At 57.3% G+C, this 106220-nt stretch carries 108 protein-coding genes and 1 tRNA gene; 90 read left to right on the top strand and 19 right to left on the bottom strand.

Annotated features, from left to right (window positions below):
- From HII33_RS10550 to HII33_RS10420, 26 genes are all read left to right on the top strand, one after another.
- Positions 1 to 241 (top strand): hypothetical protein (locus HII33_RS10550; RefSeq protein ID WP_179395746.1); only part of this gene is annotated, 241 nt, incomplete at its 5' end.
- Positions 241 to 582 carry a hypothetical protein gene (locus HII33_RS10545; protein ID WP_179395745.1) on the top strand — a complete coding sequence of 114 codons (342 nt, stop codon included), beginning with the start codon at positions 241 to 243 and terminating at the stop codon, positions 580 to 582. The genes HII33_RS10550 and HII33_RS10545, both read left to right, overlap by 1 nt.
- Before the next feature lie 213 nt (positions 583 to 795).
- Complete coding sequence (locus tag HII33_RS10540; RefSeq protein WP_179395744.1) at positions 796 to 1242, top strand: sigma-70 family RNA polymerase sigma factor; 447 nt, start codon at positions 796 to 798, stop codon at positions 1240 to 1242.
- A gap of 535 nt (positions 1243 to 1777) precedes the next feature.
- Complete coding sequence (locus tag HII33_RS10535) at positions 1778 to 2011, top strand: hypothetical protein (protein ID WP_179395743.1); 234 nt, start codon at positions 1778 to 1780, stop codon at positions 2009 to 2011.
- Positions 1992 to 2327, top strand: coding sequence for an HNH endonuclease (locus HII33_RS10530; RefSeq protein WP_179395742.1), 336 nt, complete (start codon positions 1992 to 1994; stop codon positions 2325 to 2327). Before HII33_RS10535 ends, HII33_RS10530 begins: the two co-directional genes overlap by 20 nt.
- Before the next feature lie 137 nt (positions 2328 to 2464).
- Entirely contained in the window at positions 2465 to 3745 is a 1281-nt protein-coding gene (locus HII33_RS10525) for a phage portal protein (RefSeq protein ID WP_179395741.1), read from the top strand.
- Positions 3745 to 4758: a hypothetical protein gene (locus tag HII33_RS10520; RefSeq protein ID WP_246287371.1), complete on the top strand. Its 1014-nt coding sequence runs from the start codon at positions 3745 to 3747 to the stop codon at positions 4756 to 4758. The genes HII33_RS10525 and HII33_RS10520 overlap by 1 nt, the downstream gene beginning before the upstream one ends.
- Complete coding sequence (locus tag HII33_RS10510) at positions 4758 to 4961, top strand: hypothetical protein (protein WP_179395740.1); 204 nt, start codon at positions 4758 to 4760, stop codon at positions 4959 to 4961. The genes HII33_RS10520 and HII33_RS10510 overlap by 1 nt, the downstream gene beginning before the upstream one ends.
- Positions 4962 to 5048: 87 nt before the next feature.
- Positions 5049 to 6446 carry a terminase gene (locus HII33_RS10505; protein ID WP_179395739.1) on the top strand — a complete coding sequence of 466 codons (1398 nt, stop codon included), beginning with the start codon at positions 5049 to 5051 and terminating at the stop codon, positions 6444 to 6446.
- Positions 6447 to 6511: 65 nt separating this feature from the next.
- On the top strand, positions 6512 to 6988 hold the full coding sequence (locus HII33_RS10500; protein ID WP_179395738.1) for a capsid assembly scaffolding protein Gp46 family protein: 477 nt from the start codon (positions 6512 to 6514) through the stop codon (positions 6986 to 6988).
- Between the two features lie 3 nt (positions 6989 to 6991).
- On the top strand, positions 6992 to 7891 hold the full coding sequence (locus HII33_RS10495; RefSeq protein WP_179395737.1) for a phage major capsid protein: 900 nt from the start codon (positions 6992 to 6994) through the stop codon (positions 7889 to 7891).
- Position 7892: 1 nt separating this feature from the next.
- Positions 7893 to 8192, top strand: coding sequence for a hypothetical protein (locus HII33_RS10490; RefSeq protein WP_179395736.1), 300 nt, complete (start codon positions 7893 to 7895; stop codon positions 8190 to 8192).
- A gap of 4 nt (positions 8193 to 8196) precedes the next feature.
- On the top strand, positions 8197 to 8592 hold the full coding sequence (locus tag HII33_RS10485) for a phage Gp19/Gp15/Gp42 family protein (protein ID WP_179395735.1): 396 nt from the start codon (positions 8197 to 8199) through the stop codon (positions 8590 to 8592).
- Positions 8579 to 8917 carry a hypothetical protein gene (locus tag HII33_RS10480; RefSeq protein WP_179395734.1) on the top strand — a complete coding sequence of 113 codons (339 nt, stop codon included), beginning with the start codon at positions 8579 to 8581 and terminating at the stop codon, positions 8915 to 8917. Before HII33_RS10485 ends, HII33_RS10480 begins: the two co-directional genes overlap by 14 nt.
- Positions 8910 to 9146 carry a hypothetical protein gene (locus HII33_RS10475; protein WP_179395733.1) on the top strand — a complete coding sequence of 79 codons (237 nt, stop codon included), beginning with the start codon at positions 8910 to 8912 and terminating at the stop codon, positions 9144 to 9146. Before HII33_RS10480 ends, HII33_RS10475 begins: the two co-directional genes overlap by 8 nt.
- The gene (locus tag HII33_RS10470) at positions 9147 to 9482 is read left to right on the top strand and encodes a hypothetical protein (RefSeq protein ID WP_179395732.1); all 336 of its coding nucleotides are present in this window, start codon (positions 9147 to 9149) and stop codon (positions 9480 to 9482) included.
- A gap of 12 nt (positions 9483 to 9494) precedes the next feature.
- Positions 9495 to 10070, top strand: a complete 576-nt coding sequence (locus HII33_RS10465) for a phage tail tube protein (RefSeq protein WP_179395731.1) — start codon at positions 9495 to 9497, stop codon at positions 10068 to 10070.
- 2 nt (positions 10071 to 10072) lie between these two features.
- The gene (locus HII33_RS10460; protein ID WP_179395730.1) at positions 10073 to 10336 is read left to right on the top strand and encodes a hypothetical protein; all 264 of its coding nucleotides are present in this window, start codon (positions 10073 to 10075) and stop codon (positions 10334 to 10336) included.
- A gap of 11 nt (positions 10337 to 10347) precedes the next feature.
- A complete protein-coding gene (locus HII33_RS10455) occupies positions 10348 to 10722 on the top strand; it encodes a DUF5361 domain-containing protein (RefSeq protein WP_179395729.1) in 375 nt (124 codons plus the stop codon).
- Positions 10722 to 12812, top strand: coding sequence for a phage tail protein (locus HII33_RS10450; protein WP_179395728.1), 2091 nt, complete (start codon positions 10722 to 10724; stop codon positions 12810 to 12812). Before HII33_RS10455 ends, HII33_RS10450 begins: the two co-directional genes overlap by 1 nt.
- Complete coding sequence (locus tag HII33_RS10445; RefSeq protein ID WP_179395727.1) at positions 12809 to 14311, top strand: distal tail protein Dit; 1503 nt, start codon at positions 12809 to 12811, stop codon at positions 14309 to 14311. The genes HII33_RS10450 and HII33_RS10445 overlap by 4 nt, the downstream gene beginning before the upstream one ends.
- Positions 14311 to 16794: a phage tail spike protein gene (locus tag HII33_RS10440; protein ID WP_179395726.1), complete on the top strand. Its 2484-nt coding sequence runs from the start codon at positions 14311 to 14313 to the stop codon at positions 16792 to 16794. Before HII33_RS10445 ends, HII33_RS10440 begins: the two co-directional genes overlap by 1 nt.
- Before the next feature lie 5 nt (positions 16795 to 16799).
- Entirely contained in the window at positions 16800 to 17087 is a 288-nt protein-coding gene (locus HII33_RS10435; protein WP_179395789.1) for a phage infection protein, read from the top strand.
- Positions 17084 to 17227: a hypothetical protein gene (locus tag HII33_RS10430; protein ID WP_179395725.1), complete on the top strand. Its 144-nt coding sequence runs from the start codon at positions 17084 to 17086 to the stop codon at positions 17225 to 17227. Before HII33_RS10435 ends, HII33_RS10430 begins: the two co-directional genes overlap by 4 nt.
- A gap of 41 nt (positions 17228 to 17268) precedes the next feature.
- Positions 17269 to 17658, top strand: a complete 390-nt coding sequence (locus tag HII33_RS10425; protein ID WP_179395724.1) for a phage holin family protein — start codon at positions 17269 to 17271, stop codon at positions 17656 to 17658.
- Positions 17655 to 18731 (top strand): GH25 family lysozyme, encoded by a 1077-nt coding sequence (locus HII33_RS10420; RefSeq protein ID WP_179395723.1) that lies wholly within the window; start codon positions 17655 to 17657, stop codon positions 18729 to 18731. Before HII33_RS10425 ends, HII33_RS10420 begins: the two co-directional genes overlap by 4 nt.
- 256 nt (positions 18732 to 18987) lie before the next feature.
- Here HII33_RS10420 and HII33_RS10415 read toward each other — a convergent pair.
- Positions 18988 to 19061: transfer RNA gene (locus HII33_RS10415), tRNA-Arg, on the bottom strand.
- Between the two features lie 70 nt (positions 19062 to 19131).
- Between HII33_RS10415 and HII33_RS10410 the strand changes: the two genes are divergently transcribed.
- The 4 genes from HII33_RS10410 to HII33_RS10395 all read left to right on the top strand — a co-directional run bounded on the left by HII33_RS10410 (position 19132) and on the right by HII33_RS10395 (position 23887).
- The gene (locus tag HII33_RS10410) at positions 19132 to 19809 is read left to right on the top strand and encodes a hypothetical protein (RefSeq protein ID WP_179395722.1); all 678 of its coding nucleotides are present in this window, start codon (positions 19132 to 19134) and stop codon (positions 19807 to 19809) included.
- A gap of 124 nt (positions 19810 to 19933) precedes the next feature.
- Entirely contained in the window at positions 19934 to 20194 is a 261-nt protein-coding gene (locus tag HII33_RS10405; protein WP_179395721.1) for a GlsB/YeaQ/YmgE family stress response membrane protein, read from the top strand.
- Positions 20195 to 20404: 210 nt separating this feature from the next.
- The gene (locus HII33_RS10400) at positions 20405 to 21322 is read left to right on the top strand and encodes a phosphate/phosphite/phosphonate ABC transporter substrate-binding protein (RefSeq protein ID WP_179395720.1); all 918 of its coding nucleotides are present in this window, start codon (positions 20405 to 20407) and stop codon (positions 21320 to 21322) included.
- 234 nt (positions 21323 to 21556) lie between these two features.
- Positions 21557 to 23887, top strand: coding sequence for an ATP-binding cassette domain-containing protein (locus HII33_RS10395; protein ID WP_179395719.1), 2331 nt, complete (start codon positions 21557 to 21559; stop codon positions 23885 to 23887).
- Positions 23888 to 24104: 217 nt separating this feature from the next.
- Here the strand turns inward: HII33_RS10395 and HII33_RS10390 are convergent, their stop codons facing one another.
- The 3 genes from HII33_RS10390 to HII33_RS10380 are packed head-to-tail and all read right to left on the bottom strand — an operon-like array spanning position 24105 to position 26211.
- Positions 24105 to 25232 carry an anhydro-N-acetylmuramic acid kinase gene (locus HII33_RS10390; RefSeq protein ID WP_179395718.1) on the bottom strand — a complete coding sequence of 376 codons (1128 nt, stop codon included), beginning with the start codon at positions 25230 to 25232 and terminating at the stop codon, positions 24105 to 24107.
- A gap of 12 nt (positions 25233 to 25244) precedes the next feature.
- Positions 25245 to 25874 carry a GyrI-like domain-containing protein gene (locus tag HII33_RS10385; RefSeq protein WP_179395717.1) on the bottom strand — a complete coding sequence of 210 codons (630 nt, stop codon included), beginning with the start codon at positions 25872 to 25874 and terminating at the stop codon, positions 25245 to 25247.
- On the bottom strand, positions 25855 to 26211 hold the full coding sequence (locus tag HII33_RS10380) for an ASCH domain-containing protein (protein WP_179395716.1): 357 nt from the start codon (positions 26209 to 26211) through the stop codon (positions 25855 to 25857). Before HII33_RS10380 ends, HII33_RS10385 begins: the two co-directional genes overlap by 20 nt.
- A 122-nt stretch (positions 26212 to 26333) precedes the next feature.
- On the opposite strand from HII33_RS10380, the gene HII33_RS10375 reads away from it, so the two are divergent.
- On the top strand, positions 26334 to 26543 hold the full coding sequence (locus HII33_RS10375; protein WP_179395715.1) for a hypothetical protein: 210 nt from the start codon (positions 26334 to 26336) through the stop codon (positions 26541 to 26543).
- 142 nt (positions 26544 to 26685) lie between these two features.
- Here HII33_RS10375 and HII33_RS10370 read toward each other — a convergent pair whose 3' ends face one another.
- Both HII33_RS10370 and HII33_RS10365 read right to left on the bottom strand, forming a co-directional pair.
- Positions 26686 to 26874 (bottom strand): hypothetical protein, encoded by a 189-nt coding sequence (locus tag HII33_RS10370; RefSeq protein ID WP_179395714.1) that lies wholly within the window; start codon positions 26872 to 26874, stop codon positions 26686 to 26688.
- Positions 26871 to 27182: a hypothetical protein gene (locus HII33_RS10365; RefSeq protein ID WP_179395713.1), complete on the bottom strand. Its 312-nt coding sequence runs from the start codon at positions 27180 to 27182 to the stop codon at positions 26871 to 26873. Before HII33_RS10365 ends, HII33_RS10370 begins: the two co-directional genes overlap by 4 nt.
- Before the next feature lie 88 nt (positions 27183 to 27270).
- Here HII33_RS10365 and HII33_RS10360 point away from each other — a divergent pair, with 88 nt between their 5' ends.
- The 4 genes from HII33_RS10360 to HII33_RS10345 all read left to right on the top strand — a co-directional run bounded on the left by HII33_RS10360 (position 27271) and on the right by HII33_RS10345 (position 32416).
- Positions 27271 to 27987 carry a histidine phosphatase family protein gene (locus tag HII33_RS10360; RefSeq protein WP_179395712.1) on the top strand — a complete coding sequence of 239 codons (717 nt, stop codon included), beginning with the start codon at positions 27271 to 27273 and terminating at the stop codon, positions 27985 to 27987.
- Positions 27988 to 28158: 171 nt separating this feature from the next.
- Positions 28159 to 28815: a TetR/AcrR family transcriptional regulator gene (locus HII33_RS10355; RefSeq protein ID WP_179395711.1), complete on the top strand. Its 657-nt coding sequence runs from the start codon at positions 28159 to 28161 to the stop codon at positions 28813 to 28815.
- Complete coding sequence (locus tag HII33_RS10350; RefSeq protein ID WP_179395710.1) at positions 28812 to 30539, top strand: ABC transporter ATP-binding protein; 1728 nt, start codon at positions 28812 to 28814, stop codon at positions 30537 to 30539. The genes HII33_RS10355 and HII33_RS10350 overlap by 4 nt, the downstream gene beginning before the upstream one ends.
- Entirely contained in the window at positions 30539 to 32416 is a 1878-nt protein-coding gene (locus tag HII33_RS10345; protein ID WP_179395709.1) for an ABC transporter ATP-binding protein, read from the top strand. The genes HII33_RS10350 and HII33_RS10345 overlap by 1 nt, the downstream gene beginning before the upstream one ends.
- A 380-nt stretch (positions 32417 to 32796) precedes the next feature.
- On the opposite strand, the gene HII33_RS10340 is transcribed toward HII33_RS10345, so the two are convergent.
- Complete coding sequence (locus HII33_RS10340) at positions 32797 to 34020, bottom strand: IS110 family RNA-guided transposase (RefSeq protein ID WP_179395086.1); 1224 nt, start codon at positions 34018 to 34020, stop codon at positions 32797 to 32799.
- A gap of 450 nt (positions 34021 to 34470) precedes the next feature.
- Between HII33_RS10340 and HII33_RS10335 the strand changes: the two genes are divergently transcribed.
- The 3 genes from HII33_RS10335 to HII33_RS10325 all read left to right on the top strand — a co-directional run bounded on the left by HII33_RS10335 (position 34471) and on the right by HII33_RS10325 (position 37253).
- Positions 34471 to 35307, top strand: a complete 837-nt coding sequence (locus HII33_RS10335) for a class I SAM-dependent methyltransferase (protein ID WP_179395708.1) — start codon at positions 34471 to 34473, stop codon at positions 35305 to 35307.
- A gap of 454 nt (positions 35308 to 35761) precedes the next feature.
- Positions 35762 to 36460, top strand: a complete 699-nt coding sequence (locus HII33_RS10330) for an EAL domain-containing protein (RefSeq protein ID WP_179395707.1) — start codon at positions 35762 to 35764, stop codon at positions 36458 to 36460.
- Positions 36461 to 36590: 130 nt separating this feature from the next.
- Positions 36591 to 37253 (top strand): EAL domain-containing protein, encoded by a 663-nt coding sequence (locus tag HII33_RS10325; protein WP_179395706.1) that lies wholly within the window; start codon positions 36591 to 36593, stop codon positions 37251 to 37253.
- A 72-nt stretch (positions 37254 to 37325) separates the two neighbouring features.
- Here the strand turns inward: HII33_RS10325 and nrdE are convergent, their stop codons facing one another.
- Complete coding sequence (gene nrdE, locus HII33_RS10320; protein ID WP_179395705.1) at positions 37326 to 39497, bottom strand: class 1b ribonucleoside-diphosphate reductase subunit alpha; 2172 nt, start codon at positions 39495 to 39497, stop codon at positions 37326 to 37328.
- 196 nt (positions 39498 to 39693) lie between these two features.
- Between nrdE and nrdF the strand changes: the two genes are divergently transcribed.
- The gene (gene nrdF / locus HII33_RS10315; protein WP_179395704.1) at positions 39694 to 40689 is read left to right on the top strand and encodes a class 1b ribonucleoside-diphosphate reductase subunit beta; all 996 of its coding nucleotides are present in this window, start codon (positions 39694 to 39696) and stop codon (positions 40687 to 40689) included.
- Positions 40686 to 41174 (top strand): class Ib ribonucleoside-diphosphate reductase assembly flavoprotein NrdI, encoded by a 489-nt coding sequence (locus HII33_RS10310; RefSeq protein ID WP_246287369.1) that lies wholly within the window; start codon positions 40686 to 40688, stop codon positions 41172 to 41174. The genes nrdF and HII33_RS10310 overlap by 4 nt, the downstream gene beginning before the upstream one ends.
- Positions 41175 to 41852: 678 nt before the next feature.
- On the opposite strand, the gene HII33_RS10305 is transcribed toward HII33_RS10310, so the two are convergent.
- A complete protein-coding gene (locus HII33_RS10305) occupies positions 41853 to 43088 on the bottom strand; it encodes an aminopeptidase (protein WP_179395703.1) in 1236 nt (411 codons plus the stop codon).
- 274 nt (positions 43089 to 43362) lie between these two features.
- On the opposite strand from HII33_RS10305, the gene HII33_RS10300 reads away from it, so the two are divergent.
- The 3 genes from HII33_RS10300 (at position 43363) to HII33_RS10290 (ending at position 46059) form a co-directional block, all read left to right on the top strand.
- A complete protein-coding gene (locus HII33_RS10300; RefSeq protein WP_179395702.1) occupies positions 43363 to 43971 on the top strand; it encodes a TetR family transcriptional regulator in 609 nt (202 codons plus the stop codon).
- A 130-nt stretch (positions 43972 to 44101) separates the two neighbouring features.
- Positions 44102 to 45460: a DUF2252 domain-containing protein gene (locus HII33_RS10295; protein WP_179395701.1), complete on the top strand. Its 1359-nt coding sequence runs from the start codon at positions 44102 to 44104 to the stop codon at positions 45458 to 45460.
- 209 nt (positions 45461 to 45669) lie between these two features.
- Positions 45670 to 46059 carry a hypothetical protein gene (locus HII33_RS10290; RefSeq protein WP_179395700.1) on the top strand — a complete coding sequence of 130 codons (390 nt, stop codon included), beginning with the start codon at positions 45670 to 45672 and terminating at the stop codon, positions 46057 to 46059.
- A gap of 81 nt (positions 46060 to 46140) precedes the next feature.
- Here HII33_RS10290 and HII33_RS10285 read toward each other — a convergent pair whose 3' ends face one another.
- On the bottom strand, positions 46141 to 47190 hold the full coding sequence (locus HII33_RS10285; RefSeq protein ID WP_179395699.1) for an LCP family protein: 1050 nt from the start codon (positions 47188 to 47190) through the stop codon (positions 46141 to 46143).
- A gap of 185 nt (positions 47191 to 47375) precedes the next feature.
- On the opposite strand from HII33_RS10285, the gene HII33_RS10280 reads away from it, so the two are divergent.
- Both HII33_RS10280 and HII33_RS10275 read left to right on the top strand, forming a co-directional pair.
- Positions 47376 to 48401 (top strand): YihY/virulence factor BrkB family protein, encoded by a 1026-nt coding sequence (locus HII33_RS10280; RefSeq protein ID WP_425483988.1) that lies wholly within the window; start codon positions 47376 to 47378, stop codon positions 48399 to 48401.
- Positions 48398 to 48859, top strand: coding sequence for a GtrA family protein (locus HII33_RS10275; RefSeq protein ID WP_343036856.1), 462 nt, complete (start codon positions 48398 to 48400; stop codon positions 48857 to 48859). Before HII33_RS10280 ends, HII33_RS10275 begins: the two co-directional genes overlap by 4 nt.
- A gap of 57 nt (positions 48860 to 48916) precedes the next feature.
- Here the strand turns inward: HII33_RS10275 and HII33_RS10270 are convergent, their stop codons facing one another.
- Together HII33_RS10270 and HII33_RS10265 are read right to left on the bottom strand one after the other, a co-directional pair.
- On the bottom strand, positions 48917 to 49375 hold the full coding sequence (locus tag HII33_RS10270; RefSeq protein WP_179395698.1) for a flavodoxin: 459 nt from the start codon (positions 49373 to 49375) through the stop codon (positions 48917 to 48919).
- An 11-nt stretch (positions 49376 to 49386) separates the two neighbouring features.
- The gene (locus HII33_RS10265; RefSeq protein WP_179395697.1) at positions 49387 to 50427 is read right to left on the bottom strand and encodes an acyltransferase family protein; all 1041 of its coding nucleotides are present in this window, start codon (positions 50425 to 50427) and stop codon (positions 49387 to 49389) included.
- Positions 50428 to 50629: 202 nt separating this feature from the next.
- On the opposite strand from HII33_RS10265, the gene HII33_RS10260 reads away from it, so the two are divergent.
- From HII33_RS10260 to HII33_RS10180, 17 genes are all read left to right on the top strand, one after another.
- On the top strand, positions 50630 to 51565 hold the full coding sequence (locus tag HII33_RS10260; RefSeq protein ID WP_179395696.1) for an NAD-dependent epimerase/dehydratase family protein: 936 nt from the start codon (positions 50630 to 50632) through the stop codon (positions 51563 to 51565).
- 24 nt (positions 51566 to 51589) lie between these two features.
- Positions 51590 to 52384 (top strand): type I methionyl aminopeptidase, encoded by a 795-nt coding sequence (gene map / locus HII33_RS10255; protein WP_179395695.1) that lies wholly within the window; start codon positions 51590 to 51592, stop codon positions 52382 to 52384.
- 69 nt (positions 52385 to 52453) lie between these two features.
- Positions 52454 to 53386 carry a glycosyltransferase family 2 protein gene (locus HII33_RS10250; RefSeq protein ID WP_179395694.1) on the top strand — a complete coding sequence of 311 codons (933 nt, stop codon included), beginning with the start codon at positions 52454 to 52456 and terminating at the stop codon, positions 53384 to 53386.
- 149 nt (positions 53387 to 53535) lie between these two features.
- On the top strand, positions 53536 to 54615 hold the full coding sequence (locus tag HII33_RS10245; RefSeq protein WP_179395693.1) for a phosphomevalonate kinase: 1080 nt from the start codon (positions 53536 to 53538) through the stop codon (positions 54613 to 54615).
- A 167-nt stretch (positions 54616 to 54782) separates the two neighbouring features.
- Entirely contained in the window at positions 54783 to 56183 is a 1401-nt protein-coding gene (locus HII33_RS10240) for a sugar transferase (RefSeq protein ID WP_179395692.1), read from the top strand.
- 32 nt (positions 56184 to 56215) lie between these two features.
- Complete coding sequence (locus HII33_RS10235; RefSeq protein ID WP_179395785.1) at positions 56216 to 57013, top strand: glycosyltransferase; 798 nt, start codon at positions 56216 to 56218, stop codon at positions 57011 to 57013.
- A 33-nt stretch (positions 57014 to 57046) separates the two neighbouring features.
- A complete protein-coding gene (locus HII33_RS10230) occupies positions 57047 to 57649 on the top strand; it encodes a YveK family protein (protein WP_179395691.1) in 603 nt (200 codons plus the stop codon).
- A 40-nt stretch (positions 57650 to 57689) separates the two neighbouring features.
- Positions 57690 to 58844 carry a hypothetical protein gene (locus HII33_RS10225; RefSeq protein WP_179395690.1) on the top strand — a complete coding sequence of 385 codons (1155 nt, stop codon included), beginning with the start codon at positions 57690 to 57692 and terminating at the stop codon, positions 58842 to 58844.
- 14 nt (positions 58845 to 58858) lie between these two features.
- The gene (locus HII33_RS10220; RefSeq protein WP_179395689.1) at positions 58859 to 59650 is read left to right on the top strand and encodes a LicD family protein; all 792 of its coding nucleotides are present in this window, start codon (positions 58859 to 58861) and stop codon (positions 59648 to 59650) included.
- 67 nt (positions 59651 to 59717) lie between these two features.
- Positions 59718 to 60710: a stealth family protein gene (locus HII33_RS10215; RefSeq protein ID WP_179395688.1), complete on the top strand. Its 993-nt coding sequence runs from the start codon at positions 59718 to 59720 to the stop codon at positions 60708 to 60710.
- 11 nt (positions 60711 to 60721) lie between these two features.
- Complete coding sequence (locus HII33_RS10210) at positions 60722 to 61852, top strand: glycosyltransferase (protein WP_179395687.1); 1131 nt, start codon at positions 60722 to 60724, stop codon at positions 61850 to 61852.
- 182 nt (positions 61853 to 62034) lie between these two features.
- Positions 62035 to 63861 carry an aminotransferase class I/II-fold pyridoxal phosphate-dependent enzyme gene (locus HII33_RS10205; RefSeq protein WP_179395686.1) on the top strand — a complete coding sequence of 609 codons (1827 nt, stop codon included), beginning with the start codon at positions 62035 to 62037 and terminating at the stop codon, positions 63859 to 63861.
- Positions 63845 to 64807, top strand: a complete 963-nt coding sequence (locus HII33_RS10200; protein WP_179395685.1) for an ornithine cyclodeaminase — start codon at positions 63845 to 63847, stop codon at positions 64805 to 64807. The genes HII33_RS10205 and HII33_RS10200 overlap by 17 nt, the downstream gene beginning before the upstream one ends.
- 4 nt (positions 64808 to 64811) lie before the next feature.
- Positions 64812 to 65879 carry a DUF1015 family protein gene (locus HII33_RS10195; RefSeq protein WP_179395684.1) on the top strand — a complete coding sequence of 356 codons (1068 nt, stop codon included), beginning with the start codon at positions 64812 to 64814 and terminating at the stop codon, positions 65877 to 65879.
- A 9-nt stretch (positions 65880 to 65888) separates the two neighbouring features.
- Positions 65889 to 67298, top strand: coding sequence for an oligosaccharide flippase family protein (locus HII33_RS10190; protein WP_179395683.1), 1410 nt, complete (start codon positions 65889 to 65891; stop codon positions 67296 to 67298).
- A gap of 45 nt (positions 67299 to 67343) precedes the next feature.
- A complete protein-coding gene (sstT, locus tag HII33_RS10185; RefSeq protein WP_179395682.1) occupies positions 67344 to 68594 on the top strand; it encodes a serine/threonine transporter SstT in 1251 nt (416 codons plus the stop codon).
- A gap of 381 nt (positions 68595 to 68975) precedes the next feature.
- Positions 68976 to 69212, top strand: coding sequence for a hypothetical protein (locus HII33_RS10180; protein ID WP_179395681.1), 237 nt, complete (start codon positions 68976 to 68978; stop codon positions 69210 to 69212).
- Positions 69213 to 69254: 42 nt separating this feature from the next.
- On the opposite strand, the gene tnpC is transcribed toward HII33_RS10180, so the two are convergent.
- From tnpC to HII33_RS10165, 3 genes are read right to left on the bottom strand one after another with little or no spacing between them, the layout of a single operon-like run.
- Positions 69255 to 70784 carry an IS66 family transposase gene (tnpC, locus tag HII33_RS10175; RefSeq protein ID WP_179394270.1) on the bottom strand — a complete coding sequence of 510 codons (1530 nt, stop codon included), beginning with the start codon at positions 70782 to 70784 and terminating at the stop codon, positions 69255 to 69257.
- A 16-nt stretch (positions 70785 to 70800) separates the two neighbouring features.
- On the bottom strand, positions 70801 to 71193 hold the full coding sequence (gene tnpB / locus HII33_RS10170) for an IS66 family insertion sequence element accessory protein TnpB (RefSeq protein ID WP_179394269.1): 393 nt from the start codon (positions 71191 to 71193) through the stop codon (positions 70801 to 70803).
- The gene (locus tag HII33_RS10165) at positions 71183 to 71368 is read right to left on the bottom strand and encodes a hypothetical protein (protein ID WP_179394268.1); all 186 of its coding nucleotides are present in this window, start codon (positions 71366 to 71368) and stop codon (positions 71183 to 71185) included. Before HII33_RS10165 ends, tnpB begins: the two co-directional genes overlap by 11 nt.
- Before the next feature lie 100 nt (positions 71369 to 71468).
- Here HII33_RS10165 and HII33_RS10160 point away from each other — a divergent pair, with 100 nt between their 5' ends.
- From HII33_RS10160 to HII33_RS10145, 4 genes are all read left to right on the top strand, one after another.
- Complete coding sequence (locus tag HII33_RS10160) at positions 71469 to 74240, top strand: GH25 family lysozyme (RefSeq protein ID WP_179395680.1); 2772 nt, start codon at positions 71469 to 71471, stop codon at positions 74238 to 74240.
- Positions 74241 to 74273: 33 nt separating this feature from the next.
- Positions 74274 to 75170, top strand: coding sequence for a UTP--glucose-1-phosphate uridylyltransferase GalU (galU, locus tag HII33_RS10155; RefSeq protein ID WP_179395679.1), 897 nt, complete (start codon positions 74274 to 74276; stop codon positions 75168 to 75170).
- Between the two features lie 70 nt (positions 75171 to 75240).
- Positions 75241 to 76239 carry a dTDP-glucose 4,6-dehydratase gene (rfbB, locus tag HII33_RS10150; RefSeq protein WP_179395678.1) on the top strand — a complete coding sequence of 333 codons (999 nt, stop codon included), beginning with the start codon at positions 75241 to 75243 and terminating at the stop codon, positions 76237 to 76239.
- Between the two features lie 128 nt (positions 76240 to 76367).
- Complete coding sequence (locus tag HII33_RS10145; RefSeq protein ID WP_179395677.1) at positions 76368 to 78065, top strand: M3 family oligoendopeptidase; 1698 nt, start codon at positions 76368 to 76370, stop codon at positions 78063 to 78065.
- A 53-nt stretch (positions 78066 to 78118) separates the two neighbouring features.
- Here HII33_RS10145 and HII33_RS10140 read toward each other — a convergent pair whose 3' ends face one another.
- From HII33_RS10140 to HII33_RS10130, 3 genes are read right to left on the bottom strand one after another with little or no spacing between them, the layout of a single operon-like run.
- Positions 78119 to 79048, bottom strand: a complete 930-nt coding sequence (locus tag HII33_RS10140; RefSeq protein ID WP_179395676.1) for an NADP-dependent oxidoreductase — start codon at positions 79046 to 79048, stop codon at positions 78119 to 78121.
- Entirely contained in the window at positions 79045 to 79665 is a 621-nt protein-coding gene (locus tag HII33_RS10135) for an alpha/beta hydrolase (RefSeq protein ID WP_179395675.1), read from the bottom strand. Before HII33_RS10135 ends, HII33_RS10140 begins: the two co-directional genes overlap by 4 nt.
- A complete protein-coding gene (locus HII33_RS10130) occupies positions 79662 to 80486 on the bottom strand; it encodes a VOC family protein (protein ID WP_179395674.1) in 825 nt (274 codons plus the stop codon). Before HII33_RS10130 ends, HII33_RS10135 begins: the two co-directional genes overlap by 4 nt.
- A 180-nt stretch (positions 80487 to 80666) precedes the next feature.
- Between HII33_RS10130 and HII33_RS10125 the strand changes: the two genes are divergently transcribed.
- The 10 genes from HII33_RS10125 (at position 80667) to gndA (ending at position 88214) form a co-directional block, all read left to right on the top strand.
- Positions 80667 to 81182, top strand: coding sequence for a YqeG family HAD IIIA-type phosphatase (locus tag HII33_RS10125; RefSeq protein ID WP_179395673.1), 516 nt, complete (start codon positions 80667 to 80669; stop codon positions 81180 to 81182).
- Complete coding sequence (gene yqeH / locus HII33_RS10120; RefSeq protein ID WP_179395672.1) at positions 81175 to 82281, top strand: ribosome biogenesis GTPase YqeH; 1107 nt, start codon at positions 81175 to 81177, stop codon at positions 82279 to 82281. The genes HII33_RS10125 and yqeH overlap by 8 nt, the downstream gene beginning before the upstream one ends.
- 21 nt (positions 82282 to 82302) lie before the next feature.
- Positions 82303 to 82614, top strand: a complete 312-nt coding sequence (locus HII33_RS10115) for a YhbY family RNA-binding protein (RefSeq protein ID WP_179395671.1) — start codon at positions 82303 to 82305, stop codon at positions 82612 to 82614.
- A 10-nt stretch (positions 82615 to 82624) separates the two neighbouring features.
- The gene (locus tag HII33_RS10110) at positions 82625 to 83272 is read left to right on the top strand and encodes a nicotinate-nucleotide adenylyltransferase (RefSeq protein WP_179395670.1); all 648 of its coding nucleotides are present in this window, start codon (positions 82625 to 82627) and stop codon (positions 83270 to 83272) included.
- Positions 83273 to 83297: 25 nt separating this feature from the next.
- On the top strand, positions 83298 to 83861 hold the full coding sequence (gene yqeK, locus HII33_RS10105) for a bis(5'-nucleosyl)-tetraphosphatase (symmetrical) YqeK (RefSeq protein WP_425483992.1): 564 nt from the start codon (positions 83298 to 83300) through the stop codon (positions 83859 to 83861).
- A gap of 19 nt (positions 83862 to 83880) precedes the next feature.
- Positions 83881 to 84240 (top strand): ribosome silencing factor, encoded by a 360-nt coding sequence (gene rsfS, locus HII33_RS10100; RefSeq protein WP_179395668.1) that lies wholly within the window; start codon positions 83881 to 83883, stop codon positions 84238 to 84240.
- On the top strand, positions 84237 to 84977 hold the full coding sequence (locus tag HII33_RS10095) for a class I SAM-dependent DNA methyltransferase (RefSeq protein ID WP_179395784.1): 741 nt from the start codon (positions 84237 to 84239) through the stop codon (positions 84975 to 84977). Before rsfS ends, HII33_RS10095 begins: the two co-directional genes overlap by 4 nt.
- An 11-nt stretch (positions 84978 to 84988) precedes the next feature.
- Positions 84989 to 86155: a nucleotidyltransferase gene (locus tag HII33_RS10090; protein WP_179395667.1), complete on the top strand. Its 1167-nt coding sequence runs from the start codon at positions 84989 to 84991 to the stop codon at positions 86153 to 86155.
- Positions 86148 to 86693: a YceD family protein gene (locus HII33_RS10085; protein ID WP_179395666.1), complete on the top strand. Its 546-nt coding sequence runs from the start codon at positions 86148 to 86150 to the stop codon at positions 86691 to 86693. Before HII33_RS10090 ends, HII33_RS10085 begins: the two co-directional genes overlap by 8 nt.
- Before the next feature lie 96 nt (positions 86694 to 86789).
- The gene (gndA, locus tag HII33_RS10080) at positions 86790 to 88214 is read left to right on the top strand and encodes an NADP-dependent phosphogluconate dehydrogenase (protein ID WP_179395665.1); all 1425 of its coding nucleotides are present in this window, start codon (positions 86790 to 86792) and stop codon (positions 88212 to 88214) included.
- 85 nt (positions 88215 to 88299) lie between these two features.
- Here the strand turns inward: gndA and HII33_RS10075 are convergent, their stop codons facing one another.
- Entirely contained in the window at positions 88300 to 89157 is an 858-nt protein-coding gene (locus tag HII33_RS10075; protein WP_179395664.1) for a helix-turn-helix transcriptional regulator, read from the bottom strand.
- Between the two features lie 91 nt (positions 89158 to 89248).
- On the opposite strand from HII33_RS10075, the gene HII33_RS10070 reads away from it, so the two are divergent.
- The 14 genes from HII33_RS10070 to HII33_RS10005 all read left to right on the top strand — a co-directional run.
- Complete coding sequence (locus HII33_RS10070) at positions 89249 to 90250, top strand: FAD:protein FMN transferase (RefSeq protein ID WP_179395663.1); 1002 nt, start codon at positions 89249 to 89251, stop codon at positions 90248 to 90250.
- 78 nt (positions 90251 to 90328) lie between these two features.
- Positions 90329 to 90694 (top strand): pyridoxamine 5'-phosphate oxidase family protein, encoded by a 366-nt coding sequence (locus HII33_RS10065; RefSeq protein ID WP_179395662.1) that lies wholly within the window; start codon positions 90329 to 90331, stop codon positions 90692 to 90694.
- Positions 90695 to 90860: 166 nt separating this feature from the next.
- The gene (locus HII33_RS10060) at positions 90861 to 92093 is read left to right on the top strand and encodes an MFS transporter (protein WP_179395661.1); all 1233 of its coding nucleotides are present in this window, start codon (positions 90861 to 90863) and stop codon (positions 92091 to 92093) included.
- Positions 92094 to 92401: 308 nt separating this feature from the next.
- Entirely contained in the window at positions 92402 to 92767 is a 366-nt protein-coding gene (locus tag HII33_RS10055; RefSeq protein WP_179395660.1) for a hypothetical protein, read from the top strand.
- 55 nt (positions 92768 to 92822) lie between these two features.
- Positions 92823 to 93062 (top strand): YdeI/OmpD-associated family protein, encoded by a 240-nt coding sequence (locus HII33_RS10050; RefSeq protein ID WP_179395659.1) that lies wholly within the window; start codon positions 92823 to 92825, stop codon positions 93060 to 93062.
- Positions 93063 to 93369: 307 nt separating this feature from the next.
- The gene (locus HII33_RS10045; RefSeq protein ID WP_125703038.1) at positions 93370 to 94056 is read left to right on the top strand and encodes a response regulator transcription factor; all 687 of its coding nucleotides are present in this window, start codon (positions 93370 to 93372) and stop codon (positions 94054 to 94056) included.
- Positions 94056 to 95624 (top strand): HAMP domain-containing sensor histidine kinase, encoded by a 1569-nt coding sequence (locus HII33_RS10040; RefSeq protein WP_179395658.1) that lies wholly within the window; start codon positions 94056 to 94058, stop codon positions 95622 to 95624. The genes HII33_RS10045 and HII33_RS10040 overlap by 1 nt, the downstream gene beginning before the upstream one ends.
- A gap of 19 nt (positions 95625 to 95643) precedes the next feature.
- Positions 95644 to 96075 carry a MarR family winged helix-turn-helix transcriptional regulator gene (locus tag HII33_RS10035; RefSeq protein ID WP_179395657.1) on the top strand — a complete coding sequence of 144 codons (432 nt, stop codon included), beginning with the start codon at positions 95644 to 95646 and terminating at the stop codon, positions 96073 to 96075.
- A 284-nt stretch (positions 96076 to 96359) separates the two neighbouring features.
- Complete coding sequence (sufC, locus tag HII33_RS10030) at positions 96360 to 97127, top strand: Fe-S cluster assembly ATPase SufC (protein WP_179395656.1); 768 nt, start codon at positions 96360 to 96362, stop codon at positions 97125 to 97127.
- A complete protein-coding gene (locus tag HII33_RS10025; protein WP_179395655.1) occupies positions 97120 to 98136 on the top strand; it encodes a SufD family Fe-S cluster assembly protein in 1017 nt (338 codons plus the stop codon). Before sufC ends, HII33_RS10025 begins: the two co-directional genes overlap by 8 nt.
- Positions 98129 to 99325 carry an aminotransferase class V-fold PLP-dependent enzyme gene (locus HII33_RS10020; protein WP_179395654.1) on the top strand — a complete coding sequence of 399 codons (1197 nt, stop codon included), beginning with the start codon at positions 98129 to 98131 and terminating at the stop codon, positions 99323 to 99325. The genes HII33_RS10025 and HII33_RS10020 overlap by 8 nt, the downstream gene beginning before the upstream one ends.
- Entirely contained in the window at positions 99312 to 99755 is a 444-nt protein-coding gene (gene sufU / locus HII33_RS10015) for a Fe-S cluster assembly sulfur transfer protein SufU (RefSeq protein WP_179395653.1), read from the top strand. The genes HII33_RS10020 and sufU overlap by 14 nt, the downstream gene beginning before the upstream one ends.
- Complete coding sequence (sufB, locus tag HII33_RS10010; RefSeq protein ID WP_179395652.1) at positions 99748 to 101184, top strand: Fe-S cluster assembly protein SufB; 1437 nt, start codon at positions 99748 to 99750, stop codon at positions 101182 to 101184. Before sufU ends, sufB begins: the two co-directional genes overlap by 8 nt.
- 316 nt (positions 101185 to 101500) lie before the next feature.
- Positions 101501 to 106220 (top strand): MucBP domain-containing protein (locus tag HII33_RS10005; protein ID WP_179395651.1); only part of this gene is annotated, 4720 nt, incomplete at its 3' end.

Raw genomic sequence — 106220 nt, 5'->3', positions numbered from 1 at the left:
CAGCATCAAGGTAACCGGCACCGTACTCACCGCCACCGAGAAGACCGTCAACGACGACCAGGTGATGGAGCTCAAGGTGCGCATCCCGTCGAAGGAGCTTGAAGGTAAGCGCGATGGCTTCGCCAAGGTGCTCAAGGGAACCATGCAGCTGACCTTTGTGCCTGGGCAGACCGAACTCGATCTGGACGGCAAGGGCAAAGAGGCGGACGGGCAGACCGAGCTGCCGGTGGAGGGTGAGTAATGGCGAACCTAGAAGAGAAGTTACGGCGAGCAGATCAGCAGAGCTTTGATAAGTGGTTCAACCGCTGGCTCAAAAAGTACAATCCAGAAAAGCACATGATGGATGCGGCGATGAAGGGATTCACGGGACTGCTCATTTTTGACGAGTATTCCGATACCTATCCAGATCGCCGAGACCCTTACGAAAAGCGGCGGATGGCTGATGTTAGATTTTTTGAGCGACTAAAGCAGGAGTTCCCGGACGTGCAGCTAAAGCGTGAGCAAGTTCCGCATAAGCCGCTTATCGGCAGCCCGTACTCAAGTATCAGGATTCGTGCATCGTGGGGTGTTAGTCATGGGTAAGAAAGGCCAGCGACTGAAAGCGCGCCGCCGCAAGCAAGCGGAGAGCCGCGAGGCCAACATGGCCAAGATTCTGTCCGGCGAGGCCCAGTACCAGCATAAGGGGCCATCGTCCCGGTGGGGCTTACCCGGTCGCGGCAGATGACACAAAAAGGGCCACCCGAAGGCAGCCCGAGATTGATCAGCAAACCAATCTTAGCATAAGGGGTGGCCGAAGTGGAAAAGCATCAGAGCAGGTTCGAGTGGCTGCAAGACTATCTCGGCCTCGAGCAGGAGACCAGGTACTTCGAGTGGAAGATTCGCAAGGCCGCCGCCGAGGCTGATCGATGGAGCAACGGCGATCTAAGCCGGCTGCATATCCATGGCCAAGGCACCCGGGCCGGCGTCGCTGGAGATGAGATCGAAGCCCTGCAGCAGAAGCTCGACGCCTGCGAGCAAGAGAAGCGCCAGCTGCTGGAACTGATCGACACCTTCGACGAGACCGACAACCAGATCCTCAGGTACAAGTACATCGACGGTCTCACGCTCGAGGTGATCGCGGCGAAACTTCACTACTCGACCGACACCGTGGCCAAGCGCCACGCCGAGCTTCATCGGCGGCTGGATTGGCTTGACGAGTGGGAGAAGAGTAAAAGAGAGCTGGAAGATAGACTAGATTACTAGTTTTGTCAATGTAAAGTTGTGGTACTACTGCGATACAGGGAAATAGTCGACAAAAGGCGATATTCTAATAACGTGATAATCACACAAGAGGCGGGGTTGCTGCTTGATGATTGTCGCCGGTGGCCATAGCTAAATGACAGAGCGGCGTGCGGACGCGCACGAACACGATCTCGGTTTGACTCCGGGTGGCCACATTCCGGGGTAGCCCGCCCCGGAACTTCATATTTGTTTTCCAGCCGGCGGAAACCGGCGACTCCTGGCTGCTGACCTGTCAAAGGGTCGGTAGTCGTCGCACCCGGCGCGCGGTGCCCAACAATTTGAGAAGGATGTGAATGCCTTCCTCAAAAAACTGTAGCGCGCAAAAGTTTTGTTCTAACAGCGGCCGCGGGCGGAAAACCGTAAGGCCTCAGCATATACACGGCGTCGGAGCTACGGCTTGCGGCGCCATTACTTTGCACTCGGGAGGTCAAGTCATGGACGACAAGAGAAAGACCTGCGACTTTGATGGTTGCAATGAAAAAGCGGAGGCTGATCGATGACTGGCGACCGGAAGTATCGCGTCTCCTACTGGGGCGAGAGCGCTAAGGAACCGACCGAGAGCGAGCTGCAGAAGCGCATGGTTACGATGCCTGAGTCAACTCGCACGCTGATGGGTCACGGCACTCGCATTCAGTTTATGTTCTTCCTGATCGGCGACGGCGAGGAGTGGTTCGTGCCTGCTGATCATGTAGTCGAGATCGTGGAGGTATATGACAAGCATGAGAGCTGATCGCCAGGGCGCCCACCGCGTCGCCTTCGACAAGAACAAGAAGATCATCTTAAAGACCCAGAACACGTGCGGCATCTGTGGACGACCGGTGGATAAGTCGCTCAAGGCGCCGGACCCGATGAGCCCGGTCATTGACCACATCATCCCGGTCAGCAAAGGCGGGCACCCGTCAGACATCAGCAACCTGCAGCTGGCCCACTGGACCTGCAACCGGCAGAAGTCTGACAAGTTGTTCAAGCAGCCACAAGAGGAGCCAAAGGTGCTAGGAAACAGGAACCTTCCACAAAGCATAAATTGGGCCTCTTACAGGTCTTAGGGCAATCTGGATGGATAACACTCGGAGGAGTTTTCGGTGGCTTAGAGGGGGGGATAGCCCCCTCCCCGGGTCTGTCTCCGTCATTCACGCCGTCACTGTACATTTTTTCTCACGCTATCATGTTAGGAGCTGATTGCATGGCCTTGAAAGGGATCGGATATATGCGCGTAAAGTTAGCGCAACACCAATCACGCGTCAATTTGCGCTATAAGCAGTACGCAATGAAATATCAGGAGTCGGAAGTCGGGATTACCATTCCACCACAGATTCGTATGCGCTATCGGTCGGTTCTGGGGTGGTGCGCTAAAGGCGTTGATAGTCTAGCTGACCGGTTGGTATTTCGTGAGTTTTCCAATGACGACTTTGAAGTCAACGAGATTTTTCAGGCAAACAATCCAGACGTGTTCTTTGATTCGGCTGTGCTCTCCGCGCTCATTGCTTCCTGTTCCTTCATCTACGTGTCAAAAGGCGAAGACGGTGAGGTGCGGCTGCAGGTGATCGAGGCCAGTAATGCGACCGGCATTATCGATCCAATCACCGGCATGTTGACGGAGGGATATGCGGTACTCGCTCGTGACGATAAGGGATCTGTCACCGTAGAAGGGTACTTTACGCCAGAACAAACTGATATCCATTACGCTGATCCAGACATTGCGGACTTCTCGGTTGCAAACCCAGCCGGTCACCCGCTACTGGTGCCAATCATTCATCGACCTGACGCGGTCCGACCGTTTGGCCGGTCCCGCATCACTCGGGCGGGGATGTACTATCAGAGTTACGCCAAGCGGACGCTTGAGCGTTCCGATATCACGGCCGAGTTCTACTCATTCCCGCAGAAGTACGTCGTTGGCCTGAGCAATGATGCAGAGCCACTGGACACATGGAAGGCCACGGTTTCCTCGATGCTTCAGTTCAGCAAGGACGAGGACGGGGATGCGCCTAAGCTGGGCCAGTTTACGACCGTGTCCATGTCGCCTTTCACCGAGCAACTACGGACTGCCGCAGCTGGATTCGCCGGTGAGACTGGGCTGACCTTAGATGACCTTGGCTTTGTGTCGGAGAATCCGTCTTCTGTTGAGGCCATCAAGGCCAGCCATGAGAACCTACGGCTTGCTGGTCGGAAGGCCCAGCGGTCGCTCGGGTCTGGACTGTTGAATGTGGCGTATCTGGCCGCGTGCTTGCGTGACGACTATCAGTACAAGCGAAGCCAATTCGTCAACACTACGCCGAAGTGGGAGCCGCTGTTTGAACCCGATGCCAATACGTTGACACTAATTGGCGATGGCGCCATCAAACTCAATCAGGCCTTGCCAGGGTTCCTTGACGCAAATGCCATTCATGACCTGACTGGCATCAAGGGTGCCGACACTCCCGCGCCGTTGGTTGCTCCTTATACTCCCGAAGGCGGTGAGGGTTAGTGGACGACGACATTGTTCCAGCACTGCTGGAGACCATCAATCAGCAATTCGACCTTAAGGCCAACCAGAGCACCATCCTACGCGTGCTTTTACAGGCGGCGAAGAACAACAAGGCGACATACCTAGACGCCAATAAGTTTGCCATCGAAATCGGGAAGATTTTGGGGGATGTGCTAGGCGACAACATTAGTTCATCTGTGCTACCGGATGGCCGCATGTATTACAATATCGGGCAACGCATTCTGGGCTCGGCATTGAAGAAGAACCATGACTTGATCACTGGATTTACCGATGATGTGCAAGGACAGTTGAACAAAAAGGCCGGCATTGGTCTAAAGGTGCAGACCCCGGCGTTCAATGAGGACCGTGTTGCTGGGCTCGTGAATCGACTCGATAGTGAAGCGAATTTCGACGATGTGGCCTGGATGCTAAAAGAGCCGGTCGTGAATTTTAGCCAAAGCGTGGTTGATGATGCGGTAAAGGCCAATGCTCAGCTTCACTACAAAGTTGGACTACACCCGAGAATCACTCGAAGCCTTGTCGGAAAGGGTTGTGCGTGGTGTCGTGAGAAAGCGGGCGTATACGAGTATCCGGATGTTCCGAAGGACGTATATCGACGCCATGAAAACGACCGGTGCATAGTGGAGTACAATCCGGGCACCGGGAAACACCAAGATGTTTGGTCTAAGCAATGGAAGGACCCGGAGAAAGATGCTAAAATTGAGGCAAGGAAGCAGCTGGTAAAACTGCCGAGTGGCCGGAAGTTTGTGAAGTCCAAGCATGGTAGAGTTCGGCAAAGTGAGCGTGACATCAACGACAAAGACATTGCTGAGGCACTCGCACATCCGATCAAGGTTTTTCCGATTGAGACCGACAAGCTGGGACGCCATGCGCAGAAGCATATCGGCGAAAAGACTACAGTAGTCATGAACCCGGATACAAACAAAGTTATCACCACATATCAAACCAGCTCACGAAAGAGACGAAAATACTCGAAAGGAAGTGAGGAGTAGTGTTCACTAAAGAGCAGATTGATTTCATGCTCAAGCACGAAATCAGCATCGACTTCAGCAAGCCGCTTAGCGACGATGACCTTGACCTGATTGATGATAAGGTGTCGCTACTTCTCCAAACCGAGGGGTTCGATAAAGACTATGAGCCAACTCCCATTGGTACGATGGCTGAAAGCATCATGGATGTGCTAGCAACGATGTAGCACCTGGCTATTAAGCTGAGTGCTATTTTTGTACTCTCACCACGACCCAAGCAAGTCGCTAAACTGCGGGATTGGAGGAGGATATCCATGACTATCCAAGTCAGACTTGGTAATCAGCATCCTACTCAGTCGGTAATTCTTCCGTATACTGATAGCAAATATCGTCAAGCAATTGATCACTACGAAGCCTCTGGGCGCAAGGCCCAGGAGTGGCAGCTGGAATTAGCCAAGCATATCCTTGCGGTGAATAGCGACAATTTGTGGACGCACACAAAGTTTGGCTACTCGCTGCCACGTCGTAATGGTAAGAACGAAGTCGTCGTAATCCGTGAGCTCTACGCGCTGTTTGATGGCGAGCAGGTCCTGCACACCGCGCACCGGACGACCACCAGTCATTCCTCCTGGGAGCGGCTGATGAGTATCCTGGATAAGTCGCATGTGCAGTATGAGTCGCTCAAAGCCGTTGGCCGCGAGCGAATTGAGCTGCCAAGTACCGGCGGCCGGGTTGAGTTTCGCACTCGGACATCTACCGGTGGCCTTGGCGAAGGCTTTGACCTGCTTGTGGTCGATGAGGCGCAGGAGTACACCACCGATCAAGAGTCAGCGCTCAAGTACGTCGTTTCCGACTCCAAGAACCCGCAGACAGTGTTCTGTGGAACACCTCCGACGCCGCTATCAAGCGGCACTGTGTTCGTTTCAATGCGCAACCGCGCGCTTGAACAGCACCCAGACAATGTCGGCTGGGCCGAGTGGGGCGTCGAGGATGAATCAGACGTCAACGACCGCGAATTGTGGTATCTGTGCAATCCGTCACTGGGCACCATCATGACAGAGCGCTCCATTCAAGACGAAGTGGGGCCAGACAAGATTGACTTCAACATTCAGCGGCTTGGCCTATGGATTAAGTACAATCAGAAGTCAGCCATCTCCGAGAATGAATGGAACGCGCTCAAGGTGCACTGTTTGCCGGTGTTCCATGGCAAGGTGTTCGTCGGCATCAAGTACGGCAACGACGGCACCAACGTCTCGATGAGCGTGGCGGTTCGTACTTTGTCCCGGCGCATCTTCGTCGAGGCCATCGACTGCCGTTCCGTGCGCGAGGGTGATCACTGGATCATCAACTTCTTGAAGCATGCCGATGTGGCAGCAGTCGTGATTGACGGTGCCAGCGGCCAGAACCTGTTAGCAAAAGACATGAAGGACTTTGGTCTCAAAGAGCCTATTCTGCCAACGGTGAAGGAAATCATCAGCGCCAATGCGGGGTGGGAGCAAGCCATTTACCAGCAAACGGTTCGGCACAATGGCCAACCATCACTCACGGCGGTTGCGACTAACTGCGCGAAGCGCAACATTGGCTCTAATGGCGGCTTCGGTTACAAGTCTCAGTTTGACGATATGGATATCAGTCTTATGGATAGTGCTTTGCTGGCACATTGGGCTTGCAGCAATGTGAAACCCAAGAAGAAGCAGATTGTTCGATATTAGGATCCCGAGTGGGATCCTTTTTGATTACCGATACCACCGGGTAAGTGGGAGAAAGGACGTTTACAATGTCAGAATTTACACCAATTGAATCGCAGGAAGACTTGAATAAAATCATTGAGGCGCGGCTCGCCCGACAAAAGGAATCTTTTGAAGCCAAGCTAGGCGGTTTTGATGAATTGAAGGCCAAGGCCGAGAAACTCGAAGCTGAAAATGGCACACTTCGGAGCATCACTGAAAAGGCTAAGGAAGAAGCCAGCAAGACAGAAGCGACTATTGCCGATTTGAACGGTCAGGTGGCTGGATTCAAGACTGCCAGTTTGCGCACTAAAATCGCTCTTCAAAATGGCCTGCCATACGAACTAGCAGACCGACTTGTGGGTGATGACGAAAAGAGTATGCAGGCTGATGCGGAGCGGTTGGCTGCATTCGTAGGTAAACAACCGACCACACCGCTCAAGGATCCAGATATGGGTTCAAAGGCGGGTGGCAAGAACAGCGCTTATAAATCGTTACTTGATGGTTTAAAAACAGAAGGAGAATAGAATATGTCTACTTTATCTAAAGGAAATTTGTTTGACCCAACCCTGGTCGCCGATCTGATCAACAAAGTCAAGGGCAAGAGCTCTCTGGCGGTTCTGGCACCGCAAGCACCCGTCGCCTTCAACGGCCAGAAGGAATTTACTTTCACGATGGATTCCGACATCGACGTCGTTGCCGAGAACGGCAAGAAGACCCACGGCGGCGTAACCGTAGATCCATTGACCATCGTACCAATCAAAGTTGAATACGGCGCTCGGGTCTCTGATGAGTTTCTGTATGCATCCGAAGAAGACCAGATTGACATCATCAAGGCCTTCAACGATGGCTATGCGAAGAAACTGGCCCGTGGCCTGGACATCATGGCCTTCCACGGCCTGAACCCACGCTCCAAGACTGCCTCTGCCGTGATTAGCGACAACCACTTCGACAAGAAGGTAGCACAGACCGTTGACTTCACCGCGGCTAACCCGGACCAAAACGTTGAAGCTGCTGTGGCAATGATTCAAGGTGCGGAAGGTACTGTTACCGGCATGGCACTGGACCCAGTATTCTCCGCCGCTCTGGCCGCAATGCGCACCGGTGACACGACCAACGTCCGCCTGTTCCCAGAACTAGCATGGGGAGCCAACCCTGGCAGCATCAACGGCCTGCCTGCTGACATCAACTCCACGGTCACTGCTGGTACCGACGATGTGGCCATCATCGGTGACTTCGCTAACATGTTCAAGTGGGGATACGCCAAGGAAATTCCGCTGGAAGTTATCCAGTACGGTGATCCAGACAACAGTGGCCAGGACTTGAAGGGTTACAACCAGGTTTACCTGCGTTCCGAGACATACTTGGGCTGGGGCATTCTGGACGCGTCTAGCTTCGCTCGCATCAAGAAGCCAACCACGGGCGAATAGTATGAAATACCGCAATAGTAAGACTGGTGCCGTGATTACGACTAGCTCTGCAATTGGCGGTGGCGATTGGGTATTGGTGCAACCGGGGGGCGTTGCAAAAAAGCCGGAACTAGTTAAGTCTGCCCCAAAAGTAGCGGAAGCGGCTAAGGCAGCTAAGAGGCAGGAGACTGAAAAGCCTGCTGGGGATGGTGTTGGCAGCGTGACCGTTAAGCAAATCAAGCAAGAGCTTGATGCCATGGGTATTGCATACAGCGCTACCGCCAAAAAGCAAGAGCTATACGACCTAATGATTAGGAAGTGATACAATGACCGACTTTGCGACTGTGGATGATCTGACAACGTTATGGCGGCCACTCAAGCAAGACGAGACAGAACGTGCGACTGCATTGCTGAGCGTGGTATCTGACGCATTGCGAGAGGAAGCTATCAAGGTCGGAAAGGATCTTGATGCGATGGTAGATGAGCGGCCCAGCTTTGCCAGCGTTGTTAAGTCTGTTGCCGTGGACGTTGTCGCACGAACGCTGATGACGTCGACTGATCAAGAGCCGATGACACAAGCATCGGAAGGCGCGATGGGCTACACCTGGTCAGGATCCTACCTAGTACCAGGCGGCGGCCTATTCATCAAGAACACTGAGCTGGCACGTCTCGGTTTGCGTCGGCAGCGATACGGGGTGATTGATTTCTATGGCGAAGATTAAAGGAATCACCGTGACCTTGATTGATAAGGTGCCAGATGGGTTCGACGCCTTTGGACACCAGGTATACCAGGACTCCGAGGTCAGCGTCGAGAATGTGCTGGTCGCCCCAACAACGGCCACAGACGCCGTCAGCGAGCTTGACCTCACCGGTCGAAAAGCCGTGTACACCTTAGCCATTCCCAAGGGTGACACGCACGACTGGGAGGACAAAGAGGTGCGCTTCTTTGGCCAGCGCTGGCGTGTCTTCGGCATTCCGCTCGAAGGCATCGAAGGCCTGATCCCACTGGACTGGAACAAGAAAGTGACGGTGGAGCGCTATGCCTAAACAAGGGTTCGTGCTTAACCGCAGCGCCGTGCGCGAACTGCTGCGGTCGCCGGAGATGCAGGCCGTCTTGAAGGAACAAGCCAGCGCCATCCGCAGCCGCGTTGGCGACGGCTACAAGCAGGACATCTTCGTCGGCAAGAACCGTGCTAACGCGATGGTGTCAGCGGACAGCTTCGAGGCGCGGCGCGACAACATGAAGAACAACACACTTTTGAAGGCGGTGCGCTAGATGATTGAGACAGTGCTGAAGCAGTACCTGGACGGTCACTTAGCGGTACCGTCTTTTTTTGAAAAGCCAGAGCCTGATCAGGACTCGTATGTGCTGATTGAGCGAACCGGTGGCGCTATGCGTAATCACTTGGCAACCGGTACGTTCGCATTCCAGAGCTATGCGCCGTCGATGCTCGATGCAGCACAGCTGAACGAGCAGGTGAAGGCAGCGGTAGCAGATGCGATTGAGCTGCCAGAGGTGGCGTCCGTGCGCCTCAACAGCGACTACAACTTCACGGACACAACGACAAAAAAGTACCGATACCAAGCCGTTTTTGATATCGGGTACTACTAAGGAGCGATACACATGTCTGATGCAAAAAATGTATCAACCGCCAAGCCGAAAGTTGGCGGGGCAATCTATTCCGCACCACTCGGGACGACACTGCCAACCGATGCAGTGTCCGAACTGAGCGCGGAGTTCAAGAGTCTGGGCTACGTGTCCGATGACGGGCTGACCAACAAGAACACGCCTTCGTCCGATAAGATCACCGCTTGGGGTGGTGACACCGTTGCCGTCGTCCAGAAGGAGAAGACCGATGAGTTTACTTACACCCTGATTGAAGCGCTGAACGTCGATGTTCTCAAGGAAGTGTACGGGCCAGACAACGTCATCGGCACACTGGACACCGGAATTACCATCAAGGCGAATAACGCCACTCTGCCGGCGCACGTACTGGTCGTGGATGTGATTCTGCAGGGTGGGGTGCTCAAGCGAATTGTCATTCCATCTGGCCAGGTATCCGAGCTGGGCGAGGTCAAGTATGGTGACGAGGACGCCGTGGGCTACGAGACCACGCTGGCCGCGCTGCCAGATGGGTCGGGTAACTCGCACTACGAGTACATCGGTAAGCCAACGCCTGCAACTAATACGGGGGATTAATAATGCTCAAAGGTAAAACAAGCACTGGGTTCGAGTACGAAATCAGCGATGATCGGGTGAACAACTACGAGCTTCTCGAAGTCCTTGAAGAACTCGATGAGAGCCCAGCGGCGCTGGTGCGTGCGGTCAAGATGCTGCTGGGTGCCGAACAGACCAAGGCACTGAAGGACCATGTGCGCACCGAGTCTGGCGTCGTTCCGGCTGATCGGATGACTGACGAGCTCAAAGAAATTTTCGAACGCCAGGGCGCAGTAAAAAACTCCTAATCCTCGCCAGAATGCTGGCAGTGGACGAGGATGCTCTCGTCTGCGACCTGGCCGAGACCTATCACATCCTGGACTACCGACAGCTGCCGCTAAACGCGGCGGCTGTTTTTGCATGTGGACTTCGTGACGATTCGCGTATCAAGATGCGCATGTCTGACCAGGTTGTGCCGACCGACACACTGCTGATGGCGCAAATTACGGACGCCGTGAGCCTGCTGCTGTGGTCGAAGACCGAGGACGGCCAATCCGGTAAGAACCGACCAAACTCGATTGTCAGCGCGCTGTTCGGGGCCCAGGAGCAGCCGCAGCGCGATGAGGTCGTCTTCACCTCTGGCGAGGAGTTCGAACAAGCAAGACGAAAACTGATTGAAGGAGGCGGTGGCTAATGGCAACCGAACTAGGACAAGCCTATGTGCAGATCATGCCATCGGCTAAAGGCATCTCGGGGATGCTGAAGAAGCAGCTGGATCCTGAGGCAGAATCAGCCGGTACGAGTGCCGGCGGCAAGATTGGCGCTGGCATGAAGATTGCGGTGGCGGCCGGTGCCGCTGCGGCTGGTGCGGTGATGGTGAAGACCATCTCGGCCTCACTGGCGGAAGGCGCCAAGTTGCAGCAGTCACTCGGCGGTGTTGAGACGTTGTTCAAGAGTTCCGCTGACAAGGTTAAGGACTACGCCAACCAGGCATACCGGACAGCCGGGCTATCCGCCAACGACTACATGGAGAACGTCACGTCGTTCTCGGCGTCTCTGTTGCAGTCGATGGGCGGAAACACCGCAAAGGCCGCCGACAAGGCCAACATGGCGATGGTCGACATGTCGGACAACGCGAACAAGATGGGCTCCAACATCGGCGACATCCAGAACGCCTACCAAGGTTTCGCGAAGCAAAACTACACGATGCTGGATAACCTGAAGCTGGGCTACGGCGGGACGCAGGATGAAATGAAGCGCCTGCTAACCGACGCCACGAAGATTACCGGCGTGAAGTACAACATGAGCAACCTGAGCGACGTCTACTCGGCGATTCACGCTATTCAGGGCAAGCTGAACATTACGGGTACCACGGCGAAGGAAGCTGCCAGCACTTTCTCCGGATCGTTCGATTCGATGAAGGCCGCGGCGTCTAACGTCTTGGGTAAGCTGTCTCTTGGCATGGATATCGGACCTGACTTGCAAGCTTTAGCGGGAACCGTGTCGACGTTCCTGTTCCAGAACTTCATTCCGATGGTCACCAACATTCTGAAGGCACTGCCTGGGGCCGTTGTGACGTTCGTTCAGACGGCGGCGCCGCAGTTCATCGCTGCTGGCATGAAACTGTTGTCGCAGTTGTCCAGTGGTTTCACGACTGGAATGCCAGAGTTCATCTCACGCCTAGGGGATATCCAATTCGCAATTCAGGAATGGCTTGCAGCAAAGCTGCCGACGTTCTTGAGTGCCGGTGTAAAAATTCTGACCAACATTGCGAATGGCATTATGCAGTCGCTCCCACAATTGATTTCTACGGCAAGCAGCATGGTGATTATGTTCATTGGATTTCTTATGCAAAATCTGCCAAAGATTCTCAACGCGGGGAAAGACCTGCTGCTAGGCCTAGTCGACGGCATCATCAAGAATCTACCTGCAATCGGCAAGAGCGCAATCTCTGCCGTGGCTCGATTTCTGAATGTACTGGAGGCCAACTACCCGAAGTATGCAAAATCCGGTATGCAGATTCTTGGTCAACTAGTTTCCGGTATTCTCCAACGGCTGCCTAAGCTGATCAGCGCAGTAGCAACGTTAATCAAACAGTTTCTGGCGGTAGTAGTCCAACACCTGCCGCAAATCCTTGTCATGGGTGGGAAGCTGCTTTTGTCACTGATTGCAGGGCTGATTAAGAGCATGCCGAAGCTGGTCGGACAAGTCGGAAAGATTGGCACGTCCATCATCAACGGCCTGAAGAAGATCAACCTTCTCGATGTTGGCAAGAACCTTATTAAGGGCTTATGGTCAGGGATCTCAAACATGGCGGGATGGATCATCAGCAAGATTCAAGGTTTCGGCAAGGGAGTCCTAGGCAGCCTGAAGTCATTCTTCAAGATTCACTCGCCGTCGCGCGTGATGCGAGACGAAATTGGCCGCTACCTGGTCGAGGGTCTCGGCGTCGGCATTGAGCGGTACGCCGGCTCTGCCTACGATGCGATGCAGTCCCTAGGTGCTGGCATTCAAGACCGGGTACCGTCCTTGAATATGGACTACGGCACGACTGGAAGTCTGGCCACTTCGGCAGTACAGCAACTGTCGTTTCGCGCCGCGAGCGCGACATATCAGGCCGCTTCTTCGGGAGCTGCGTCGGCGTCTACCACCGGCGACGTCTTGGAGCTTCATGTGGACGCCAACATCGACGGCAAGAAGGTCAGCCGCGAAATTGCGCCAGTCATTCGTGTCGATATTGACCGGTTGAAGCGACTCAAGAACAGAGCGGGGGGAATTCGATGAGATATACGTGGACATTCAACGGAACTGACATGAGCACGATGCTGATCACTACAGAAGTCACCCGTGACATCGGCCCCAACCGCACTGGCACGTTCCAGCAGGTGGGTGTCTCGAATGGGCGCCGGTTCATGCGCTTGACCGCGGACATGGCGACGATTAAGGTTGCGGCTACCATCATTGATGATATGCCATCGAAGCGGCGTGCAATCGCGCGGGCACTGACCACGTCGGAACCTGCGATGCTGACCTTTAGCGATGAACCTGGGCTCTACTACCTGGCAATCACGGACGGCCAGGTATCAATGTCTGAGACATACAGCTACGGTGAATTCGACATCACGTTCAAGGTGCCAGACGGCGTGGCTCATGCGATTGACACAAGTGTAGCCACCGGCACTAGTGGCGCACCTATCACTATGTCCAACACCGGCACCGCCCCGACGGCACCTATCCTAACGGCCACTATGACCAGTGAAAACGGGTTGGTCGCATGGACGAATGATCGGGGTGGGGCGCTTCAGTTTGGGTCACCTGATGAGCTGGACGGGGTCACTAAGCAAAAATCCGAGCGGCCATTGAGTGTCAGCTACGCAGCTGAGCCGACCGGTGTGATCTACAACGCTGCTGCCACCAACTACCCGAATTACAATGGCGATGTTTCGCGCCCCAACAAGCAACAGGGTCGAATTGACTACAAGGTAGATTACACAGGCGGTCAATCGGCGGTGCCCTATTTCGCAAACGGCAACACAGGTGACTGGGGCGGCCCGTCTGTCTTCTTACCGATCGGCGTCAACAGCGCGGGCAGTAAGACTGACAACTTCGTTTTTCGCACGCGATTTTACTTCGAGTCCAGCGTAACGAAGCAGGGACGTCTCGAGATAAATCTGCAAAACGGCGACGAAGTTGCCTATGGGTTCGTGATCCGCGACAGCTCCGCCTCGGAAGAGCAGTACAAATGCGAGCTGTGGATTCGAGATAAAGTTTACGCTGAGTTTTCGCTGACTAAGGCACAGGTCGGTAAGGGTGGTTATAAGCAGGTAACGATTTCGAAGCTGGGCAGTGTTGTGCAATTTGAGATTGGTCACGTCGCACAGGCTCAGTCTGGAACAGCCAATGGATTGGACCGGTCAGTGATTAAGTCCTTCACGCTGGATAACATTTCAGACTTACCGGTCGATGGCTACTCAGCTTGGTTTGAGCGGTACCGCGACAAAGAGCACGTGCTGATGGCACTAAACAACACCCGATTTGACTGGGTTAACGTGGACTACTGGAAGGATTTGCCAAATAGATTTGCGGCTGGTGATGTAGTGACGGCAGACGTAGGCCAGAAGAGAGTTTATGTGAACGGCATTGAGGACGCTACTTTACAGACGGTGGGTGATCAGTGGGAAAGCTTCCTGCTTCCTGCTGGCGAGACCATCATCCAGCCGGTGGCGTCTGAGTGGGCTGATCCGTTTCAAGCAAAGGTTGAGTACAGGGAGGCATGGTATTAGTGGACGTTTACATCACGGATCGAAAATACAACCTTCTGGCGATTGCTACGGCGGGCGGGTCTGGTCCATTGACCATTGGCGGCGATACTGACACGGAAATGGTGCCTCAATCCGTTGGTCGAACCTATGGTGGCACGATCTACTTTACGTCAGATCAGCTTGCGTTAGTGACCACGGCTGGTACGACGGGCAATTACATGCTGTATCAAGATAACCGCGGACGCTATGTCTTCATGACCATTATGGAAGCGACACTAGACCCACTCGCTGGGACGCTGGACTTCGCCGCTGAAAACGGTGGAATTGACCTGATCAACGAGACGGTAGGTAGCTACACTGCCAGCAAGGCAATGTCGATCGCGGATTATATCCATCGATTTACTGCGGACTCAGGCTTTGAAATTGGTGTCAACGAACTTGCGGGCCAAGCGCGCACGCTCAAGTGGGAGTCCGAGGAAGAAACCGCACTGGCCCGGGTCGAGAGTGTGGCGACCCAGTTTGATGCGGAATTGGACTTTCGTTTTGAGATCACGGGCACTCAGGTGGTCAAACGCTACATCGACATCTATCATCACATTGGCGCCGACAAAGGGCAGCGGCTGGAGGTCAATACTCACATCAACAAAATTGTGACGATATCCAATATCTACGATTTGTGCACCTCCATCAGCCCGACTGGTGGCACGCCAGAAGGAAAGGACACCCCAATCAATTTGAAGGGATACAAGTGGACTGATCCGGATGGTCGCTTTGTGTTGGGCGCAGATGGTGTCCTGCGAGACACCGTAGCGGTGCAGCTGTGGAGCCGAGCACTGTCAAATGACAACCCGAACCCGAACAATCACCACATTCAGAGATCTAGGCCTTACGAAGCGGTGACACAGGCAACACTGCTTCAGTCTGCATTGGCTGACCTCAAGCAGTATAATCACGCCGCGGTGAACTACGAAGTGGATCTCGTTGATTTGCCCGATAACGTTATGGTCGGCGACACGGTGCATCTTGTCGACGAAGAACAAGGGCTGAATCTTTCGGCTCGGCTACTCCAGCTTGAGACTAGCTACTCGGAAGGCACACGGACCGCTACGTTTGGCGACTACTTGATTGAGGCCTCGCAGATCGATCCAGCCCTGCAAGACCTAGCTGATCAGATCAAGCGGATCCCTAAGACGGTGCAGTACTACCCCTGGGTCCGATATGCGGACGACGATCAGGGTACTGGTCTGAGTGCGCTACCAGCTGGCAAAGCATATATGGCGGTCGTCTATGGCAATACTTCGGTGCCGTCTGACGAGCCTGCCGACTACGCCGGCAAGTGGGTGAAGGTTGTCGGCCCCGCCGGCAAGGATGGCAATGACGGAGAGTCAGGTGAGGCCGGGAAAGATGGTCGAACCCCGTATTTCCACAAGGCCTATGCAAACAGTATGGCCGGGTTGGACTTCTCGACCACCGATGCGACGGGTAAGGCGTATCTGGGAACCTACAGCGACTATACGCAGGCTGACAGCACGGATCCGGCAAGCTATAAGTGGCAGCTGGTGAAAGGGGAAAAGGGTGATCCCGGTAAGGATGGGAAGGATGGTAAGGACGGGGCCGAAAATGTCCCTGTCGTGACCGTAGGCCCCGCTTATCCCGCCAGTCCGAAGTCAGATGATATCCACTGGCTGACTGATGCGAAGGGGATTGTCACTGGCTACTATCTGTATGACGGCACCTCATGGACTGCAAAACCTGTGGACGCCTCGACGATCGCTGCAGAGACCTTCGTCGGGAAGACGTTCCAGGGGATGCACTTCATTGGGTCAGATTTTACCAACTCATACGAGCTGGTGCCGGAGGACGTGGGCGCTGAGGGGGATCCGACATATATTTATCACTCGGGGACTCTGGCACTTAAAGACGGCCAGGTTCAGGGTCTTGACACCGTATATGCAGCGGACAAGGTGACAAAGACTGGCACCCAGAAAATTCTTTATGACCCGACTCAAGGATTTTCCATGCAGTCACTCAACACCTCAGGAGTTGAGACGAACTTTGCTATGCTGTCTGCGGGGTTCCAGCCCGGTGTCGTTTTGCGGCACCGAGAGGGTAACACCTTGTATGCTGGAAATCTAGATGCGCCCATGCTAGCCAGACTCAACAACAGTGGCAAACTATTATGGCAAGGAGCTCTGTACATGCAGGCAGGTCAAACAGTCACGCCTAATGTTTCTCTTAATGACTGCTCGGAAGGTTGGGTGATCATGTGGGACTACTACCAGGCAGGCGTGGTCAAAGATTCGGATTGGAATAGCTTGTTTATCCCTAAGGCGTGGGTCCAAAACCATGGCGGTCAGGGTATTGTGACTATGCTGTCTACCGCTTCTGGGGGCACCGAGTCACGCAAATATCTTTACTGCACAATGACGACGCTGACTGGTTATACTGCAAACAATGTCAACGGATCGAACAGTTGGGTTTTGAGAGAGGTGTATGCACAGTGAAAGTTATGCTTAATACAGACGATGATGGCTATATCATCGGCTACCAGCAAGAATACTTCGATCATGGCGAGTGGCACACGCCCTTCGACACGACCAATGCCGTTGAGCTATCAAAGACCGAACTCGACAAGATCGTGCTAGGGGCCAGCAAGTTGGTAGACGACGCAATCGTAGTTGACCAAGCCAAGCTCAACGAGATTAAAGAAGCAGCCAAGCCGCAGCCCACACCTGAGCAGCTGATGCTTGCGGCCCTGTCACTTGAGGTTGCAAAGCTTAAGGGGGCAAAAGCATGACAGCATACGAGCAGGCGAAACAGTTCTACGCCTGGGGGATCGACATTAAGCCTTTCGTCGGGCTAACGATCAACCAAGCCGAATACGAAGAGATTACGAAGGCGGCCGAGCAGGACGCCTATTTTGATGGAGAGAAGTGAATCTATTGTTATTTGCAATCACAAAAGGAGGCGAAAGCCTAATGCAACAATTATTTAGTGGCGGGCAACCGCTGATGGGCTGGTGGCTCGCAATGGTTGGCATCGATTTAGTCACCGGCTACGCGAAGGCATTGAAAGCACACCGATGGAAGTCCGCGGTCAATTTGCAGGGGCTGATGACCAAGTTTGTCACAATGCTGACGATTATCGTTGCGTCCGCGGTCGACCATGTGGCACCGATGGCAGGGCTAAGCATGCCAGTTAACGTCGGCTTGATCTGGACACTGATCCTGATGACCTACGAGTTCGGCTCAATCATGGAAAATGTGACAGCAATGGGGGTCAACGTTGGTCCGCTAGCAAAGTACCTTGACGTCTTTCACGACTCGGTTGATCCAAGTGATACGACTAAGAAGGGGGAACCAAAATGACAAACTTTTTCGTAGCAGATGTGTCGTCTCACGATACGATCGATGCCGCAGCACTGCCCCAGATTGGCGCTGTGATCATCAAGGCAACGCAGGGCACAACCTACGTCAACCCGAAGTGTAACGGCCAGTACGCCGCAGCCAAGGCCGCGGGCAAGAAGCTGGGTCTGTATCACTACGCCAGTGGCGGCGACCCGGTGGCCGAGGCCAACTACTTTATCAGTAACATCAAGAACTATGTTGGGGAAGCGTTGCTGGCCATCGACTGGGAAGGCTACCAGAACGCGGCATACGGCAAGAACGCCAACTGGGTCAAGCAGTTCGTGACACGGGTGCATGAGCTGACCGGTCAGTGGTGCTTGCTGTACACCGGGGCAGACGGGGCGCGCGAGTGTGCGAACGTCAAGGATCTGTGCGGCCTGTGGTTCGCTGGGTACCCGTACTACCCTGGCACCAAGAAGATGTACCCGACTTTCACCGTTCCGACAAAGTTCCCGTATTCGACTGCACCGTGGCCAACCTATACGTTGTGGCAGTTCACGTCCAGCGACGGGACGAAGGATATGAGCATCTCGAACATGCCGCTTGAAAGCTGGGAAAAGTTCATCGGTAAGGCGATTGCACCCGTCCCAAGTCCGGTGCCAACGAAGACGGTTGCTCAGCTTGCAGCCGAAGTGATCTCGGGCAAGTATGGCAGTGGCAATGCGCGCAAGGCGGCCCTGGGATCGCAGTACGCCGCAGTGCAGGCCGAGGTCAACCGCCAGCTCGGGGCTACTAGTAAGCCCGCAGCGTCGAAGCCCGCCCCGGCGCCGACCGGCAAGAAGGCCGGTGTCTGGTACGCGCAGAACGGCACCTTCACCCTGGGCGCCAACCAGCAGATCTGGCTGCGCTCGGCACCACTCACTGGCCAGAAGATCGCACTGATGCACTCAGGTCATGAGATCAAGTACAACGCCTACGGTTACTTCAATGGCTACGTCGTCATTCGGCAGAAGCGCGCGACTGGCTACGGCTACATCGCGACCGGGACCGCATCTGGCACGAAACGGACCTCGTACTGGGGGAACTTCAAGTAGGCTCATCAATCTTGGCTCACTCTACTTCGGTAGGGTGGGCCTTTTTGCGTGGCAAAAAAATATCGAAACGCTGTATCCCTTGTGCGCCAAGGGGCGCAGCTGTCCGTCCGGTCTTCGTCCGGTCACGATCCCGAAAAACGTCACTTGGAGACCGGACGAAAACCGGACGCGCTAAAAATCCCGCATTGACCCTAAAACAAAACCCCCGTTACAGCGGGGTTTGATTGGCCTATAATGTCCATAAATTGCTATTCACTGCGACAGGGGGGACTCGAACCCTCTACCTATGGTTTAGGAAACCATTGCTCTATCCAGGTGAGCTACTATCGCGAACTTTCTCATTATACGAGTTATCAATAATTCGCGCAATAAAGCGCGTCGATTTTGAAGGAGGCCGCAGATGATCAAACTTTGGCTGCAAACTGTTGGGGGTAGCTTCGCGTGGTTGCTTGCGTCAGCCGCGCTGTTGACATGGCTGAACGGGCGCACGTTGCAGCGGTTGGTGAACCGCACCCAGACGGCGAGCCCGCAGCTATGGGTGGCCCGTCCCGGGCTGTGGTTTCACGAGGCGGCCCACGCGGTGGTCGGTCGCTTGTTCGGGTTGAAGGTCGCCGCATTCTCGCTGCGTGAAAACGCGACAAGCGCCGGACACGTGACTTTCCAGTACCGGCGCGGGGCGTGGTGGCCGCAGTTTGGACTCTTTTGGGCTGCCGGGGCGCCAGTGTGGGGGGCGAGCCTCGTGATCATCACCTTGGCCAAGCGTGCTTGGTGGGGCGGGGTGGCTTGGCCGGCGCTCGGGTGGGCGACACTGCGGCCAGACTTGCCTTGGGTGTGCGCCTGGGGGGTGGTCACTGCGCTGCTGTCTTTGGGCGCGAGCCTTTCGGGTGTCGACTTCAAACAGATGTTGCGCCATTTGCCAGTGACCGTGCTCACCGTTAGTGTCGGGTTCGGCCTCGCACTGTGGCTGATGCCGGGCAGCTTGAGCGTGTGGGTGGCGGTCAACCACCTTGCAGGGGGCGTCTGCGTGGCGTTGGTGGGGCTCAGTGCGCTGACCCACTGGCTGGTCAGGTTGTGGTGAGGGAAGCGTCAAACTTGCGCGGCGGGCGCTGAGTTCGGTACGCTTATCCTAAGGGCGAAGAAGCGTCCGAGACCCATCTGACCCACGCGCCGCTCGCGGTGCGTGACGAAAGGAGCGACCCAACATGTTACACCTGATCTGGGTACTGATCGTCGGTGCAGTCATCGGGGTGATCGGCCAGTTGATCGTTGGTCGGGATATGCCAGGTGGTTGGATCGGCAACATCGTTGCTGGATTGGTCGGGGCATGGGCAGGCTCATCCCTTTTTGGCGAGTGGGGCCCGAACGTCGGCGGCATGGCCATTTTTCCCGCAATTATCGGGGCCGTGATCGTCGTGTTCATCGTCTCGCTACTGCTCGGGACCCTGGGCAAACGCAAAGCCTAACCTGACGACTGTGGCACTCCGCGCGAGCAAAGGCGCGTGATGTGGCCACGGTGGTCGGACTGACCAATCAGTCTTGGCCGCACCCCAACGAAGGGGGTGCGGCCTTTTTGGGCGGCGAGAAGACAGCCAGTTGACCCTGACAAGACACCTGTGTTAACATAAGTCCGTTCATGAATTCACGAACACAAAAATGTTTCTTTGGAGGGACTTATGAATCTCAAACGGGTCATGCTTGCAGGGGTCAGTGCAGCCGCAGTGCTGCTGCTGGCGGCTTGCGGGCAATCGAAGTCGGCGGCGGCAGATGGGACGCCCAAGACGCTGAATGTTCAATTCGTGCCATCACAGCAAGCGAACACGCTGGAGGCCAAGGCGAAGCCGCTGGCCAAGCTGCTGCAAAAGGAGTTGGGGCTCCCGGTCAAGGTCTCAGTCTCAACGGATTACAACTCGATCGTCGAGGCGATGGCCTCCAAGCAGGTCCAAGTTGGCTTTTTGCCACCAGACGGCTACGTCCAGGCGCACAAGCAAGGGGCGGCGGATGTCCTGCTTCAGGCGGAGCGCTTCGGTGTCGTCCAGCCCAACGGCCAGACGTCAGATCAGCTGGTCGACAGCTACCGCTCGATGATCATTGTGCGCGCGAACAGCGGGATCCACTCGATCCAGGATTTGAAGGGCAAGAAGATCGCGGTGCAAGAGGTGACCAGTTCATCTGGGTACATCTGGCCAGCTGCCGAGCTCAAAGCCAAGGGGCTCGACGTCGCGAAAGACGATACGCTGGTCACAGTCAAGGGCCACGACCAAGGGGTGATGTCGGTGCTCAACGGTGACACCGATGCTGCCTTCGTCTGGGAAGACGCTCGGACGGTCGTGCAGGCCGATGTCCCGGACGTGATGAAGCGCGTGGTGCCGATCTACTTCACCAAGCCGATCCCGAATGATACGATCTCGGTCCAACCCGGCTTGAGCACAGCCTTTCGGCGCAAACTCGCCAAGGCCTTCATCAAGATCGCCAAGTCGAAGCGCGGGCACCAGGTCGTGTCTGACGTGTACGGCCACGAAGGCTATGTGCCGAGCAATGATCACCATTTTGACATCGTCCGCACCTACACCAAGCGCATCGACGCGCAGTAATTCGGCCTCAGAAGTCGCAACGAACGCCCCTCGAACCGTGCCCCTGCGCGTTCGAGGGGCGCTCGTGTTCCCGGTGGTCGACCGCACGGCTAGCCAAGCCCTTGACTGAACCGGTATAATCGGGGATGACACCGTGTCAGAATCAGTCTTGAGGCGGATGGCTCGCGGCGGGCAACATGCGAGAATACCACAGTTGACCGCGACCGCGGAAATATTGCGAAAGAAGTGACGTTGGTGCTCGAACTCAAACACATCAAAAAGTATTACCATGTTGGCGATACGCTGACGAAGGCGCAAGACGACGTGTCCGTGGCGTTTCGCCAGCAGGAATTCGTCGCGATCCTCGGTCCCAGTGGTTCGGGGAAGACCACGATGCTCAACATCATCGGGGGGCTCGATCGCTACGACTCGGGGGATCTGCTGATCAAAGGCAAGTCGACCAAGGACTTCAAAGACGCTGACTGGGACGCCTACCGGAACAACTCCGTCGGCTTCATCTTTCAGTCGTACAACCTGATCTCGCACTTGTCCATCATGGAAAACGTTGAGATGGGGATGACCCTTTCCGGCGTGCCCGCGGCGGAGAAGAAGCAGCGCGCTGAAGACGCGCTGATCCGCGTCGGGCTCAAAGACCACATGCACAAGAACCCTTCCCAGCTCTCCGGTGGGCAGATGCAGCGGGTCGCGATCGCCCGCGCGATCGCGAACGACCCGGAGATCCTCCTGGCCGATGAGCCGACCGGGGCGCTGGATTCCGAGACTTCCGAGGAGATCATGAAGCTGATCCAGGAGCTGTCACGGGAGCGCCTGGTCATCATGGTCACGCATAACCCGACGCTCGCGCACAAGTATGCCGATCGCGTGATCGAGTTCGCCGACGGGAAGATCCAGCAGGATTCCCACCCGCACACTGAGGGGCAAAAAGGCGACCAGTTCACCCTGAACCGGACGAAGATGAGCTACTGGACCGCGCTGAAGCTGAGCTTCAATAACATCCGGACGAAGAAGGGGCGAACGTTTTTGACCGTGTTTGCTTCCAGTATCGGGATCATCGGGATCGCGGTGGTGCTCGCGCTGTCCAACGGTTTCCAGAAGCAGATCGACAAGACACAGAGCGAGGCGATGGCCTCGATGCCGGTGACGATCTCGCAGGTCGGCACGGACACGAACGCGATGATGACCGGCACCCAGCAGAAGACGTTCTCCAAGCATCAGTATGTGACGGCGGAAAAAAGCGACGCCGATAAGGCCCAGCACGTCAACAAACTGACCCAAAAGTACTTGGATTACGTCACCGCGATGCCGGCCAAAGACGCGAAGAACATCGCGATCACCTATGGCACCGGGATGAATCTGGTGCGTGACGTGGCGGGTACTTATAAGCCCGTCAGCTTCTCGACCGCAGATCCGGATAGCAACGCGATCAACGCCAGTGCGATGATGGCGGCCTCCACCGGGATCGGTGGGGCGGTGTACCCGATCGACCGCAACGGGCAGCAGTCGTTCCTCAAGACTTACTACAAGGCGATCGCCGGCACTTACCCGAAGGCGGCCACCGACATCGTGCTGGTGGTCAACAAGGATAACTCGCTGAACATCAACGCGCTGAAGAACCTGGGGTGGACGCTCAAGGAAGGGACCAAGCTCGACTTCGACGACCTGGTCGGCACGAAGATCCAGCTGATCGCTAACGATGACTATTACACCCAGTTGCCGACCGGCACCTACATGCCGACGCAGGACCTGAAGGCCGCCGCGGGCAAGTCGAAGACGATCACACTGACGATCAGCGGGATCCTGCGCGTGCGCGCGAAGAACTCCGATGGACTTTTGGCGAGTGGGGTCGCCTACAGTGCGGCCCTGACCAAGCAGATCATGACGGCGAACAAGACCTCGGCGATCGTCAAGGCCCAAGAGGCCAGCGCGACCAACGTGATCACCGGGCAGACGATGGATGCCTCGACCCGCAGCGCTACCCTGGCTGGCTTGGGCGCTGAGTCCACGCCTAGTTCGATCCAGATCTACCCGACGAACTTCAAGGACAAAGACAAGGTGCTCAGCTACCTCGATCGGTACAACAAGGGCAAGGCGAAGGCGGATCGCGTGATCTACACCGACCTGGCGGGGACGGTCTCAGACATGACCGGGGGGTTGATGGACGCGATCACGTATGTGCTGGTGGCCTTTGCAGGTATCAGCCTCGTGACGTCGATGATCATGATCGCGATCATCACCTACACGTCGGTGCTGGAGCGCACGAAGGAGATCGGCGTGCTCAAGGCGCTGGGGGCGCGCAAGAAAGACATTACGCGCGTCTTTGACGCCGAGACCTTCATCCTGGGCTTCGGGGCCGGGCTGTTCGGGATCTTCGTCGCCTGGGCGCTGACCTTCCCGATCAACGCCGTGTTGCTCAAGGTGACGAGCCTGAGCGGGGTCGCGCAGCTCAATCCGACCCACGCCATCGTCCTGGTGATCATCAGCACGATCTTGACGATCCTCGGTGGCCACGTGCCAGCGCGCATGGCGGCGAAGAAGGACGCGGCGATCGCGCTGCGAGCAGAATAAAAATGGCGATTTTTTAACCAAATTGATTGACGATTCTCATTTTGAGGGGTAGGCTAAGCGATATACCCATCCAATCGTGGCGCAACCGTGCGCCAACCAAGGGCGGTCCGCGTGAGCGGGCCGCCTTTTTGGGGCGGCCATAGAGGTAGCCCAAACAGGCGCTACGCGGCGTGAACTCGTCGTGTAGCGCCTGTTGTTGCAGGGAATTGGCTTTGGGTCAGTCGTAATAGGTGATACTACCGAGCGGGACGGCCCGGGTGGCGCCGGTTGCACTTGGCACATTGCCGGGCCGGTGGTGAAGGGTCTGGTTGCCCAAGACGACCATCGCGATGGCCTCTTTCGCGTCGGCGCGCGCCCCCAGGTCCTCTTGGGTCAGGACAGTGACGGTCGGTAGCGCCTGCTTGAGGGCGCGCATCAGGGTCGGATTGTAGCCGCCGCCACCGCCGACGATCAGCTCGGTCGGGCCCGTGGCGAAGGGCCGGATGGCGTCGGCGATCGTCTGGGCCGTCAGAGCGGTCGCAGTGGCGATCCAGTCATCTGCCGGCAACGTGTGGGCAGCTAGCAGCGCGTCGACGTACTGGCTGCCGAAGGCTTCGCGCCCGGTCGTCTTGGGCGGCCGTTGCTGGAAGTAGGGGTGCTGTAGCAACTGCTGAAGCACGGTCTGGTCGACGTGCCCCGCGGCCCCGTGTGCGCCGTCGCGGTCATAGCCTTGACCGTAGAAGCGGCGGCAAAGCTCATCGATCACCATGTTGCCCGGACCGGTATCAAAGGCCGTCACTTGCGCTAGGGTGCCGCCTTGCGGGAGCACGGTCGCGTTGCCGATGCCCCCAATGTTCTGCAGGATCCGGGTGTGGGTTGAGCTGCGGTACAGCACGTACTCGGAGTAGGGCACGATCGGCGCCCCTTGGCCGCCAGCAGCCATGTCGCGCTCCCGAAAATTGGCTACGACCGTGGTCTGGGTCCGCTCGCAGATCACGCTCGCATTGCCCAGTTGCATCGTGCTGGCCGTTTCACCCGCCGGTGGTTCCGGCAGGTGGTAGAGCGTCTGCCCGTGGCTGGCGACGAAGCCAAGCGTTGCGCTGGTGGTCCCGTAGTCGGCGCAGGCCTGGCGCACGGCGTCGGCGAAGGCAGCTCCGAGTGCGAAGTCCAGGCTCGTCAGGCTTTCGACCGTGCTGGTGGCGTTGGCCAGGTTCTGCTTGATGGTCGTCACCAAGGACGCGGCCAGCGGATAGGTGTGAAAAAACTTGAGGTGACACTGGGTCGATTCATCGACCCCGGTGATGTCGACCAAGGCGACATCGATACCGTCCAGCGAGGTGCCGGACATGATCCCTGCTGCTAACATACGTGATCCTTTCTATTGAGGGGCGACAGCTAGGCGCAACGTGGTCTTTTGCTTAGCTGGCGCGACGCGGCGTGCGTCGGAGAGGTAGATCTCCCGGTGGCTGTATGTGCCGAGCAGGCAGGGGTTGGTCAGGCCGCGGGCCGCGATGAAGGCGTGCAGCTGGGCGAATGTGGCTGGCTCGTCATCGTACGGCCCGACGTGGATGGTCTGAACGCAAGGCCCATCCGTGAGCTGCTCAAGGCGCAAGTCGGTAAGGTAGGGCACCGGCTTTTTGGCTTGCGCCTGGGCCAAGGCGTCGGCAAACACCGCCGGGGTCACCTGATCGGGTTGGCGAATCATAATCTTGTAGACCAAGGCCGCCTTGTTGAGGGCCGCGTCGCGGGAACCGTCGCTAGTGGTCCAGACCCCTTCGAGCGGATAGACGGTGTATTCGAACGGCGGCAGGCCGTAGCGACCTTTCTTTAGCCCCATACGTAGCGTGTAGCTGAGGGTGTACAGCGCCTGGATCTGCAGCCCGAACAACGGGGTGTTCGGGTCGCCGGCCCCGTCAAGGGTCACGTAGGTCATTGGCGGTACGTCGATCAACGCGATGTCCTTGGGCAGGTAGGTGGTTTTTTCACTTTTACGCCATTCGGTCTTCATGGGGAACCTCCTTAAGGTGAAGCGCCAGGACGCCTGCTTCGGCCTCCTGCGCCGGGGTGTAGCAACGGTAGGTGTCTGCGACCATCTGCGCGACTGAGTCGGTCGGGGTGCTGCCGACTTGTAGCCCCCCGTACCGCGTGTACAGCGCGGCGAAGGTGGGGAACCACTCGATCGCGCCGACCTGCACCGTGTGCGTCGCGCGGGTGGTCAAGTCGGTGAAGGTGAGCGTCTCGCCGGGGCGCAGGTGGCGCCGCTTGGCGTCGTTCAGGCGGATCTCGATCGTCTTGGTCCCCGCAACGACGCGGCAGAATTGGTCATGGTCAAGTCTCAGTTGCACCTTGTCACCTCCAGAAGTTGCGCAGGGCGAGCGTGCGCCCCAGTCTTACCTATTGTACCGCAACCGCTTCCGGCATGGGGCCAAACGTGTTAGAGTAGGAGTATCAAGAGAGGGGAATCGACATGCAACAGAATGCTCGCGACCTCGGGCGTCAGATCATCGATCAACTTGGGATCCTTGTGGTCTTGCTGGCGGCCTGGTTCTTCCGGGATCACCTCGCGCCGCTGTGGGCCAAGGCCCTGGTAGTGCTGGTGGTGGTCCTGCTCGGTGTGGACTACTTCATTCATTCACCGCAGATCGCGCAGAAGCTGCGGGCGCGCAAGCGTCAGTGAGGACGCCAAAAAGGCCCGGAGTCAGCAGTGACCTGACGCAGGGCCATCAAAAAGCGTGATACGCGTTGGCATCGCTGTCGTGGGCCAAAAGTCTGAGTCTGGCCAGGTCACCTGTCAGAACTAGATTTTTGGTCCACTACCTTTATCTGCGGCGGGCGAGCCACCAGATGAAGGCAGCGTAACCGAGGCAGATGACGCCGTAACCGATCACGGCCAAAACGACGAAGATCAGCGCACGCCAGTGAAAGGCCTGCGCTGAGAGCCACAGCAAGGCAGCGAGGATCGCGGCTTGTGTCGCCTTCGCCCGCAAGCGCGCGCCCTGCTTATTCAAAGGAGACCTCGACCAATAAGGTGTGCGCGGGGGCTCTGACCGAGCGTCAGCCACAGCGCGTGAGGCTGAGGTGACGCGGCCGGCGCGAGCGTCGCCAGCCAGTGCACCAAAGCGCGGTGGTGGCCGAGTAAGTCGGCGTCAACGCGAAAGGCATTCAGCCGGTCCGGGGGAAACAGCGCCGCCTGACCGGGAAAGATCAGGGTGTCCGGGAGCGCAAACGTGACCACGTTCTGGTAGCCCGTGTTGAGCAGTGTGTAGCTAGACGGGTGTGAATGCAAGTATGCCAGGAGCATCTGTGCGATTTTCAACAGCGCCACCTCCGACTTTAGTCCCTGTAGGCTATCTGGCCGTTATGATAACATGAAAGTAAGTCAAAGTACAGAAAGGCGACCGCTCATGACAGTACACTTATACTTGGTCCGCCACGGCGAAACGCCGATGAATAAGGCACAGCGCCTGCAGGGCTTCTCCGATGCGCCGTTGACGAGCAAGGGCGCCCTAGCGGCGTCGCGACTCGGCACTTTGCTGGCCCCGGTCCACTTCGATGCGGCGTACAGCTCCGATCGCACGCGGGCCGTGGTGACCGCGCGCCGGATCCTGGCCGAACACCCAGATGCCCCGGCGCTCCAGCAGCGCACCGGGCTGCGTGAGTATTACTTCGGCGGCCTGGAAGGGGTGACTAACGCCCAGCTGGTCCGCCGCTCGATCCGCCGTTACGGCGCACTCACGATGGCGCGTGTCTGGACCGGCGCCAACAAGTTCCCCCAGCTGATCCGCAACTTCCAGCGCATGGACGACACCGGCCAGGCCGAAAGCCTGCCGGCGCTCTTGACCCGGGTGCGGACCACCGTGGCGGCGATCGTCGCGGCGCATGCCGGCGAGCGCAATGTGTTGATCGTCGCGCACGGCGTCGTGCTCAGCGCGCTGGTCTATCAGCTTGCGCCGAAGAAGCTGCCGACGACGCTGCTCAAGAACACGAGCGTCACCCGGATCGACGTGACCGGCGCCGATTGGCAGGTCCGCGGGGTCAATCTCACCACCGCGCGCCAGTTGCAGGCCTTGGCGGATGAAAACGCGGTGGCGGCAGATGAAACCGCGGACATGGAACCGTGATGCCGCGCGGCTTTCAATTATGAATTTTGTGTGAACTCAACCGCAAAATAGTTGAAAGCCGTCGCAAAGCGCGTATAATGACAACTTGTCACATGACAGTTTGTCATTATTTTTTTGTCGCCGATCCGGGCCTCGCTTGAGGCGCCTGGCGGCAAAGGGAAAGGAGTCAACATGCCAAAACCTACTTTTTTCCGCTTGGCAGAAGAGAAGCGATTGCGCCTGATCAAGGCGGCCTATGCCGAGTTCTCACGGGCACCATTCGCGGAGGCCAGCATCTCGAACATTATCAAGGACGCTGGGATCCCGCGGGGGAGCTTCTACCAGTACTTCGAGGATAAAGCGGATGTCTTCTTCTACCTGCTCGATCGCATGCGTGAGTCCACCGATGTCGCCGTGCGCGAGTCGGTGGCCGCTAACGACGGTGACTTTTTCGCCGCGATGAATGATCTGTTCGACCGCTTCATCAATGAGATCGTCACGGGGCCGTACAAGGACTTCTACACGAATGTCTTCATGTACATGGACTTCCACGCGGTCTCCCGGCTGACGCCGGCGCACGAGAAGCCGATGCCGCCCAAGGGCCACGGCGAGGTGACGCGCTACTTGCTGACGGCGATCGACCGCTCGACGCTGCGGGTCAAGACGGATGATGATATGCGCATGCTGATCCGGCAAGTGATGGGCTTGTTCATGCAAACCATCGGGTATTACTACAATCGACGGGCGGCCGGCGAGATCTTATCGATCGAGACGGTCAAGCGCCGCCTGGCCCAGTTGCTCAACTGGATCCAGTACGGCGTGGTCGATGCGAAGGAGGCACACGAATGATTAAATTAGCCAAAGGCCGCATGTCGACAGCTGCGGTCGTGGGCGCGGTGCTGTTCATGATCGTGCAGGTCATCACCAGCCTGTACCTGCCGAACTTGACGGCAGACATCGTGAACAAGGGGGTCGCACTGGGCGACACCGATTACATCTGGTCGACCGGGATGAAGATGATCGCCTTTGCGGTCCTCTCTGTCATCGCGTCGGTCGGCAACGTCTACTTGGCGGCGCGCACGTCGCAGAAGTTGGGCCAAAACGTGCGGCGTGACGTGTACCGCAAAGTGATCAACTACTCACACGACGAGATGGACGCGGTCGGGACGAGCTCCCTGATCACGCGCACGACTAATGACGTCACCCAGCTACAAAACGCTTGGATGATGATCCTGCGCATGATGATCATGGCGCCGATCATGCTAGTCGGGGCAAGCTTTTTGGCTTACCAGAAGAACCACACGCTGACCATGATCTTCGTGATCGTGATCCCGATCATGATCGTCTTCATGGGGATCCTGATGCGCTTTGCCGTTCCGCTGTTCAAGGCGATGCAGACGAAGACCGATAAGATCAACTTGGTCTTTCGCGAAGGGTTGACTGGCGTGCGCGTGATCCGCGCGTTCAGACAAGATGACTTCGAGCAGGACCGCTTCGATGTCGCCAACAAGGACTACACGGATAACGCGGTCAAGGTCAACACGATCATGGCCCTGGCGCTGCCGATCATGACGCTGATCATGTCCGGGACGAACATCGGGATCACCTGGTGGGGCGGCCATCTGATCGCACAGCAGGCGCTTGAGACCGGGAATCTGATCGCCTTCATCACCTACGCGATGCAGATCCTGATGAGCTTCATGTTCCTCGCGATGATCTTCATGTTCATCCCGCGGGCGCAAGCCAGTGCGGTCCGGATCAACGAAGTGCTCGATCAGACCACGACGATCACCTCACCGGCCGCACCGAAGCCGATCGGGGCCACGCCGGGCCTGCAGTTCGACCATGTCGACTTCCGCTACCGTGGCGCCGAGGAGCCGGCCCTGGCCGACATCGACGTCGACATGCACGCCGGCCAAACGTTGGCGATCATCGGTGGCACCGGGAGTGGTAAGACGACGATGATCAACCTGATCCCGCGCTTCTACGACGTTGAAAAAGGGGTGGTGCGCGTCAACGGCACGCCAGTCAACGAACTGGACTTGCAGGCGCTTCACAAGGCGGTCGCCTTCGTGCCGCAAAAAGCGGTGCTGTTCTCCGGCACCGTCCGCGACAACCTGAAGTACGGCAACCCGGATGCGACCGACGATCAGCTCTGGCACGCCCTTGAGATCGCGCAGTCGCGCGACTTCATCGAAGCGAACCCTGAAGGCCTCGACTACCACGTCGAGCAGGGTGGGGGCAACTTCTCGGGCGGCCAGCGCCAGCGCTTGGCGATCGCCCGTGCGCTGGTCAAAGACGTCAGCATCTATGTCTTCGATGACTCTTTCTCCGCCTTGGACTTCAAGACCGACGCCCTGTTGCGCCAGGCCCTGAAGAACGACCCGGCGATCTCAACGCGCATCGTCGTGATCGTCGGGCAGCGCGTCTCGACCGTGGCGGACGCCGACACGATCGTCGTGCTGGAAGACGGCAAGATGGTCGGCCGCGGGACGCACGCCGAGCTCAAGGCGACTAACGCGACCTACCAAGAGATCATCAACTCACAGATCCGAGAGGGGGATGAAGCCTAATGGCAGAGAAAACGCAAACGCGGCCAGCTGGCGGTCCAGGGCACGGCCCTGGTGGCCGCGCGGGGCTGGTCGAGAAGCCGAAGAACTTCTGGGGCACGACGCGCCGCCTGTTCGGCTACATGAAGTCTCGGCTGATCGGGATCGCCATCGTGCTGGTCTTTGCCATCGCCTCGACGATCTTCCAGATCCGCACCCCGAAGATCTTGGGGGAGGCGACCACTGAGATCTTCAAGGGTTACATGAAAGGGGTCGCGCAGCAAAAAGCGGGCATCAAGATGAGCGCCTTTCCGATCGATTTTGACAAGATCAAAACGATCATCATCACCGTCATCATCATGTACGTCGCCAGCGCCTTCTTCAGCTTCATGCAACAATTCATCATGACCCGCGTCTCCCAGCGCACCGTCTACGACCTGCGCAAGGAGCTCAAGGGGAAGATGAAGACGGTGCCGATCAATTACTACGACACGCACAGCAACGGGGACATCATGTCTCGGGCGATCAACGATATGGATAACATCGCCTCGACCCTGCAGCAGAGCCTGACGCAGATGGTCACCTCCGCGTTCACGTTCATCGGGACGCTGTGGATGATGCTGTCCATTTCGTGGAAGATGACCTTGATCGCCTTGGTCACCATCCCACTCTCGCTGGTCGTCGTCGGGATCATCGCCCCGAAGTCGCAGCGCTTCTTCGCCGCCCAGCAAAAAGCGCTCGGGCTGTTGAACAACCAGGTCGAAGAGAACTACGCCGGCCAGGTGGTCCTGAAGGCCTTCAACCGCGAAGAAGTCGCGATGGCCGCCTTTGACGCCGAAAACGAAAAGTTCTTCAGCGCCGCGTGGAAAGCCCAGTTCGTCTCCGGCATCATCATGCCGCTGATGACCTTCCTGAATAACGTCGGCTATGTGTTCGTCGCCATCATCGGGGGCCTCGGCGTCTCGAACGGGACGGTCAGCCTTGGGGACGTGCAGGCCTTCTTACAGTACACCCAGCAGTTCTCCCAGCCGATCTCCCAGCTGGCAAACCTCGCCAACACGATTCAAAACACCGTAGCGTCCGCTGAGCGTATCTTTGAAGTGCTGGACGAGCCCGACATGACCGATGAGCCGAGTGGGGTGCCAGCGGTGCCGAACGACCCGAACAAGTTGGTCATGGACCACGTCAAGTTTGGCTACGACGGCAGCGAACTCCTGATGCACGATTACAACCTGGAAGTGCGACCTGGCCAGATGATCGCGATCGTCGGCCCGACCGGCGCCGGGAAGACCACCGTCATCAACATGCTCGAGCGCTTCTACGACGTCAAGGGCGGCTCGATCCGCCTGGACGGCGTGGACACCCGCGACATGTCGCGCGAGGACCTGCGCAGCCACTTTGCCATGGTCCTGCAAGACACCTGGCTGTTCACCGGCTCGATCTGGGACAACCTCAAGTACGGGCGGGAGGACGCCGACGATGAGCAGGTCCTGGCGGCGGCCAAGGCGGCGCATGTGGACACCTTCGTCCGGCAGCTGCCGAATGGCTATAACACGATCTTGGATGAAGACGCCGGTAACATTTCGCAAGGGCAGCGGCAGCTACTGACGATCGCCCGCGCTTTCGTTGCCGATCCGGATATCCTGATCCTCGATGAAGCGACGAGCTCCGTCGACACCCGCACTGAAGTCCACATTCAGCACGCGATGAACCGCCTGCTGAAGGATCGCACGAGCTTCGTCGTCGCGCACCGCCTGAGCACGATCCGCGATGCCGACAACATCATCGTGATGGATCACGGCGCGATCGTCGAGACCGGGAACCACGAGACGCTGATGGCGCAAAACGGGTTCTACGCCGATCTGTACAACAGCCAGTTCTCTGGCAACGTCGCCCTATGAGCCCTGGGGGCTGTGCCATAACGCGGTTTTAGCCCAGAGTATAAGAGCGATCCCCTGCAAAACCCGAACTTAGGTTTTGCGGGGGATCGCTTTTATACGGCTAGGGCGTTGCGTTATGGCACGTAACGTTCTGGAATAGTCGTGCCACCAGAGGTTATGTCACAACCCGTTCTCCTACGATTAGTCAAGGGTTTTGAACTAGGTTTTAGGTCTTGAACTTAGGTATTGAACTTAGGTCTTGGATTTAGGTATTTAGGCTGAGGGTTTGGTACTAGTGGGGTGGGCCGCAAATGGTCGTCACTTTTTGGGTAAGCTAAATAAACCTCCTCACTTCCCCTTTAAAAACGACCTGGATTGAACTACTATACAGGTGTAGGAGCTTATGACTCCGCGCTAATAGTGGACTTCGAGTCCGTGTATCGGTAACGATACTTAGTGCCTGCCATTACCATGGCATATAGGCATTTCAGTGTCTTGTTCATACAAGCCACGACGGCAACCTTATCCCGTTTCGGGATAGGGTTGTTTTTTAGTTCGTAGTAATAATCGACAATATGATTGGGCGCGGCGGCCTTTTGCCGGATCATGTTTCTGACGATCAGATAAAGCAAGGCACGCGCGTGAGGATTACCCCGCTTATTGATATGGTCTTGTCGTGTGTACTTGCCAGATTGATAACGATTCAGATCGATCCCAACGTATGCGTTGACTTGATTGGCATTATCAAAACGACATATATCGCCAAGCTCGCCGACCAGTTGTGCGGCTGATAATGCCCCAATGCCAGGCATCGATTGATAGATCTGAAATTGTGGCAGTCTCTCTGCGACACTCGTCATTTGTTTTCGTAAGCTGTCTTCTTGCTTGACCAACTCGATCAACTGCCGACAATAATACTGCACTTCTTGGACTTGGACACTGTCCGAATCGGCGGCGGGATAGCTATCCTTGGCCAAGGCGCTCAACTTCTCTGCGTACTTCAAGCCTTTGGCTTGAGACAGTTTCTTATCGGTCTCACTCATCAGCTTGTTCTTTAAGCAAGTACGTGAGATCCCCCGCACAAAGGCTGGGTGTGGAAATAAAAGGATCACGTTTAGTGCCAGCTTCGATACGCGAGAGCTAAACAGTTGCTCGACTTCGGGGAAAGTCTGTTGGAGGGCTGTATATAGCTTTAGCCGCGTTAGTTTGACCTCATCCATCACTTGTTGGTAGAAGCGGTTCAATTGGCGTAACTGCTCATATTCAGGTGTCCACGGAGTGGTCAATCGATACTGGTGATGCGTCACAGATAGCGCGATCCTGTGGGCATCCTTTTGGTCGGTCTTCACGCGCCGTAAACTCTCTGAATGCAAGTGTAGCTCCAGCGGGTTCAAGCGGCCATACCGTAATTGATGGTCTTGGCAGAAGCGTACTAGTGGCTGTGAATAGATCCCTGTGGCTTCGAAGTACACGATCGGGTCATCCGCTTGCTTGAGCATTTGGTCAAGCTGAGTGAAGCCGAGCTTGTTGTGTACACACTCGAACTCCTTTAAACACTGGTCACCGCGGTACCAAACACCGTAGCTGTGACCTTTAGAAACATCCAATGCGAATACATCGGACAAAATATTACTCCCTTTCTAAATTGGTGAAGCTAGCCCGCATCTTCTTCTCGTAACTCATTTCCTAAACACGACCTCGAAGGCCCACGATCTTAAACCAGATTTGCGCGACGAAGATGACGGAGATCCTTTTGTGTTACGGACTCGAAGTCCCTTGGGTTATGTTCGATTTTAGCTTCATCTTCAGTGTAGCGAGCAAAAAGAAAATTCCGGTAAGAAACTGGAGAATTCACCAGTTCTTACCGGAACTAATCTTAGATTGTTTGGTGTTCGGGGGTCTGGGTGCGGCGACCGCAAAATGAGATTGTGGTGGGGACTGCAACGTGATACGATGAGCACATTATGAATGAAGGGACTGAGGAAGGTATGGTACAAATCGCCTTGCTGACTGACACAATTGCTACACGGGAGGCATGTGCCCGGTAGCGTGACACGCGAAAGGACATTTTTGAATTGAATACAGAACAGATCGTTGCTGCAATGGGGATCGACGCCACCGACGAGATCCAACCGATCCAGACCGCTTACCGTCAGCGCCTCGTTGCGCATTGGCAGATCCAACCGGGAATGAAGATCCTGGAGGTCGGCTGCGGGCAGGGCGACATGACCGCCGCCTTGGCGGCGGCCGTCGGGGCGACTGGGTTGGTCGATGCCTATGATATCGCCAGCCCGGATTACGGCGCGCCGTTGACGCTCGGGCAGGCCCAGGCGCGCTTAGCGGCCGGCCCGCTGGGCGCGCAGGTGCAGGCGCACTTGGCGACGGATGTCACGCAGTGCACGTTCGCGCCGCGTCAGTTCGATGCGCTGGTGATCACGCATGCGGCCTGGTACTTCCCGGATGCTGCGGCCTTCATCGCCTTGCTGACAGCGCTGGCGCCGGCAGTGGACCGAATCCTGATCGCCGAGTGGTCACTGGTGCTCTCAGACGCGCAGCAGGCCGGGCACCTGCTAGCCGCGCTGATCCAGTCGGAGTATGCGGTCAAGCACCCGGACCCGCAGGCGAACATCCGGACGTTGATCACGCCGGCGCAGCTGCGCCCGGCGCTCGAGGCACTCGGATTCACGGTGACGGCCGCGACGGTCGCCACGACGGTCGCCACGACGGACATGCAGGACGGCGGCTGGGAGATCGGCATGACGCTGTATGACACCGCGGCGAAGATCGCGGCGGATCAGACGCTCGGTGCGGCCGAGCGTCTGCGGTACGATGCGCTGCTGGCCACACTGACCGCGTCTAAGGCGCAGCACAAGGCGCTGGACGCCTTTGCGCTGGACGCCACACGGCGCTAGTGGCCCGCCTGCGAAAGCTCGCATGATGGCTGGCACCGTCACGCGGGTTTAGCCCAACGATAAGCACGGCCTCGTGCAGACCCCGAATTCAGGGGTTGCACGGGGCCGTTTGCGTTGCCCGTTGGAACGCAGTGCGTGAGGGGGAGACCTGCGTTAGACTAGGCGGCGCTTCAGGGCGCGGCCGATTCTGCACGCGTCGGGATGCATTCTGGGGGTTCTTGAGGGGCGCGCTTGTTCCGCCGTGTGCGGGTCCCGAAGCCGACTGTGAGCTGCGAGTGACCGATCAAAATAATTGGTCAAAATTGACTAGTTGTCATAATGAATTGCGTTTTGTTGCAAAAATTATCGTTTTCACTGAATATTTTGATTGAAAACAGCGTACAAAACTGCTAATTTAAGGTGGACGATTGGTGGGCACTAATCTAGCCTACCGTGTGTGTTTGGGGGAACACTCATGGCAACAATGACCTTTTTTGGGCAGGCTGTTTTTAATGTGGCAGCCACGCGCCCAGCGCTAGTGGGCTATGAACTACTCGCGCGAACGAAGTATCACAACCAATGGATCGTGCCGGAGAATGTGGGCGAAACGGCACCGGACCAGCTGGAAGCGCTGATCCCGCGCGCGTTGCGGGCGCTACCGCCGACGTTGCAGGGGGTCTCTTTCAACTTATCTCCGCGGCAATTCGTGCGGCCAGCGTTTTGGGCGACCGTGGCGCGGCTGCGCGCACAGAGCCAGGTCCCGCTGACGGTCGAGCTGACCGAGGCCCGCGATCCGTTCGTGCCGACACGGGCGCTGATCGAGGCCGCCAAGCAGTATGCCGCGTTGAAGATCCCGTTGTGGATCGACGATGTGGGCTGCGGGCAGAATCTACCTGGCGTCGTCGAAGGGCTGACGCCGTATGCGTTGGGCTACAAGTTTGCGCGCCAGGACTTGCGTGATCTCATCAGCCCGGCCGACCTCGCCGACCGGCAGGCGTTTTGGGCCGCCAAGGCGCAGGCGGCGGGGCGTGCATTCGTGATCGAAGGCGTCGAGACTGAAGCGGAGTTCACCGCGGTCAGCGCCCAGTATCCGACCGCCTTGATGCAGGGGTGCTACCTCGCCGCACCGGCGCGGCTCCAGGCTGGCCGCGTTGCGCGCGTGGTCGCCCCTTGACGTGGTGATGGCCATCGGCTACACTAGCCTCAATCAGTTGAATCAATTTGCTCAATCATCGTTTCGATGATACGACCCGTCCGCATAACCAAGTTGCGTCCGGGTCATTTTTTGTCTAGGAGGGCTCACAATGCTGCGCTACTTTGGTCAACCCAAGTTTCTGAACGTTGCCTCGCCCGAGCTGATCGGCTATGAGCTGCTGCTGCGCGAGTACCGCCAGACGCGGTGGCAGCTCCCCGCGGACTTCACGGGGCTGTCTTCAGCGACGCTGGCGCGGCTGCTGGATCAGACGCTGGCAGCGCTGCCGGCAGGCGTGGCGTTGGTCTCGGTGAACCTCAGCCAGCGTCAGTTCACCGACCGCATCTTCTTGCGGGCGCTGACGCTAGTGCGGACGCGGTGTTCGGTCGAGCTGTATGTCGAGCTGACGGAGCGCGACGAGCAGGTCGCACCGAGCACCCTTGTGCAAGCAGCCGCCGCCTTTGCGGCGGCTGGGGTGGCGGTCGTGGTGGACGACGTCGGGTGTGGGGCCAATCAGCTCGCGTTGGTCACGGCGCTGGACCCGTCTGTCAGTGAGTACAAGTTCGCCTTACAAAACGTCCGCGATGTCATGGCGCCACCGGCGATTGCGCCGCTCCTGGCGAGTTGGCGCCAGCGTGCGACCGCAGCCGGCAAACTCTTTGCGGTCGAAGGGGTGGAAAGCGCCGCCGACCTCACGTTCGTGCAGCGCTTCGCCCCCGACGTGCTGCAGGGCTACTACTTCGGGCGGCCGCGGTTGATGGCGATCGCCCCGTGAGCCCAAACAAATCGCCCCACCGACGCAAGGCGATACCTTGTGTCAGTGGGGCGATCCGGTTGCTTTGTGGGGTCAGATACTGCAGCTCTCGCAGGCGTTGGCCCCGATCTCATCCGCGTCGTCGGTGAATGTGCGGATGTAGTAGATCGACTTGATCCCCTTAGCGTGCGCGTAATTACGGAGGATGTTCAGGTCGCGGGTGGTCATCTTGTCGGTGCGGCCGGCCTTCCACGGGTAGATGCCCGCAGGGATGGTGGACCGCATGAACAGCGTCATCGACATGCCTTGGTCGACGTGACGTTGCGCGGCGGCGTAGACGTCGATCACTTTGCACATGTTAGTGTCATAGGCGCTCTTGTAGTAGGGCAGGGTGTCGTTGGCGAGGCCACTGGCGGGGTAGTAGATCGTTCCGATCGTTTTTTCCTGCCGGTCTTCGATGCGGTTGACGATCGGGTGCAGCGACGAGCTGGTGTCGTTGATGTAGGAGATCGAGCCGTTCGGCGCCACGGCGAGGCGGTTCTGGTGGTAGAGCCCGTCTTGCATCACCGCATCGCGCAACGCGCGCCAGTCCGCCTGCGTCGGCAGGTGGATCCCCGCGAACTGGGTGGCGACACGTGGGTCCTTGATCCCCCAGTCCTCGTCGATGTACTGATCGAAATACGACCCATCGGCGTACTTGGAGGCTTCAAAGTTGTGGAACACCTGACCGCGCTCGCGGGCGATCTTGTTGGACGCAAGCAGGGTGTAGTAGTTCAGCAGCAGGAAGTACTGGTTGGTGAAGGCCAGCGATTCGGGGGAGCCGTAGTGCATGTGGTGCTTGGCAAAATAGGTGTGCAGGCCCATCGCCCCGAGACCGATGCTGTGGGCGAGGTCGTTGCCGTTTTGGACGGACGGCACGACGTCGATCTCCGAGTGGTCGGTGACATAGGTCAACGCGCGCACCATCGCCTCGACAGACCGCCCGAAGTCCGGGCTCTGCATCAGGTTCGGGATGTTCGTGCTCCCGAGGTTGCAGGAGACATCGGTGCCCAGCACGTCATACTCCTGGCGGTTGTTCAGCGTGCTCGGGGTCTGGACCTGCATGATCTCGGAGCACAGGTTGGACATGATGATCTTACCGGCGACTGGCGAGGCCGCGTTCGCCGTGTCCACGTTCAGGATGTAAGGATAGCCGGATTCCTGCTGAAGCTTGGAGATCTCCGTCTCCAAGTCGCGGGCACGGATCTTGGTCTTGGTGATCGCCGGGTTGGCGACCAGGTTGTCGTACTCCTTCGTGATGTCGATGTAGGAGAAGGGCTGGCCGTATTCGCGCTCGACGGAGTAAGGGGAGAACAAGTACATCTCCGCGTCTTGCTGCACCAGGTCGTAAAACTTGTCCGGCACGATCACGCCGAGGCTGAGGGTCTTGACGCGGTACTTTTCGTCGGCATTTTCTTTTTTAGCCCCAAGAAACGCGATGATGTCAGGGTGGAACACGTTCAAGTAGACGACCCCGGCGCCTTGACGTTGGCCGAGCTGATTCGAGTAGGAGAAGCTGTCTTCGAGGAGCTTCATCACCGGCAGGACCCCGGAGGCCGCGCCTTGGATCCCCTTGATCGGCGCCCCGCCTTCGCGCAGGTTGGACAAGGTGATCCCGACCCCACCGCCGATGCGCGAGAGCTCCAGTGCGGAGTTGACGGCGCGCCCGATCGCGTTCATGTCATCGGTCACTTGAAGGAGAAAACACGAGACGAGCTCACCGCGTCGGGCGCGCCCGGCGTTCAGGAAGCTTGGCGTTGCGGGCTGGTAGCGCTGGTGGATCATCTCGTCGGCCAGGGTCGTTGCCAGTTGTTCGTCCCCATCGGCAAAAAACAGGGCGTTGGCGAAGACGCGGTCCGCGAAGTCTTCAAGGTACTGCTCGTTGTCGTCGGTCTTCAGGGCGTACTGCGCGTAGAACTTGTAGGCCGCCATGAAGGACTGGAACTGGAACCCGGCGGCGTGCACGTCTGCATAGAGCTGCTGCTTGAAGGCATCGCTGTACTTGGCTAGGAAGTCCGCTTCATAGTAGTCATTGGCGACTAGGTAGTCTAACCGCGCGCGCAGTGAATCGAACCGCCGCGTGTTGGGTTCGACGTTCTCTTTGAAGAAGGCGGCCAGCGCCTGCTTGTCTTTGTCTAGTGGGATCTGCCCGTTGACGGGGATGTTGATCTCGTTGTTCAACTTGAAATAGGTCACTGATGCCGGATCGATACTCTTAAGGCCCATGGCGTTCTCTACTCCTTCGGGTACTGTGATGGGGCGCACCACCGCATGTGGGCGAAATGGCTTGCCGATGTCCGTATAATACTGTATATTGTGGTTGCGGTCAATTAGTTGACTACATATTGGGAATTTCACAAGTTGCCAAACTTCTAATCTACCATAACGGCGCGCACTTGAACAGCGCGGAAAAGGGGAAATCATGACTTTCAACGAGAATTACAACGCCGTCAACTGGGATCGCGTGTCTGATGACGTCGATAAGGCGACCTGGGAGAAGCTGACTGAACAGTTCTGGCTCGACACCCGTGTGCCAGTCTCGAACGACATGGACGACTGGCGCGAGCTCGACAGCACCCACCAGTGGGTCGTCGGCCACGTCTTCGGCGGGCTGACCCTGCTGGACACAGTGCAGAGCCAAGACGGGATGCGCGCGCTGACACAAGGCGCGATCACGCCGCACGAAAAGGCGGTGTTGAACAACATCCAGTTCATGGAATCCGTTCACGCGAAGTCCTACTCGACGATCTTCTCCACCCTGAACACGCAAAGCGAGATCGATGAGATCTTCCAGTGGTCCGACTCCGAAGAGTTCTTGCAGAACAAGGCTAAGTGGATCGTCGATCTCTACCGCAACGACCCAGACCCGCTGCACAAGAAGGTCGCGAATGTCTTCTTGGAGACCTGTCTGTTTTACTCCGGGTTCTATACCCCGCTGTACTACCTGGGCAACAACAAGCTCAACAACGTCGCCGAGATCATCAAGCTGATCCTGCGCGACGAGTCCGTTCACGGGACCTACATCGGCTACAAGTACCAGATCGGCTACAACCAGCTCTCAGACGCCGAGAAGCAGGCGCAAGACGACTGGGCCTACGACCTGCTCTACAAGCTGTACGAGAACGAGACCAAGTACGCCGGCCTCTGCTACGATCAGGTGGGCTGGACGGACGAGGTGATGACCTTCGTCGAGTACAATGCGAACAAGGCCTTGATGAACCTGGGCAAGGGCGGGCTGTTCCCGACCACGGCCAGTGACGTCAACCCGATCATCATGAACGGGATCAACACCACCACCTCGAACCACGACTTCTTCTCCCAAGTCGGCAACGGCTACCTGCTGGGCCAAGTCGAGGCGATGTCGGATGACGACTACAACATCGACGTGATCACCGATCCGGAAGCGGGTGACCGATGATGCTCAAGCTGTTTTATGTCTCGATCTCTGGGAACACCCGCGCGTTCGTGCAGCGGCTGACGCGCTATGCAGATAAGGCGCACGCCGCCGACGCGCACTGCCCGCGCATCGAGGCCGTGGAATTCACGCCGAGCTTCGACGCCCGCTTTCTCGATCAGCCGTTCTTCGCGATGGTGCCGACCTACCTGGATGGCGGTGACGGCATCAACAGCGGCTACCGCGAGGTGATGACGCTGGACTTTCGTGACGAGCTCGATGAAGCCGACCCCGAGAACTTGCTGGGGATCATCGGCAGCGGGAACCGCAATTTCAACGCGCAGTTCGGCCTGACCGCCAAACACTACGCGCGTCGCTTCAACTCCCCGGTGATCGGGCTGTACGAGCTGCGTGGCAACGACGAGGAAGCGGACCGGATCTACACGAGCATGTGCAACTACCAGGCGGACTTCGATCGCCGGGGCGTCAAGCGCGCCTTGGTCAAGTAGGCGTCAATACTGGTCGATCCAGGCCGGGCATCCCGGCCCGAGTGTAACCGCTTGCCAAAAAACCAACGGCGTGCTACAGTAACGTCGAGCTCGAGTCTAAGGTGATGTCGGACAGCTGCCGGCACCGGTGACCTTCAGGCTTGGTGAAATCATCCAAGGCTTTCGCCTAGTAACCCCCACAGAGCATATGCAGTGAAGCGTCGCGTACTGACGGACGCAAAGGCCAGTGGTATGTGGATGAATCGATCGTGCGAACCGTCGGGTTGCCCCTGCTCCGGCAGGCATCTAATCAAGTCCGGCCGGTGTGCTGACACACCGGCCACGCAAGGCCCACGCGGCGTCAAGCCGCCGCGGTCCTGCGGCTCCGCCTGGCAACGGCGGGTCACGTCAGCCAAAGGCGCGCTGGGGGCTTCCCTGGGGCGGCTTTGGTGTGTCTGGGCGCGCCAAAAACGACAGGTTGGTGTCCCGATCCGCCGAAGCGCTGCGCGGGTGCAACCGGCAACGCGCGGGTCAACGTGTTGCCTTGTCTGGGGGCGCCGCCGATCGGTCGCCGGCCCCTAGTGAGGGTGCGGTTGCGTGGCTGGGGGCTGATCGGGCCGGGTGGCCAACACAAAACGGCCGCCTGTCGCTGACAGGCGGCCGTCCAGATGTGTGGGGATTGGCGTGGATCTAGATCGCTTAGGCCCAGTCGCCGTTGCGGAAGATCGGGACGATACGGCCGTCTGCCGTGACCCCGTCGACGTCCATCTGGGCGGAGCCCATCATGAAGTCAACGTGGGTGTCCGCGTCATTCAGGCCGGCGGCGGTCAGTTCTTCAGTCGTCATTTCGGTGCCGCCAACGAGGCAGAACGGATAGGCTTGACCGAGCGCCATGTGGTCGGAGGCGTTCTCGTCGTACAGGGTGCTGAAGAAGATCAGACCGGACTGACTGATCGGGGAGGGGTCCGGCACCAGGGAGACTTCGCCCAGGCTCCGCGCCCCTCGGATGCTCAGCAGGTGCTGGAGTGTCGCGTCGCCTTGATCGGCATGGGCATCAACGACTTGACCCGCCTTGAAGGTGAAGTGCATGCCGTCCAGGATATTGCCAGCATAGGAGAGCGGCTTGGTCGACGCGACCGTGCCATCGATGCGGCGGTTATCCGGTACGGTGAAGACTTCTTCGGTCGGCATGTTCGGGATGAAGCGGTCGCCTTGCGGGTTTTCCCCGCCGGCCGCGGTCCAGATGTGGCCCTTAGGGAGGCCGACGGTCAGGTCGGTGCCTGGGGCCGTGTAGTGCAGGCGATCGAGGGCCAGTTCGTTGAGCCAAGCGGCCTTCGCGTTGAGCTTGTCGATGTGAGCGACCCACGCCGCGGTCGGGTCTGGCTGGTCGATGCGGACGGTCTTGAAGATCGCGTCCCAGAGCTGAGCGGTCGCCGCTTCAGCGCTCGGGGCGTCCGGGAACACCTTTTGCGCCCACTTCGGGCTGGCGGCGCCGATGATCGTCCAGCTGATGCGGTTGGCCGAGATCGCTTCGGATAGCTTGGCGTAGGCCTGCTGGAACCCGGCCTGAAACCCTGCCACGCGTGCGCTCGGCACGCCGGCGAGGTTATCTGGGTCGGCGGAGTGCACGGTGATGCGCTTGGCGTTGTGGCTCAGCCAGTAGTCCATCATCGCCTGGGTTTGGGGCGGCTGGTTGAACAGGCGGTCTTCTTGCATGTGCAGCATGTCTTGGCGGCGGGTGAAGTCGTCTTGCCACCACAGGGCGACCTCGGCAGCACCGCGGGCGTACGCGGCTTCCGTGATCAGGTGGGCGAGTTCGACTTGGTCGGTGCCGATTTGCAGGTAGACGGTGTCCCCTGGGTGCACCCCGGCGCCGAGGTCGACGGTCAGCTCGGCATACTTGCGCAGGTTCTCAGCGAATTGTGTGTTTGTCATCGGGTTCCCTCACTTTACTTTAATCCCTTCATTGTACCAAAAACCGACAGACGGGGGAACATAACGTCCCTCGAGCGGCCTAGCGCCACACGGATCAGGAGCCCGATGTTATTTCACCGGGAGCGTAAGCCGATGGCTATCGTGGCATGATTTTTTTAATGATAATGTTTGCGTTTGCGTGTGCCTCTGGTAAAATAACGATAACAGTAGTTGCGCCATTCGATTGCTGGCCGGCTTCGTGGGAGTGGAGCTGGAAGAATAGGGGGAATATCACGTGGCACGCAAAAAAACGATCACACATGATCAGATCTTAGCCGCGGCCTACGAATTGGTGGTCGAAGAGGGCTTCAAGCACTTCACCGCCCGTAATATCGCCAAGCGCATGGGGTGCTCGACGCAGCCGATCTACTTGGAGTTCGCCAACATGGCCGAACTCAAGCAGTCGGTGATGACGCAGATCAAGCACACGCTGGCCGAGAAGATGGCCCGACGCTTCACGACCGACCCGATCGTTGATCTGGGTCTGGCGTACATCAATTTTGCTTTGGACAACCGCGCCTTGTACCGCGCCGTCTTTGTCGAGGATCACTTCGGGGTGACCGAGATGCGCGACTTCGCGCTGACGACGGCAGTCAAGCGCCTGAATACTTACGCGCCGGCGCGCGCGCTGACACCGGCGCAGCAGGCGAACACGATCTCCGGCCTGTGGATCGTCGCGACCGGGGTGGCCAACCTGATGGCCCCTGGGTTCATCGACATCACGCGCGAGCAGATGATCGACATCCTCAAGGCGGTGATCCAAGACTTCATCGTCAACGGCCGCTTCTCGGAAAACCCGAAGGCCGTCGAGTTGGCGGCTGGGATCGAAAACACCGCCAGCTGAGGCGACTAGGAAGCGTAGAACGATCGGGCAGCCTCTCATACGGGAGGCTGCTTTGTCGTTGCGGGGCTAAGTCTGCAGCAGGCTTGCAACGTGCCGCGTGATGCGGTAGCGTGGGACCAGAGGTGAGAAGATGCAAGACAACATGTTAGATGAACTGTTTGCGCTACGCCACACGATCGCGGTCGGTAGCCAGCGTGAGCTTCACGACTTGGGCCAGCAGCTGCGCGCACGTGTGCCGATCGACAGCCTGCGCTTGCGCCCGGTGCGGCAGCGCGACCCGGTCGCCTTCATTCAGGCGATCGAGGCGAACCTGATCCAGACGCTGCTGCCGGCCCGGCACGCCAAAATGCTCGCCAGCCCGGCCGCGTTTTTCCGTGGGACCGCTGAGCTGATGGCGTATGATCTCAGCCATGGGGCTCAGTCCGGGATCCGCGTGCTAGGCGACGGCGATGCGCACTTGCAGAACTTCGGCTTCTATGCGTCGCCGGAGCGGAACCTCTTGTTCGACTTGAACGATTTCGATGAGGCAGCGCCCAACGCGTTCGAGTTCGATGTCAAGCGACTCGTGACCAGTGTCTACTTGCTGGGCGCGCAGGATCGCTTCGATGAGGCAGCATTGGATGACCTCGCGCGCCACGTGGTGCGGACTTACCGCAAGACCGTCAAGCATGCCTTCAAGCAGGGGGCCCTGACGCGGTTCTATGCGTCCAGTGCGGTCTCGGCGCTGGCGGCCGCCTTGCCCGACGAGATCGACCTCGAGTTTCTCACCCGCATCCGCGAGCGCGCCGCGGCGCGCGATTCGGAGTCGGTGGTCAAAAAGTACACCGCGACCGTTGCCGGTCAGCTGCGCTTCAAGCCGGCGCCGCCACGGACGGTCACGGTGAGTGGGGACACGCGCGCGGCCTTGCTGGCGGGGTTCAGCGCGTACCAAGACACGGTCCGCGCCGACGTGGGCCTGCTCCTGAGCCAGTACCACGTGACCGATGTGGTCCGCCATTCAGTGGGGATCGGGAGCTTCGGGACGAGCTGCTACTTGATCCTCTTGACCGGAATGGGCGGGAGCCACCTCGTGTTGCAGGTCAAAGAGGCGCTGCCGCGCCGGCGCGAGTTGGCGCCGAACGATCAGACCGTGGACCAGCAGCGTGAGGTCAGCGAGGGCCAGCGGATCATCGCCGCTCAGCAGATCCTCCAAAAAGCATCTGACCCGTTTCTCGGTTGGTTCAATGCGGCGGGCAAGTCGTTTTATGTCCGCCAGTTCCGGGACATGAAGGAGTCGATCGACCCGGCTGCTTTGGATTGGCCGCAGTATGAGGCGTACTGCCACGTTTGCGCCTACCTGCTGGCGCTCGCCCATGCGCAGAGCCCATCGGCGGCCGTGGCGGCTGGGTACATGGACAAGCACTTCGACCTGGCCGTGCAGCGGTGGTGCAAGGATTACCTGCAACAGGTGATCGACGACTACGCGGCCTTCGTGGCGGCAGTCGGCTAGGGCGCACCGGCACGCGACAAAAGCGCGCAGTCCCCGCGATGCAGAACATGCGCCCGTATGGCGTCACGCAACCGTGTGACGCTTTTTTGCGCCGTGGTTCAGGGCGGGGCGCCGGCTCAGTCGCGAGCATCACTGGGGGTCAAGCAGATATTTTGACGGCGGGCGTTGCGCGGGGTAGACTGGCCGCAAGCTTAGGAGGAGGGATGACCATGTTCGATGTGCAATTACAGCAGTTGATCACCAAGCTGCGGCGGCACGTGCAGACGGTGACCGTGCGCGAGCCTGAGTTGATCGGCTTTATCTTCGCGTTGTCGGATCGCTGGCGCGGTGACATTGTCTACGAGGATCATCACGGCGGCTTGGCGACCGCCAAGCTGACGGCGACGGCGTTCAGCATCATGTTGAATCAGCAGCTACAGGCCGGTGATTTCAAGGCGGGCCCGCTACAGTTGGTCCCGAACCAGGCCCCGAACGGCCGCTACTACACGGCGCAGCCTGCTTTAGTGCAAGATTTCCTGCAAGCCGCCGCCCATTATCGCATGGCGATGCGCGATCCGACCCGGCTCCTGTTCAGCTGGCGCGAGCGCGCAGAGCTGTGAGGCCAGGCAGACGAGCGGGGGACCGCTCGTTTTTGGCGTGGCAGGGGCGCAAAAAACCCCGCGTTGCCGCGGGGCGATCATTTACCGATAAACGTGGTAAGTCGGGTTATTCAAATCGTTCCAGTTGAAGCCCATCTGCGTGTTGAGTGCATTCTGCTTCGTGTTGAAGTTATCCAGCGTGGTCGTCGCCAGCCCGAGTTCGGTGCGGGCCAGATCAGAAGTTTTTTGGAGGTCGGCCGTCGTCGGGACTTGATACGCGGCGCTACTAATGTATGCGCCAAGCCCCTGGAGGGTTGACTTGTTGATCGTTTTAGCCGCACCCCGGTAATTTTCAGCGATCGTCACCATTTCGTCGAAGGTGAGGTCGGTACGCATACTGTTTGATAGTGAGGTCATCAGCGACTTATAGTTCGTCAGTGACTTCGCCGACAGGGCATTTTTGACGATTGCGGTGATCACCTCTTGTTGCCGCTGCTGGCGGCCATAGTCACCCTCGGGGTCGGCATGGCGCATGCGTGCGTAGGCTAATGCCTGCTTACCGTTTAGGTGCGCAGGGCCCTTAGTGAACGTTCCGTGTGAGTATGGGTCGCTCCAACTGAACTTGACGTTGACGTCGATGCCGCCGATGCCGTCAACGATTTTCTCCAGCCCGGCCATGTTGACGATCACGTAATAGTTGATCGGCACATTGATCAGGGTTTTGATCGTTGCGACGGTGGCGTCAACGCCGCCGAAGGTGTACGCCGCGTTGATCTTTTGATAACCCGTGTACTGACTGGTTGTCATTTCCGCAAGCGTGTCTCGCGGAATACTGATCATCGTCGTCCGCTTACCTTGCGGGTTGATGGTCACCACGATCATCGTGTCAGAACGCCCAGTATCAGAGCGCCCGAACTCGCCGGTGTCGGTCCCCATCAGCAAGATACTGATGGGTTTTTGATCTGCGAGGTTAACCGTCTTCTTGGTTGTGGCTTTGTTCTTGACGTAGGTCTTGTCGATCGCCACTTTGGTCTGTGAATAGAGGTGGAGCGCATACCCGCCGGCAAGCATGAGGGTGGTGAGCAGTACGAGCGTGACCAACTTAAGCAGTCGGCCTTTGCGTTGTGGCTCACTAGATCGCTGTTTTGTCATAAAAATCCTCCAATTATACGCTGATTGTATTTTACTCGATTGGGCTTATAAAAGCGCGCAAAACTTTTAAAGTAACAATTTTGTTAGAATCGCAAGCGGGCCAGTCACCTGTTTGCGGTGGGATTTCGGCCGCCTGAGTCAATCTGGTATAATTAAGGCAAAAGCGATCGAAGGAGGAGCGACTCATGGCGAAGCCGACCGTTGCGCGCGAAATGAAGAAGCGCCCGAAGACCACGCTGACACCCGCTCAGCGCCGGGCGATCCAGGCGGGGCGGGTGCCGCTGGCGAAACTGGCCCTGCCCTGGCGGCTCAAGCTCAAAGAGATGCTGCGCTTGGCGCAGCGTCGGATCAGCGAGGCCGAGCTGGGGGCTACGGCTGCGTCCCTGGCCTATTACGCGCTGTTGTCTCTGTTCCCCATGTTGATCACCGCCGGGAACCTGCTACCGCTGTTCGGACTCAGCTACAGCGGCGTGTCGACGTACCTCGCGCAAGTGATTCCAGAAGACATCATGACCTTCATCAATCCGGTCATTCAGAATCTGCTGGCATCGACCAGTGGTGGGATCCTGTCGATCGGGGCGATCGCGACGCTGTGGGCCGCCAGTCTGGGCGTCAACGGCTTGAAGAATGGCTTCAACAAGGCGTACGGGGTCACGCCGCCGCGAAACTTCATCCTGCAACGTCTCTTATCGATGCTGGTCTTCTTCACCTTGATCGTTGTGTTGGGGGCGGTGATGATCGCCTTTGCCTTCGGGCGCCAGTTCCTCGAGTGGTTGGTGCCACTGCTGGGGCTGTCCGATGCGTGGCTGACCACCTTCAATACTTGGCGCTGGCCGATCACGCTGGTGGCATTGGTCGCCGTGATCACGTTGATCGACTATATCCTACCGAACGCGCGGATCAAATTTTGGACCATTCTACCTGGGGCCGGGTTCACGATCGCGGCGTGGCTGGCGCTGGCACAGCTGTTTGCGATCTACATGCACTACTTCGGCACGCGCTACAACTCGTACGGCACGATCGGGACGTTCATGGTGTTGCTCCTGTGGCTGAACTTCAGCGCGATGATGTGGCTGATCGGCGCGGTCGTCAACGCGATCGTGGCGGAGTATTACTGTGGCCGACTGCACCATTCACGCGGCAAGCTCCATGATTTCGTCCGGCGTCAGCGCGTCAACCGGCGGCTGGCGCGCCGGGAGGTCGGCGAGTGAGGGCACGATGGCGTCAGATGCAGCGCTGGTTGAGCACACACGGATGGTGGGCGCCGTTGCTCTACCTGTTTTTCGGCGGGCTGACGACAGGACTCAACCTTGTCAGCTTCGCCGGCTTGCGCGCACTCGGCGCCAGTTGGCCGCTTGCCAATTTGTGCGCGTGGGGGGTGGCGGTGTTGGTTGCCTTCGTCACCAACAAGTACTGGGTCTTCCGTTCACGAGGTGGTGGGCGGCGGCAGACGTTCGGTGAACTGGGTGCCTTCGTGGCTGCGCGGGTCGCGTCACTCGGGCTCGACTACGCCTGCATGTGGGGGTTGATCAGTGTGATGGGGCTACGGATCGCTTGGGCGAAGGGGTTCACCCAGATCTTGATCGTGGTTGCGAATTACGGCTTTAGCAAACTCGTGATCTTTCGGACCACCGACCACTGCTCTCGGCCCCACGCAAAAAAGGGGTGAGCCCGCGGCTCACCCCTTAACCATAGCCTGGCATCAGCATCGTTGCTGGCGCCTTTTTTATTTTGCGGTGACGGCGGCCACGAGCTGTTGGCTGAACGCCTCCAGGGCCGTGATATCATCTGCCTCTGGCGCGAGGTCGATCTTGACGCTTGGGGCCCCCTTGGTCGCGCCGGTCGCGGCAAACGCCTGGTCGAAGTCATCGACGCTGGTGCAGAAGTCGTCGTAGAAGCGGTCACCACTGCCGCAGCAACCGTAGACCTTGCCGGTCAGATCCAGGTCCTTGAGCTCCTCGTAAAAATCAACGGCTTCGTCCGGCAACACCCCGTCTCCGACGTCGGAGTAGGTGTAGGTCGCGACGACACAGAGATCGGCGTCTTCAAAGTCGGCAGCAGTTGCCTGTGAGACTTCGGTGGTGGTCACCTCGAAGCCGGCGTTGTCGAGTTCTTCCTCGACGATCCCGGCGATTTCTTCATTGTTGCCAGTCATGCTGGCATAGACGATCTTAGCGATTGGCATCTTGGTTCCTCCTATTGGCGAGCTTGTCGATTAATGGCGTGAGCGCGTAAGTATTTGGGGATTGCAGTGAAAAAGAGTGCGGTGCCGAATGAACAAATGAGTACGAGTAATGAGAAGGCAACGCTGCTGCGGACGTATATGAATGGGGCATACCGTAAATATCGGATGAAAATGCCATGGGCTAAGTACAGGTAGATCGATAACCGGCTGAACTGCGTGAATAGTGGGTTTTTAAGTTGGAATTTGGTCGTGATGACGACTACCATTCCGATGAATGCGACAACGCTCAGTGCGCGAATTAGGTCGGTATGGTGCGAGTAGTCCATTTTGAAGCACAGGCCAAAAATAACCAGTGATGCTGTCAGGATGAGCCAGTAGTGGCGATTCAGCCGATCGAAAACTGATTGTTCGTGTTCAGCAAGTAGGGTGCCGAGCCAAAAGGTGGCGGCCGCATTGTACCACCACTCCCCAAATCCGAGGTGAAATGTACCTGCGATGTAAACAATCGTCAAACCGCCAAGTACAAGGCTTTTCATCGTCGAGGTGAAAACCGGAATCGAGTAGGTGAGCCAAAAGGCCACGTAGAAGTACAAAATGGCAACGATAAACCAACTGTTGTCGACAAAAGGACTCCCTGTCACTAGGCTCAACCCGGCTTGCGTGAGGCTTAAGCCAAGCGTCACACGCTTGATCAAGAAAACGATCAGCATTGCCCAAAAATAGGTTTTAAGAATTGGAAGAATTCGGTGCGGGAAGAATCGCTGCAGGTAAGCCGGGCCCCGGAGCTGAAATTGACGCACCAACCCGTATCCTGAGACGAAAAAGAAAATCGCGACGGCAAATCTGCCCGTGATGGTCAGCTTTGAGAACCATAAGTTGGTTGAAGAGGTATGGAGCGTGGCTTGACTCAGATGGTGAAGCATGATGACCAAGATACTGACACCCTTGAGGCCATCAGTCGAAGACTTATCTAAATGCCCCTGAACAAGATTCTGGGTCGGTCTGACAGATAACAAGATCAGGATCAGTAATCCCCAAAGTAGCAGATCCACGGTGCTTTCCTCCTCGCAGATGGCTTGCTGGTCACATACCATCAGTAGGTACATTCGCAGAAGTACTTTATAAATCTAAGCGTGGGGGCGAGACAAATCAAGCTTTTTTCTTCACAAAGCGTAAAACCAGATTCGGTAGAAGTTCGCAAACAAATACAGTTGTGATAGGATGGGGAGGTGAATGACAACTTGGGAGGCAAACATGAGTAGCTATTTAATTACCGGCGGGGCTGGCTTCATCGGCTCCAACCTGACGGACCTTCTGCTTGAAGCGCCCACCAATACGATCACGATCGTCGACGACTTGTCGATGGGGAGCCAGGACAATATCCCGGATTCCGATCGTGTGACGTTCTTCGAACATTCGATTACTGACCACGCCTTCATGCAGGCACTGTTGCGCGAGAACCAGTTCGATTACATCGTGCTGCTCGCAGCAGTCGCCAGCGTGGCGGATTCGGTCGAGCGGCCGTACGAGACCCACCTGGTGAACCAAGAGGCGAACCTGAACATCATTGAGACATTGCGCACTGCGCACTTGCCGTTCAAGAAGCTCTTTTTCGCGAGCTCTGCGGCGGTTTACGGGGAGCGCCCGGAGCTACCTAAGCGCGAGGACATGGCAGTCCAGCCCCTGACGCAGTACGCTGTGGACAAGTACGCAACAGAGCGCGCGATCATCAACTACGCGCGCCTGTATGACATGCCGATGGTGTGCGCGCGTTTCTTCAACGTGTATGGGCCGAAGCAAAACCCGGCGTCACCGTACAGCGGCGTGCTGTCGATCGTCATGGACCGGCTCGCGTCTGGCAAGCCGTTCACGTTCTTCGGCGACGGCGAGCAGACCCGCGATTTTGTTTTCGTCGGCGATGTTGTCAATGCGATCCGGGGGTTGCTTCAGACGCCGGCGGCCAAGGCCGATGTGTTCAACATCGCCAACGGCAAGCAGACGACCCTGAACCAGGTCGTCGCGCAGCTTGAGCAGCTGACCGGCCAGACGCTGAACGCCTCACACGAGGCGGCCCGCGCCGGTGACATCCGTGATTCTTATGCGGACGCCAGCAAGATCGACCAGTTCGAGTTCATGCACCACACGCCGCTAGCAGAGGGGCTGGCTAAGTACGTCGCGTCGATCGCGTAATCAACTATTAGGAGATGCACTGTTTTGATCACATTGAAATCTGAACGAGAAATTGAAGGGATGGCTAAGTCTGGCGCGATCCTTGCCGGGATGCACAAGGCGGTCGCCGCGATCATCCGGCCGGGGATCTCCAGTTGGGAGATCGAGCGGGTCGGGCGCGCGTACATCGAGGCGCAAGGCGCGATCCCCGCTGAGCTGGGGTTCGAGGGCTACAAGTACGCGACGTGCGTGTCGGTGAACGACGAGGTCGCACACGCGACGCCGCGTAAGAACTTGATCCTCAAGGAAGGCGACATCGTGGCCGTCGACACCGTGGTCAACTGGCAGGGCTACATGTCGGACTCCTGCTGGACCTATGCGGTGGGGGCGATCTCCGAGAAGCGGCGTAAGCTGATGGCCATCACCAAAAAGGCGCTGTACCTGGGCATCGATCAGGCGGTGGTCGGGAACCGGATCGGCGATATCGGGTACGCAATCCAGCATTTTACCGAAGACGAGAACGGCTACGGTGACGTACGCGAGTTGATCGGGCACGGCATTCAGCCGACCATGCATGAGAGCCCGAACGTGCCTCACTACGGCGAACCCGGGCATGGCCTGCGCTTGAAGGCCGGCATGACGATCACGATCGAGCCGATGATCACTACCGGCACCTGGAAGATCAAGTCGCACGACCTGCCCGGTGACGACTGGGAGTACTACGTGACGGCGGACGGGTCGGATTGCGCGCAGTACGAGCATACGATCGTGATCACGGATGACGGGCCAAAGATCCTGACAAGCCAGGATCCGGTCGAAGACGCGAAATATCTGCTGTGATGCGGTAGAATGGAAGCTAAGCTGTGGGCTTAGCTTTTTTGGTCCACGTCAAGGAAGGGGGGAGCGCAGATGCTCTCGATCATCGTGCCCTGTTTTAATGAAGAGGAGACGCTGCCGCAGTTTTTTGCAGCAGTCGAGGCCCAGCGATCGACGCTGGCGACGCCACTCGAGTACTGGTTCGTCAACGACGGCTCCACCGACGGAACCCTGGCGGCGCTGCGCGCGCTGGCCGCGGCGCATGCGGCGGTGCACTACCTGTCGTTCTCCCGCAACTTCGGGAAGGAAGCCGCAATGTTCGCCGGACTCCAGCAAGCCAGTGGCGACTATGTGGTCGTGATGGACGCCGACCTGCAGGATCCGCCGACCTTGTTGCCCGAGATGCTGGCCATGCTGCGCGGTGGTGCGGACCTCGACTGCGTGGGGACGCGCCGGATCGATCGCAAGGGGGAGCCGCGGATCCGCAGCTTCTTCGCGCGGCGGTTCTACCGGCTGATCAATAAGATCTCGCAGACTCAGATGGTCGACGGGGCGCGAGACTACCGGATGATGACCCGACAGATGGTCGACGCGGTGCTCGAACTGACGGAGTACAACCGATTCTCTAAGGGCTTGTTCAGCTGGGTCGGCTTCAACGTGGCCTACTTGAGCTTCGAGAACCGGGGGCGCGTGGCCGGACGGACGTCGTGGTCCTTCTGGAAGCTGTTCAATTACTCCATCGAAGGGATCGTCAACTTCTCCGAGTTGCCACTGAACCTCGCTTCGTTCGTTGGGGCGTTCTCCTGTGTGGGCTCGGGGCTCGCATTGGTGTTCATCGTGATCCGCGCCTGGCTCTACGGGGACCCGACCGCAGGCTGGCCATCGATGGTCTCGATCTTCCTGTTTCTCGGGGGGATACAACTCCTGTGTCTGGGCATCATCGGTAAGTATATCGGCAAGATCTTCATGGAGACCAAGAAGCGGCCGCTGTACATCGTCAAGGAACGTGACGGCAAAAAAGGCTAGGCTTTGGACACCTCATCCGCTAGAATGGATGAGGTGTTTCTTCAGAAAAAGTAACAGTTCCCGCCAGTATGCGGCGAGTGGGCATGCGCCACGTATAATGGTGACATGCACCTGACTTACATGAAAGAAAGTTGAAGGGTTCTGATCAAGTGGTAACAGCGCAGGCGCCAGGCAAGCTCTACGTTGCCGGTGAATACGCGGTGGTCGAAACAGGGTACCCCGCTATTATCGTGGCTTTGAATCAATTCGTGACGGTGACCGTTGAGCGCATGCCGACCTATGGCAGCATCGTCTCGAAACAGTACCAGGAAAATTCGCTGATGTGGTCCCGCAACGGGGATGAGATGGTGTTCGACAATCGGGATAACCCCTTCCACTACATCCTTAGTGCGATCCGGTTGACCGAGCAGTATGCGCGCGAACAGGGCAAGCCGCTGGGCCTGTACCGGCTCTTCGTCGACTCGGATCTCGACTCACTGGACGGCAAGAAGTACGGGTTGGGCAGCTCGGCGGCCGTCACAGTCGCGACCGTCAAGGCGCTCAACCTATTCTATGGGTTGGGCATGACGAGCGACCAGCTCTACAAGCTTGCTGCGATCGCGCACCTCGACATCCAGGGCAACGGATCGCTGGGCGATATCGCCGCTTCTGTCTACGGCGGATGGATCGCCTACCAGTCGTTCGATAAGGACTGGCTCGCCGCCGAACGGCGACAGCACAGCCTGGGCGAGCTCTTGGTGATGGACTGGCCGCAGCTGTCGATCGAGTTGCTGACCGCACCTGACGCGATGCGGCTACTGATCGGCTGGACGGGCTCACCGGCGTCGACCTCCCGGCTGGTGGATAAGATCGCGATCGCCAAGGCGCAACGCCGGGCGGATTATCAGCGCTTCTTAGCTGAGAGCCGCGAAACGATCCAGCGCATGATCGCCGGCTTCCGCGCTGGCTCGCTGGCGCAGATCCAGGCCGGTGTCCGGACCAACCGGCAGTTGCTTCAGCGCCTGGCTGAGTTCTCCGGTGTTGAGATCGAGACGCCGCTGCTGCGGCAGATGTGTGATTCGGCGGAGCAGATCGGCGGGGCGGCCAAGTCCTCAGGGGCTGGCGGCGGGGATTGCGGCATCGTGCTGATCGATGCACAGATCGAGACCGACGCCCTGTTGCAAGCGTGGCGCGACAAGGCGATCGAACCGCTGAGTTTTCAGGTGCACGAGATCCGCGAGAACTCATAGATTTAGTTAAGCTTAATGGCGCGAGGCCGTAGCGGTCACCCTTTCTGGTATCATTCAGGGTGACCGTTTTTGTACTCAAGGGCCACGGATGCTATGGTATAATCAATGACTGTATGCATATGCGGCGTTCATCGCCGACAAAAAGATTGTGTGAGAGGGTTAAGTTTATGAAACCAAAAGCTGCTTGGGGCGGATTGAAGCGTTTCGCGACCATTATTGGGGATGTGGTCCTATTCAATCTCAGCGTGCTGCTTGCCTTTTACCTGAAATTCGGACATGTGATCCCAGAGCGTAACTTCTATACATACGAGAAATCAGCGGTGTACATTACAGTGCTGTTCCTCTTGGTGAACTTCCTGCTCGGGGTGTACGTCTACTACAATCGCCGGGTCAGTGACATCCTGTTCAATACCGTGCTGGGGCAGCTGATCACGATCGCCGGGTTGATTATGATCACCTTCATCGGGCGTCTGTTCGCCTTTCCCCGGTCGGTGTTGGCCTATTCTTTCCTGATCAGTATCGTGGTCCTTGGGTGCTGGCGTGTCTTGGTCTTCTTGATGTACCTGCGGCTGACCCCGAGCCAGCGCGTGGCGGTCGTGGCTGGTGAAACTGAGTTGCCGGCGATCGTTCAGAATTTCAATTCGGCCAAGAACAATAAGCATAAGATCACCTATGTCGTGACCGACCACTTTATCGCCAACGCTGAACAGATCCTGGACGACGTCGATATCTTCTATCTGAACAAGAGCCTGGCGGATGACACGCGGCGGGCGATCATCGATCTGGCGCTCAGGCACGACAAGCAGATCATGCTGACCTCGACTTTCGACAATCTGCTGATGTTGCGGCCGAACCTGATGAACTTCGAAGACGAAAGTGTCATGGGTATTCGCGGCTTCCGGCTCACACCGGAGAATGCGTTCTTCAAGCGCCTGTTCGACATCATCGTTGCACTACTCATGTTCATCGTCGCCTCACCGTTCATGCTGGTGACGGCGCTCCTAGTCAAACTGACCTCCCCGGGGCCGATCATCTACAAACAGACCCGCATCACGATGAACCAGCGCGAGTTCAGCATCTACAAGTTCCGGACGATGCGCAATGACGCGGAGAAGAAGAGTGGGCCGATGCTCGCGACAGCCAACGACGCACGGGTGACGACCGTCGGGAAGTACCTGCGCAAGCTGCGCCTCGATGAGCTGCCACAGATCTTCAACGTGCTGCTCGGCGACATGTCGATCGTTGGGCCGCGTCCAGAGCGGCCGTTCTTCGTCGATCAGTTCAACGAAGAGGAACCGCACTACTACCTGCGCCACAATGTCCGCGCAGGGATCACGGGCTACGCCCAAGTCTACGGGAAATACGCGTCTGATTACCACAGCAAGCTGAAGTTCGACCTGCTGTACATCAAGTCGTACAGCTTGATGCTGGACGCCAAGATCCTGCTTCAGACGATCAAGATCTTGTTCGATAAGATGTCATCGGCAGGGGTCGATGAAGAAGAAGAGCCGAGCTCTGTCAAGCTTCATGAGATTGTTGAAGAAAACGACATCGATCACTTATCTTAGGGGGTGCCTGCGTGGCAAAAATCAGCGTGCTGATGTCACTGTACATTAGGGAGGATCCTCGCTTTCTTGCAGAATGTCTAACTAGTATACTAAAGCAATCTTTGCAACCAGATGAAGTGGTCATCGTGCTTGATGGACCGATCACTGACCAGCTGGAAGCAACACTAGATAAATTCCGGCAGAAAACAACGCTTTTGCGTATTGAACGGCAGCCCATTAATCGTGGGCTTGGTCACTCACTGGCGGTCGGGGTCAATGCCTGCCGAAATGAGTTGATTGCTCGAATGGATACTGATGATGTGATGCGTTCCGATCGCTTAGAACTTCAACTTGCAGAATTCGAGCGAGATCCTAACCTTCAAATTTGTAGCTCGAATATTTTGGAGTTTGATGGTCAGCCGGATAATGTGATCGGACACCGGCGCGTCCCAGAAAGTGACGTCGAGATCAGACGTTTTTCAAAGAAGCGAAATCCTTTCAATCATATGACTGTGATGTTCAAAAAATCAGCTGTTTTAAAAGCTGGTAATTATCAACCTTTGACCGGGTTCGAGGATTACTATCTTTGGGCAAGGATGCTTAAGCAAGGTGATCGAGCTAGAAATATTCAGCAAGATCTTGTCTTTGCGCGAACTGGTAAGGAGATGTTCTCTCGACGCGGCGGCGTCAGCTACTTAATTCCAGGGATAAAGGGGCGATACAAAGTGTATCGTGCTGGCCTGGGTGGACTTGTTGATTTCATCATCGTCTCAGCAGTGCATATCGTGTTCTCGCTTATTCCCAATTCATGGCGTCAAAAGTTATATGTGTCACGCTTGCACGCCTCCTAATTGACTAGGTAAAGACTATAAAGGGTGGAAAAGATGGATAACAAAAAATTCTCGCTGGGCGATCTTTTTTCGATCGTCATGAAAAGATTTTGGCTCGTACTGGTTTTTGCAATCGTGGGTGCCGGCGCAACGTTTTTACTGCGCCCGGGTGATATGGTCGCTAGTTCCGCAACCGCGCAAGTTATGGTTTCACCAAATCAAAGGTTCGATATTAGTAATGGAACGTTAAGCGATCTTACTCGGTCGCAGGCTGTTCTTGGTCAGGCTGTTCGTGAGTATAACCGGTCGCTTTCAGATAAAGATGATCGGGCCGATTATTCAGATCTGTATACTAACTTGTTGGTCAATGTTGGGAGCAACTCTCGAGTTGTCACGATCACGGCTGATCAGGAAACCGCGAAGGATTCAAAAAAGTTGGTGGGGTTGATCGCATCACGCCTGAAAAAAGTCGCGGAGCAAGAATTGCCAACATATAAAGTTGCCATTATTACCAAGGCAACGACTATCGACAAGACAGTTGAAGGGTTCAGTAAGAAAAAGGCAATTATTCTTGGTGCTGCTGTCGGTGTCCTTGTGGCCGTTGCGGCTGCCTTCTTAATTGAAGTCGTTCAGTCTAAACGGGGCAAGCAGAAGTGATTTTAGTCGGCTTGGTTGTGCTGCGTGAGGGGAAAGTTGCATGATAAGAAGGCAAGACCATTGGTTAGGCCAAGCAATCACGGGCCTCATTGTGTACTATCAGATTGTTATGAATAGTGCTTGGATAACCTTGGATGATAATCCTTGGTGGAAGATCGCTGGGTACCTCCTGTATGGTGTTTTGCTCGCGTTCGTCATTGTTCAAGCGTGGACTTACAAATTCACGGTTAAACAGTTACTGTCCGAAGGACTAATGCTTGGGCTGATGGGTGTCTACTTACTACTAGGGAACCTAACCGTCGTCATTGTATTCTTATTCGCAATGGCTGCCAGTTTCTATCGAGTCAAGGACCTCATCAATGTTTACCTTTTTGCGATGATCGCGGGCGTGCTGACAGTGGCTGGCGCAAGCCTGGTCGGTGCCCTTCCGATCTTTCTTGAATTGAAGGGTTTTTGGGTTTTTGGGTTTAAAAACCCCAACGTCATGGGTTACTACCTCGTTGTGATTCTGATTTTAGTTTTGGTGAAGAACTGGCAGCAGCTTACGTACAGGTACTTTATTATCGCGACGTTGGCGATCGCTTTTTGCTCAGTTTACCTTGAAGATTGGACTGCGATTTTAACTTTGGTGGTGGGGATTTGTCTGTGGGTGATCGATCGGCTGTGGCCAAAGTTTGCTTATCTGAAAATTAATCGTGGGCTATTGGTCGGCTCACCGTTTCTACTCACTGGTCTGGCATTTTTCATTGCATGGGGTTGGGATCACCTAGAGGTGATCCGGCGGTTGAATCGTGTTTTCACTGCTCGGCCGGATATCTGGAACCATTATTTTGTTTATTCACACGTCAAGTTGGTGGGAAACAGTTTACCAGATCCACTAACATATGCGAACGGCGCGTTTGATGGGGCGTTTGTTTACTACCCGTATGCAAATGGGCTATTGCTCTTCATGCTGATCCTGATAGTTCTGTCCGTTTCGATTAACGCTATGCTGAAGCAACATGATACGCGGTTCGTTGCACTGATTTTAATGCTTCTCGTGTTTTCATTCTCTGAAAATCCACCCTTCTTCGCGTTCCAGTCGCCCTTGTTGCCGATGGCGTTGGTTATGGGGTTGCCAGGATTTAATCACCTAGTGACACACGTACCGTTAGCGTCAACAGAAGCCGAAAAGATGCAAGACATCATGGACTGAAAGAAGGATTTATTGTGACAAAGCAGTTATCGCTTAGCGAAGTACAAAAAGTTGAGTTGGATATGATTGAGTATGTCGTTGAGTTCTGCCGAGCACGTGGGTTAACGGTTTTCTTGGATAGTGGCACTTTGCTCGGGGCGATTCGACACAGAGGGTTTATTCCTTGGGACGATGATGCAGATTTGATCATGGAGCGAAGTGACTATGATCGCTTTCGTCAGTTGTTTACGGGGGATGCGCGTTATAAACTGACAGATGCAACTTATCCGACGGCTTTTATAAAGGTTTATGATGCGCGAACCTCGTTAGTTGAAACCAGGTTGAGACACCCCCAGAAAATTGGCGTTTACATCGACATTTTACCAGTCGACGTATTACCAGAAGAGACAGAGCAGAAATCGCGTTACTTTCGTGGGATGAACCGACTGACACGGGTCTTACGAGTATGTGAGCAAAAACTACGCAATCCTGGACAAGGCATTCGTGGCCTGTTCAAACGGACCGTTTATGGGTTGGGCAATTTAATTCCAGGAAATTGGTTGCGGCGTCAACTCGATCGGTACGCGAGTCAATATCGTGACACGAACTCAAGTTTGAGAACTCAAATGATGGTGACTTGGAATCCAACTAAGCAATATCAGGCGGCATGGTTAGGAAGTGGGCGTATGGCCGAGTTCGAGGGAAAGCAGATGCCGATCCCGCAGGAAGCCGAGAAATATCTCACTGTGTTATATGGCGCAAACTATATGACACCGCCACCACCAGAGAAGATTGAGCGTCATACTTTTGAAGCGTATTGGCGGTAGAAATCGTGTGGCGCTCGGTCGGTGTCTTTGAAGGGCGTGTTCGGTTATTGGTAAAGGTGGTAGAGAGTTGTTTCCAATAGATTTTGTCATCACTTGGGTCGATCAAAATGACCAGAAGTGGTTAGAAAAATATGCATCGGTCGCCGGCACACAAGATCCTAATGGGGATGAGCAGGCGCGTTACCGAGATTATGGCACGCTGAAGTTTCTCTTTCGCTCAATTGAAGTCTATGCACCATGGGTCAATCACGTTTTCCTCGTCACGGATGAACAAGTCCCTGCCTGGTTAAAAACCGAGAACGAAAAGGTTACCGTGATAGATCATAAACAAATTATTCCGGCCAGATATCTGCCAACATTTAATTCCAATGTCATTGACTTTCATTTAGTCAACATTCCTGGATTAGCGGAACACTTTGTGTACTTTAATGACGACATGTTCCTCAACCGTGCGGTCGAACCCACGGACTTCTTTGATTCAGAGGGGCACCCTAGAGACTTTTTGTCCTTCAACGCGATTATGCCAAATAACGTGTTTGAGCATACCTACGTCAATAATTTAGCTATTTTAAACAACGCCTTTTCAAAAAAAAAGACGCTTGCGGAGCAGTTTTTCAAAATTTTTAACCCTAAGAATGGTAAGTGGAACTTGATCAACTTATGTCTACTCCCTTTTCCAATGTTTACACGATTTGTCGACCCACATACACCCGTTTCCTATTGCCAGAGTCGGATAAGGGGCGGTCTGGCCCAATTTCCAGAGATGCTGGCGTCGACTTGTCCGAACCAGACTCGAGCCACTTCTGACTTTTCGCTGTGGTTCTTCAGGTACTTCGATCTATTGTCGGGATATTACAGCCATAGGCGGGCCGATTTTGGTAAAGCATACCAGTTGCAGAACTGGACCGACGCCGTTCGTGACATCTTAAAATCCAAGCATCGAGTTCTAAATATCAATGATTCAGATAAAATGTCTGATCACGAATATGAAGAAGCGACCGCGGGGTTGCGTCAGGCTTTCTCAATCGAATTGGGTAGTAAGTCCTCCTTTGAAAAGTAAAGGGTGAAGAGATGAAGAAGGTACTATTAACAGGATTAGGCGACAAGCTCGGGGGAACTGAATCGTTTCTCCGTGTCTTGATCACTGCTCTGAGTCAGGAATATGATTTCTCGATCTTAGCAGCCACGTCTGGTGACTATGCGATGAAGTCCTTTCTGTCGGACAGGAAGATCTCGGTCTATCAACTCGGTAATATCTTTGGACTAAAAAACGTGTTGAGAAGAGGGGCGGTTTTAGACGCTTTTTTTTCTGAGCACCATTTTGATATTGTTCATATCAATGCGACAACGCTTAACGCCACATACATCGCCAAAGCAGCGACACGCAGTGGGGCCAGGGTTATTTTTCAAATACACAACGCGCAGCCATCGGGGTATAGTGCGCTGGCAAGGCTATTGACTCAGGTCAATAAGCCCGCTCAACGCTGGTATTTGGGTCATCAGGGGCTAACCCTTCTCAGTGTTAGTGACGACGCCGCAGTTCAGGTCTTTGGACATCGGTTAACCGAGAGGTCTGTAAAAGTTGTTGCCAACGGAATCGACACAAGTGCATTGCGTTTTGATCTTGATACTAGACAGAGCGTTCGTGCAGAGCTAGGGCTTTCCGAACGCGCGCGGGTGGCCCTAGTTGTTGCGCGGTTAATGCCAATCAAGAATATCAAAAGAACAATTGAGTTGTTTGCTCAAGTCTTCGATGAACAGCTCGACGCATTAGTGATTGTTGGTCAAGGTCCGGAGCTTGACCAGCTCAGGACATACGCACATACTTATGCCCCTCACGTTACACAGCGAGTCTTTTTTATGGGTCAACGCACAGATGTGCGCCGGTTCTATTCAGCCGCAGATCTTTACATCTCGACCTCAGTGGCAGAGGGGCTATCAATCAGCGTCATCGAAGCGGAGGCGGCGGGGTTACCGGTATTGGCATCAACGGGTGTTCCGAAGATGACGAACGTCACCCAACGAGTCCAATTTTTGTCACTTTCGGCATCTGACGAGGTCTGGACTGACCAGATAAAGACGTTCAACTTGGCGCTCAATCCTGCTCAGCGGTACAAGGATAACGAGATAGTGGCAGCATCTAGGTTTTCGATGAACTTCTTTGCCGATGAGTTCCGACGTATCTATAATAATCCAAATTGAAACTGGTAGTGCGATGATAGTCCGCGTGTAATGGAGGGAGCGTTGAAGGCTCCCTTTTAAACTGTGACACGAGCGATTCTTCAGAAAAGTTAACATTTTTCTCGAGGCAGAAGGATATCATACGAATCTTTGTATAATCGTAGCATGGGTCTGATTTTTCGAGGCAGGTTAAGGAGAGAACAATGCAAGCAATTATCTTAGCAGCAGGTAAGGGAACGCGCTTCAAGGAGTTGACCGCAACACAACCGAAGTGCATGGTCCAAGTTAATGGGGAAACGTTGATTCACCGATTGCTCCGCCAGCTTGATGGCCTCGGGTTGTCACGAGTCGTGATTGTGGCTGGCTACAAGGCGGACGTCTTGAAAGCCCATCTGGCTACTTTTACCTTTAAGACGCCAGTTGAGGTCATCATCAATGATACCTTTGACCGGGCAAATAACATTATTTCGGTCCAAAAAGCGAGTGATGCCTTAATCGCCGAAGATGCCTTGATGTTCGAATCTGATTTGATCCTAGCAGACGGCGTTGTTGAGCGATTGATTGCTTCCACAAACACGAATTTTGCGGTCGTAAGTCCATTTGAGACCTGGATGGATGGGACCTGTGTTCGCACAGACGAAGCGGGGAACATCACTGCTTTTGTGCCCAAAGCACAGATCAATCGTCAACACACGACAGATCTTCTCAAGACGGTCAACATCTATCGACTGAGCGCCGCATACTCGCGGACCAAGTTCCTACCGTATCTGAACGCTCAGATTGTAGGCTTTGGCGGTGATTCGTACTACGAAACGGTCATGGGCACGCTTGTTGCGATTGACCCAGAGGGAATGCAAGCGGAGGTATTGTCACCGGATGATTGGTACGAAACCGATGACATTCAGGATCTGACAATCGCCGGAATCAAATTTTGTGCGGATCCGATTCAAAAAATGAAGGAGATGGGGGCGCGCTTCGGGGGCTACTGGCGCTTCCCGTCTGTTCATGATTACGCCTATCTGGTCAACCCATTCTTTCCACCGCGTGCGATGGTGGATGAGTTCCACGAGAATCTAGACCGGCTGATTATTGATTATCCGTCCGGCCTGAGTGTGAACTCAGGCCTTGCAGCGAAGTATTACGCGCTACGGCCTGATCAAATCGTTGTGGGGAACGGTGCAGCTGAGTTGATCAAGGTCGTGCTTGCGCAGGGGAGCGGCCGCGTCGGTGTGATCCGACCAACGTTCGAGGAATATCCGAACCGCCTGCCTGCAGACCGCCTAGTGTATATGAATACAGATCAACAAGGGTACACGTATACCGCAGCGGACATTCAACGTTTCTTTGCCGATAAGGGCTTGAGCCAGCTGATCGTGATCAATCCCGATAATCCAACTGGGAATTACTTAACGCATGCCGAATTGCTGACACTTTGCGATTGGACGCAGGCTGCGGGGATCAAGTTGATTGTTGACGAGTCCTTCTCAGACTTTGCGGATGCGGAAGCGGTCACCTCAATGCTTGATCGCGATCTGCTTGATCGGTATCCACACCTGACTGTGATCAAGAGTATTTCCAAGTCGTTTGGTGTACCGGGCGTCCGGTTGGGCATCTTGGCCAGTGGTGATGTGGCGCTGATTGCGACGATCAAACGTGAAGTGTCAATTTGGAACATCAATTCCTTTGGCGAGTTTTTCTTGCAGATCATCGAAAAATATAAGGGTGATTATCAGAAGGGGCTGAAGCGCTTTTATGCCGTTCGCGAGGCGTTAGCAGCGGGGCTTGAACGATTGGACTACGTCACCGTTCTGCCTTCCCAGGCCAACTATTTTATGTTGCGGCTGACAGAGGGTGTGACGGCTGCGGGGCTGGGGGCCTATCTGCTTCAGACCCATGCGATCTTGATCAAGGATCTGACGGAAAAACATGGCATCAATGGCCAGTATGTCCGGATCGCAGTTAAGACGCGCGAGGAGAACGACGAGTTGTTACTTGCAATGAAGGAGTTTGCGGATGACCAAAATAATTGATTTTGCACACCTTTCTCGAGTGTCACTTCGTGAGACAGAGATGGTCGATTGGGTCGACGATGCGCTACGAATGAAACAGCAGGTGATCCTACCCGCAAAATTGAGTTTGAAGCCCGACGCAACCACATTTTTCAACGTAATGCCGACGATTATTCCGGCGCTTCAAGTTGCCGGGGTCAAGGTCGTAAATCGCTATGCGACGCGGCAGCCAGCGTTGGATAGCCAGATTATGTTGTATGACCTGAAAACTGGCGGATTAAAAGCAATCATGGATGGTAACTTTATCACCACCGCCCGGACCGGTGCCGTTGCCGCGCATAGCGTACGACTTCTCGCGAAGCACGATTTTACGAGTGTTGGTGTAATTGGGCTTGGCAATCAAGCTCGCTCGGCGGTCAAGGCACTGCTCGCGTTATTCCCTAATCGCGACTTGACGATCAACCTGTACGCGTTTCAGGGCCAGGAACGTGATTTTCGCGCGTACTTAATGACGCTACCTGGACATGAGCGCTTGACAATCACCGATGTGCCGACGGTCGCCGCGTTATTTGCAGCTAGCGAAGTGATCTTGTCCGCGCTGACATATGCTGAAGCCGACTTACTGCCAGACCCGACAATGATGCGACCAGGGACATTGCTAGTGCCGATCCATACGCGGGGGTTCATGAATCTCGATTGTGTTGTAGACCGGGTCTACTGCGATGATGTGGCACAGGTTCAGGGGTTCAAATACTTCAAGGACTTCAAGCACCTGGCTGAAGTGGCGGAGGTCTTACAAGAGCCTTCGCTCGGGCGGCAGACTGATGAGGAACGAATCACGGTTTACAATATTGGGTTAGCGTTACACGACATTTTCTTTGCTGCTAAGCTGTATGACAAAGTCCAGGCAGAGGCGACCGCATCAATCGAGCTGACGCCGCCGACAGAGAAAGTTTGGTATTGGTGATCTCATGGTGAAACTGGAAAAACTTGCGAATAGTTATGTGAACGTGTCGGGTACGCTGTACGATTCGGAATTCATTAACCTCGTCCAGATCAAAAATGATCAGATCAGCTTTGATGATCGTACGATTTTCTTAGATCAGGCGATGAAGGACAAGCTCAACGCTGAAGCGATCGTGAAGCACACACAAGGCGTGTACGTGATCGATAACCAGGGACGCAAAGGGCTGATCTGTGATCTGCCGATCACAGAGTACCAGCGTGGGGCAGTTAAGAATCATGAGCTGGTGTTACCAGAGACGATCCAAGGGATGCTGAGCAACTACCATGGCTATAACGCTGAGGCTGCGCCAGTGATGTTGATTGCCAAACAGGCGGTAGACCTTGATGCTTTCGTTGCCGAGCATCCTGCAGAACTGATCTATACAGTGGCGTCTGATCAGCTCTATTACTACACCGGCACGGCTGCGGATGAGTTGTTGGCTGCATTTGGCGACACCGATGCGCTTTACGTTGGAGATGGCCACCACCGACTGTATTCGACCTCGCTCTCGGGGTTCAAGCAATATGTCCTCTCCTATGTGATCAGCATCGACAGCGTTGATATCTTGCCGATTCACCGTCAGCTACCACACCTGACCGATGCACAATTTGATGCGGCGTTAAGGTTCCTCCAGACCAAGTTTAAGGTCGAGTCAGTCGATCAGGCAGACGAGGCGGCGATGGCGCCACAAAAGGATACGGTGATGATGTACCGTGGAGGGCAGGCTTGGCGCGTGCACCTGATCACGCTACTTTCGGATGGCTTCTGGAACAACGACATCTATCGACTCAACACGCAGATCATCCAGCAGGCTTTTCGGACATTCGATGACCGTAAGCTTCGTTACTTGAGTGAAGTCGCATGTGCCAAGGCGATGCGTCGCTCGACACACTCGGTCTTCTTCAAGGTCGCGCCGATGACTAAAGCAGAATTCACTGAGTCGGCCAATCAAGGCAATATTTTACCGCCGAAATCGACGTGGATGAGTCCTAAAGCGCCGTCGCTTCTGGTGATGAGCAAATATCAGGAATGAGGCGTCCCTGTGCAGAAATACAAACGATTATTCAGTAACTCACTGCTGTTTGCGATCGGGAACCTAGGCAGTAAGTTCATCACCTTTTTCATGTTACCGTTATATACCGCGCGGATGGTTCCGAGCGATTACGGGTTGGTGGATGTGATTTCAACAACGGCGGGGCTCTTGTTACCCGTCGTTTCGCTTAGCGTTTTCGATGCGGTTTTACGCTTTACGATGGACCGAACGGTTGACCCGGCTGAAATCTTTTCGAACAGTGTTCGAATCACCCGGATCGGGGCGGTCATCGCGTTACTAACCATGCCGCTGTTTTATCTCTTCTACCGGCCGTTCACGGTCTTGCCCATCTTGTTAGTCCTCCAGGCGTATCAATCGCTTTACACGCAGTTTGCAAAGGGGATTGATAAGATCTCGCTATTTGCCTTCAACGGGGTATTCTTAACGGCCCTGACGGCAGGATTGAACATTATCTTTCTCTGGCCCCTCAATATGGGGTTTGCGGGCTACTTCCTTTCGACTTGCTTGGCGCTGTTGATCTCGAACTTGATGTTGCACTTTCGGCTACATCTGTCGAAGTTTTATCAGCCTGACCGGATCAGTCGTGACTATACACACCGAATCCTAGCGTTCAGCACACCATTGATCCCGAATTCAGTCGCTTGGAATATCTCGAATACGGCTGGCCGCTACGCGATCCTGATTTTCTTGGGCTCTGGAGCCAACGGGATGTTCGCTGTCGCAAGTAAGATTCCATCACTTTTAAGTACGGTAACGAATATTTTTGCACAGTCTTGGCAGTTGGCCGCAATCGAAGAATTTGAGTCTGAAGGGGACCGGAAGGACAACTTCTTCGATACGATCTACCGAGTGTACATTGCATTGCTGTTCGTCGGTGCGTCTACGATCATGGTCCTGGTTAAGCCGCTGATGCGGATCTTAGTGGCGTCGACTTATTACAGCGCTTGGCAGTTCATCCCCTTACTTTTGCTATCTGTAATTTTTTCTAGCCTCTCCGGTTTTTTGGGGTCTCAGTATGTTGCAGCTAAGCGGACAGTCGAAATTTTCAAGACAACGATCGCGGGATCAACGACCAGCATTGTTTTGAGTTTTCTGCTCGTTAAGTTTGTCGGGATCAATGCTGTGTCACTTGCGTCTTTTTTGAGTTTTCTCTTGATCTGGATCGTGCGACATCGAGACATTATCCAGACCGTCAACTCCAATGTGACGATCTGGAGCGTTTTGATCCAGATGGGTTTATTGTTGGGCCAGTACGCGACGATGTTTATCAGTCAGGTCTGGCTAGCATACGGGTTACAGTGCTTGTTCCTGATCGGGCTTCTGGTCGCCAACCGCGCGATCGTGGATCGGCTGGCGAATGCAGGGCTGAAAGTGGTGCGGCGGCGTTTGAAGCGGTAAGGATTGGTCAGCGTGCGATCGACCATGAGAAGAGGAGGAAGGCGAATGTTTGCTAAATATCGACAGACCAGCTTGATTGTTCGGATTGTGATCGGATTGATCGTTGGGGCGCTGCTCGGGGTCATTGTGCCTGAGTGGACGTGGATCGGCGTTTTTGGGGATTTGTTTATCGGCGCTTTGAAAGGGATCGCACCGATACTCGTCTTCTTCTTGATCATGACAGCAATTTCTAAATACGAGGCCGGAGCAGAGACGCACTTTGGATCGGTCATCGTGTTGTACCTCAGTGCGACCTTTCTGTCTGCGGTGATCGCGGTCGTGGCAAGTTTCATCTTTCGGGTCAAGCTGGTCTTTCCTCAGGCGGTCCACGTGGCGCAAAGTGCGCCAAAGGATCTAGGAACCGTAATCAAGGATCTGTTAGTGAATGCGGTTGCGAACCCTGTTCAGGCCGTCATTGATGGCAACTACCTGGCTATCCTATTCTGGGCGTTGATGATCGGGTTCGCGCTACAATTAGCGCGACCTGCGACGCGTGAGGTGTTTCAAGATATCACCGACGCGATCCAACGTGTGGCACAGTTAGTGATCGAATTTGCACCGGTCGGGATCGTCGGGCTCTTGTTCACGACGATCAGCCAGACTGGTTTTGGTGGCGTGGTCAAATATGGGCAGTTGGTTGGACTGTTAGTCGGGACAATGGCCTTTGTCTATTTGGTGGCTTATCCGTTGATGGTCTGGGGGATGACGGGACAAAACCCGTACCCACTGACGTTGTGGACGTTGAAGGTTTCTGGTATTCCAGCATTTTTCACGCGAAGCGGGGCCGTCAACATTCCGATCAACTTAAAAGCCGCTGCTGACCTAGGATTGAACGAGAAATCTTACGCGATCTCGATCCCGCTTGGCGGGTCGGCAAACTCGGGTGGCGCTGCGATCACGATCTCGATCATGGCGCTTGCCGCGTGCAACACGCTTGGGATTCAGGTCTCATTCCCCCTTGCGTTGTTACTCTGCTTCTTGAGTGCACTGGCGTCAACCGGAGTTTCCGGGATCGCAGGTGGCTCGCTTTTGATCATTCCAATGGCGGCGAGTCTCTTCGGGATCTCCAACGATATCGCGATGCAAGTCGTGGGGATCGGATTCATCATCGGCGTGATCCAAGACTCGGTCGAAACAGCCGTTAACTCTGCCTCGGATCTTCTGTTCACTGCGGCTGCAGAGTACCATGATCTCCGTCGTAGTGGCCGTCCTGTAGATGTTAAGGCGGCGGTGAGACGAGCGCAAATGCGGGAATAGTCATGCCTTAGCCTATGTTAAGTTAGTGAGCCAAGGCTCCCTTTTAGGGGGCTTTTTTGGCTTGTGATGAAGGCGGCTTGGGCGAGTGCGAGACCGAAACTTCATATGCTTGCGGTCAAATTCAACCGATCTTTTGGGAGTCACAGCTCAGCGGCGCGACCTGCTCAGACCTTTCAGTGACCTGAGCGTCGGCTTAGGTGTTGACTGTCCAAGGCTAGGTAAGCGGATAGCAAGATCAGCGGCGCGAAATAAAGTGGTGAACGGGTGATGAGTGCAGGTCTTTGACTATGCGTCCTTTTTAGAAAGGCTTACAGAACGGGTTGTTGTTATTTTCCTGGCTCTGATATAATTGAATCATCGACTATGCGTAGGGGGAATCTTATGAACATTGCAGTGAGGCACACTTTCAGACTATTAGAACGCGCGGCTATCATCTCGCTGGCATTAGCGGGGGGCGTTATGCTTGGAACAAACAAATTCACAAGGGCTGATAGCTTAGAAAAGAGCCAGGTTATAAAGGGCGAATTTGATGTTTTTGCGACCAACGGGCATTGGAACGACCCAGCTGAAGTGCCAACGAACAGTAAGCACCCAATAATCGACCGTCTTGCAAACTGAGAAGGGCCGCAATCCTATTTTTGGATTGCGACCCTTCATTGCTTACGCGGTTTCGCTAGTTGCTGGCTTTAGATGCTGATTCCAAGGTAAATAAGCCTCAGCTTGTTCCCTCGTTGGTGAGGCAGACAGTTGTGACAGCCCATGCAGAAGTCGCTCAATGTAACTTCGTGGATCCAGTCCGTTGGCTTTGGCAGTCTCAACGATCGTCATCCAGATCGCATTGGCTTCGGCCCCCTTTGGGCTGGTGGCGAACAGCCAGTTCTTTCGTCCAATCACGAAGGACTTCATGTTCCGCTCTGATGCATTGTTGCTCAAATCAATCTCGCCAAACTCCAAGACTCGATTAAGCATGCACCGCTGATTCAAAGCGTAGGTCAGAGCGACACCCAGTCGCGATTTCGGCGCCGGCGCGGCCTGATCACACCAAGCCCAGAACTGATCAATCAGAGGTTCTAGTTCTGCCTGTCGACATTTCAGACGCTCGGCCGGTGATAAGAGCGCCCATTGTGTCTCAAGGTGGAACATCTGGTTGAGCAGCTCTAGCGGTTTCGTGCTGGTAAATTTACCTTTAACCTTCGCTGCGTCGTCGTAGAATTTACGCCGAACGTGCGCCCAACAACCAACACGGATGACGCTGTCGCCAAGAAGATTATATCCGGCATAGCCATCACACTGCAGGACCCCAGTATAGCCTGAGTATATTCGCTGCGCGAACTTACCAGAGCGGGTGTTGCCATAAGCGTAGTAGACGACCTGCTGGTCGGCGAGGCGAATACTGCGTTCTACCCAGATGTATGATTTACTCTTTGCCGACTTACCCGGTTCTCTCAGCACTTGGAACGGTGTTTCGTCGCCTTGCAGGAACCGCTCTGACAGGAGGTACTCGTGCATCAGGTCATAGACTGGTCTGACGATTTCTGCCGCGTTGATTACCCAGTTTGTCATGGTCGTCTCACTGAGTAGAAGACCCGCTCGGCGCCATTCTAATATCTGACGATAAAGCGGTGTACCCAGCATGTATTTCTGATAGAGCAACTCAGCGACTAGCGACGAGGTCGCGAGACTGTGCGGGAACAACGCCTGCGGCGCTTGTCCTTGATACAGGTGACTCACACCATCCTCGAGCTCACATTCCGGACACTTGTATGTCTCTTCAAAGATACGCTCAACATACAATCTGCCTGGTATGTGTTGGACCACTTCACGCACGAGATGCTTGCCCACTTTAGCCAGCTGATGACCATGATCACACAGCTCACTTTTTCGAGTGATCACGGTTTCTTCGATGGGCAATTTTGGATCGATTGATTCACCGCGACTGCTTTTAGGCTTGCGCTTGGCTTTTACTACGACTATTTCTTCGCTTTGTTGCCCAGTCTGCTCTGGGTCGGTAAAAACACTGTTATCTCCCAGAAGAGACAGCTGATTAGGATCGGTCATCTTCTCCGAATGGGAGCCGTAGAGTTTCCGAGTTAAATACGCGACCTGCTCGGTGAGCGCCTGAACTTGTTTCATGAGTTCTCGATTTTGCTCGAGTGCCTGTTTGAGCAGATCTTCAGTCGTAGTGACCATGGGCGTAGCCCTCGATTCATTGATGTTGGGTTGAGTGTACCACTGGTGCGACGGGCTTTCTACCATTATTTCTTGGACAAAACTGGTTTACCGTCGACTCCAATCCCCAACCAGATAAAAGACGCTCTAATTGCTTAGCGTGGAGTTTCTTAACCTCATTTTGAGTCGTTGGCCACTGTAGCCGGCCGTCCTCAATTCGCTTGTAGAGCAGGATAAATCCATCGCCAGCCCAATATAGGGCCTTAAACCGATCCTTGCGGGTCCCGCAAAATAGAAACAGTGCCCGACTGTACGGATCCAGATGATATTCCTCTTGGATAACTCCAGCCAAGCCTTCAATACCACGACGCAAGTCGGTCTTACCACAAATCAAATAAATGCCGCTGAGCTTGTGGATATCAATGAGCATTGGCGAACACCGCCTTCATCAAGGCATCCAGGATATAGCCCTGGATATGGTTATACACTACAACCGTTTTGTTGGTGTCAATCTTAACTTGAAAGGCCTTGGTGGCAGTGCTCAGTGGCGCCCGCCGCTGGTCATCCTCTAATTTGATCCGAACAATCTCAGGTTTCTCATCCATAAAATTACCTCACCAATTTAGATTTGATGAGGCAATCATACTGCCCGGCAAGGGGCAATCATATCCGGTCTGTTATTGGGTGCTTACAACGAACAAAGTGATGGGTAGTGAGCTTTCACGGGCCGCGCTGGCAGACATGATCGACGAGACGGGCTCGACAACAACGAAACACATCCTACGCATGCCTACGAGTCTGGATGAGACCTTAGCGAATGATTGGTTGGCGGTGGCTAAAGTGACGGCTGCAGCGGATCAGGCGGCCACGGGTCGTGCACAGGAGATCATTCAGGTGGCCGCGTCGAGCTGGGTCGATACGATCAAGATCGGAGATCCAGCGCGACCGCGGGTCGATGTCGTAGACGTGGCGTCGTATCAGGATTGGATGACTCAAAAAGACTTCAATGAACTCTATGCCAGTGGGGTTCGCGCAGCGGTCGTGAAAACAACGCAGAAGACGAATTACACGAACCCTGCCGCCAAGCAACAGATCCAATACGCGAAAGCGGCGGGGTTGAAGGTCTCTGTGTATCACTACGCACAGTTTGGCAGTTTGAGTTCGGCTAAGGCAGAGGCCACTTATGCGGCTGCCGCCTTAGCACAGCTGGGCTTGCCCAAATCGACACCGGTCGTGGCTGACATTGAGGAGAACGACACGGTGACAGGGGATGTGCGAACAAATCTGAATGCGTTTTGGCAAGTGCTTTCTGCGGCTGGGTACACCAATCATCTCGTCTATACAGGTGGTGGTTATACGAAGAATGCCGATGTGATCGCCACCGTGGGCAAGAAGGCAACCTGGTGGGCGCAGTACCCGTACACGCCGTCAAGTTCATCACTTTGGAATACGGATTATGGAGCCTGGCAGTTCTCGAGCACCGCTCAGCTCCCGAGTCAATTCGGCCAATCAGGTGGGCGCCTGATCGACGCTTCGATCGACTATGCCGGACTCTTCACGGGCGTTACTGCGCCGGAAGGACCTCGTATCACAGATGATCGTTACGTGACCCTGACGGAGATCAATAACACGTTGTGGGCGGATTTTGACTGGACACCCAAGCAATCGACGAACGCGGTGCTGAACCGGACCTATCATTCGATCGCGAAGTATGAACACGCGAACGGGAGTACATACTTACGCCTGGTCGATGCGCAGGGCAACGATATGGGACTGATCAACGAAAAGGCCGTAAGTATTGCAGCCGGTGCACAAGGGGTTTGGTTAAGTCACGCCAGTTACGCGACGATCACGATGGCGAACACGTCCCTATGGGCGGACTTCACTTGGAACGTCAAGGCCAGTTCCAATCAACACCTTGGCCAGACGGTCAAGATCAACGGCATGTATCACCACTTCAACGGTAGCACTTATTACTCGCTCTGGGCGGCGGATGGGACTTGGCTCGGGTATGGGCATAGTGCCGTCGTTGCGCTGGAAGGCGATTCGCAAGGCCAAGGCCAACCGGTCGACGATGGCCGCTATGTGACAATCGCCAAAAGTAACACTCCAGTCTGGTCGAGCTTTGACTGGGAACTCAAATCTGGTTCCGATCTCTACCAACGGACGTTCCTGGCTAAGCAACAGTACCATCATGCAAACGGTCAGACGTACCTGTCATTGTATGACGCGGAGGATATTTGGCAAGGCTACGTTAGCGAACGTGATGTGCAGATCGCTAGCGGTCCTCAAGGCGTCTGGTTGAATAAGTCTGGCTACGCAACGCTGACGCGGACAGGCCGCCCGCTTTATAGTGATTTTTCTGGGCAAGCGACGGGCGCCAGCACCCCTCTTTTGAGCAACACGTATCAGATCAATGGTGAGTATCACACTTTTGATGGGCGCACGTACGATTCGCTGTACGATCTGAAGGGGCAATGGATCGGCTATATGGACCCTGCGGACTTCGAAGCGGGGACCAACCCTCAAGGCGTGTGGCAGAGTCAGACCGGCTATGCGACCGTGACACTCAAGGGCACATCATTGTGGCGAAATTTTGAGTGGCAACCGGCCATGCGAACGGATGCGGTGTTGGGTCAAACCTTTAAGCTCAACGGCAAGTATCACCACGCTAATGGGAGCACCTATTATTCTCTTTGGCGAGCAGATGGTAGCTGGCTCGGCTATGCTCATGCTGGCGCTGTTCAGCTGAATGCGACACCTCAAGGCAACCCGATTAATGACGGGCGCTATATCACGATCACGAGTCGCCAACCAACGCTCTGGTCCGATTTTGACTGGCAGGTCAAATCAACGAGTCAAACACTCTATCACCAGACGCTACTGTCAAAGCGTCTGTACAAGCACCTCAACGGCAAGACCTACCTGTCACTGTACGACGCAGCAGATAACTGGGTCGGGTACATCGACGAGGCGGCCACGCAGGCTGCAGCTGGTCCGCAAGGGATCTGGTTGTATCAAGCAGGTTACGCGACGTTGACTAAGGCAAACAAGCCGATCTACCGAGACTTCTCGGGTCAGGCCGCCAGCACCAGCACCAGTCATCTGGGCCGCACTTATCGGATCAATGGGCAGTATCATTTGTTCAACGGCATGTGGGTCTTGTCCCTGTATGATGGCCAAGGACAATGGAAAGGTTACATGAACGTCGAGGATGTCGAGACGACGGCTAATGCACAAGGGGTCTGGCAATCTCAGGGGGGATATGCGACAATCAGCCTGAAGGGCACATCGATCTGGAAGGACTTTGGCTGGCACTCGAGCACTAGCACAACTGCGGTGTATGGTCAACAGTTCCGGGTCAACGGGAAGTATCGGCACGTCAATGGGAGCACGTATTATTCCCTTTGGCGCCTAGACGGGACTTGGCTCGGCTATGTTCACTCTGGCGCGCTCAAGCTGACGAGTACGCGGTAGTGCCTAGGTAATGAACTAAGGAGGAATTTTGTGATGAAAGTACGCAAGGCTGTTATCCCGGCTGCTGGGCTAGGCACGCGATTCTTACCGGCAACCAAGGCGTTGGCGAAGGAGATGCTTCCAATCGTCGACAAGCCGACGATTCAATTCATCGTTGAAGAGGCCAAGGCCAGCGGAATCGAAGATATCTTGATCATTGAGGGCAAGAATAAGCGGTCGATCGAAGATCACTTCGATTCTGCGCCCGAGCTGGAACAGAACTTAGAGGAGAAGGGCAAGACAGCACTTCTCAAAATGGTTCATGAGACGACGGATATCGGCGTCAATCTCTTCTATGTTCGTCAGGCTTACCCCAAGGGACTCGGTGATGCCGTGCGACTGGCCAAGTCATTCATCGCGGATGAACCCTTTGTTGTGATGCTGGGGGATGATCTGATGATGGATACTGTGCCCTTGACTCGGCAGCTGATCGATGAGTATGAGCGGACACATGCCTCGATTCTTGCGGTGAAGAAGGTACCACATGAGGAAGTGTCGGCTTACGGAGTGATCGATCCGGAACAAGAAGTCGCACCGGGCTTGTTCAATGTCAAGAAGTTCGTTGAGAAGCCGGCTGTGGCGGAAGCACCGAGCGACTTAGCAATCATCGGGCGCTACTTGCTGACGCCGGAGATCTTCGAGATGCTGGAGACTCAGGCACCAGGGAAGGGCGGCGAGATCCAGCTGACGGATGCGATCGACCGCCTGAACCAGACGCAGCGTGTCTTCGCTCATGAGTTCAAGGGTGCTCGCTACGATGTGGGCAACAAGTTTGGCTTCGTACAGACGACGATCGAGTACGGTCTGACGCATCCGGAAGTCAAAGACGAGCTGCGGGCCTACCTATTGCAACTCGCCAAGCGCCTTGAGACAGATTTGACACAGCGTTAGATTGCATTTTGCGCCCGATTTCATTGGTTGAAATTGGGCGTTTGCCGTTTCAGAAGCAAGGAGGACGACCATGAGATTACTTGTGACTGGTGGAGCCGGGTTTATCGGCGCGAATTTTATTCGTTACGTGATCACACATCAACCAGATGTCCAGATCATCGTGTTGGACCGGCTGACTTACGCAGGGAATCGGGCCAACTTAGCAGAGACGTTGGGTGAGCGGGTGCGGCTGGTGGTCGGCGATATCTGTGATGTTGCGTTGGTCGATCAGCTTGCACAGCAAGTCGACACGATCGTTCACTTTGCAGCTGAGAGTCATAATGACAATGCTTTACGAGACCCAACCCCATTTTGGCACAGCAATGTTGAGGGGACGTACACATTGTTGGAAGCGGCGCGAAAATATGATCTGCGTTTCCACCACGTTTCGACGGATGAAGTGTACGGCGCTTTGCCGCTTGCTGGTGAGACCCAATTCACATTACGGAGTCGATATGCACCGACTAATCCTTACTCGGCGACGAAGGCAGCCAGCGACATGCTGGTTCTGGGATGGGCGCATGCGCTTGGCGTACGTGCAACGCTTTCGAATTGCTCAAACAACTATGGCCCGTATCAGCACATCGAAAAATTCATTCCGCGGCAAATCACGAATCTGCTTGTGGGGCGACGCGCGAAACTTTACGGTGACGGACGCAACATTCGCGATTGGATCCATGTCGAGGACCACAGCGCTGCATTGTGGGCGATCCTAACGCGTGGTCGAGTCGGTGAGACCTATCTGATCGGCGCCAATGGTGAGCAAGACAACCGCACGGTGCTGGCGATGATCTTGAGCTTGATGGGACACGCTGCGAATGACTATGATCTAGTGGCTGATCGGCCAAGTCATGATCTGCGTTACGCGATCGATGCGTCTAAGTTACGCCGCGAGCTAGGGTGGTGTCCGGCACACACTGATTTAGCAACGGGACTACGGGCGACAATCGATTGGTATTCAAGCCACCGCGGCTGGTGGCAGACAGCCAAAGTTGAGACTGAGGCGAAATATGCCGAGCAGGGACACTAGTTTGGTTGACCAACTGATGACAACGACACCGCAACCGTGATGGTCCCGGTGTGCCATCATTACGGTCCTTTCTTTTCTCCGCTGAATAGCGGATAATGAGACCAACATGTGGATGGGAGGAAGAACAGATGAACTTTAATGAAGTGCCTTACACGCGACCCGACGCAGAGGCCGTGATGGCGCAGGTCCGCCAAGGTGCGGCGGACTTACAGGCCGCCAAAGACGGGGATGCGGCGGTTGCGGTTGCCAACCGCGTCACCGACCTACTCAACGACACCATGTCGCAGTCGATGTATACGGAGATCCGGCACACGGTGGACACACGCGATGCGTTTTACGCCCAGGAGAACGAGTTCTGGAACGAGTTCCAGCCGCAGCTAGCCAACGCCGAAGTCGACTACCTCAAGGCGGTGCTCGCCAGCCCGTTCCGGGAGGCGCTGGAGACGGTGTACCCGAAGCCGTATTTCCTGAAGGCAGAAGACCAGATGAAGACCAACAAGCCAGAGGTCGTCGCGTTGCAGCAAAAGGCCAACGCGTTGAGCAGCGAGTACACGAAACTGATCGCTTCGGCGCAACTGGACTTCAACGGACAGACGTACACGCTGGCCCAGATCGGCCCGCTGCGCGATGATGCGGACCGCGCCACGCGCAAGGCGGCGAATGATGCCTACTGGGGCTTCTTTGCGGCGCACGAAGCAGAGTTCGACCGGATCTACGACGAGATGGTCAAGACGCGGACTGAGATTGCACGCAAGCTGGGCTTCAAGGACTTTGCGGAGATGAGCTACGTCTTCATGGATCGCTTCGACTACGACGAGGACATGGTCGCCACGTACCGCCACGAAGTGCAGACGAAGGTGGTGCCGCTGGTGCAGGCGCAACGCGCCAAGCAAGCCAAGCGCCTGGGCCTCGATCACCTGGCGTATTACGATCTGGGGGTGCAGTTCAAGTCAGGCAACGCGACGCCTGAAGGGACCGCCGACGAATTAGTCGAAGCGGCGCGTCAGATGTACCACGAGATGTCGCCGGAGTCCGGGGCGTTTTTCGATCACATGGTGCAGTCGAACCTGCTGGAACTCCTGGCGAAGCCGGGTAAGGCGTCCGGTGGCTATGCGACGTTCATCCCAGCGATCGAATCGCCGTTCATCTTCGCCAACTTCAACGGGACCTCGGATGATGTCGATGTGCTGACACACGAGGCCGGCCATGCCTTCCAGACCTACTTAGCGCAGTGGATCCGACCGGGCGACTGCGTCTTCCCGACGTTTGAGGCGGCCGAGATCTTCTCGATGAGCATGGAATTCATCGCCTACCCGTGGATGCAGTCGTTCTTCGGCACGCAGACGCCGAAGTACAAGTATGCGCACCTGCAGGCGGCGCTTGAGTTCCTGCCGTACGGGATCTTGGTCGATCACTTCCAACACCAGGTCTACACGCACCCGGACTGGACCCCGGCCGCGCGCAAAGCAGAGTGGCGCCGGTTGGAGAAACTGTACAACCCGGACAAGGACTTTAGCGACAACGCCGACCTAGAGCGGGGCATTTGGTGGATGCGTCAGGGCCACATTTTCGAGGCACCGTTCTACTATATCGACTACACGATCGCCCAGGTCGTTGCCTACCAGTTCTGGAAGCGATTCAATGTCGACCACGACGAGACTGCCTGGCAAGACTACATGACGATGGCCAAGGCTGGCGGGAGCAAGACGCTGCTGGAGCTGATCGCGCTGGGGCACCTGCGCTCGCCGTTCGAGGCCGGGGCACTGGATGACACCCTGACCGCGGTCAAGGCCCAGCTGGACAGTGTGGACGACAGTCAGTTATAACAACAAACAAGGCACGATGGATCAGCTGATCCATCGTGCCTTTGTCTTTCGGTTCACTCGCGCATAACCACTAGCTTACCCGCGGCGTGGTGTGTGTCCAGCAGGGCGTGCCCCTGTTGGACGCCGGCGACGGTGAAGGGCAGCGTGGTCGCGACCTGAACGGTCAGATCGGGGAGTGCGAGGAGTGCCGGGAGCGCGTCCTCAGCCTTAGCCGGACGGTCAGCCCCGAGTTGGCGGTGTGACACGTCGGGTTTGGTGCTCAGGTCCACGTCGACGAAGGCGGTGGTCACAAGGACCCCGCCGGGACGGACGATCTGCACCGCCGCACCGTGGTCTTGGCCGCCGTTGACCGCGTTGACGACAGCATCGGCGTGATTGGCGAAGTGGGTGCCAGTGTCTTCTTGGTCGTAGGCGCCGAATTCATCGGCGCCCAGTGCCAGCACGGCTGCGCGGTTGCGGGCGCTTGCCGTGGCGATGACGGTCAGCCCCTGGGCCTTGGCGAGCTGGACGATCAGTCCCCCGACCGCGCCGCTGGCGCCGACCACCGCCAGCGTTGCGCCAGCGGGGAGGGCCAGTAGTTGGGTCATGACGGTGTAGGCTGCAACAGCGGCGTTAGGTAGGCCGGCCGCCGCGGCGAGGCCCAGGGTATCGGGTACGCGGAAGACTTTGCTCGCGCTGGCGGTGACGGTCTCACTGTAGCCGCCGATGGGCCGGTAGTTGAGCACGAGGTCACCAGGGGCGAGCGTCGAGACGTCTGCGCCGACTGCCGTGACGCGGCCGACGACGTCCGTCCCCGGCACAATCGGCCAAGGTAGTGGGCGGTTAGCCGCCTGCTCACCGCGGCGCAGACTGGCATCGTAAGGGTTAAGGCCGAAGCCGAGTACATTCAGCTGAACTTGGTTGGGTTTAGGTTGCGGGATCGGGGCGTCGATCGCCTGGAAGACGTCTGGCCCGCCGAACTGATCAAAACCGAATCGGATCATGAGAGACCTCCTTGAGGGGTGGCCAACCAGGCTTTGGCGGCATTCAGCTCACCGGCAGTCAGGTTGTGAAACTGGTCGTGGCGAAACGGGGTCACCGTGACCCCGACGGCGTCGAGCGCGTCAATTAGCGCCTCGAATGACGGTGCCGACACGCGGGGGTCGTGGGTGCCAAAGCTCGCGAAGGCGTGTGCCGACGCGTGGTGCCCCACCCGCGCAGGCAGCCCGAGGCTCTGGGCATGCAGCAAGACCGCGCGCCGAAAGGAGACGGGGCGGGTCAGCAGGGTATGGGCGATCAGGTTGGCCCCGTTCGAATAGCCGATGAGGATCATCTGGTCTAAGGCCAAGTCGTGGGCGGCCGCTGCTTGGGTCAGCGTCGCCAGCAGGCGATCCACCGCGTGATCAAGGGCCGCTTCGGCGAACCCGCCGCCGGGTGCGTGCGGGAAGAAGCGGGCCTGCCCCGCCTCTTGCGTCCACCCGCTGAGCGCTAGCTGAGGGGCGCCCGGGCACAGGAACCGGCCGATCGGCAGCAGGTCGTCCGCCCGGCCACCGCTGCCGTGGAGGAGGACCAGTGTGGGCTGACCGGGCGTACCAGGGACCCAGCGCACCGGCGCGTTCACGTCAGGGCCTCGCCCTGGGCGGCAAACCACGCGGTGATCGCAGCACGTTGGGCTTCCAGGTGCGGCGGCAGCCCGAAGTCTTCACCCAGCGTTGCTTCGGGCTCATCGAGGGTGAAGCCCGGGGTGGGCGTCGCGAACTCGATGCGGTTGCCGTTAGGGTCGCGCACGTACAGGGACTCGAACCACCCGCGGTCGATCCGCTCTTCGATCGGGTCACCGGCTGCCGCCGCGCGCGCCTCGAGCGCATCCAGTGCGTGCGCATCGGCGACGGTGAAGGCGAGGTGATCGATGCTCCCGCGGCCGAAGCGGTGGGTGGCGGTCGAATTGGACGGGGCGATCGTCAGCCCACTGGGCACCGAGTCGCTCAGGCGCTGAAAAAAGCGCGTGCTGGCGGTCGGCTGAGCGACGAACAGCTGGCTGGCGGCTAGCCCGATGATCTGCGCGGCCGCCGGTACGGGCCCTGCGACCGGGTGGGGGACTTGGCCGGCGGTCGGGATCAGGCGGATCGCCACACCGTTGGGGTCGACCACGTGCAGGCTACCAAGGCGCGCAGTCCAGTAGGCAACGCTGTCTTGGGGGATGGCTAGGCCCAGGCCGCTCATGTAGTTCGCGCCATCGTAGCGGGGCCCGAGGCGCGGCACCGCGAAGAAGGTGATCACTGTCCCAGGGGTCCCGAGCGCATCCCCGTAGAAGACGTGGCGCATGTGCAGGTTCTCCTGGTTGACGCTGTTTTTGACCCGGCGCAGGCCGAGCCGCTGGGTGTAGAAGGCGTCGGTGGCGGTCAGGTCACCGGTGAGTAGCGAGGCGTGGTGAAAAAGCATGGCGAGCCCTCCTTTTTGATGCTTACTAATAATCAGTATACCGCGCGGGTCACGGCCTGCCAAGGGGCCTACTGCTATGGTAACGCGTTGCCGGAGACAAGGCGAATGATACGCAGTGCAAAGCAGGGTCAAATCCGCTATAATGAATTGCGTATGAACAAAATTAAAGGAGGCACCCGAGTGTCTGTATTTACCCCGACCTGGCTGGTCAGCGCGATCTACACGCTGACGCCAGAACGCTTGGCTCAACACGGGATCAAAGCGATCCTGACCGATCTGGACAACACCCTGATCGCCTGGAACAACCCCGATGGGACACCGGCGCTCAAGCGCTGGCTGCACACGATGCAGGCGGCGGGCATCACCGTGATGGTGGTGTCGAACAATAAGCACGAGCGGATCGCCCGAGCGCTGGCGACGCTTGACTTGCCATTCGTGGCCCGCGCCTTGAAGCCGCTCCCGGTCGGGATCGATCGCGCGGTGCGCCAGCTGGGCCTCAACAAATCAGACGTCGTGATGATCGGCGATCAGCTGCTGACAGACATCGCGGCGGCGCACACTGCGGGGGTCCGCTCGATCCTCGTGCGCCCGCTGATCGAATCCGACGCGTGGAACACGCGGATCAACCGCTTCTTTGAAGGCTTCGTGCTGCGCGCGATGAAGCCGCTGCACTATCAGGAGGACTTGAATGACTGACCAAGAGTTGTACTGCATCGGCTGTGGCGCGAAGCTTCAGACGGAAGACCCGAAGAAGGCCGGCTTTCTGCCGGCGAGCACGCTGGCCAAAGCGGATCCGGAAGGGGAGCTGTACTGCCAGCGGTGCTTCCGTCTGCGTCACTACAACGAGGTCGCAGACGTCGACCTGACCGACGATGATTTTCTCCGGCTGCTCAACGCGCTGGGCGAAAGCAACGCGCTAATCGTCAACGTGGTGGACATCTTCGACTTCAACGGAAGCGTGATCCCGGGCCTGCACCGCTTCGTCGGTGATAACCCTGTGATCCTGGTCGGCAACAAGGCCGACGTGCTGCCGAAGTCGATCAACCAACGGCGGGTGACCACTTGGTTGACCCAGGCCGCGCACGCGCAGGGGCTGCGGCCGGTCCGCACGCTGCTGACCAGCGCCAAGAAGGGCGTTGCGCTGGACGAGTTGATGGCGGCGATCGAGGACTACCGTCAAGGGCGAGATGTCTTCGTCGTCGGCGTGACGAATACCGGCAAGTCGACGTTGATCAACCGGATCATCAAGCAGCTGACCGGCGTGCAGGACCTGATCACGACCTCCCGCTTCCCGGGCACCACGCTGGATCGCATTCAGATCCCGCTGGACGACGGCCACTTCCTGATCGACACGCCAGGAATCATTCACCGCAACCAGATGGCACATTACATCGACCCGAAGGACCTGAACCTGGTCGCACCGACCAAGCCGATCCGCCCGACGGTGTTCCAGCTCAACCCGGAGCAGACGGTGTTCCTAGCCGGCTTGGCGCGCTTTGATTACCTGCGCGGGCCCAAGCGCGGCTTCACCTTCTACTGCGACAACCAGCTCCTGTTGCACCGCACGAAGTTGGGCAACGCCGACGCTTTTTACGCCAAACACAAGGGGGGGCTGCTGGCGCCACCGCGCCCGGAAGCCGAGTTCCCACCGCTGGTCCGCTTCGAATTCACGCCTAAGGAGAAGTCCGACCTGGTCTTCGCCGGGCTGGGTTGGGTGGTCGTGCCGGCAGGCAGCACGGTGGCCGGCTGGGCCCCGCAAGGTGTCGATGTCCTGATGCGCAAGGCGCTGATCTGACTCACAAAGGAGAACAACTTAATGCTGACAGGCAAACAAAAACGTTACTTGAGAAGCCAGGGGATGACGATGAAGCCCCTGATCAACTTGGGCAAAAACGGGCTGAGCGACACGTTCGTCGCCGGCGTCTTCCAAGCCGTCGATAAGCGCGAGCTGGTCAAGATCAGCCTGCTGCCCGCGGCAGAAGAGACCCCCAAAGCGGTCGGAGCGTACCTGACCAATGAAGTGCCGGGGCTTGAAGTCGCGCAGACGATCGGGCGCACCCTGCTCGTCTACCGCGAAGCGTCCAAGGCGGAGAACCGCCAGCTCTCGGCGGCCATCGCCAAGCTGTAGGGTGGCCGCGATGACGCAAGTGAAGACGCTGACGCATCCCGTCATCACAGAGGCCGCGCGTGAGCAGCTCTTGGGCCCCCGTCGGCGCCAGATCGGCCTGTTCGGTGGCACGTTCAATCCCGTTCACAACGGGCATCTGATCATGGCCGAGGCGGTCGGGACGCAATTGGGGCTGAACCAGATCCTGTTCATGCCGGACAACCAGCCGCCGCATGTCGACGCCAAAGGGGCGATCGCGGCGAAAGACCGCGTGGCGATGCTGCAACTGGCGATCCAAGGGAACCCACGCTTTGGTCTCGAGCTGACTGAGATCCACCGCGGCGGGGTCAGCTACACGTACGACACGATGCTGGGGCTGAAGCAGTTGCACCCGGACACCGAGTACTACTTCATCATCGGGGCGGACATGGTCGCTTACCTGCCCAAGTGGCACCGGATCGCAGACCTCGTCAAGCTGGTCACCTTCGTCGGTGTCAAGCGCCGCGGGTACATGCCGACGAGCCCGTACCCGATTCTCTGGGTCGACGCCCCAATGATCGACATCAGCTCGACTCAGCTGCGCGAGCGTATCCGTACCGACCAGAGCATTCGCTACCTGGTCCCGGATGCGGTGCGCGATTATATCACAAAGGAAGGGTTATACCTTGATAACGATTGAATACCCGGCGGCGCTGACGCACGGCATGAGCCGCGCCGAGCTGCTGAACCACTTGCACAACCGGCTAGATGACGCTCGTTACGCCCACTGCCTGCGCGTCGAGGAGACGGCGCGGCAATTGGCGACGCGGTTTGGTGCCGACGTTGATCGCGCTGGGCTGGCCGGACTGCTGCACGACTACGCCAAACAGATCCCCAATGCGACGTACCGCGAGACCATCGTGCGCAACGGGTTCGATCAGGACCTGCTCGCATACAACCGCGGGATCTGGCACGGGCTGGTCGGCACGTGGTTCATCCAGCAAGAAGTCGGCATCACCGATAAGCTCGTCTTGCAGGCGATCGAACGTCACACGACGGGTGACCCGGACATGAGCGTGCTGGATCAGATCATTTTTGTCGCCGACTTCATCGAGCCGGCGCGCGACCTGCCGATCGAAGCGAAGGCTCGCGACGCCGCAGCCACCGACCTTGACGAGGCGACGCGCATCGAACTGGAGAACACGCTGGTCTACCTGATCGAGAAGCGCTGGGTCGTTTACCCGAAGACACTGCTGACATATAACGCGTTCGTGACCACGCGCGCGTGACCTCAAAGGAGAGAATTTTTTGGACGCACAAACCTTACTAGAACTGGCGGTCCGGACCGCCGATGATAAGCGCGCTGACGACATCGTGGCGCTGGATATGCGCGACGTGAGCCTTCTGGCGGATTACTTTGTGATCATGAACGGTGGCTCGGACCGCCAAGTGCAGGCCCTGGTCGATGCGATCGAAGACAAGGTCGAAGAAGCTGGCGGCCCGACGCCGCGCATCGAAGGCAAAAAAGGCAGCCGCTGGATGCTGATGGATTTTGGCGACGTGGTCGTCCACATCTTCGTGCCGGAAGAGCGCGCGTTTTATAACCTGGAGAAGCTCTGGGCCCAGGCACCGCTGGTCGACGTCTCCGCATGGTTGACAGAGGCATGATCTACTCGACCTTCGCGCAGGTGTACGACACCCTGATGGACGACAGCCTGTACGCCGACTGGCGCGACTATGTGCTGGCGCGCGTGACGCCCGCCCACCAGCCGGTGCTGGAGCTGGCCGGTGGCTCGGGCAGCCTGGCGCTGCTTCTCGATGATGCCGGGTTTGCCGTGACGGACTTCGATCTGTCCGGGGATATGCTGGCGCTGGCGGAGCAGAAGATCGACGCTGCCCACCGCGACATCCCGCTGATCCTCGGGGACATGCGGGATCTGAGCGAGATGCCGACGTATGACGTTGTGACCTGCTTCGATGATTCGATCTGCTACATGCAGGACCTGACCGCCGTGCAGACGGTGTTCACGCAGGTCGCCAGTGTTCTGCCGCCGGGCGGTGACTTCATGTTCGACGCCCATTCGCTGCACCAGATGGACGATGTTTTTCCCGGCTACATGTACAACTACCAGACGGAAGACTACGCGTTTCTTTGGAGCAGCTACGAAGGCGATGTGGCGCACAGTGTCGAGCACGACTTGACCTTCTTCGTCTACGACGCCAAGCTCGATGCGTACCACCCGCTGATCGAAACACACCACGAGCGGACGTATCCGGTCGCCGATTTTAAGCGGGCCCTGGTCGCCGCCGGGTTCCAGGACATTGAGGTGACCGCAGACTTCGGGCGCGGACCGGTGACCCCGACGAGCACGCGCTGGTTCTTCCACGCCAAAAAGTCAGAGTAGGAGGTGGCGCCTTGCGCGCAGTCGGGATGATCGCGGAGTTCAATCCGCTGCATAACGGGCATGCTTACGCACTCGCGCAAGCACGTCAGCGCGCCAACGCCGATGTCGTCGTGGTCGTGATGGCCGGCAACTTCGTCCAACGCGGCGAGCCGGCCTTGGTGACCAAGTGGGTCCGTGCGCGCGCGGCGCTAGCAGCCGGCGCCGACTTGGTCGTCGAGCTGCCGGTGACCGACGCGGTGCAGGCGGCCGGCCCGTTCGCCACTGGCGGCGTTGCGCTGTTGACGGCGCTGGGGGTCGACGCGCTGGCCTTTGGCACTGAAGCGCCAGCGCTTGATTACCTGGCGCTGGCCAAGACGCTGGCACACACGGCGCCCGATCGCGCGGCGTTCACCGACTTCACCCAGACCTATGCCACCCAGCTGAACCAGTACTACCAACAGGCCGCCGGTGTCAGCTTCACGCAGCCGAACCTGTTGCTGGGGATGAGCTACGCGCAGGCAGTGCTGGCGCAAGGCAGTCCGATGACGCTCGTGCCGTTCGCACGGGTGGGGGCGCCCCATGACGCCCCGGCCGCCTCGGCGCACGCCCCGGCCAGCGCCAGTGCGATCCGTGCGGCACTGGCCCGCGGCGAAGCCGTTGGTGACCAGGTCCCGCCGGTGATGGCTACCGGGCTCAAGGCGGCGCGACACCAGTCGTGGGCCGATCTCTACCCGCTGCTGCGCTACCGGCTGCAGACCGCGGACCTCGCGGCGCTACGCACGATCTACACGATGACGGAGGGGCTGGAGTACCGGCTGACCCAGCAGGTGGACCAGGCGGCGGATTGGCCAGCCTTCATGGCGGCGATCAAATCCAAGCGTTACACCTACGCGCGGATGCGGCGGCTGGCGCTGTACACAGTGCTGAATCTGACCGATGCGGCGATGGCCGCGGCCCATGCGCACCGTTACTTGCAGGTGCTGGGCTTCACCGCCGCCGGTCGCGCTTATCTGCACGAAGTCAAGCAACACGTCGGCTTACCGCTGGTCACGAAGGTCAGCCTGCCGATGCTGGCGCCGGGCGGGCTGCTGTACTGGCAGCATCGCGCTGACCGGTTGATTACGACGTTGACACACGTTGAACAGAATTTTGGGCAGCGGCCACTGATGCCGGATGCCACGGAGGATACACATGCTTAAGTGGAGCACACAAGATTTGATCAAACACCGCAGTGAGCCGCTGCACTTTCAGGAGACGCTGGCCCTCAAGGCCGACCTGATGGCGCGCGACCCAGAGATCCTAGACGTCAGTCCGATCACGGTCACCGGCACCATCCGCTTTGTTGATGGCGATTTTGTCGCCAGCGTGACGTTGGGCGGGCAGCTCGTGGTCCCGTCGACGCGCAGCCTCCAGCCGGTCGACTGGCCGGTCAATTTCACCTTCAGCGAGATCTACGTCAGTCCGACGACGGATAAGGCCAAGTACGAAGACGGGCAGCTGCTGATCGATATCGAAGACGACGTCATCGACTTGGGTCCAGCAGTCGCCGACCACATCCTGCTCAGCATCCCGATGCAGATCCTGACGCCGGCGGAAGCCGCCGACGGCACGATGCCAGCCGGAAAGGACTGGACGGTGATCAGTGAGGACGATTATTCGGCCAGCCAGAGCGAGGCCGGCAATCCCGAGTTCGCCAAGCTCAAGGCACTGTTCCCGGATGAGCCGGATGACCAGTAAACTTTTAAAACACTTTCGAATTTGCTAATATTAGCAACGAGCGGGTGCACGCACCCGAACAAGAGTCGATGCAAGCGCATCACGGGAGGGAAACACATGGACAAACCACAAATCGGCGTCATCGGCATGGCCGTCATGGGCAAGAACCTGGCGCTGAATATCGAAAGCCGCGGCTACACCGTCGCGATCTATAACCGCACCGGGAGCAAGACGGAAGCGGTGATGCAGGATCACAGCGAAAAGAAGCTCGTGCCGAGCTATGCGCTCGAGGACTTTGTCGCAAGCCTAGAGAAGCCCCGGCGCATCATCTTGATGGTCAAGGCTGGTGCCGGGACGGATGCCGTCATCGCACAGCTACTGCCGCTTTTGGACAAAGGGGACGTGCTGATCGACGGGGGCAACACCTTCTTTGAAGACACCATGCGCCGCAACGCTGAGCTGGACAAGTCCGGTATCAACTTCATCGGCATGGGGGTCTCCGGTGGCGAGCTCGGCGCGCTGCAGGGCCCATCACTGATGCCAGGGGGTCAAAAAGACGCGTACGATCTGGTCGCACCGATCCTCAACCAGATCGCGGCCAAGGCCGACGAAGACGGGGCGCCTTGTGTCACCTACATCGGCCCTAACGGTGCAGGTCACTATGTCAAGATGGTCCACAACGGGATCGAATACGGCGACATGGAGCTGATCGCGGAATCCTACAACGTGATGCGTAACATGCTCAACATGTCTGTCGCCGAGATCGCGGCTGTCTTCAAGGACTGGAGTGAAGGCGAGCTGTCGTCTTACCTGATCGACATCACCGCTGAGATCCTGACCCGCAAAGACGACCTGGGCAGTGATAAGCCGATCGTCGACATGATCCTCGACGCCGCGGGCAACAAGGGCACCGGGAAGTGGAGCTCACAGTCCGCCCTGGAGTTGGGTGTGCCGCAAAGCGTGATCACCGAGTCTGTCTACGCGCGCTACATCTCTGCGATGAAAGACGAGCGGGTGGCGGCCAGCAAGGTGCTGCCGAAGCCGGTCGGCAACGTGCAGTTCGCCGACAAGGCCGAAGCGATCGAGCTGATCCGCAAGGCGCTCTACTTCTCCAAGCTGATGAGCTACGCCCAAGGCTTCGAGCAGATGCGCGTGGCCTCTGACCACTACGACTGGCACTTGCAGTACGGAGAGCTCGCCAAGATCTGGCGGGCGGGCTGCATCATTCGCGCGCGGTTCCTGCAGAACATCACCGATGCCTACACCAAGGACCCGGCACTGAAGAACCTGCTCTTGGATGATTACTTCAAAGACATCGCGAAGAATTATCAAGAAAGCGTTCGCGACCTCGTCGGCTTTGCCGTCAAGGCCGGGGTGCCAGTTCCTGGCTTCTCCGCGGCGATCAGCTACTACGATTCCTACCGCTCGGCGGTGCTGCCGGCTAACCTGACGCAGGCGCAACGCGACTACTTCGGGGCGCACACGTACAGCCGGACCGACCGCGAGGGGATCTACCACTATTCTTGGTACACCGAACAATAAGCGGTGACGCGTCTTGCAACAGCACCTTGGGTGGCGCCGGTAACGGTGGGCGCCCGGGTGCTGTTTTGTCTAGGTGACCCATGCGTCACGGCGCGCTTGGGCGCAAGTGGTGCCGGTACGCAGAGGGGGTCTGGCCGGTGAAGACTTTGAAGTGATGGCCGAAGTTGGCCGGGTTCTTGTAGCCCAGCGCGTCTGCGATGTCGTTGACGCTTTGCGGCGTCAGCTCAAGCAGTTTCTTGGCCTGATTCATCCGGATGAAGCGGACCTCTTCGGAGAAGGGTTTATGGAATAGCTGGTGGCACAGCCGTGAGAAATAGTTCGGCTCGTAGCCAAAATGCGCCGCGGTCCCTTGCAGGGTGACGGTCGCGATGTTGGTCATGATGTAATTCAGGATGATGCCCGCCTGCCGGGCCTTCGGCGTGCGCCGCAGGTCGGTCTCGGGAAAGTCGGACTCGATGATCATCATCGCGTTCATATCCGAGCGGGACAGCTCCGTCAACAGCAGGTGCGCGAGCATTCCTTGCTCGTAGCTGAGTAAGGCGTCTTGCGGCTGTGCCTGGGCCAGGCGGGCGAGCTGGTCGCAGTAGCCGTTGGTGATCGCGTGGTCGATCCGCCGAAACACGATGTGGGCATCGTCCATTGTGGTCAGCATTGAGCTGATCAGCTCATTGGGCCCGAACCCAGCGTCCGAGGCGATCGGCAGCTGAAACAGGCGCGCGTCGAGCGCAGCCGCGGGGGTGAGCGGCGCGAGCGACACGGGCCCCGTGGCCCGGATCAGGGCGATATCGCCGATTTTGAGCGTGACCGGCCGACCGGGCAAGCGCATCGTGCTGTCCGCGCGGTTCTGCAGGATCGCAAACGGGACGCGCGCAGCCGTCCCGGCCGCCTGCATCGGCATCAGGTCTAATGTGACCGACTGGTTCCCAGTATAAGTGTGTAACATGGCAGATCCCTCCCCCTTCAGGATAGCGGAGCGGGTAGGGGCCTGCAACCGTCAATCATCGCCGCACCGCGGTGAGAAGGAGAGATGTCCGATGGTTCAACAAGGATCCACTGACAGACGCACGCCGCCGGTCGAGGGCGTTGCCTGGCCGGGCGCAACGGTCACGGCGCCGCGGCGCCAAACGCTGCGCGCGCTCGGGACCCGGATCGCCCTGACCGTGTTCGGCGAACAGGATGATGCGGCACTGGACGCCGCGGCCGCTTTGATCCAGCGTGAGGAGGACCGGCTGACTGTCAACCGCCCCGACTCCGAGGTGATGGCGGTCAACCGCGCCGCTGGCCAAGCGGGGGTGGCGGTGTCGAGTGCGACCTATGCGCTGATCCAGACGGCGGTGGCGGCGAGCCGGGCGAATTACGGCTTCAACGCCCTGATCGGCCCGCTGGTCAAGCTGTGGAAGATCGGCTTCGCGGGCGCCGCGGTCCCCAGCAACGGTGAGATCGCGGCGCGGTTAGCGTTGAGCGACCCGACAGCGGTGCAACTAGACGACGTGACGCACACCGTCGCGCTGGCCCACCCCGGGATGGAACTGGACTTGGGCGGGATCGCCAAGGGCTTCATCGCCGATCAGATCCGCACGCTGTGGGGCGCATACGGCGTGGCGGCAGGCATCATCGACCTCGGAGGCAATCTGCTGTTCGTGGGCGCGTCGCCCCGGCGTGCCGATGGCCGCTGGGTGATCGGCGTGCAGGACCCTGGGCGGGCGCGCCACGAGGACCTCGGCACCACTGTGTTGCCGGCATGTTCGGCGGTCACCAGCGGGATCTACGAGCGGTACTTGGTCCAAGACGGTAAGAAGTATCACCACCTGATGGACCCGCGGACAGGCGCCCCCTTGCAGACCGCGTTGGCGGGCGTCACCGTGTTTACCCGCGATTCGATCCAAGGCGAGCTGGAGGCTAAGCGCCTGTTTTTCGCGGGGGCGCCGTTGCCCGGCTGGTTGGATGATTCGACGCACCTGGGCGCCGTTTTCGCCTTCGAAGACGGGCACACCGAGGTGATCGGGGCACCGCTCCAAGCCGTGGCCCGAGGATAGATCCGAGGGGAATATCCGCTAGGCACGACTGGCCAGTCTGTGGTAAAGTCAGATCAATCAAGGATAGGAGGGCGCACTATGAATGAAAAATTTCTAGAAGTCCTGCAACACGAGGGCCCTGTCACGATCGTCACCGTCAACGCGCATCCCGCCAGTGTCGTGAGCACGTGGATGTCCTACGTGACCGTTCAAGACGGCAAGCTGTTGATCCCGGCGGCCGGGATGCACAGCATTGAAGGGGACCTGCCGACAGATGATCAGCTGGTCGTGACTTTCGGCAGCAAAGCGGTGATCGGCACGGTGGGTCCTGGCGCCGGGTTTTACGTCTACGGCACCGGGGCGTTCATCGATCAAGGCCCGGACTTCGACGCCAAGCAGGCCGAGTTCCCGTGGGTCACCCGGGTGCTGGTCGTAACGATCGACAAGATCGAACAGAAGATCTGAGGGGCCTGACGCGCAAGTTCGATCGGGCCAACAAAGCGGAAGTGGGACCGGATGACCGGTGGCCCGCTTCTTTTTTGTCCTTGCATTCCACCGGTGACAGTGGCAAGCTTAGACAGAACAAAATAATGGGCGACAGAGAGCGCTCGTTTTGGGAGGACAACTGAATATGGAACACACATTGCGCACCACCGCACTCAGCCGCGAGCAGCGGCTCGTCATGGCGTCAACGGCATCCGGGTTTTCGCTGGAGAATATGGACATCATGTTCTTATCCTTCGCGTTGACACCGATCATCACCGAACTGCACATCTCCAGTGGGGCAGCGGGGCTGATCGGGTCGATCACCAACGTTGGGATGCTTGTCGGCGGGGCGCTTTTTGGTTTGCTCGGCGACCGGTACGGGCGGGTGAAGACCTTCTCACACACGATCTTGATCTTCGCGATCGCCACGGCGCTGATGGCGTTTGCCAACAACTTGTACTTGATCTACGCCCTGCGCTTCCTCGCCGGCATCGGGGCAGGTGGGGAGTACGGCGTCGGGATCGCCTTGATCGCTGAGAGCTTCGATCACCACCAGATCGGGCGGATGACTTCGGTCGCGGCGATCGGTGGGCAGGTCGGCGCGATCATCGCCGCGCTGGCCGCCTGGTGGATCCTGCCACTGTGGGGCTGGCACGCCCTGTTCTTGCTTGGGGTGCTGCCCGTTGCGCTGACATTCTTCGTGCGCCGGCACCTCAAGGAGTCAGAGGCATTCCTCACTGCCCGGGCGGCTGCACAAGCCAAGCATGAGCGGGTCGGGTTCGGTGAACTGTTCAAGACCAAGGCGCTGGCCGGCCAGACGCTGGGGCTGATGGTGATGACGATCGTGCAGATCGCCGGTTACTTCGGGCTGATGAACTGGCTACCGGTGATCGTCCAGAAGCAACAGGGCCTGTCAGTCTCGGGCTCCGCCCTGTGGATGATCGCGACGATCTTTGGCATGTGCCTCGGGATGGTCGTGTTCGGGAACATCCTGGATGCGATCGGGCCCCGGTGGGCGTTTGGCACGTTTTTGACGGCGAGCGCCTTGATCGTCTATGCGATCACGCTGGCGCATTCGAGCGCTGTGTTGGTCGTGATCGGTGCGGTGGTCGGATTCTGCAGTAATGGGATGTTCGGCGGTTACGGCGCGGTCATCAGCCAGCTGTACCCAGCGCGGATCCGCAGCACGGCCAACAACGTGATCATGAACGTCGGCCGCGCGATCGGTGGCTTCTCGTCGGTGGTGATCGGGTTGTTGATGGATCACTACACGCTGACGGTGACGATGGGCTTCTTGTCCGCCCTCTACCTGGTCTCATTGGTCACGATGCTTAGCCTGCCCGGGCTGCGCGAGCTCAGTGCGAGGGCCCGTGCGTGAGCGCGTCTTGGCGAGCGCCTGAGCCATGAGCCAAAAATAAGGTTGGGCGCACCACTAGTCCAGACGAGCTAAGATTAGTTCCGGTAAGAACTGGCGATTTTTCCAGTGCTTACCGGATTTTTCATTTTGCGCGCGAGACTAAAGGACGAGACAAACTGCGGCGCCCATGCTGCCGTCCGACTATGCCGAAGGCCGCAGCGAGGCATTCTAGCGCTGGGCGAACCCGCATTTTGGCTCAGCTTTTTTGGGCCACCCGGCGGGGTTCAGCTGACAGTTGGCGTAATCTCTTAGTATAAGGAGGGGTCAAGATGACGACATCAATCGACACCACGTTTGAACAGCTCTGGGTGAACTTTGCCCAGCAGCCTTACTACCGGGAGCTGGCCAGTGCCGGGGCGGCCGCGCCGCTGGCGGTGACGGGGACGCTCTTGGGCCAGCTGATGATCCCGATCACCTGGCTGCCGATGCGGGCCTGGACGACCCCGATGGTGCAGCGTGGCCTGGCTAGCCTGAAACTGGCACTGGCCGGGCAGGACCGGGCGACGGCATTGATCGTCTTGGATACCGTCGCCGAGCTGATCGTGTACGCCGTTGACCTCGGCGTGCTGGCGGTCGACGCCAGTGTGCTCGTGCTCCAACTCGACGACTACTGGGTCGACTTCGCCGCCAGATAAGGACTAGACGGGACCGCTGCGCTCGGGCACAATAGAGGGGTAAGGAGGCGGTCCAATGACCAAGACTTTGGCCGACTACGAGGCGGACATCCCCGCGGTCGCCGACCTATTAGCCGATGAGCCTGCGATGCAGGCATTCTTTGTGGCGCTGACCCCGGGCTACCAGCGCGAGTGGGCGCGCTTCATCTTCGGCGCCAAGGCGCTTGCGACGAAGCAGCGCCACATCGATCAGATGAAGGCCGTGTTTGCGGCGGGCTATAAATCTAAGCGCGCATACGATTCACGGCCGCAATAAGCACTAAGGACGCGTCGAGGGGGCTCGGCGCTTTTTTATGGCCATTTTGGCCTAGTCCATTTTTGATAATAATAATTATACATATTCACAAACATATTTGGACTAGACCGGTTAGCGTGCCGTGACGAGTCAAATTTTTTTCCAAAAAAGTATCCCTTAGATATTCATGTGATAGCCAAAGCGTGACTCCTGTGGTACACTGGGCTAGCAAGGGCCCACATGAGAAAACCGTTGCAAGCAATCGCACGATAATGAGAGCTGACGCCACCAATTCTTGCCGCCCAAATCAACCCTAAGGAGTCGAACAATGAGTCGAATTTTAATTATTGAAGATGAGAAAAACCTCGCCCGCTTCGTCGAGCTGGAATTGAAGCATGAAGGCTACGAGACAGCCGTCCACTTCAACGGACGGACCGGGCTGGAGGCCGCCCTCGCAGAAGACTGGGACGCGATCCTGCTGGACTTGATGCTGCCAGAGCTCAACGGGCTGGAGGTCTGCCGGCGTGTGCGCCAGGTCAAGAACACGCCGATCATCATGATGACGGCGCGTGACTCGGTGATCGATCGGGTCAGTGGGCTGGACCACGGCGCTGATGACTACATCGTCAAGCCGTTTGCGATCGAGGAACTGCTCGCGCGCCTGCGCGCCTTGTTGCGCCGGATCAGCATCGAAGGCGAGCACAATGCCGCCAAGCAGACGACGATCACGTACCGCGACCTGACGATCGAAAAAGAGAATCGGGTCGTGCGGCGCGGTGATGACATCATTGAGCTGACCAAGCGCGAATACGAGCTGCTCTTGACCTTGATGGAGAACATCAACGTCGTCCTGGCGCGTGACGTGCTTCTCTCCAAGGTCTGGGGCTATAACTCAGATGTCGAGACCAACGTCGTGGACGTGTATGTGCGCTATATCCGTAACAAGATCGACCGCCAAGGCGAGCCGAGCTATATTCAGACCGTGCGGGGAACCGGTTACGTGATGCGCTCCTGATGCCAGACGTTGCGCAAACGACGCCGGCCACCAAGCGCAGGTGGCCACTTGGGTTCAAGTGGACAGCCATCGTGGCGGTCGGGATCTTTGTCACATTTGCGGTGCTCTCATTGGTCTTGGTCACGGTGATGCGCCAGATCTTGATCACCCAAGAAAAAAACAGCGTCAACGACACGGTCAGTGCGATCGAGCAACGATTATCCCCGGTCGCTGCCGATAACCTGACCATCGCGACCGTCGTGCCACGCATCGAAGGGACCACGAACGATTACGGGCCCGACGATTCGTTCACAGAAGTGCCAAGCGACAGTATCTTCTCCGATTCGGTGATCCAAAAGATCTCGCGGGAAGATATCAGCTTGGCGATCTACGACAAGGACGGCCAGCAACTGTTCTCCTCTAGGCACAACGATCAGCCGCTGGTGCGCACGACCACGACCCAGATCGAGATGATCGAGTCCCATGACTTCAACGGGACGATCGGGCGCGCACCGATCGTGTCAACGGTCAACGGTAAGCTGATCGGGTACGTGCAGGTCACCGATCAGATGTCCGACTTTTTTGCGACCATGCGGCAAGTCTACGAACTGATCGCTGCCCTTTGCGTCGTTGCCCTGCTGATCTCGATGCTGATCGGCTTCTTCCTGGCGCGACGGTTCCTCAAGCCAATCCGGCTGATCACGAAGACCATCGATGTGGTCAACGAGGAACCGCAGAGCAGCATCCGGATCCCGACGCTACGCCGCAATGACGAGCTCGGTGACCTGGTGACTGAATTCAACCAGATGCTGGACCGGATCCAGCGGTTCATCGACCAGCAAGGTGAGTTCGTCCAAGACGTCAGCCACGAATTGCGGACCCCGGTGGCGATCCTCGAAGGCCACCTGCAACTGCTCAACCGCTGGGGCAAAGATGACCCAGAGGTATTGGAAGAGTCGCTGGCGGCCAGCCTGCAAGAGGTGACGCGCATGAAGAGCCTGATCCAGGAGATGCTGGATCTGACGCGCGCCGATCAAGTCGATGTTCAGTTCCCGAACGCGGTCTGCGATATCAACCAGACCATCAATCAGGTGGTCAATGATTTTCGCATGATCCACCCCGAATTCGTCTTCACCTTGGACAACGACCTCAAGGGGGAGACCTGGGTGCGCATGTACCGCAACCACGTCGAGCAGGTGCTGATCATCCTGCTGGACAATGCGTTCAAGTATTCGACGGACCGCAAGGAGATCCATGTCTCGGCGGCCGAGAACAGCGACGGGGTCTCGCTGGCGGTCCAGGACTTCGGCGAAGGGATCAGCCCCAAGGACCGCGACCGCGTCTTCAACCGGTTCTATCGGGTCGATAAGGCTCGCAGCCGGGAAAAAGGCGGCAACGGCCTCGGGCTGTCGATCGCCCAGCAGCTGGTCGAAAGCTACCATGGCCAGATCTCTGTCGATTCAGCGCTGGGCCACGGCTCAGTCTTTCGCGTCGACTTGCCGGTGATCACGGCGGCTGCTGCGGATAAGCTGCGTGCGACAGAAGACGCCAAGCCCAAGCCGATTGCGGCGATCAAGAGCGAACTATAAGGAGAAAGAAGGGTGTGCGATGACTGATCAGAACCTGTTAGACGATTACATCGATGTGTACATGACCGGCTTCAAGTACGTGGGTGACCTGGTGTCCGCCCCGATGAAGCAGTATAACCTGTCTTTTGAGCAATTTTTGATCATGCGCGACCTGTTGGCGGGCCACACCCTGTCGATCTCAGACGTCGCCAAGAACCGGCACGTCACGCGGGCAGCGATCTCGCGGCAGATCAAGACGTTGCTGGATAACCACTACATCGTGCAAGACCGCGATGCGAACGACCGGCGGCGGTTGTACTTGCGGCTCACCGCGCGCGGTGAGGAAGTCACCACGGCGCTGAACGCAGCGATCCACGAGCGCTTCTACCGCTGGGTCGAGGTGATCGGCGAACAGGACGGCCGCGAGCTGTTGCGGATCATGCGCCGAGTCTCCAATGAGATCATCCACTGAGTGTCGTCACTAGCGGCGCCTAGGTGTCGCTGGGAGAGCCGAGAACACTGATGTGTGTCTCGGCTTTTTGGTGTCTGCACGTCCGGCTGGCCCGCTCACTGGCGGGGTGGGACGGCCACGGGACGGCGTGAAATCGTTATCGCCAACTGTGCCATCGGTGGGGGATGAGCGCCGGTGTTCAGCGAGATGACTGTATCTGGAAGCGGTTTGTTTTGCCCGGTCAGATGCCGTACAATGGAAACGAAAGTGGCCGTTGAACGGGCCAAGATCGTGGAGGCGAAACGATGAGTACATTAGAGATCAAAGATCTACACGTCAAGATCAAGGACGAACCGGCGCATGCAGAGATCCTGCGCGGCGTCGACCTGACGGTGCGCACAGGCGAGGTCCATGCCTTGATGGGGCCTAACGGGAACGGGAAGTCGACGTTAGCGGAGACCATCATGGGGAATCCCCGTTACGTCGTGACCCAAGGCGATATCCTGATCGACGGGCAGAGCCTGCTGGAGATGGCCGTCGATGCGCGGGCGCGCGCCGGGTTGTTCCTGGGCATGCAGTATCCGGCTGAGATCGCCGGGGTGACTAACGCCGAGTTCATTCGCGCGGCGATCAACGCGCGGCGTCCGGACGACGACCAGATCCCGATCATGCAGTTCTTGGCCCAACTGGATCAGACGATGGCCACGCTGGAGATGCCGGACAACATGGCGGACCGCTACTTGAACCAGGGGTTTTCGGGCGGGGAGAAAAAGCGCAACGAGATCCTGCAGCTGATGATGATCCACCCGAAGTTTGCCTTGCTAGACGAGATCGACTCGGGGCTTGACATTGATGCGCTGCGGATCGTGGCCAAGGGCGTCAACCTACAGCGGGGCCCCGAATTCGGCAGCCTGATCATCACCCACTACCAGCGCCTGCTCGATTACATTGTGCCGGATTATGTCCACGTGATGAAAGACGGTCAGATCATCGAGACCGGCGGGGCGGAGCTGGCGAAGGACTTGGAGAAGACGGGGTATAGTCACCTCAAGGCAGGTGAGTCGAATGCCTGAGCAACGCTTACCGAGCACGCCGAAGATCCCGCTGGCGCGCTACTTGAAGCAGGCCAAGGACACCCAGCCCGTTTCGATGGTCCAGGTGACGGCCCCGGATGCGGTGACCGTTCGGCCAGGGACCGCGGCGGCGTTTGCAAGTGACGATCAGCTGGATACCTGGCTGCGCCAAGACGCGCAGCAGATGACGATCGTTGAGATCCCCGCCGGCTTCACGACCTCAGCGCCGCTGGTCTTGACCGGGCCGGCCGACGGGGGCGGGGTCCTGCTGATCCGCGTCGGCGAAGGGGCGCATGTCGTCTTGCAGGAAGAGTGGCGCAGTCGCGGCACGCTGCTGGGGATCGGGGTGCAGGTGCAACTGGCCCCGCATGCCGTGGTCAGCTGGTTGACCTACGATGCGCTGCGTGCGACCACCGCGGTGATCAAGCGGACGGCTGACTTGGCCGCGGGCAGCCAGCTCAACTGGACGGTGGCTGGGTTTTCCCAGAACTCGGGGGCTAGCTTAGTGACGGTCAACCTGAATGGTGAAGGGGCCCAAGCGACGGCTAACGTCGGTGTCCTCGCCAGCGGCAAGCAGCACATCGGCTACACGACGGCGATGACGAACTATGGCCGCAAGACGCGGGGCCACATCAACCAACGCGGCGTGATCACCGGGAGTGCCCACCTGATCTTCAACGGGATCGGGCACATCGTGCAAGGCGCTCGTGGCAGCGATAATCAACAGGAGAACCGCGTGCTGATGCTGGCGGAACGCGCACGCGGCGACGCGAACCCGATCCTGTTGATCGACGAGAATGACGTCACTGCGGGGCACGCCGCGTCGGTCACGCGCGTAGACAAAGCCCAGCTCTACTATCTGATGAGCCGGGGGCTGTCTTATGCGTTGGCCTCGCGGTTGGTGATCCGAGGCTTCCTGGAGGCCGGGCTTGCAGAGATCACTGATCCGACGCTCAAGCAGGAGCTATTTGAGACGATCGATGAAACCTTGGTGAATGAGAATGCGTGAACAATTTCCGTTTTTCGCCCAACACCCGGACTTAGTGTACCTGGACACAGCGGCGACGAGCCAAAAGCCGCAGGTCGTGCTTGACGCCTTGCGGGATTACTACCTGAATGACAACGCCAACGTTCACCGGGGGCTGTATCAGCTGGCCTTTGAGACGACCGAGCGTTACGAGGCGATCCGGGCCCAGGTCGCGGCCTTCGTGAACGCGGCGCAAGCAGAGGAGATCGTCTTCACTCGGGGAACGACCGATAGTCTGAACCTGGTCGCAGGCAGCTTCGGCCCCCAAGTCCTGCAGGCAGGAGATGAGGTGCTGGTCAGTGCCAGCGAGCACCACAGCAACTTCATCCCATGGCAGCAGCTGGCCGAGCGCGTCGGTGCCCGCTTCGTCGTGGCACCGGTGCAGGCGGATGGGAACACGGACCCGGCGGCCTTGGCCCAACTGATCACGCCGCGGACGCGCCTGTTGGCCATCGCCCAGGTCACGAATGTGGCCGGCGGGTTGGTCCCAGTGCGGGCGCTTGCTGACCGCCTGCACGCCCAGGGGGGGATCGTGGTCGTCGATGGGGCCCAGAGCGTGGCGCACATGCCCGTTGATGTGCAAGCCATGGGGGCCGACTTCTTCGCGTTTTCGGGCCACAAGGTGTACGGCCCCACCGGGATCGGCGTCTTGTACGGGCGTCGCGCGCTCCTGGCCGCGATGCCACCGGCCCAGTTCGGTGGCGAGATGATCGATGAGGTGACGGACGCGCACTCGACTTGGGCGCCGGTCCCACTGAAGTTCGAGGCCGGGACGCCAGACATCGCCGGGGTCTTCGGCCTGAGCGCGGCGCTGACGTTCCTACAGGCGCAAGACTGGTCCACAGTCCGGGCGCGCGAGGATCAGCTGATCCGCCGACTGCGCCAGGGGCTGGCGGCGATCGACGGGCTCACGCTGTACGGCACGGCCGATAGCTTCGGCATCGTCAGTTTCAACCTGACCGGGGTCCATCCACACGACCTGGCGACCTTCTTGGATGAGCAGCACATCGCCGTGCGGGCTGGGCACCACTGCGCCCAGCCGCTGATGGCGCGCCTTGGCGTTCCGGCGACGGTGCGCGCCAGCCTGGGGCTCTATAACGACGCCAGCGATATCGACCGGTTGATCGGCGGCGTTGCCGCAGCAAGGGGGTATTTTCTTGGCACTGACTAAACTCGACCAACTTTACCGCCAGGTGATCCTTGATGAGGCGACGCATCCGCGCCACCACGGCAAGCTGTCGCAGCCGACCCATACGATCACAGTGCGCAACCCAAGTTGCGGCGACGTGTTGACGCTGGATCTGCAAGTGGTCGATGGGGTGATCCAGGCCGCGGCGTTTGCAGGCAGTGGCTGCACGATCTCCCAGGCGTCGGGGAGCCTGATGACCGATCAGATCATCGGGCAGACACCGGCTACGGTCAGTCGGATGGTCGAGACGTTCTCGACGCTGGTGATCGATGGGCAGGCGGCTGATGAGGCGCTCCTGGGCGACGCGGCGATCCTGCGGGGCGTTCACCAGTTCCCGGCGCGGATCAAGTGCGCGACGTTAGCCTGGAAGGCCGCAGCGCAGGCGTTAACGGAAGGGGCACAACATGACTGAGACCAAAAACACTAAGAACAACGAGACCGTCGCAGCTGCGGTCGACTTTCTGCCGGACACCAACCCGGCGGACTTCAAAGATGATATCCGTCCCGTATTCTCCACCGGCCGGGGGTTGACCGAGGCGACTGTGCGGACGATCTCGGCCGAAAAAGGCGAGCCAGAGTGGATGCTCGACTACCGCCTGCGGGCCTTTGAGACCTACCAGAAGTTGCCAATGCCGCCGTTTGGACCTGACCTCTCCGATCTGGACCTCGAGAACATGCTGTACTTCCAAAAGGCGACGAATCGGACCTACCAGGACTGGGATGACGTGCCCGAAGAGATCAAGGCAACGTTCGATCGCCTCGGCGTGCCTCAGGCAGAGCGCAAATACCTCGCCGGGGCGAGCGCGCAATATGAATCCGAGGTGGTCTATCACAACATGAAAGACGAGTTCGACAAGCTCGGAATCATCTTCATGGACATGGATTCGGCGCTCAAAGCCTATCCGGACCTTGTGCGTCAGTACTTCGGGACGCTGGTCCACCCGAGCGATAACAAGTTCGCAGCCCTGAACTCGGCCGTCTGGTCCGGCGGCAGCTTCATCTACGTGCCGGCTGGCGTGCAGACCGATGTGCCGATCCAGTCCTACTTCCGGATCAACGCGGAGAACACAGGCCAGTTCGAGCGGACGCTGATCATCGTCGCGCCGGGCGCCCATGTGAACTACGTCGAAGGCTGTACCGCGCCGAATTACTCCAGTGATTCCCTGCACGCGGCGGTGGTCGAGGTGTTCGTGCAAGACGACGCGTACTGCCGCTACACGACGATCCAGAACTGGTCCAAAAACGTGTTTAGTCTGGAGACCAAGCGCGCGCAGGCGCTGCAGAATGCGACGATGGAATGGGTCGACGGCAACCTCGGCTCCAAGACGACGATGAAGTACCCGAGTGTTTACCTCGATGGGGCCGGCGCCCACGGGACGATGCTGAGCATCGCGGTGGCCGGTGAAGGCGTTGATCAGGACAACGGGGCGCGGATGATTCACAACGCACCGAACACCTCCAGCTCGATCGTCTCGAAGTCGATCGCCAAAGACGGGGGCCGTGTCGATTACCGCGGGACCGTGCGCTTCACCAAGAAGGCGGAGAACGCGTTTTGCCACGTGGAATGCGACACGATCCTGATGGATGAGCGAAGCAAGTCCGATACGATCCCTTACAATGAGATCCATAACCCAACCGTGGCGATGGAGCACGAGGCGAAGGTCTCCAAAGTCTCCGAGGAGCAGCTCTACTACCTGCAGAGCCGGGGGATCCCCGAGGCACAGGCGACCGAGATGATCATCATGGGCTTCGTCGAACCGTTCACTAAGGAGTTGCCGATGGAGTACGCGGTCGAGCTCAACCGCCTGATCGGCATGGAGATGGAAGGCAGCGTCGGCTGACCACCAGAAGGCACCACCCAACGAGAGCCAAAGGCCGTCAGTCCCGGACTGACGGCCTTTTGACGTCTATTCTGGGAAGGGTACCACTGAACTAACAAAAACCGCAAAGAATTTTTACGAAAGTTGATTTGAACATGGCGTTACTGATTTGACGGGCTTTTCAGCGTATCATTCCATAAGCATCAGAATAAATGGTTGCCCGACGTAACTACTCTCGATAGACTGGTTGTATAAAGAGTGTAAAAAACCTAAAGTTTTTTGGGAAATGTGTGGGCCTGGCCATAGTTGAGTGGGGTTGCTATGACAGGAGGACACTATGAGAAGTCAGCGATTACGGGGCACTAATCCGGTCGCCAAGAATTACCGGATGTATAAGGCCGGAAAATTTTGGCGATTCGCGTTCAGTATGTTTGCAGGCACGGTCATCGGTGGGAGCATGATGGTCGGGTCTAGTTTGATGATCGATTCCGGGCTGCAGATCGTGCAGGCCGCGACCAAGGACTTTACAGCAGGAACAGATCTAGATGGCATCAATTTCCAGGGTGATCACTTGGGTGAGAAAGTCAAATCCCTAGTGACCGTCACCGGGGAGGTCGATGCTAACGGTCGGCTATTAACCAATCAGCCGATCAAAGTCGTGGTTCAGGGACTTGATCCAAAGGCCAATAACGAATTGGTCCAGTTACTCAATAACGATACGGGTGCCAAGACGGACGATGTGCGGGTCAACTTTGGGAACACCGATCTCTCGGAGTGGACACTTTATTCGTCTGCCTTTGATCCGAGCAAGGCCGCGTTCACCTATACGATCCCAGCCGAGCAAGTCGAGGCGCTTTTTGGTGAGACCGGTGGGACCATGGCGGTCTATGTCCATCCGCTGATGGGCCAGCCCTTGGTGATCGAAGCGGCGGTCGTGGCGAACGATGACGGGGTCGTCACGGTCGGTGATTCTCCGGACAGCCCGAGCACAACAGGCGATACTGGGGACACCGGCGATACGGGCGATACCGGGGATACCGGGGACGTGCCGGCGACTGCTGGGTTGACCGTTCACTATAAGTATCTTGATGAAAACGGTCAGGAGATCCCGAACAGTGCCCAGTCGAAACTGCTCGCGGATAGCGAAAAAGTTGACTTCAATCCGCTGGATCCACCGGCAGGGTACACGTTCGACGTCGCGAAGACCAAAGTCGAGCTGCCTGACGTTATCGCGGATGCGGTTGCAGGCGATATTGCCGAGGCTAGCGATTTTGCGGCCCTGAACGCCCTGCTGAGCAAAATGGGACTGGCGAACGCAGAGGCGTACGAGGACGCCGGCCTCGACGCGCTCAATATTACGTATCAAGGCCAAAAGACCGCCGCAGCACCGGTTACGGTCAACTTTGTGTCGGCGACCGATCCGAAGACCACGGTCAAAGCAGCGGTGACGCTGAACGGCACGATCGGAGACGCGGTCGATTTTAGCACGCTCGATAAGGTCGTCAGTGGGTGGACGCTCAAGGATGATGGGGCCACCAAGGCACTGACCTTCGGCGAAACGGCGCAGACCGTGACGCTCACTTACACCCAAAATGAGTATCAGGCGATCGCTAAGCTTGTCGACGAGGCGGGTAGCCCGGTCAAGAATACGAACGGACTGTCCGAGATCGACCTTGGCACGCATTCGGCGAAAACGGCGATCGTGACCTCGGGGCTGAACCTGACGGTGCCGGGCTACGAACTCGTGGATAATCCATTGGCGGTTCACTATGTGTACACTGATCAGCCCGACCAGGTGATCGAAGTCGTCTACAAGAAGATCCCGACTGGTACGGTCGAGGTGCAGTTGATCGACCAGGCGACAGGCGCGCTGGTCGAATCCGGCAGTAAGAAGAACACCTACGCCTATACCGGCGCGATCGGCGACACGGTCGATTTTGCGAGCCTCGGGATCGACACGGACATCACGGGGTACACGCTGGTGCACGACGGCACGACAACGCCGTACACGATCGCCGCGGACAATCAGCCGATCGTGATCTCGTATAAGAAAAAAGCCGGCGTGATGGTCGAACTCGTCGACGAATCCGACACCGTGATCGATCTGCCCGGCGAGACCACGACTTATCAGATCGAAGCCGCGGTCGGGGACGTGATCGATTTCAGCGAGAGGGATATCGATAAGGACCTGCCAGGCTACACGCTCGTTAGCGACCCGACGACCAGGGCCTACACGGTGACCGGCGGAGACAACGTGGTCAAGATCCAGTACGAGAAGATCCCGTCTGTGACGGTGATCGTCAAGCTGGTGGACCAGTCCGGTAATTCACTGACCAACGCGAGCGGCGAGCAGAGCTACAGCCTCGTGGGCCAAGTCGGCACACAAGCTGATTTTGACCAAGCCAAGATCGACAAGGTCGTGTCGGGGTATAAGCTCGTGAGCGATCCGACGACTCAGGCGTACACTTTCACGACCAATGGGGCCGTGCTGGAGATCACGTACGCGCAGCAGCAGACGGTGACGGTCAAGCTGATCGATGATCAAGGGCAAGCGGTCCACAACACAGACGGCGTGGACCATGTTGACTTGACCGGTTTTCCGGCTGATCAGCTGACCTTTTCGGATCTGAACAAGACGGTCACGGGCTACACTATTTCGGCGGATGACACGGCCACGCCATACACGGTGACGACCGCAGATGATCAGACCCTGACGATCACCTACCACAAAGATGGACCGCGCGTCTACACCCCGGATGATCCCGGCGTGCTGGACGACGGTGATCCATCGGATACGTTGCCTAAGTACCTGATCGCGACCGTTGAGCAACACATCATTTATACCGGTGATGTGGCGGGGCTGCCGGCTGAGCGCAAGGAAGGCGCGATCACGATCTATCGCACGGCAACCGTCGATGAGACCGGCAAGACAGTGTACACCCCGTGGACCACAGATCCTTCTGGCGTCGGCGGTAATGCAGATACGGTCTTGCTGCCCGCAGAACCGGCGAATGCCCAGACGATCCCTGTGATCGATGGGGCGACTGGGGCATTCGTCACCGGCACCAATGACGCGATCGCCGACGCCGATCTGCAAGGTGTTGGCAAAAAAACGGGCAACATCGATGGGACGAAAGGCGGTATGATCGGCGGCAAAGGGTACACCCAGTTCGTCGTGACCCGGACCGTTAACTACACCCAGACTGAGGTGACCCCGGATCTTGAGACGCACGATGCGCCGCCAGCCACGACGGACCCGTATTATGACGGGACACACAAGTTCCTGAATGTGACCATCAATGGGGTCAAGGACGGTGAGACCTTCTTGATCAAGACGGTGCCGGTCGAATTCACCCGCACCTATACCGTTGATGCGAACGATCCAGACGGGACCGTAGTGGAATACGGCGACTGGACGCTCAACAGCGCTTTTGTGGCCACGACGCCGACTATTTTTGATGGTTACACGGCGACCCCAGCGACGGTCACCGATGTGGCGAAGCTGGACGACGGCCGGACGATCGCGGCGGCAACCAATGCCTTTGGGCTCGTTGAAGCGGATCAGGACGAAGCAGTCACGACGATCGTCAACTATACCAAAGACGTTGTTGAACCTAATCTAGTCGAGCACCCGGCGCCCAAAGACACCGATGATGCGCACTATGACGAGACGCACAAGACCCTCGATGTGACGATCTATACGGTTCGTGACGGGCAAAAAGTTGAATTTAAGACGCAGCAAGTGGAATTGTCGCGGACCTATACGACAGATGAGAACGATCCGTCGCAGTCGGTCGTTGCGCATGGGGATTGGACGGTTGATGAGCCGTGGCAGACGGTTGCAATTCCGGTCGTTGACGGGTACACAGCCTCGTTGACGAGCGTCACGAGTAGCACACTGGACGATGATGGCGTTGCGATCAATCAAGTCGTGACGTTGCTTCAAGCCCAAGCGAGTGACGACGACGATCAGATCACAGTGACGGTCAACTATACCAAGGTTGCTGCTCAGACAGGCGCCGGGACTGTTCACTATGTCTATCGAGACGTCAATGGGGTCGAGTTGATTCCACCAGTCGCGGTTAGTGGCGAGTTTGGGTATGACTACAGCCGAGACTATGAGATCCCCGAAACGATCAGTGGTGAAGGTCTGGACCTAGACGATGCGAACGGGACACTTGATGTCTCCACGCTCTACTACTATGCGACGGCGGATATGAACGGTGGTCAGATCAATAATCTGCCGGATGATAGTACGGCCGATGCCGCGTTTGCCACAGCTGGCCAGGATATCTGGGTCATGTACGTTGCTAAACCCAAGGACGCGATGACCCCGACCTTTGAACCAATCACTGACCCTGATACGGGAGAGGTCACTGGCTACAACATCCTCATGGGTGGTCAGATCGTTGGGACAATCTATAACGGCGAAGATGGCAAGACCCCAACGGTCACCCCGATCGTTGATGCGGCGGGCAAGATCAAAGGGTACAAAGTTGAGTTGAATGGCAAGCTTTATACGATTTCCAATGGTGAAAAAGGTGATAAGGGCGATTCAATCAAGGTGACTGGCCAGTCTACTGATGGTGACGGGAATACGATCATCAACTTCAGCGATGGGTCACACATTACCTTACCGAAGCCAGAGGCCAACACGGACATCAGCGTGATGCCAAAAGTCGTTGATGGGCAAACAGTCGGGTACGTCTTGACCATTGATGGTCAAGATTACGAGATCATCAATGGGCAGGATGGTGTTGGAATCGCAAGCCAGACAACTGAGGACAATGGTGACATTGTGATCACCCTGACTGATGGCTCAAGTTTTACGATCCCACATGGCATCAAAGGCGATAAGGGTGATGCGGGTGCCGACGGTAAGTCCGCACTGGACATCTGGATCGCCAATGGCGGCAAAGACCTGACTGGCGACGGTACGGTTGACGCCGACGATATGATCGAAGCCCTGAAGGGTGCCGATGGAAAATCGGCGCTGGATATCTGGATTGCCAACGGTGGCACCGATCTGAACAATGACGGTACGATCGACGGTAAGG

It is taken from the genome of Lacticaseibacillus absianus, from assembly GCF_013407595.1.
In the GTDB taxonomy this organism is placed as follows: Bacteria; Bacillota; Bacilli; order Lactobacillales; family Lactobacillaceae; genus Lacticaseibacillus; species Lacticaseibacillus absianus.
Note: the sequence above shows the minus strand (reverse complement) of the source record. Positions and strands in the feature narration are given on the sequence as shown.

Coding starts and splice junctions, on each gene's coding strand:
- HII33_RS10545 (WP_179395745.1), top strand. CDS start 241: ATGGCGAACCTAGAAGAGAAGTTACGGCGAGCAGATCAGCAGAGCTTT.
- HII33_RS10535 (WP_179395743.1), top strand. CDS start 1,778: ATGACTGGCGACCGGAAGTATCGCGTCTCCTACTGGGGCGAGAGCGCT.
- HII33_RS10530 (WP_179395742.1), top strand. CDS start 1,992: ATGACAAGCATGAGAGCTGATCGCCAGGGCGCCCACCGCGTCGCCTTC.
- HII33_RS10525 (WP_179395741.1), top strand. CDS start 2,465: ATGGCCTTGAAAGGGATCGGATATATGCGCGTAAAGTTAGCGCAACAC.
- HII33_RS10505 (WP_179395739.1), top strand. CDS start 5,049: ATGACTATCCAAGTCAGACTTGGTAATCAGCATCCTACTCAGTCGGTA.
- HII33_RS10500 (WP_179395738.1), top strand. CDS start 6,512: ATGTCAGAATTTACACCAATTGAATCGCAGGAAGACTTGAATAAAATC.
- HII33_RS10495 (WP_179395737.1), top strand. CDS start 6,992: ATGTCTACTTTATCTAAAGGAAATTTGTTTGACCCAACCCTGGTCGCC.
- HII33_RS10490 (WP_179395736.1), top strand. CDS start 7,893: ATGAAATACCGCAATAGTAAGACTGGTGCCGTGATTACGACTAGCTCT.
- HII33_RS10485 (WP_179395735.1), top strand. CDS start 8,197: ATGACCGACTTTGCGACTGTGGATGATCTGACAACGTTATGGCGGCCA.
- HII33_RS10480 (WP_179395734.1), top strand. CDS start 8,579: ATGGCGAAGATTAAAGGAATCACCGTGACCTTGATTGATAAGGTGCCA.
- HII33_RS10475 (WP_179395733.1), top strand. CDS start 8,910: ATGCCTAAACAAGGGTTCGTGCTTAACCGCAGCGCCGTGCGCGAACTG.
- HII33_RS10470 (WP_179395732.1), top strand. CDS start 9,147: ATGATTGAGACAGTGCTGAAGCAGTACCTGGACGGTCACTTAGCGGTA.
- HII33_RS10465 (WP_179395731.1), top strand. CDS start 9,495: ATGTCTGATGCAAAAAATGTATCAACCGCCAAGCCGAAAGTTGGCGGG.
- HII33_RS10460 (WP_179395730.1), top strand. CDS start 10,073: ATGCTCAAAGGTAAAACAAGCACTGGGTTCGAGTACGAAATCAGCGAT.
- HII33_RS10455 (WP_179395729.1), top strand. CDS start 10,348: ATGCTGGCAGTGGACGAGGATGCTCTCGTCTGCGACCTGGCCGAGACC.
- HII33_RS10450 (WP_179395728.1), top strand. CDS start 10,722: ATGGCAACCGAACTAGGACAAGCCTATGTGCAGATCATGCCATCGGCT.
- HII33_RS10445 (WP_179395727.1), top strand. CDS start 12,809: ATGAGATATACGTGGACATTCAACGGAACTGACATGAGCACGATGCTG.
- HII33_RS10435 (WP_179395789.1), top strand. CDS start 16,800: ATGCTTAATACAGACGATGATGGCTATATCATCGGCTACCAGCAAGAA.
- HII33_RS10430 (WP_179395725.1), top strand. CDS start 17,084: ATGACAGCATACGAGCAGGCGAAACAGTTCTACGCCTGGGGGATCGAC.
- HII33_RS10425 (WP_179395724.1), top strand. CDS start 17,269: ATGCAACAATTATTTAGTGGCGGGCAACCGCTGATGGGCTGGTGGCTC.
- HII33_RS10420 (WP_179395723.1), top strand. CDS start 17,655: ATGACAAACTTTTTCGTAGCAGATGTGTCGTCTCACGATACGATCGAT.
- HII33_RS10410 (WP_179395722.1), top strand. CDS start 19,132: ATGATCAAACTTTGGCTGCAAACTGTTGGGGGTAGCTTCGCGTGGTTG.
- HII33_RS10405 (WP_179395721.1), top strand. CDS start 19,934: ATGTTACACCTGATCTGGGTACTGATCGTCGGTGCAGTCATCGGGGTG.
- HII33_RS10400 (WP_179395720.1), top strand. CDS start 20,405: ATGAATCTCAAACGGGTCATGCTTGCAGGGGTCAGTGCAGCCGCAGTG.
- HII33_RS10390 (WP_179395718.1), bottom strand. CDS start 25,232: ATGTTAGCAGCAGGGATCATGTCCGGCACCTCGCTGGACGGTATCGAT.
- HII33_RS10385 (WP_179395717.1), bottom strand. CDS start 25,874: ATGAAGACCGAATGGCGTAAAAGTGAAAAAACCACCTACCTGCCCAAG.
- HII33_RS10375 (WP_179395715.1), top strand. CDS start 26,334: ATGCAACAGAATGCTCGCGACCTCGGGCGTCAGATCATCGATCAACTT.
- HII33_RS10360 (WP_179395712.1), top strand. CDS start 27,271: ATGACAGTACACTTATACTTGGTCCGCCACGGCGAAACGCCGATGAAT.
- HII33_RS10355 (WP_179395711.1), top strand. CDS start 28,159: ATGCCAAAACCTACTTTTTTCCGCTTGGCAGAAGAGAAGCGATTGCGC.
- HII33_RS10350 (WP_179395710.1), top strand. CDS start 28,812: ATGATTAAATTAGCCAAAGGCCGCATGTCGACAGCTGCGGTCGTGGGC.
- HII33_RS10345 (WP_179395709.1), top strand. CDS start 30,539: ATGGCAGAGAAAACGCAAACGCGGCCAGCTGGCGGTCCAGGGCACGGC.
- HII33_RS10330 (WP_179395707.1), top strand. CDS start 35,762: ATGGCAACAATGACCTTTTTTGGGCAGGCTGTTTTTAATGTGGCAGCC.
- HII33_RS10325 (WP_179395706.1), top strand. CDS start 36,591: ATGCTGCGCTACTTTGGTCAACCCAAGTTTCTGAACGTTGCCTCGCCC.
- nrdE (WP_179395705.1), bottom strand. CDS start 39,497: ATGGGCCTTAAGAGTATCGATCCGGCATCAGTGACCTATTTCAAGTTG.
- nrdF (WP_179395704.1), top strand. CDS start 39,694: ATGACTTTCAACGAGAATTACAACGCCGTCAACTGGGATCGCGTGTCT.
- HII33_RS10310 (WP_246287369.1), top strand. CDS start 40,686: ATGATGCTCAAGCTGTTTTATGTCTCGATCTCTGGGAACACCCGCGCG.
- HII33_RS10305 (WP_179395703.1), bottom strand. CDS start 43,088: ATGACAAACACACAATTCGCTGAGAACCTGCGCAAGTATGCCGAGCTG.
- HII33_RS10295 (WP_179395701.1), top strand. CDS start 44,102: ATGCAAGACAACATGTTAGATGAACTGTTTGCGCTACGCCACACGATC.
- HII33_RS10290 (WP_179395700.1), top strand. CDS start 45,670: ATGTTCGATGTGCAATTACAGCAGTTGATCACCAAGCTGCGGCGGCAC.
- HII33_RS10285 (WP_179395699.1), bottom strand. CDS start 47,190: ATGACAAAACAGCGATCTAGTGAGCCACAACGCAAAGGCCGACTGCTT.
- HII33_RS10280 (WP_425483988.1), top strand. CDS start 47,376: ATGGCGAAGCCGACCGTTGCGCGCGAAATGAAGAAGCGCCCGAAGACC.
- HII33_RS10270 (WP_179395698.1), bottom strand. CDS start 49,375: ATGCCAATCGCTAAGATCGTCTATGCCAGCATGACTGGCAACAATGAA.
- HII33_RS10260 (WP_179395696.1), top strand. CDS start 50,630: ATGAGTAGCTATTTAATTACCGGCGGGGCTGGCTTCATCGGCTCCAAC.
- HII33_RS10250 (WP_179395694.1), top strand. CDS start 52,454: ATGCTCTCGATCATCGTGCCCTGTTTTAATGAAGAGGAGACGCTGCCG.
- HII33_RS10240 (WP_179395692.1), top strand. CDS start 54,783: ATGAAACCAAAAGCTGCTTGGGGCGGATTGAAGCGTTTCGCGACCATT.
- HII33_RS10235 (WP_179395785.1), top strand. CDS start 56,216: ATGTCACTGTACATTAGGGAGGATCCTCGCTTTCTTGCAGAATGTCTA.
- HII33_RS10230 (WP_179395691.1), top strand. CDS start 57,047: ATGGATAACAAAAAATTCTCGCTGGGCGATCTTTTTTCGATCGTCATG.
- HII33_RS10225 (WP_179395690.1), top strand. CDS start 57,690: ATGATAAGAAGGCAAGACCATTGGTTAGGCCAAGCAATCACGGGCCTC.
- HII33_RS10210 (WP_179395687.1), top strand. CDS start 60,722: ATGAAGAAGGTACTATTAACAGGATTAGGCGACAAGCTCGGGGGAACT.
- HII33_RS10205 (WP_179395686.1), top strand. CDS start 62,035: ATGCAAGCAATTATCTTAGCAGCAGGTAAGGGAACGCGCTTCAAGGAG.
- HII33_RS10200 (WP_179395685.1), top strand. CDS start 63,845: ATGACCAAAATAATTGATTTTGCACACCTTTCTCGAGTGTCACTTCGT.
- HII33_RS10195 (WP_179395684.1), top strand. CDS start 64,812: ATGGTGAAACTGGAAAAACTTGCGAATAGTTATGTGAACGTGTCGGGT.
- sstT (WP_179395682.1), top strand. CDS start 67,344: ATGTTTGCTAAATATCGACAGACCAGCTTGATTGTTCGGATTGTGATC.
- HII33_RS10180 (WP_179395681.1), top strand. CDS start 68,976: ATGAACATTGCAGTGAGGCACACTTTCAGACTATTAGAACGCGCGGCT.
- tnpC (WP_179394270.1), bottom strand. CDS start 70,784: ATGGTCACTACGACTGAAGATCTGCTCAAACAGGCACTCGAGCAAAAT.
- tnpB (WP_179394269.1), bottom strand. CDS start 71,193: ATGCTCATTGATATCCACAAGCTCAGCGGCATTTATTTGATTTGTGGT.
- HII33_RS10165 (WP_179394268.1), bottom strand. CDS start 71,368: ATGGATGAGAAACCTGAGATTGTTCGGATCAAATTAGAGGATGACCAG.
- HII33_RS10160 (WP_179395680.1), top strand. CDS start 71,469: ATGGGTAGTGAGCTTTCACGGGCCGCGCTGGCAGACATGATCGACGAG.
- galU (WP_179395679.1), top strand. CDS start 74,274: ATGAAAGTACGCAAGGCTGTTATCCCGGCTGCTGGGCTAGGCACGCGA.
- rfbB (WP_179395678.1), top strand. CDS start 75,241: ATGAGATTACTTGTGACTGGTGGAGCCGGGTTTATCGGCGCGAATTTT.
- HII33_RS10145 (WP_179395677.1), top strand. CDS start 76,368: ATGAACTTTAATGAAGTGCCTTACACGCGACCCGACGCAGAGGCCGTG.
- HII33_RS10140 (WP_179395676.1), bottom strand. CDS start 79,048: ATGATCCGATTCGGTTTTGATCAGTTCGGCGGGCCAGACGTCTTCCAG.
- HII33_RS10130 (WP_179395674.1), bottom strand. CDS start 80,486: ATGCTTTTTCACCACGCCTCGCTACTCACCGGTGACCTGACCGCCACC.
- yqeH (WP_179395672.1), top strand. CDS start 81,175: ATGACTGACCAAGAGTTGTACTGCATCGGCTGTGGCGCGAAGCTTCAG.
- HII33_RS10115 (WP_179395671.1), top strand. CDS start 82,303: ATGCTGACAGGCAAACAAAAACGTTACTTGAGAAGCCAGGGGATGACG.
- HII33_RS10110 (WP_179395670.1), top strand. CDS start 82,625: ATGACGCAAGTGAAGACGCTGACGCATCCCGTCATCACAGAGGCCGCG.
- yqeK (WP_425483992.1), top strand. CDS start 83,298: ATGAGCCGCGCCGAGCTGCTGAACCACTTGCACAACCGGCTAGATGAC.
- HII33_RS10095 (WP_179395784.1), top strand. CDS start 84,237: ATGATCTACTCGACCTTCGCGCAGGTGTACGACACCCTGATGGACGAC.
- HII33_RS10085 (WP_179395666.1), top strand. CDS start 86,148: ATGCTTAAGTGGAGCACACAAGATTTGATCAAACACCGCAGTGAGCCG.
- gndA (WP_179395665.1), top strand. CDS start 86,790: ATGGACAAACCACAAATCGGCGTCATCGGCATGGCCGTCATGGGCAAG.
- HII33_RS10075 (WP_179395664.1), bottom strand. CDS start 89,157: ATGTTACACACTTATACTGGGAACCAGTCGGTCACATTAGACCTGATG.
- HII33_RS10070 (WP_179395663.1), top strand. CDS start 89,249: ATGGTTCAACAAGGATCCACTGACAGACGCACGCCGCCGGTCGAGGGC.
- HII33_RS10065 (WP_179395662.1), top strand. CDS start 90,329: ATGAATGAAAAATTTCTAGAAGTCCTGCAACACGAGGGCCCTGTCACG.
- HII33_RS10060 (WP_179395661.1), top strand. CDS start 90,861: ATGGAACACACATTGCGCACCACCGCACTCAGCCGCGAGCAGCGGCTC.
- HII33_RS10055 (WP_179395660.1), top strand. CDS start 92,402: ATGACGACATCAATCGACACCACGTTTGAACAGCTCTGGGTGAACTTT.
- HII33_RS10050 (WP_179395659.1), top strand. CDS start 92,823: ATGACCAAGACTTTGGCCGACTACGAGGCGGACATCCCCGCGGTCGCC.
- HII33_RS10045 (WP_125703038.1), top strand. CDS start 93,370: ATGAGTCGAATTTTAATTATTGAAGATGAGAAAAACCTCGCCCGCTTC.
- HII33_RS10040 (WP_179395658.1), top strand. CDS start 94,056: ATGCCAGACGTTGCGCAAACGACGCCGGCCACCAAGCGCAGGTGGCCA.
- HII33_RS10035 (WP_179395657.1), top strand. CDS start 95,644: ATGACTGATCAGAACCTGTTAGACGATTACATCGATGTGTACATGACC.
- sufC (WP_179395656.1), top strand. CDS start 96,360: ATGAGTACATTAGAGATCAAAGATCTACACGTCAAGATCAAGGACGAA.
- HII33_RS10025 (WP_179395655.1), top strand. CDS start 97,120: ATGCCTGAGCAACGCTTACCGAGCACGCCGAAGATCCCGCTGGCGCGC.
- HII33_RS10020 (WP_179395654.1), top strand. CDS start 98,129: ATGCGTGAACAATTTCCGTTTTTCGCCCAACACCCGGACTTAGTGTAC.
- sufB (WP_179395652.1), top strand. CDS start 99,748: ATGACTGAGACCAAAAACACTAAGAACAACGAGACCGTCGCAGCTGCG.